This is a genomic window from Bradyrhizobium sp. UFLA05-109, assembly GCF_054185165.1.
On sequence record NZ_JBBIAR010000012.1, the window covers coordinates 1 to 110,672 of the forward strand.

At 63.5% G+C, this 110,672-nt stretch carries 111 protein-coding genes, 2 tRNA genes and 1 pseudogene (1 of these 114 running past the window's edge); 59 read left to right on the plus strand and 55 right to left on the minus strand.

Annotated features, from left to right (window positions below; translation table 11 throughout):
• On the plus strand, nt 1–493 hold a 493-nt coding region (locus Q3C01_RS10720), incomplete at its 5' end, for a DUF2147 domain-containing protein (RefSeq protein WP_458145293.1).
• 11 nt (nt 494–504) lie between these two features.
• Here Q3C01_RS10720 and Q3C01_RS10725 read toward each other — a convergent pair.
• Nucleotides 505–1,317 (minus strand): class I SAM-dependent methyltransferase, encoded by an 813-nt coding sequence (locus tag Q3C01_RS10725; protein WP_458145294.1) that lies wholly within the window; start codon nt 1,315–1,317, stop codon nt 505–507.
• Between the two features lie 187 nt (nt 1,318–1,504).
• On the opposite strand from Q3C01_RS10725, the gene Q3C01_RS10730 reads away from it, so the two are divergent.
• The 4 genes from Q3C01_RS10730 (at nt 1,505) to Q3C01_RS10745 (ending at nt 4,326) form a co-directional block, all read left to right on the plus strand.
• Nucleotides 1,505–1,861: a hypothetical protein gene (locus Q3C01_RS10730; RefSeq protein WP_458145295.1), complete on the plus strand. Its 357-nt coding sequence runs from the start codon at nt 1,505–1,507 to the stop codon at nt 1,859–1,861.
• 237 nt (nt 1,862–2,098) lie between these two features.
• Nucleotides 2,099–3,259, plus strand: coding sequence for a TAXI family TRAP transporter solute-binding subunit (locus Q3C01_RS10735; RefSeq protein ID WP_458145296.1), 1,161 nt, complete (start codon nt 2,099–2,101; stop codon nt 3,257–3,259).
• Nucleotides 3,260–3,280: 21 nt separating this feature from the next.
• Entirely contained in the window at nt 3,281–3,868 is a 588-nt protein-coding gene (locus Q3C01_RS10740; RefSeq protein WP_458145297.1) for a hypothetical protein, read from the plus strand.
• A gap of 272 nt (nt 3,869–4,140) precedes the next feature.
• On the plus strand, nt 4,141–4,326 hold the full coding sequence (locus tag Q3C01_RS10745; protein ID WP_458145298.1) for a hypothetical protein: 186 nt from the start codon (nt 4,141–4,143) through the stop codon (nt 4,324–4,326).
• A gap of 106 nt (nt 4,327–4,432) precedes the next feature.
• On the opposite strand, the gene Q3C01_RS10750 is transcribed toward Q3C01_RS10745, so the two are convergent.
• The gene (locus Q3C01_RS10750; protein ID WP_458145299.1) at nt 4,433–4,837 is read right to left on the minus strand and encodes a (R)-mandelonitrile lyase; all 405 of its coding nucleotides are present in this window, start codon (nt 4,835–4,837) and stop codon (nt 4,433–4,435) included.
• Between the two features lie 23 nt (nt 4,838–4,860).
• On the minus strand, nt 4,861–5,559 hold the full coding sequence (locus Q3C01_RS10755; RefSeq protein ID WP_028136365.1) for a ribonuclease activity regulator RraA: 699 nt from the start codon (nt 5,557–5,559) through the stop codon (nt 4,861–4,863).
• 236 nt (nt 5,560–5,795) lie between these two features.
• Between Q3C01_RS10755 and pxpB the strand changes: the two genes are divergently transcribed.
• From pxpB to Q3C01_RS10770, 3 genes are read left to right on the plus strand one after another with little or no spacing between them, the layout of a single operon-like run.
• Nucleotides 5,796–6,524, plus strand: a complete 729-nt coding sequence (gene pxpB / locus Q3C01_RS10760) for a 5-oxoprolinase subunit PxpB (RefSeq protein WP_458145300.1) — start codon at nt 5,796–5,798, stop codon at nt 6,522–6,524.
• A complete protein-coding gene (locus Q3C01_RS10765; protein WP_458145301.1) occupies nt 6,521–7,558 on the plus strand; it encodes a 5-oxoprolinase subunit C family protein in 1,038 nt (345 codons plus the stop codon). The genes pxpB and Q3C01_RS10765 overlap by 4 nt, the downstream gene beginning before the upstream one ends.
• A gap of 30 nt (nt 7,559–7,588) precedes the next feature.
• Entirely contained in the window at nt 7,589–8,359 is a 771-nt protein-coding gene (locus tag Q3C01_RS10770; protein ID WP_458145302.1) for a LamB/YcsF family protein, read from the plus strand.
• Nucleotides 8,360–8,494: 135 nt separating this feature from the next.
• On the opposite strand, the gene Q3C01_RS10775 is transcribed toward Q3C01_RS10770, so the two are convergent.
• The 6 genes from Q3C01_RS10775 to Q3C01_RS10800 form a co-directional block, all read right to left on the minus strand.
• Nucleotides 8,495–8,647 carry a hypothetical protein gene (locus Q3C01_RS10775; RefSeq protein ID WP_167561251.1) on the minus strand — a complete coding sequence of 51 codons (153 nt, stop codon included), beginning with the start codon at nt 8,645–8,647 and terminating at the stop codon, nt 8,495–8,497.
• 187 nt (nt 8,648–8,834) lie between these two features.
• Nucleotides 8,835–10,451, minus strand: a complete 1,617-nt coding sequence (locus tag Q3C01_RS10780; RefSeq protein WP_458145303.1) for a sulfite reductase subunit alpha — start codon at nt 10,449–10,451, stop codon at nt 8,835–8,837.
• A complete protein-coding gene (locus tag Q3C01_RS10785; RefSeq protein WP_458145304.1) occupies nt 10,448–12,250 on the minus strand; it encodes a NirA family protein in 1,803 nt (600 codons plus the stop codon). Before Q3C01_RS10785 ends, Q3C01_RS10780 begins: the two co-directional genes overlap by 4 nt.
• Nucleotides 12,251–12,263: 13 nt before the next feature.
• A complete protein-coding gene (locus Q3C01_RS10790; RefSeq protein ID WP_458145305.1) occupies nt 12,264–13,094 on the minus strand; it encodes a formate/nitrite transporter family protein in 831 nt (276 codons plus the stop codon).
• 346 nt (nt 13,095–13,440) lie between these two features.
• Entirely contained in the window at nt 13,441–14,610 is a 1,170-nt protein-coding gene (locus Q3C01_RS10795) for a CmpA/NrtA family ABC transporter substrate-binding protein (protein ID WP_458145306.1), read from the minus strand.
• Nucleotides 14,607–15,197: an ANTAR domain-containing response regulator gene (locus Q3C01_RS10800; RefSeq protein WP_458145307.1), complete on the minus strand. Its 591-nt coding sequence runs from the start codon at nt 15,195–15,197 to the stop codon at nt 14,607–14,609. The genes Q3C01_RS10795 and Q3C01_RS10800 overlap by 4 nt, the downstream gene beginning before the upstream one ends.
• A 112-nt stretch (nt 15,198–15,309) precedes the next feature.
• On the opposite strand from Q3C01_RS10800, the gene rimO reads away from it, so the two are divergent.
• The gene (rimO, locus tag Q3C01_RS10805) at nt 15,310–16,635 is read left to right on the plus strand and encodes a 30S ribosomal protein S12 methylthiotransferase RimO (RefSeq protein ID WP_458145308.1); all 1,326 of its coding nucleotides are present in this window, start codon (nt 15,310–15,312) and stop codon (nt 16,633–16,635) included.
• Between the two features lie 21 nt (nt 16,636–16,656).
• On the opposite strand, the gene Q3C01_RS10810 is transcribed toward rimO, so the two are convergent.
• On the minus strand, nt 16,657–17,919 hold the full coding sequence (locus Q3C01_RS10810; RefSeq protein WP_458145309.1) for a methyl-accepting chemotaxis protein: 1,263 nt from the start codon (nt 17,917–17,919) through the stop codon (nt 16,657–16,659).
• An 85-nt stretch (nt 17,920–18,004) separates the two neighbouring features.
• Nucleotides 18,005–18,955 carry a hypothetical protein gene (locus tag Q3C01_RS10815; protein ID WP_458145310.1) on the minus strand — a complete coding sequence of 317 codons (951 nt, stop codon included), beginning with the start codon at nt 18,953–18,955 and terminating at the stop codon, nt 18,005–18,007.
• A gap of 167 nt (nt 18,956–19,122) precedes the next feature.
• On the opposite strand from Q3C01_RS10815, the pseudogene Q3C01_RS10820 reads away from it, so the two are divergent.
• Nucleotides 19,123–19,312: pseudogene (locus Q3C01_RS10820) on the plus strand (hypothetical protein); the annotation flags it as partial.
• A gap of 279 nt (nt 19,313–19,591) precedes the next feature.
• Complete coding sequence (locus tag Q3C01_RS10825) at nt 19,592–20,788, plus strand: acetylornithine transaminase (protein WP_458145311.1); 1,197 nt, start codon at nt 19,592–19,594, stop codon at nt 20,786–20,788.
• 74 nt (nt 20,789–20,862) lie between these two features.
• Here Q3C01_RS10825 and Q3C01_RS10830 read toward each other — a convergent pair whose 3' ends face one another.
• The 3 genes from Q3C01_RS10830 to pcsA all read right to left on the minus strand — a co-directional run bounded on the left by Q3C01_RS10830 (nt 20,863) and on the right by pcsA (nt 23,376).
• Nucleotides 20,863–21,837: a quinone oxidoreductase family protein gene (locus tag Q3C01_RS10830; protein WP_458145312.1), complete on the minus strand. Its 975-nt coding sequence runs from the start codon at nt 21,835–21,837 to the stop codon at nt 20,863–20,865.
• Nucleotides 21,838–21,928: 91 nt separating this feature from the next.
• On the minus strand, nt 21,929–22,654 hold the full coding sequence (locus Q3C01_RS10835) for a TerC family protein (protein WP_458145313.1): 726 nt from the start codon (nt 22,652–22,654) through the stop codon (nt 21,929–21,931).
• A complete protein-coding gene (pcsA, locus tag Q3C01_RS10840; protein ID WP_458145314.1) occupies nt 22,651–23,376 on the minus strand; it encodes a phosphatidylcholine synthase in 726 nt (241 codons plus the stop codon). Before pcsA ends, Q3C01_RS10835 begins: the two co-directional genes overlap by 4 nt.
• 132 nt (nt 23,377–23,508) lie before the next feature.
• On the opposite strand from pcsA, the gene Q3C01_RS10845 reads away from it, so the two are divergent.
• The gene (locus tag Q3C01_RS10845) at nt 23,509–24,693 is read left to right on the plus strand and encodes a UbiH/UbiF family hydroxylase (protein ID WP_458145315.1); all 1,185 of its coding nucleotides are present in this window, start codon (nt 23,509–23,511) and stop codon (nt 24,691–24,693) included.
• Nucleotides 24,694–24,744: 51 nt separating this feature from the next.
• Here the strand turns inward: Q3C01_RS10845 and Q3C01_RS10850 are convergent, their stop codons facing one another.
• Nucleotides 24,745–25,698 (minus strand): AEC family transporter, encoded by a 954-nt coding sequence (locus tag Q3C01_RS10850; protein WP_458145316.1) that lies wholly within the window; start codon nt 25,696–25,698, stop codon nt 24,745–24,747.
• 106 nt (nt 25,699–25,804) lie between these two features.
• Between Q3C01_RS10850 and hspQ the strand changes: the two genes are divergently transcribed.
• Complete coding sequence (gene hspQ / locus Q3C01_RS10855; protein WP_027523411.1) at nt 25,805–26,137, plus strand: heat shock protein HspQ; 333 nt, start codon at nt 25,805–25,807, stop codon at nt 26,135–26,137.
• Nucleotides 26,138–26,216: 79 nt separating this feature from the next.
• Here the strand turns inward: hspQ and Q3C01_RS10860 are convergent, their stop codons facing one another.
• The gene (locus tag Q3C01_RS10860; RefSeq protein ID WP_458145317.1) at nt 26,217–27,029 is read right to left on the minus strand and encodes an invasion associated locus B family protein; all 813 of its coding nucleotides are present in this window, start codon (nt 27,027–27,029) and stop codon (nt 26,217–26,219) included.
• A 266-nt stretch (nt 27,030–27,295) separates the two neighbouring features.
• Here Q3C01_RS10860 and Q3C01_RS10865 point away from each other — a divergent pair, with 266 nt between their 5' ends.
• The 3 genes from Q3C01_RS10865 (at nt 27,296) to Q3C01_RS10875 (ending at nt 31,949) form a co-directional block, all read left to right on the plus strand.
• Entirely contained in the window at nt 27,296–29,113 is a 1,818-nt protein-coding gene (locus Q3C01_RS10865) for an extracellular solute-binding protein (protein ID WP_458145318.1), read from the plus strand.
• 23 nt (nt 29,114–29,136) lie between these two features.
• Entirely contained in the window at nt 29,137–30,639 is a 1,503-nt protein-coding gene (locus Q3C01_RS10870) for an AMP-binding protein (RefSeq protein WP_458145319.1), read from the plus strand.
• An 86-nt stretch (nt 30,640–30,725) separates the two neighbouring features.
• Nucleotides 30,726–31,949, plus strand: a complete 1,224-nt coding sequence (locus Q3C01_RS10875) for a GGDEF domain-containing protein (protein ID WP_458145320.1) — start codon at nt 30,726–30,728, stop codon at nt 31,947–31,949.
• Between the two features lie 157 nt (nt 31,950–32,106).
• Here the strand turns inward: Q3C01_RS10875 and mfd are convergent, their stop codons facing one another.
• Together mfd and Q3C01_RS10885 are read right to left on the minus strand one after the other, a co-directional pair.
• Nucleotides 32,107–35,625, minus strand: coding sequence for a transcription-repair coupling factor (gene mfd / locus Q3C01_RS10880; protein ID WP_458145321.1), 3,519 nt, complete (start codon nt 35,623–35,625; stop codon nt 32,107–32,109).
• Entirely contained in the window at nt 35,622–35,912 is a 291-nt protein-coding gene (locus tag Q3C01_RS10885) for an FAD assembly factor SdhE (protein ID WP_458145322.1), read from the minus strand. The genes mfd and Q3C01_RS10885 overlap by 4 nt, the downstream gene beginning before the upstream one ends.
• 206 nt (nt 35,913–36,118) lie before the next feature.
• On the opposite strand from Q3C01_RS10885, the gene recG reads away from it, so the two are divergent.
• Nucleotides 36,119–38,227, plus strand: a complete 2,109-nt coding sequence (recG, locus tag Q3C01_RS10890) for an ATP-dependent DNA helicase RecG (RefSeq protein ID WP_458145323.1) — start codon at nt 36,119–36,121, stop codon at nt 38,225–38,227.
• Between the two features lie 25 nt (nt 38,228–38,252).
• Here the strand turns inward: recG and Q3C01_RS10895 are convergent, their stop codons facing one another.
• The 5 genes from Q3C01_RS10895 to glmS all read right to left on the minus strand — a co-directional run bounded on the left by Q3C01_RS10895 (nt 38,253) and on the right by glmS (nt 43,461).
• A complete protein-coding gene (locus tag Q3C01_RS10895; RefSeq protein WP_458145324.1) occupies nt 38,253–39,104 on the minus strand; it encodes a helix-turn-helix domain-containing protein in 852 nt (283 codons plus the stop codon).
• 117 nt (nt 39,105–39,221) lie between these two features.
• Entirely contained in the window at nt 39,222–39,611 is a 390-nt protein-coding gene (locus tag Q3C01_RS10900) for a nuclear transport factor 2 family protein (RefSeq protein WP_458145325.1), read from the minus strand.
• A 174-nt stretch (nt 39,612–39,785) separates the two neighbouring features.
• On the minus strand, nt 39,786–40,640 hold the full coding sequence (locus Q3C01_RS10905; RefSeq protein ID WP_458145326.1) for an NAD(P)-dependent oxidoreductase: 855 nt from the start codon (nt 40,638–40,640) through the stop codon (nt 39,786–39,788).
• Between the two features lie 113 nt (nt 40,641–40,753).
• Nucleotides 40,754–41,533, minus strand: a complete 780-nt coding sequence (locus Q3C01_RS10910) for a DUF502 domain-containing protein (RefSeq protein ID WP_458145327.1) — start codon at nt 41,531–41,533, stop codon at nt 40,754–40,756.
• Nucleotides 41,534–41,634: 101 nt separating this feature from the next.
• On the minus strand, nt 41,635–43,461 hold the full coding sequence (glmS, locus tag Q3C01_RS10915; RefSeq protein ID WP_458145328.1) for a glutamine--fructose-6-phosphate transaminase (isomerizing): 1,827 nt from the start codon (nt 43,459–43,461) through the stop codon (nt 41,635–41,637).
• A 219-nt stretch (nt 43,462–43,680) separates the two neighbouring features.
• Between glmS and Q3C01_RS10920 the strand changes: the two genes are divergently transcribed.
• From Q3C01_RS10920 to Q3C01_RS10930, 3 genes are all read left to right on the plus strand, one after another.
• Nucleotides 43,681–43,899, plus strand: coding sequence for a hypothetical protein (locus Q3C01_RS10920; RefSeq protein WP_458145329.1), 219 nt, complete (start codon nt 43,681–43,683; stop codon nt 43,897–43,899).
• An 872-nt stretch (nt 43,900–44,771) separates the two neighbouring features.
• Entirely contained in the window at nt 44,772–46,316 is a 1,545-nt protein-coding gene (locus Q3C01_RS10925) for a hypothetical protein (RefSeq protein ID WP_458145330.1), read from the plus strand.
• A 15-nt stretch (nt 46,317–46,331) separates the two neighbouring features.
• On the plus strand, nt 46,332–47,915 hold the full coding sequence (locus tag Q3C01_RS10930) for a metallophosphoesterase (protein WP_458145331.1): 1,584 nt from the start codon (nt 46,332–46,334) through the stop codon (nt 47,913–47,915).
• Nucleotides 47,916–47,924: 9 nt separating this feature from the next.
• Here Q3C01_RS10930 and glmU read toward each other — a convergent pair whose 3' ends face one another.
• Nucleotides 47,925–49,277: a bifunctional UDP-N-acetylglucosamine diphosphorylase/glucosamine-1-phosphate N-acetyltransferase GlmU gene (gene glmU, locus Q3C01_RS10935; RefSeq protein WP_458145332.1), complete on the minus strand. Its 1,353-nt coding sequence runs from the start codon at nt 49,275–49,277 to the stop codon at nt 47,925–47,927.
• Between the two features lie 183 nt (nt 49,278–49,460).
• On the opposite strand from glmU, the gene Q3C01_RS10940 reads away from it, so the two are divergent.
• Complete coding sequence (locus tag Q3C01_RS10940; RefSeq protein ID WP_458145333.1) at nt 49,461–50,882, plus strand: hypothetical protein; 1,422 nt, start codon at nt 49,461–49,463, stop codon at nt 50,880–50,882.
• Nucleotides 50,883–50,979: 97 nt separating this feature from the next.
• Complete coding sequence (locus Q3C01_RS10945; protein ID WP_458145334.1) at nt 50,980–51,360, plus strand: hypothetical protein; 381 nt, start codon at nt 50,980–50,982, stop codon at nt 51,358–51,360.
• On the opposite strand, the gene Q3C01_RS10950 is transcribed toward Q3C01_RS10945, so the two are convergent.
• Nucleotides 51,320–52,879: a glycoside hydrolase family 17 protein gene (locus Q3C01_RS10950; RefSeq protein WP_458145335.1), complete on the minus strand. Its 1,560-nt coding sequence runs from the start codon at nt 52,877–52,879 to the stop codon at nt 51,320–51,322. The two genes, Q3C01_RS10945 and Q3C01_RS10950, sit on opposite strands and share 41 nt — an antisense overlap.
• A 337-nt stretch (nt 52,880–53,216) precedes the next feature.
• Between Q3C01_RS10950 and Q3C01_RS10955 the strand changes: the two genes are divergently transcribed.
• The 3 genes from Q3C01_RS10955 to Q3C01_RS10965 all read left to right on the plus strand — a co-directional run bounded on the left by Q3C01_RS10955 (nt 53,217) and on the right by Q3C01_RS10965 (nt 57,098).
• On the plus strand, nt 53,217–53,795 hold the full coding sequence (locus tag Q3C01_RS10955; protein WP_458145443.1) for a beta-1-3, beta-1-6-glucan biosynthesis protein: 579 nt from the start codon (nt 53,217–53,219) through the stop codon (nt 53,793–53,795).
• A gap of 229 nt (nt 53,796–54,024) precedes the next feature.
• Nucleotides 54,025–56,694: a glycosyltransferase gene (locus tag Q3C01_RS10960; RefSeq protein WP_458145336.1), complete on the plus strand. Its 2,670-nt coding sequence runs from the start codon at nt 54,025–54,027 to the stop codon at nt 56,692–56,694.
• Nucleotides 56,695–57,022: 328 nt separating this feature from the next.
• Nucleotides 57,023–57,098 (plus strand) — tRNA-Lys (locus Q3C01_RS10965).
• A gap of 218 nt (nt 57,099–57,316) precedes the next feature.
• Here Q3C01_RS10965 and Q3C01_RS10970 read toward each other — a convergent pair.
• Both Q3C01_RS10970 and Q3C01_RS10975 read right to left on the minus strand, forming a co-directional pair.
• Nucleotides 57,317–57,538 (minus strand): helix-turn-helix domain-containing protein, encoded by a 222-nt coding sequence (locus Q3C01_RS10970; protein ID WP_458145337.1) that lies wholly within the window; start codon nt 57,536–57,538, stop codon nt 57,317–57,319.
• Nucleotides 57,539–58,396: 858 nt separating this feature from the next.
• Nucleotides 58,397–58,882, minus strand: coding sequence for a cupin domain-containing protein (locus Q3C01_RS10975; RefSeq protein ID WP_458145338.1), 486 nt, complete (start codon nt 58,880–58,882; stop codon nt 58,397–58,399).
• A 228-nt stretch (nt 58,883–59,110) separates the two neighbouring features.
• Between Q3C01_RS10975 and Q3C01_RS10980 the strand changes: the two genes are divergently transcribed.
• On the plus strand, nt 59,111–59,464 hold the full coding sequence (locus Q3C01_RS10980) for a hypothetical protein (protein ID WP_458145339.1): 354 nt from the start codon (nt 59,111–59,113) through the stop codon (nt 59,462–59,464).
• A gap of 551 nt (nt 59,465–60,015) precedes the next feature.
• Here the strand turns inward: Q3C01_RS10980 and Q3C01_RS10985 are convergent.
• Complete coding sequence (locus tag Q3C01_RS10985; RefSeq protein ID WP_458145340.1) at nt 60,016–60,285, minus strand: hypothetical protein; 270 nt, start codon at nt 60,283–60,285, stop codon at nt 60,016–60,018.
• 115 nt (nt 60,286–60,400) lie between these two features.
• On the opposite strand from Q3C01_RS10985, the gene Q3C01_RS10990 reads away from it, so the two are divergent.
• Nucleotides 60,401–60,613, plus strand: a complete 213-nt coding sequence (locus tag Q3C01_RS10990) for a hypothetical protein (RefSeq protein WP_458145341.1) — start codon at nt 60,401–60,403, stop codon at nt 60,611–60,613.
• A gap of 488 nt (nt 60,614–61,101) precedes the next feature.
• On the opposite strand, the gene Q3C01_RS10995 is transcribed toward Q3C01_RS10990, so the two are convergent.
• Both Q3C01_RS10995 and Q3C01_RS11000 read right to left on the minus strand, forming a co-directional pair.
• A complete protein-coding gene (locus Q3C01_RS10995) occupies nt 61,102–61,446 on the minus strand; it encodes a YciI family protein (RefSeq protein WP_458145342.1) in 345 nt (114 codons plus the stop codon).
• 329 nt (nt 61,447–61,775) lie between these two features.
• A complete protein-coding gene (locus Q3C01_RS11000; protein ID WP_458145343.1) occupies nt 61,776–62,399 on the minus strand; it encodes a hypothetical protein in 624 nt (207 codons plus the stop codon).
• 998 nt (nt 62,400–63,397) lie between these two features.
• On the opposite strand from Q3C01_RS11000, the gene Q3C01_RS11005 reads away from it, so the two are divergent.
• The 6 genes from Q3C01_RS11005 (at nt 63,398) to Q3C01_RS11030 (ending at nt 67,757) form a co-directional block, all read left to right on the plus strand.
• A complete protein-coding gene (locus tag Q3C01_RS11005; RefSeq protein ID WP_458145344.1) occupies nt 63,398–63,595 on the plus strand; it encodes a hypothetical protein in 198 nt (65 codons plus the stop codon).
• A gap of 409 nt (nt 63,596–64,004) precedes the next feature.
• A complete protein-coding gene (locus tag Q3C01_RS11010; RefSeq protein ID WP_458145345.1) occupies nt 64,005–64,226 on the plus strand; it encodes a hypothetical protein in 222 nt (73 codons plus the stop codon).
• Nucleotides 64,227–65,528: 1,302 nt separating this feature from the next.
• Entirely contained in the window at nt 65,529–65,708 is a 180-nt protein-coding gene (locus tag Q3C01_RS11015) for a hypothetical protein (RefSeq protein ID WP_458145346.1), read from the plus strand.
• 442 nt (nt 65,709–66,150) lie between these two features.
• On the plus strand, nt 66,151–66,372 hold the full coding sequence (locus Q3C01_RS11020; protein ID WP_458145347.1) for a hypothetical protein: 222 nt from the start codon (nt 66,151–66,153) through the stop codon (nt 66,370–66,372).
• A gap of 431 nt (nt 66,373–66,803) precedes the next feature.
• Nucleotides 66,804–67,070 carry a DUF3551 domain-containing protein gene (locus Q3C01_RS11025; protein ID WP_458145444.1) on the plus strand — a complete coding sequence of 89 codons (267 nt, stop codon included), beginning with the start codon at nt 66,804–66,806 and terminating at the stop codon, nt 67,068–67,070.
• 258 nt (nt 67,071–67,328) lie between these two features.
• Entirely contained in the window at nt 67,329–67,757 is a 429-nt protein-coding gene (locus tag Q3C01_RS11030; RefSeq protein ID WP_458145348.1) for a GFA family protein, read from the plus strand.
• Between the two features lie 438 nt (nt 67,758–68,195).
• On the opposite strand, the gene Q3C01_RS11035 is transcribed toward Q3C01_RS11030, so the two are convergent.
• Nucleotides 68,196–69,266, minus strand: a complete 1,071-nt coding sequence (locus Q3C01_RS11035) for an AI-2E family transporter (RefSeq protein WP_458145349.1) — start codon at nt 69,264–69,266, stop codon at nt 68,196–68,198.
• Between the two features lie 178 nt (nt 69,267–69,444).
• A complete protein-coding gene (locus Q3C01_RS11040; protein WP_458145350.1) occupies nt 69,445–69,822 on the minus strand; it encodes a hypothetical protein in 378 nt (125 codons plus the stop codon).
• Between the two features lie 179 nt (nt 69,823–70,001).
• Between Q3C01_RS11040 and Q3C01_RS11045 the strand changes: the two genes are divergently transcribed.
• From Q3C01_RS11045 to Q3C01_RS11060, 4 genes are all read left to right on the plus strand, one after another.
• Nucleotides 70,002–70,229, plus strand: coding sequence for a hypothetical protein (locus Q3C01_RS11045; protein ID WP_458145351.1), 228 nt, complete (start codon nt 70,002–70,004; stop codon nt 70,227–70,229).
• A gap of 90 nt (nt 70,230–70,319) precedes the next feature.
• Nucleotides 70,320–70,502 carry a hypothetical protein gene (locus Q3C01_RS11050; protein WP_458145352.1) on the plus strand — a complete coding sequence of 61 codons (183 nt, stop codon included), beginning with the start codon at nt 70,320–70,322 and terminating at the stop codon, nt 70,500–70,502.
• Nucleotides 70,503–70,605: 103 nt separating this feature from the next.
• Entirely contained in the window at nt 70,606–70,743 is a 138-nt protein-coding gene (locus Q3C01_RS11055; RefSeq protein WP_458145353.1) for a hypothetical protein, read from the plus strand.
• A 91-nt stretch (nt 70,744–70,834) separates the two neighbouring features.
• Nucleotides 70,835–71,137: a hypothetical protein gene (locus Q3C01_RS11060; RefSeq protein ID WP_458145354.1), complete on the plus strand. Its 303-nt coding sequence runs from the start codon at nt 70,835–70,837 to the stop codon at nt 71,135–71,137.
• Between the two features lie 12 nt (nt 71,138–71,149).
• On the opposite strand, the gene Q3C01_RS11065 is transcribed toward Q3C01_RS11060, so the two are convergent.
• The 3 genes from Q3C01_RS11065 to Q3C01_RS11075 form a co-directional block, all read right to left on the minus strand.
• The gene (locus Q3C01_RS11065; protein ID WP_458145355.1) at nt 71,150–71,368 is read right to left on the minus strand and encodes a hypothetical protein; all 219 of its coding nucleotides are present in this window, start codon (nt 71,366–71,368) and stop codon (nt 71,150–71,152) included.
• Between the two features lie 364 nt (nt 71,369–71,732).
• Entirely contained in the window at nt 71,733–72,023 is a 291-nt protein-coding gene (locus tag Q3C01_RS11070) for a hypothetical protein (protein WP_458145356.1), read from the minus strand.
• A gap of 127 nt (nt 72,024–72,150) precedes the next feature.
• On the minus strand, nt 72,151–72,303 hold the full coding sequence (locus Q3C01_RS11075; RefSeq protein WP_458145357.1) for a hypothetical protein: 153 nt from the start codon (nt 72,301–72,303) through the stop codon (nt 72,151–72,153).
• Nucleotides 72,304–72,504: 201 nt separating this feature from the next.
• Here Q3C01_RS11075 and Q3C01_RS11080 point away from each other — a divergent pair, with 201 nt between their 5' ends.
• The 5 genes from Q3C01_RS11080 to Q3C01_RS11100 all read left to right on the plus strand — a co-directional run bounded on the left by Q3C01_RS11080 (nt 72,505) and on the right by Q3C01_RS11100 (nt 76,784).
• Nucleotides 72,505–73,092: a formyltransferase family protein gene (locus Q3C01_RS11080; RefSeq protein ID WP_458145358.1), complete on the plus strand. Its 588-nt coding sequence runs from the start codon at nt 72,505–72,507 to the stop codon at nt 73,090–73,092.
• 185 nt (nt 73,093–73,277) lie between these two features.
• Entirely contained in the window at nt 73,278–73,628 is a 351-nt protein-coding gene (locus Q3C01_RS11085) for a hypothetical protein (protein ID WP_458145359.1), read from the plus strand.
• Nucleotides 73,573–74,118, plus strand: coding sequence for a hypothetical protein (locus Q3C01_RS11090; RefSeq protein WP_458145360.1), 546 nt, complete (start codon nt 73,573–73,575; stop codon nt 74,116–74,118). Before Q3C01_RS11085 ends, Q3C01_RS11090 begins: the two co-directional genes overlap by 56 nt.
• Before the next feature lie 153 nt (nt 74,119–74,271).
• A complete protein-coding gene (locus Q3C01_RS11095; protein WP_458145361.1) occupies nt 74,272–75,147 on the plus strand; it encodes a DMT family transporter in 876 nt (291 codons plus the stop codon).
• Between the two features lie 194 nt (nt 75,148–75,341).
• Nucleotides 75,342–76,784, plus strand: coding sequence for a caspase family protein (locus tag Q3C01_RS11100; RefSeq protein ID WP_458145362.1), 1,443 nt, complete (start codon nt 75,342–75,344; stop codon nt 76,782–76,784).
• 207 nt (nt 76,785–76,991) lie between these two features.
• On the opposite strand, the gene Q3C01_RS11105 is transcribed toward Q3C01_RS11100, so the two are convergent.
• Nucleotides 76,992–77,231 carry a BrnA antitoxin family protein gene (locus Q3C01_RS11105; RefSeq protein ID WP_458145363.1) on the minus strand — a complete coding sequence of 80 codons (240 nt, stop codon included), beginning with the start codon at nt 77,229–77,231 and terminating at the stop codon, nt 76,992–76,994.
• Nucleotides 77,232–77,234: 3 nt separating this feature from the next.
• Complete coding sequence (cysK, locus tag Q3C01_RS11110) at nt 77,235–78,212, minus strand: cysteine synthase A (RefSeq protein ID WP_458145364.1); 978 nt, start codon at nt 78,210–78,212, stop codon at nt 77,235–77,237.
• A 220-nt stretch (nt 78,213–78,432) separates the two neighbouring features.
• Between cysK and Q3C01_RS11115 the strand changes: the two genes are divergently transcribed.
• A complete protein-coding gene (locus tag Q3C01_RS11115) occupies nt 78,433–78,648 on the plus strand; it encodes a hypothetical protein (protein WP_458145365.1) in 216 nt (71 codons plus the stop codon).
• Between the two features lie 105 nt (nt 78,649–78,753).
• Here the strand turns inward: Q3C01_RS11115 and tgt are convergent, their stop codons facing one another.
• On the minus strand, nt 78,754–79,902 hold the full coding sequence (tgt, locus tag Q3C01_RS11120) for a tRNA guanosine(34) transglycosylase Tgt (protein ID WP_458145366.1): 1,149 nt from the start codon (nt 79,900–79,902) through the stop codon (nt 78,754–78,756).
• A gap of 272 nt (nt 79,903–80,174) precedes the next feature.
• On the opposite strand from tgt, the gene Q3C01_RS11125 reads away from it, so the two are divergent.
• From Q3C01_RS11125 to Q3C01_RS11140, 4 genes are all read left to right on the plus strand, one after another.
• Entirely contained in the window at nt 80,175–81,290 is a 1,116-nt protein-coding gene (locus Q3C01_RS11125; RefSeq protein ID WP_458145367.1) for a patatin-like phospholipase family protein, read from the plus strand.
• 63 nt (nt 81,291–81,353) lie between these two features.
• Nucleotides 81,354–81,521, plus strand: a complete 168-nt coding sequence (locus Q3C01_RS11130) for a hypothetical protein (RefSeq protein ID WP_458145368.1) — start codon at nt 81,354–81,356, stop codon at nt 81,519–81,521.
• A 32-nt stretch (nt 81,522–81,553) separates the two neighbouring features.
• A complete protein-coding gene (locus tag Q3C01_RS11135) occupies nt 81,554–82,294 on the plus strand; it encodes a TetR/AcrR family transcriptional regulator (protein WP_458145445.1) in 741 nt (246 codons plus the stop codon).
• A 304-nt stretch (nt 82,295–82,598) separates the two neighbouring features.
• Nucleotides 82,599–83,177: a PepSY domain-containing protein gene (locus tag Q3C01_RS11140; RefSeq protein ID WP_458145369.1), complete on the plus strand. Its 579-nt coding sequence runs from the start codon at nt 82,599–82,601 to the stop codon at nt 83,175–83,177.
• 10 nt (nt 83,178–83,187) lie between these two features.
• Here Q3C01_RS11140 and Q3C01_RS11145 read toward each other — a convergent pair whose 3' ends face one another.
• Complete coding sequence (locus tag Q3C01_RS11145) at nt 83,188–83,445, minus strand: hypothetical protein (RefSeq protein ID WP_458145370.1); 258 nt, start codon at nt 83,443–83,445, stop codon at nt 83,188–83,190.
• An 11-nt stretch (nt 83,446–83,456) separates the two neighbouring features.
• Here Q3C01_RS11145 and Q3C01_RS11150 point away from each other — a divergent pair, with 11 nt between their 5' ends.
• The gene (locus Q3C01_RS11150; protein ID WP_458145371.1) at nt 83,457–84,494 is read left to right on the plus strand and encodes an aspartate-semialdehyde dehydrogenase; all 1,038 of its coding nucleotides are present in this window, start codon (nt 83,457–83,459) and stop codon (nt 84,492–84,494) included.
• Nucleotides 84,495–84,649: 155 nt separating this feature from the next.
• On the opposite strand, the gene Q3C01_RS11155 is transcribed toward Q3C01_RS11150, so the two are convergent.
• The 6 genes from Q3C01_RS11155 to coaD all read right to left on the minus strand — a co-directional run bounded on the left by Q3C01_RS11155 (nt 84,650) and on the right by coaD (nt 87,980).
• A tRNA-Cys gene (locus tag Q3C01_RS11155) sits at nt 84,650–84,724 on the minus strand.
• A gap of 72 nt (nt 84,725–84,796) precedes the next feature.
• The gene (queA, locus tag Q3C01_RS11160) at nt 84,797–85,870 is read right to left on the minus strand and encodes a tRNA preQ1(34) S-adenosylmethionine ribosyltransferase-isomerase QueA (protein ID WP_458145372.1); all 1,074 of its coding nucleotides are present in this window, start codon (nt 85,868–85,870) and stop codon (nt 84,797–84,799) included.
• A 120-nt stretch (nt 85,871–85,990) separates the two neighbouring features.
• Nucleotides 85,991–86,455 carry a peptidylprolyl isomerase gene (locus Q3C01_RS11165; protein ID WP_449382537.1) on the minus strand — a complete coding sequence of 155 codons (465 nt, stop codon included), beginning with the start codon at nt 86,453–86,455 and terminating at the stop codon, nt 85,991–85,993.
• Entirely contained in the window at nt 86,452–86,862 is a 411-nt protein-coding gene (locus Q3C01_RS11170) for a hypothetical protein (protein WP_458145373.1), read from the minus strand. Before Q3C01_RS11170 ends, Q3C01_RS11165 begins: the two co-directional genes overlap by 4 nt.
• Before the next feature lie 8 nt (nt 86,863–86,870).
• Entirely contained in the window at nt 86,871–87,446 is a 576-nt protein-coding gene (locus tag Q3C01_RS11175; RefSeq protein ID WP_458145374.1) for a peptidylprolyl isomerase, read from the minus strand.
• Nucleotides 87,447–87,482: 36 nt separating this feature from the next.
• Nucleotides 87,483–87,980, minus strand: coding sequence for a pantetheine-phosphate adenylyltransferase (coaD, locus tag Q3C01_RS11180; protein WP_458145375.1), 498 nt, complete (start codon nt 87,978–87,980; stop codon nt 87,483–87,485).
• A gap of 248 nt (nt 87,981–88,228) precedes the next feature.
• Between coaD and Q3C01_RS11185 the strand changes: the two genes are divergently transcribed.
• Nucleotides 88,229–88,486 carry a hypothetical protein gene (locus Q3C01_RS11185; RefSeq protein WP_458145446.1) on the plus strand — a complete coding sequence of 86 codons (258 nt, stop codon included), beginning with the start codon at nt 88,229–88,231 and terminating at the stop codon, nt 88,484–88,486.
• Between the two features lie 182 nt (nt 88,487–88,668).
• Nucleotides 88,669–90,522: a potassium transporter Kup gene (locus Q3C01_RS11190; protein ID WP_458145447.1), complete on the plus strand. Its 1,854-nt coding sequence runs from the start codon at nt 88,669–88,671 to the stop codon at nt 90,520–90,522.
• A gap of 102 nt (nt 90,523–90,624) precedes the next feature.
• Here the strand turns inward: Q3C01_RS11190 and gyrA are convergent, their stop codons facing one another.
• The 3 genes from gyrA to Q3C01_RS11205 form a co-directional block, all read right to left on the minus strand.
• Nucleotides 90,625–93,363 carry a DNA gyrase subunit A gene (gene gyrA, locus Q3C01_RS11195; protein ID WP_458145376.1) on the minus strand — a complete coding sequence of 913 codons (2,739 nt, stop codon included), beginning with the start codon at nt 93,361–93,363 and terminating at the stop codon, nt 90,625–90,627.
• 168 nt (nt 93,364–93,531) lie between these two features.
• The gene (locus tag Q3C01_RS11200) at nt 93,532–93,930 is read right to left on the minus strand and encodes a DUF2306 domain-containing protein (RefSeq protein WP_458145377.1); all 399 of its coding nucleotides are present in this window, start codon (nt 93,928–93,930) and stop codon (nt 93,532–93,534) included.
• Between the two features lie 251 nt (nt 93,931–94,181).
• Nucleotides 94,182–94,673 (minus strand): single-stranded DNA-binding protein, encoded by a 492-nt coding sequence (locus Q3C01_RS11205; protein WP_458145378.1) that lies wholly within the window; start codon nt 94,671–94,673, stop codon nt 94,182–94,184.
• A gap of 446 nt (nt 94,674–95,119) precedes the next feature.
• On the opposite strand from Q3C01_RS11205, the gene Q3C01_RS11210 reads away from it, so the two are divergent.
• The 6 genes from Q3C01_RS11210 (at nt 95,120) to Q3C01_RS11235 (ending at nt 102,505) form a co-directional block, all read left to right on the plus strand.
• Nucleotides 95,120–95,890 (plus strand): outer membrane protein, encoded by a 771-nt coding sequence (locus Q3C01_RS11210; protein WP_458145379.1) that lies wholly within the window; start codon nt 95,120–95,122, stop codon nt 95,888–95,890.
• A gap of 243 nt (nt 95,891–96,133) precedes the next feature.
• Nucleotides 96,134–96,796, plus strand: coding sequence for an outer membrane protein (locus tag Q3C01_RS11215; RefSeq protein ID WP_458145380.1), 663 nt, complete (start codon nt 96,134–96,136; stop codon nt 96,794–96,796).
• A 267-nt stretch (nt 96,797–97,063) separates the two neighbouring features.
• Nucleotides 97,064–100,042: an excinuclease ABC subunit UvrA gene (gene uvrA, locus Q3C01_RS11220; protein WP_458145381.1), complete on the plus strand. Its 2,979-nt coding sequence runs from the start codon at nt 97,064–97,066 to the stop codon at nt 100,040–100,042.
• Between the two features lie 77 nt (nt 100,043–100,119).
• Nucleotides 100,120–100,746, plus strand: a complete 627-nt coding sequence (locus Q3C01_RS11225; RefSeq protein ID WP_458145382.1) for a 2-hydroxychromene-2-carboxylate isomerase — start codon at nt 100,120–100,122, stop codon at nt 100,744–100,746.
• 62 nt (nt 100,747–100,808) lie between these two features.
• Nucleotides 100,809–101,453 carry an HAD family hydrolase gene (locus Q3C01_RS11230; RefSeq protein WP_458145383.1) on the plus strand — a complete coding sequence of 215 codons (645 nt, stop codon included), beginning with the start codon at nt 100,809–100,811 and terminating at the stop codon, nt 101,451–101,453.
• A 125-nt stretch (nt 101,454–101,578) separates the two neighbouring features.
• Nucleotides 101,579–102,505 (plus strand): nucleoside hydrolase, encoded by a 927-nt coding sequence (locus Q3C01_RS11235; RefSeq protein WP_458145384.1) that lies wholly within the window; start codon nt 101,579–101,581, stop codon nt 102,503–102,505.
• Nucleotides 102,506–102,620: 115 nt separating this feature from the next.
• Here Q3C01_RS11235 and Q3C01_RS11240 read toward each other — a convergent pair whose 3' ends face one another.
• The 5 genes from Q3C01_RS11240 to Q3C01_RS11260 form a co-directional block, all read right to left on the minus strand.
• Nucleotides 102,621–103,571: a YVTN family beta-propeller repeat protein gene (locus tag Q3C01_RS11240; RefSeq protein ID WP_458145385.1), complete on the minus strand. Its 951-nt coding sequence runs from the start codon at nt 103,569–103,571 to the stop codon at nt 102,621–102,623.
• A 2-nt stretch (nt 103,572–103,573) separates the two neighbouring features.
• The gene (locus tag Q3C01_RS11245) at nt 103,574–104,125 is read right to left on the minus strand and encodes an SRPBCC family protein (RefSeq protein ID WP_458145386.1); all 552 of its coding nucleotides are present in this window, start codon (nt 104,123–104,125) and stop codon (nt 103,574–103,576) included.
• A gap of 140 nt (nt 104,126–104,265) precedes the next feature.
• Complete coding sequence (locus Q3C01_RS11250; protein ID WP_458145387.1) at nt 104,266–105,042, minus strand: AAA family ATPase; 777 nt, start codon at nt 105,040–105,042, stop codon at nt 104,266–104,268.
• 97 nt (nt 105,043–105,139) lie between these two features.
• Nucleotides 105,140–106,000: a PCC domain-containing protein gene (locus tag Q3C01_RS11255; protein ID WP_458145388.1), complete on the minus strand. Its 861-nt coding sequence runs from the start codon at nt 105,998–106,000 to the stop codon at nt 105,140–105,142.
• A 9-nt stretch (nt 106,001–106,009) separates the two neighbouring features.
• Nucleotides 106,010–107,614: an acyl-CoA synthetase gene (locus tag Q3C01_RS11260; RefSeq protein ID WP_458145389.1), complete on the minus strand. Its 1,605-nt coding sequence runs from the start codon at nt 107,612–107,614 to the stop codon at nt 106,010–106,012.
• Between the two features lie 333 nt (nt 107,615–107,947).
• Between Q3C01_RS11260 and Q3C01_RS11265 the strand changes: the two genes are divergently transcribed.
• From Q3C01_RS11265 to Q3C01_RS11275, 3 genes are all read left to right on the plus strand, one after another.
• On the plus strand, nt 107,948–108,301 hold the full coding sequence (locus Q3C01_RS11265) for a hypothetical protein (protein ID WP_458145390.1): 354 nt from the start codon (nt 107,948–107,950) through the stop codon (nt 108,299–108,301).
• 81 nt (nt 108,302–108,382) lie between these two features.
• Nucleotides 108,383–108,898, plus strand: a complete 516-nt coding sequence (locus tag Q3C01_RS11270) for a DUF3828 domain-containing protein (protein WP_458145391.1) — start codon at nt 108,383–108,385, stop codon at nt 108,896–108,898.
• Between the two features lie 11 nt (nt 108,899–108,909).
• Nucleotides 108,910–109,182 (plus strand): GNAT family N-acetyltransferase, encoded by a 273-nt coding sequence (locus tag Q3C01_RS11275; protein WP_458145392.1) that lies wholly within the window; start codon nt 108,910–108,912, stop codon nt 109,180–109,182.
• Nucleotides 109,183–109,234: 52 nt separating this feature from the next.
• On the opposite strand, the gene Q3C01_RS11280 is transcribed toward Q3C01_RS11275, so the two are convergent.
• Nucleotides 109,235–109,633: an SPW repeat protein gene (locus Q3C01_RS11280; protein ID WP_458145393.1), complete on the minus strand. Its 399-nt coding sequence runs from the start codon at nt 109,631–109,633 to the stop codon at nt 109,235–109,237.
• Between the two features lie 614 nt (nt 109,634–110,247).
• On the minus strand, nt 110,248–110,672 hold the end of the coding sequence (locus Q3C01_RS11285) for a tetratricopeptide repeat protein (RefSeq protein ID WP_458145394.1). The gene runs 1,357 nt beyond the window's last position; the window shows 425 of its 1,782 coding nt (coding positions 1,358–1,782); its start codon lies beyond the right edge, outside the window — the gene reads right to left on this strand; its stop codon occupies nt 110,248–110,250.

A 110,672-nucleotide genomic window follows, 5' to 3' on the forward strand; every position in this document is an offset into this window, starting at 1 on the left:
TCCGCCGGCCCCGCCACCACCATCCGCACCAGTCCAGCAGGATGCCGCTCCCGCGGTGACGCCGCCGCCGGCCCCACCTGCCGCCGTCGCGATTGCTCCGCCCCCGGCCCCGCCGCCAGCGTCCGCTCCGCCTCCCGTTCAGGCGACGACGGCTCCGGCCCCGGCCACAGCGCCTGCGCCCACTCGCGACCTCAATTCGCCGGTCGGCGTCTGGCTCACCGAGGAGAAAGAAGGCAAGGTCCGCATTGAACAGTGCGGCAACAATCTCTGCGGCTACTCGGTCGACGCCAAGTCGGACCAGAATGGCGAGCAGATCCTGATCAACATGAAGCCGGCCCAAGGCCAGAAATGGACCGGCCGGATCGTCGATCCCAACACGGGCTCGACCTACGACTCCACGATTGCGATGCGCGGCACCGACCGCCTGCGCGTACAGGGCTGCGCCTTCGGCGGCATGTTCTGCGGCGGCCAGACCTGGACGCGGGTGAACTAGTTCACGCTTGCCTAGGACCTCGCCTCGATCACATGCGCCTGGACTTTTGCAGAGATCTCGCCCTCACCATGTCGCGCGGCAATTTTCCTTGCCGCGTGAGCGGTAGCAGCCTCCAGCGCGTCGGGACGTCTCGCCTCGATTTCGTTGCGGAGTAGCGTGCCCTGACAGTAGCTCATTGCAACGTGCTGCGCGGAGATGGACCGGCTTTGTTCAGACCGTGTTTGAACTGCCACATCTGAAAACCCTGCATCCTGCACATCGCGCCGGATCCGCGCGGTGTCATGATAGCCGTGTGGCGTGCGCGCGAGGAAGCGCGGCGGATCGTCCGGGAAGAGCTCGGCCAGCGCGTCGGTGACGTCTTTAGCGAAGATATTGTCCTCGATCCTGTCCCAGACATTGAAGATGAAAGCCCCACGCGGCCTCAGTACACGCCGCGCCTCCTGGTAGGCTTTGACGCGATCCGGGAAGAACATCGCGCCGAACTGGCAGCATACGACGTCGAACGAACCGTCGGGGAACGGGAGTAACTGCGCATCGGCCTGACGCCAGCTCACACGCGCATCGGCGCCATGCCGAAGCTTTGCATGATCGAGCATCGGCTGATTGAGATCGGTCACCGCATAGGTCGCGTCCGGCGACAGGACGGCTGCGACGGCGCGTGTGACCACGCCGCTTCCCGCCGCTGTTTCCAGTACGGCCTTTGGCGCCCGCGCAGCGACGCGGCGCGCCATGTCGTCGGCATAGCTCTGGAAGATCAGGGGAACCATATAGCGGTCGTAATTTTCCGGGACCGAGCCCGCAAACAGCTTGTCGGATTCAGGCATCCTCGTCTCCGCGAATGGCCTTTCGGGTCGCAGGCAGCAGGCCACGAAGGTATCGCCTTGTCACGTTGCGCTGCACAGCCAGCAGCCAGCGTGCACAATGTCACGCCTCGCAGAAACTGCGTGACAGCCCTCACATCGGCGCGCCCGAACACCGTGGCAGGTTCCCCCAACCTCATAGGGGCGAGCCATGAAACATTTTCGCAAGGGACTTTTGACCAGCATCCTCATCATTGCCCTGCCGTATGCGCAGGCGCACGCTGCGACCGGTAGCTTCGACGGCAGCTGGAACGTGCGGATCACCTCAACGAGCGAGGCCTGCGGCAACGGCTCGACGGTCGCCATCGGCATCAGCAACGGTCAGGTCGCTTCCAGCAGTGCCGCGGTGAGTGCATCAGGCAGCGTCGCAGACGCTGGTAAGATCAGCGTCATCTTGAGCAGCGGCATCAAGCGCGCCACAGGCTTCGGCCACCTCGCCGGCACCTCAGGCTCCGGCATCTGGCGTGGCACCATGTGCACGGGCACGTGGACGGCGGAAAAACTATAGACACGGCGACGGTTGCCCGACGGTCGGCCATCGAGTCGCGGCTCACCAACGGTGGGCAGACATCTCAGGGAACGTCGATCCGATCGATGCGTTGAAAAGCGCTAGCAAACTCATTCCAGCCTGTCGCGCTACGGATGGGCCGAGTGAGGTTTGCCGGCCAGGCAAGAGCGCGCCAAAGCGGGCGCTGACGCCGAACAGGCTTGAACAATGAGGGTCTGCGGAGCTGTGCGGGCCGGTTTGTTCACCGCATTCATTGCCGCGGCCTGGCTCGGCGGACAGGTCCAGACCTCCCTCGCGCAAACGCGGCCACCGGTATCTTCGAGCGATGCGGCGAAGGTGTCGCCGCGTAAGGAAAATCTTCCCAGGAAGGAAGCCGCGACATCCGACCCGCACACGGCAGGATTTGTTACCGGCGCGGCGCAGAGCACCGAGTTCGCCATAGCTCAGGACATTGCGACGACCCTGGCCAGCGGCCAGGAAACAGGTCCTCACGGGGAGGTCGCATTGCGGGTGCTGCCAATCGTGGGAAACGGCGGCAGTCGCAACATCATCGACATACTCAGCCTGGCCGGCGCCGACATGGCGATCGCTCCCGTTCTGCTGGCTGATCGTCTCCGAGAGAGAGGCGCCCTCAGAGATATCGGCAACAGGCTGGTCTACATCACCCCGCTGTTTGTCGAAGAGTTCCACCTCCTCGCGCGGTCCGAAATCAACAGCGTGGCGGATCTTGCGGGCAAGCGGGTCAATCTCGGCGAAGAAGGCGGCGCCGGCGCGGTCCTCGGCCGCGAAATGCTCAACGATCTGGAGGTGAAGGTCAATGAATCCAACCTGCCTCTGGACGCAGCGATGGACGGGATGCGCGAGGGGCAAATCTCAGCCACGTTGCTGGTGTCGGGCAAACCGGTCGGCTTCCTGGCGCGGTACGCCCAAGGTGATGGCCTTCACTTCCTGTCCATCCCCTATTCGAAGGCCATGCTGGAGCATGATTATCTGCCATCGACGCTCAGCCACGAAGATTACCCAGGTATCATCGACGCCTCTGACAGCGTCGACACCATCGCGGTCAAATGCGCGCTTTTCGCTTACAATTGGTCGCCGCGCGGCGAGCGGTTTGCGCTCCTGGAACTGTTCGTGCAGACGCTGTTCTCGCGATTTCCTGAATTTCTCGGTGACGGTCATCACCCCAAGTGGCGAGAGGTGAACCTGGCAGCGGTGCTTCCTGGTTGGAGGCGATTTCAACCTGCGGAGCGCTGGCTCCAGCAGCAATCCGGCGGAGAGGCCGCGCTTCGCAAGGCATTCGGTCGCTTCCTCGAGCAAAAGCCGATCAGCAATCCGCCGGACCGCGAACAATTGTTCCAGGACTTCATGCGGTGGCGAGAACGCCAGCAGGGCCGTTGACCCAAGGAGTGGGAGGTCTTGATGCGCAATCCAGTGGTAACCGCAGCCTTGGTCGTGTTGTTCGCGTTGACCGCCGACGTGAGGCGGCCGTCCGCGCAACTCTTTCCATTCGAGAATCCGGTTCCGCAAGCGCCTGCTCCAGCCGCGGTGCCATCAACCGACAAGGCCGGGAAAGCCAAGGCGGTAACTCGCCCGGAAGCCAAACCACACACTCACCGGGACGGTAAACCACACAAAAGGCTCTACGTCGCTCCCTCGCAGCCAAATCAGCGGAGGATCGCCGAAAAGAAGGGCTACAAGCGTGTCAGCGACCTCGTGAACTTCCCGAAATTCTTTCCCGGCCTTGGCATCCTCTTTGTCAAACCGGACACTCTGCCGCTAGGACCCTTCCTGTGCTTTGATCGCAAGGATCGCCTGGTGGCGAGCGTGTATATGGTGCCCACCAAGGACATCGACGATCACAAGTCGTTAGAGGCGCAGGGCTTCGCTGGAACAGTTGATCATGTCAGCATCTACTTCAACCCGGGTCACCCTGGAGTAGACGTGCCGCACTACCACTTCGTGATCTGGCACGTCAGCAAGAAGGAGGAAGCGCGCGTCGCGAAATGACGCACGTCACCTTGAGAGCGATACATCATCCCGGCAGCTTGCGTTTGCCCATGGAAAAAGTGCTCGCCCATGCGATTTCGGGTTTCATCGTGTGCTTCGGCATCTGGATCTTTGTTGCCGGCCTAAGCTCCAGCACACCCATATTGTGGTCGTGCGCGGCTCTCTTGCCCACCGCAATCGGACTCTGGAGCGCATTCGGGCATGTCTAGAGGTCGCCCGCCGGAACCAGGACGCCCCTGCCGTCTTGATTTTGGGTGGCGAGACTGTTTCTGATGGACCTTACTGCGACCGAACGCGATTTCCTGAGACGGCTGGTTTCCGAAGCCTGGATCAGCCCGACGCTGTTCGACCATGAAATCGTCGCCCGACTTGTCGAGCTCGGTCTCGTTGAGACCGAACCATTGGATTCAGGCGAGGTCGAATACCGCATCACCGCCGCGGGCCGCGACGCCCTGTGAATTCGTGGTGTGGCATGAAGTGCCGCGCTCTCGAGGGTCAGGACCTCGGATCGGCGACGCATCGCCATCAGGCGATGCGTCCTGTCCGGCGCATGCGAGCCCGTTGCTAGCCGACCGGCGCTGCATATTCCGCGTCGGTGACGGGCTCCAGCCAGGTCGAATAGACGCCGTCGAGCGCTTCTTGCATGGCGATGTGGGTCATGCCATTGGCTGGCGAAGCCCCGTGCCAGTGCAATTCCCCCGGCGGAATCCAGATGGTGTCGCCCGGACGGATCTCGCGGATCGGACCGCCCTTGGCCTGGACGCGGCCGACGCCGGAAATAACGTAGAGCGTCTGCCCGAGGGGATGGTGATGCCAGTTGGTGCGCGCGCCCGGCTCGAATGACACGCGCGAGCAGTTCAGCCGCGCCGGCGCTGGCGCCATGATCACGGGGTCCTGCAACACTGTGCCGGTGAAGTTCTCCTTGGGCGCGCGGCGGGTCGGACGCGTGCCTGCGATGTGGATTTCCATAGGGTACCTCGCTCGGTTTCTCGTTACTTCTTGCTCGCAGCGTAGCGCGCCTTGGTCTCGGCGTTCATGGGATAGAGGCCCGGCAGCACGGCGCCGTTGTTCACCTCGTTGACGATCCAGGCTTCCATCCGTTCCTGCTCGACGCCCTCGTTGAGGACGTGCTCGAGCATCGCCTGCGGGATCAGCACGCAGCCGTCCTGGTCGGCGACGACGATGTCGTTCGGAAATACCGCAACGCCGCCGCAGCCGATCGGCTCACCCCAGCCGACGAAGGTCAGGCCCGCGACCGACGGCGGCGCCGCGTAGCCGTCGCACCAGACCGGCAGGTTGGTGCCGAGTACACCCTCGACGTCACGCACGACGCCGTCGGTGACCAGTGCGGTAACGCCGCGCTTGACCATCCGCGCACAGAGGATGTCGCCGAAGATGCCGGCATCGGTGATGCCCATGGCGTCGACCACGGCGATGCAGCCCTCGGGCATTGCCTCGATCGCAGTGCGGGTCGAGATCGGCGAAGACCAGGATTCCGGTGTGGCCAGGTCCTCGCGCGCCGGCACGAAGCGCAGCGTGAACGCAGGGCCGACCAGCCGCGGCAACCCCGGGCGCAGCGGACGCGCACCGCGCATCCAGACATTGCGCAGGCCCTTCTTCAGGAGGACCGTGGTGATGGTGGCGGTAGTGATGCCGGCGAGGGTCTTGCGGGCTTCAGGGGATAGCGACATGGACGACAACGAGCTCCGGATGGGCGAGAAAACGACGTGCGCATCTTGCGAGGCGCGGGCCGGCCGTCAAGGGCCAAGGCGAAACCGCGCAGCACTGTTATGCGATGCGATAACAAGGCTTTATCGCTTGCCGCTGAATTAATTTATTGGACTTGCGGGCGCAATTACGCGAAGCAAAGGGCAGCGGGAACCAAGGGAGTCTCCCGCGATTTCCAAGAGGCCGATTTCGACAGCTCATGGCCGCGACGCTTTCCCCGCCCCGCCTTTTGCCCAGTGGCGACAGTGCCGTCACGGTCGAGTTTAGCCGCACCATCGACGACGCCGCCAACCAGCGCGTGCTGGCGCTCGATCGGGTGCTCACCGACGTCGGCATCGAGGGCGTCACCGAGGCGGTGCCGACCTATCGCTCGCTGCTTGTGCACTACGATCCGGGACGGATCGGCTTCGATGCGCTGGGCGAAAAGCTGCTCGCGCTTGCAAGCCGGCCGCAGCCGCGCACGGCAAAAGCGCGGCGCTGGCGCATTCCCGTGGCCTATGGCGGCGAGCACGGCATCGATCTCGAAGATGTCGCCAAGACGCTGAAGACCACCCCAGACGACATCATCGCGCGCCATGTCGCCGGCGACTACCGCGTCGCCATGATCGGCTTCACCCCGGGCTGGTCCTATCTCAGCGGCCTGGAGAAATCGCTGCACATGTCGCGGCGGCAGAATCCGCGGCTCTCGACGCCCGCCGGTACGATTGCGATCGGCGGCGTGCAGACTGGCGTGCAGTGCCTCGCCGGTCCCAGCGGCTGGCACCTGTTGGGGCGCACCCCAGTGCGGACCTATCAGCTCCACCGGAATCCCACCTTCCTCACCGAACCTGGTGATCGCGTGACGTTTTTTGCCGTCGACCACAAGACTTTCGCGGAGCAGGACCGCGCTGCCGAAGCCGGCGAGATCATTGCGGAGCTGACGTCATGAGCCGGCTCATTGTCGCCAGCATCGGGCCGGCCAGCTCCGTCCAGGACGGCGGACGGCCGGGCTCGCAGCGCTATGGCCTCACGCCGAGCGGAGCGATGGACCGGCTGGCGCTGGCGGCCGCCAACTGCCTGGTCGGCAATGAGCTGTTTGCGGCCGCCGTCGAGATCGGCCCGTTCGGCGCCTCATTCACTGCGCGCGACGGTGCGGTGCGCGTCGCGATCGCAGGCGCGCCGCGCAATGCCGATATCGCCGGCAAGCCGGTGGCGGGCGAGACCTCGGTGACGCTGAAGGAAGGCGAGACGCTGACGCTCGGCTTCGCCCGCGGCGGCGCGTTCAGCTATCTCGCAATCGAAGGCGCTATCCGGGGCGAGCCGGTGTTCGGCAGCCTCGCAGTCAACGCCCGTGCCGGGCTCGGTAGCCCCTACCCACGCCCGCTCCAGGCCGGCGACGAGTTCAGCGTCGCGGCCGCAAGCGGTGGGCCTGAGCAGCGGATCGAATTGCCGAAGCCACCGAATGGTCCGATCCGCGTCGTGCTGGGCCCGCAGGACGACGAGTTTGATGACGTCAACAAAGCGCTGTTCCTGTCGAGCGACTGGAAGATCTCCGCGACCTCGGACCGCATGGGCTATCGCCTCGAGGGCCCCGTGATCGAACATCTGCACGGCCACAACATTGTCTCCGACGGCACGGTCAATGGCAGCATCCAGGTGCCGGGCAATGGCGCGCCGATCGTCCTGATGATGGACCGCGGCACCAGCGGCGGCTATCCGAAGGTCGCAACCGTCATCTCCGCCGATCTCGGCCGCCTCGCCCAGACCTCGGCCGGCACGGCGTTTCGCTTCAAGGCCGTCAGCATGGCCGAAGCGCAGGACGAGGCGAAGAAATTCGCGCAGCTCCTGCGCGGCCTGCCCGACCGTTTGCGCGCGGCGGACACCGTGGAGCTCAACATCGAGGCCCTGCACGATGCTAATGTCGCGGGCTACGCGGTGAACGCCGTCGATGCCGGGACGTGGCAGGTTTCGGCGGAGCCGTAACCAACAAGAAGACCAGAGGCGGAGGGCACCATGACAACGATCGATCTCAACTGCGACCTAGGTGAGGGATTTGGCGCCTGGGAGATGGGCAACGACGCCGCGATGCTCGAGCTTGCGACATCGGTCAACGTTGCCTGCGGCTTCCATGCCGGCGACCCCGACATCATGCGACGGACGGTTGAGCTCGCGAAGGCGCGCGGCGTCTCGATCGGCGCACATCCCGGCTATCGCGACCTGCACGGCTTCGGCCGGCATCCGATCGTCGGGCTGAAATCCTCCGAGATCGAAAACCTCGTCGCCTATCAGATCGGCGCGCTCCAGGCGATCGCGACAGCGGCCGGCCACAAGGTCACGCATGTGAAGGCGCATGGCGCGCTCTCCAACGTTGCCTGCGAGGACGACATGACTGCAAAGGCGATCGCGGCCGGGATCAAGGCCGTCGACCCCTCGCTGATCTTTGTGGTGCTCGCCAATTCAAAACTGGTGAAGGCCGGCGAGGACGCGAACCTGCCGATGGTGCATGAGGTGTTCGCCGACCGAGCCTATGAGGACGACGGCAACCTGGTCTCGCGCAAGAAGCCCGGCGCGGTGTTGCACGATGCCAAGGCGATCGCGAATCGCGTCGTGCGCATGGTGCAGGACGGCGCCGTGATCTCGGTCACCGGCAAGGTCATCAAGATGCGGATGGACACGGTTTGCATCCACGGCGACACGCAGGGCGCCGTCGACATCGCGCGCAATCTGCGTCAGGCATTGAAGGATGCCGGTATTGCGGTGGCGCCGTTCAAGCGCGCCGCGTGAGCCTTGCTCGGTGCGGTAGCCTGGGCAAAGCGAAGCGTGCCCACCTCTTCTTGCTATAGATGGAAAGATGGTGGGCACGGCGCGCGAAGAGCGCGCCTTTGCCCACCCTACGAAACTAACCCACTGTACAAATTGTCAGAACGGGTGCACCGACAGCGTGCCGAAGACGATGGCGGCGATGACCGCAAAGGCACTGTAGAGCGCAACATGGTGCATGCTCGCCCCGGTCCGCCGCGAGAGCGAGCGCGCGTAGAAGTGCAGCCTCGCTTCCGCCGATAGTTCGCGCATGGTCGATCTCCAACGCCCCATTTGCGAGGATATGAAGGAGCAATCGCGGCGGCGGACAAGATGGTGGCGGAAATAGCGACGGCGGTTCTCTTCGGAGCCGCCGTTGCAGAGGGAAATTCTCGGAACCCGCAGGTTCCGAGAATCTTATTCGCTCAACCTTTAAGCCAATGGAACCAGTTCCCAGGCGCTAATAGACGTCCGCCTGGAACCTACCCTTCTTCTTGAGATCAGCCACGAAGCTGACGGCCTCGTCCGTGGAACGGGCGCCGAACTGGGCGACGATGTCGACCAGCGCACGCTCGACGTCCTTGGCCATGCGCTTGGCATCGCCACAAATGTAGAGATGCGCGCCTTCGGCCAGCCACGTCCACACCTCGCGGCCGAGCTCGCGCATGCGGTCCTGCACGTAAAACTTCTTCTCGCCGTCGCGCGACCAGGCGAGTGAAAGGCGGGTCAGCAGGCCCGAGGTCTTCAGCGCGTTGAGCTCATCGCGATAGAAGAAATCGCAGTCGCTGCGCTGATGGCCGAAGAACAACCAGTTCTTACCTGACGCGCCGGTCGCCTTGCGGTCGAGCAGGAAGGCGCGGAACGGCGCAACGCCGGTGCCGGGGCCGACCATGATGATCGGCGTCTTCGGATCCTGCGGCAGCGCAAAGCCGTGCGCCTTCTGCACATAGACCTTCAGCTTCTCGCCCTCGGTGATGCGCTCGCCGAGGAAGGTCGAGGCGACGCCGAGGCGCTTGCGCTTGCCGATGACGTAGCGCACGGAATCGACGGTCAGTGACAGCTTTCCCGGCGTCGCATTGTGCGAGGACGAGATCGAATAGAGCCGCGGCTGCAGGGGCTCGAGCGCCTCGACGAACGCTTCAGGATGCGGACGGCAGCCGGAGAACTTTTGCAGCGCCGCCATGACGTCGAGCGTTGCGGCATCGCCATCGGGATCCTCGCCCTGCGCCAGCGCCCGCGCCTTCTCGCGCTGCGCGCCGCCGGTGATGAAGGAAAGCAGCTCGAACAGCTTGTCCGGCGCCGGCGATAGCGAGACGTCCCCGACCAGCGCCTCGCGCAGCGTCTTGCCATTGACCTGCGTGGTATGGGAGGCGCCGAGCAGCGCGATGATCTGGTCGACGAGGCCGAGATCATTGCGTGCAAACACGCCGAAGGAGTCGCCGACGACATAGTCGAGCTTGCTGTCGGAGAGATCGAACTCGATGTGATAGGTCTCCTTCTCGGAGCCCTGCTTGTTGAGGAGGCGCCGCGACAGGAACACGGCTTCAGCCGGATTTTCGCGGGCGCGACCCAGCTCGGCCTTCACTTCGGGCGCAGCCGATGCAGTAGCCGCCGACACCGCAGCACCCGCAGCGGACTTCGGCGCGGGCGCCTTGTCCAGCTCTTCAAAGAGCTGCTTCAGCATCCGCGCCGTCTCCTTGCCGCCGGGGGCGCAGAGATTGAGGCGGGCTTCGCTCTTCTTGGCGATGGCATCGGAATAGTCGGCGCAATTGTAGCCGCACTGGCCACAATCCTGCTGCGCCATCGCCGCCATCATGCGACGGCGGAGCGGACGCCCTTCCGCAAGCTTCATGCGATCGCCGATCGGCATCGCCGGATCGTGCCAGGGCGCCTCGCCATCGTCGCCATCGCCCTGTGGCGCGAGCACCGCGCCGTTTTCGGCCGGAGACAGCGGCGTAGAGCCGTCGAGGCCGAACATGCCCACGAGAAATCCATTCAGCCACAGCCGCTGCCCTTCGCTGAAGGGCGCGTTCGGCGGGATGATCTCGAGTTTCGGTGGGACGGGCATCTGGGTCATGCTGTTGCTTCCGCTCCGGCGAGTTTGCGCAGGGCTTCGCCGTCATGGCGACGAGAGAAGGTAAGGAACGTTTCTTCCGGCGAGGCGCGGTTGGCGAGATAGGCCTTCAAGAGACCCTCGACGAGCCTGGGCGCGTCCTCGGCCTTAACGTCGTGATAGACCTCCTGCCCGATATCGGCATCGGGACCGAAGCCACCACCGGTGAATAGGTGATAGCCCTCGACCGTGTCCTCCTCCGTCGCGCCCGGCACCTTGGCCGCGATCAGGCCGATGTCGGAGATGTAGTGCTGCGCGCAGGAGTGATGGCAGCCGGTCAGGTGGATGTTGAGCGGGGTGTCCAGCGTCACGCGCTCATCGCACCAGTCGCCGATCGCGGTCGCATGGCGCTTGGTGTCGGAGGCCGCGAACTTGCAGCCGGCATTGCCGGTGCAGGCGATCAGGCCGGCGCGGACTTGCGACACTTGCGTGGCGAGACCGAGCTTCTCGACCGCTGCGGTCACCAGCGCGACGTTTTCGTCGCGCACGCCGGAGATCAAGAAATTCTGCCAGACGGTCAGGCGGATATCGCCGTCGCCGAGATCCTGCGCGATCTTGCCGATGCCGCGCATCTGCTCGCAGGTGAGCTTGCCGACCGGCAGCGCGACACCGACCCAATTGAGCCCCGCCTGCTTTTGCTTGTGCACGCCGATGTGGGCCATGCGGTCAAATGTCGGACGCGGTGCGATCGCATCCGCAGGCACGCGCGCGAAGGGCTTCTTGAGCCGTTCCTCGACGAGCTTGAGAAACTTATCGTGGCCCATGTTGTCGAGCACATATTTCAGCCGCGCCTTGGTGCGGTTGGTACGGTCGCCATGCTCGATGAAGACGCGCACGATGGCGTCGGCAACCGTGGTGGCGTCCTCGGGACGAACGACGATGTCGGAATATTTTGCAAAATCCCTGTGGCCAGTGATGCCGCCGATGCCGAGCCGGAACCAGACGCCCGCGTCGACGCCAAAGCCGCCCTTCACCTCGACCGCGGAAAACGCGATGTCGTTGGTCTCCTCCAGCACCGCGACGCGCCCCGCGCCGTCGAAAGCGACGTTGAACTTGCGCGGCAGGCCGTAGAGCGAGCGGTCGTTAAGAATGTGGTAGTGCCATTCGCGCGCGAAAGGACGCGTATCGAGGAGTTCCTGCGGATCGATGCCGGCGGTCGGCGTGCCCGTGACGTTGCGGATGTTGTCCGCGCCGGAGCCGCGCGAGCACAGGCCGATGTCTTGGATGCCTTCGATGAGCGCGACCGCGTTCTTCGGCTCGATCTCGCGTATCTGGAAGTTCGCACGCGTGGTCACATGGGTGTAGCCGCCGCCATAAGCCTCGGCCAGATCGGCAAGTCCGGACATCTGCCAGTGCTTCAGGATGCCGTTCGGAATGCGCAGGCGTGCCATGTAGGAGGTCTGCGCCGGCGCGACCCAGAAGATGCCGTAATAGCGCCAGCGAAAATTGTCCGCCGGCGTCGGGTTAGCATTGTTGCGCGCCTGGTCCTTCAGCCGCTCGTAGCCGTCGAAAGGGTGCAGCTCGCGCTTGAACTTCTCCTGGTCGGCGAGCTTCTTGCCAGACGCCGTGACCGCGTCCTGCGCTTTCAGCGCCGCGGCATCAGGACCGGTCGGCTCGGACGGAGCGCTGGCCGCCGCGGCAGGAGCGCCACCGGCGACAAAGGCACGGCCCACACGTCCGACCTGGAGGCCGGACATGAAGCCTTCGAGATAGCGCTTCTGCTCGTCGGAGAAGTCGGCCGTGGGTGCTGTGTCGAGTTTCATTGGCTGAATGGACCTACTCTGCTGCCTGGACCGCGACCTGCGCCACTTCGGTCGCCGGCTTTGCGGGCTTGTACGTTGCGTAGAGCGCAAGACCGGTGAAGACGAAGCCGCCGACGAGATTGCCGAGCGTCACGGGAATCTGATTCCACAGCCACCAGTCCGAGAGGCTGACCTTGGCGCCAAGCAGCATGCCGGTCGGGATGACGAACATGTTGACGACCGCGTGCTCGAAACCCAGTGCGAAGAACAGGAAGATGGGCAGCCAGGTCGCAGCGATCTTGCCGACTGTCGAGGTCGAGGTCATCGCCATGACGACGCCGAGACAGACCAGCCAGTTGCAGAGGATCGCCTTGACGAAGACGGAGACCATGCCGGCGGTGCCGATCGCGGCATTGCCGATCGTCTTCGCTTCCGCCACCGCAACGATGCGCGCGGCGACGCCGGCGACTTCGACCTTGCCCATGTTGGTGAGTGAGATCGCGATCAAGACGCCGAAAGCGAGGCTGCCGAGCAGATTGGCAACGAAGACCCAGGACCAGTTGGCGATTACCGCGTTCCAGGTGGCTTTGCCCTCGAGGCGTGCGAGCGGCACGATGGCGAAGCTCCCCGTGACGAGTTCGAGGCCAAGCAGCACGATCATCACCAGGCTGACTGGAAAGATGAGCGCGCCGACGATGGGCTGGCCGGTGGTAGCGGCGCCGGTGAAAGCGAGCGTCGTGGCAGCGCCCAGGAGCGCGCCGGAAATCGCACCGCGGATCAGGAGGTCGCGCGGGCCGAGCGCCAGCTTCTTCAGGCTGGCATCGATCATCGAGGCAACAACGTCAGAGGGCTTTGCGTAATCCATATCGAAGCTCCAGCGCCGCGCGTTGCGGCCACAACGGGTTGAAACGACGTTGATCGCTCGGAGCACGATCTCAGGCGCACGCGGCCTGGCCGGAACCCGGGGCGATCCGATCAGCCTCGTTGCTGCGGAAATCCATCATGGACTTGGTGCCGCCGGCTTCCACGCCGGTTGGCTTGTTCCCTCCTATTCAAGGAGTGTGCCAACGCAGCATAAATCTGGAATGCGTGTAAAATCAGCTTGTTAGGACTGTGTGCAGCGCATGAAATGGATCACCATTCATGCCGCTTGGGGCAGCAATAGCCCAAAGTTTAAGCTTCAAATGTGGATGCCCAATATTTGGGCTGGCCTAACGGGCGCGCCGCGCGACCTCGAAGGAGGCGAGATAACCGGCCAGATCTTGGGGGTCAAAGGCCGCTCCGGCGAAAGCTCCAAACGAGCCGGCCGAGGCCTCCTTGCCGCTTCCCCCCGGTCCCACCGCAGCATCATAGAGGTCGGGCCGGAACACCGCCATGGCGCTCTTGAGCGCAGCCTCGCTCAGAGCGGTCTGCCCCCAGCGCACCATCTGCGCATAGAGCCAAGCGGCCTGGACCGGATCAGGGCGCCCTGCCCCTTCGCGACCGACCAGGAGATAGCGGCCGCTTTCGCGCAGGGTGCCGTCAGGCGCGATCTTCAGGCGGCCATCAAGGGTCCGCTGGATGACCTCGGCATCGACGCTGATCCGCTCCGGCTGCGCGAGGATGCGCGCGGCCTCGTTGCGGTTGTCGGGATGCTCGATGAAAGCTGCGGCCTTCTCCGCGGCGCGCACCAGCGCGGCCACCACGTCCGGATTCTTCTCCGCCCAGGTCTGGCGCATGGCCAATACCTTCTCCGCGGCACGGACCAGGATGTCGGAGGAGAAATGCAGGATATGGCCGATGCCGAGATCGACCGCGACCGAATTCCAGGGCGCGCCGACGCAGAACGCATCGACATGACCGTTGGCGAGGCTGTCGACCATGTAAGGTGGCGGCAGCACCACGAGGCGCACGTCCTCGTCAGGATCGACGCCTGCCGCCGCCATCCAGAACCGGAGCTGGTAGTTGTGCGTCGAGAACGGGAAGGTCATGCCGAAGGTCAGCGGCTCAGCCCCCGCCTTGCGCCGTTTCGCTACCACGCGCGAAAGCGCTTTGGCGGTCGCCATCGGATCGAAGCGGTCGCCCTCGATCTCCTCCATCAGCGCGGCATGCAGCGCGGGCGAGATCGTGATGGCGTTGCCATTGATGCCGAGGTTGAAGGGAGCCGCGATCGGGACCTTGACGTGACCGAGCCCGAGCGAGGACGCGATCGCTACCGGCGCCAAGAGATGCGCGGCATCGAACAGGCCGATATTGAGCTTGTCGCGGACGTTGGACCACGAGACCTCGCGCACCAGCTCGACCTCGAGCCCTTCGGCCGTGGTAAACCCCTTATCGACCGCGACGATCAGCGCAGCCGCATCGACCAGCGGGATAAACCCTATGCGGAGCGGTCCGGTCATTTCAGCATCTCCGACGCGGTGATGATCGACTGGGCAATCTCGCCGATCTTCTTCTTCTCGCGCATCGCCGTGGAGCGCATCAGCACATAGGCCTCGTCCTCGGTCAGGCCCTTCACCCGCATCAAAATGCCCTTGGCACGCTCGATGATCTTGCGATCCTCGAGCTGCGATTTGGTGCGCTCCAGCTCCTCCTGGAGTTTCGCGAACGCGTTGAAGCGGGACACGCAGAGGTCGAGGATCGGCTTGATGCGCTCTTTCTTCAGCCCGTCGACGATGTAGGCGGATACCCCCGCCTCCACGGAGGCCTGGATCGAGGCCGAATCGCTCTGGTCGACAAACATCGCGATCGGCCGGCGCACGGCACGGCTGACCTGGAACATCTGTTCCAAAACGTCTCGGCTGGGGTTCTCCAGATCGATCAGGATGATATCGGGGTCGACGGCATAGATGCGCGCGAGCAGGCTCTGCATCTCGCTGATATGCAAGACCTGGGTGAAGCCCGCCTCCCGCAACCCCTCCTCGAGGATCGCGGCCCGGATCGGGCTTTCGTCGACAATCACAATTTTAGGCGACTGTTCGGCGCTCATCGCTCACTCACCACCCGGCGAGGCATCCATAGCACGCCGGAGCCCCATGCAAAGGGTTGTAATTGTGGACAATTAGGTCTAGCTGCAAGCGGTCAATCAGGCAGATTTAGGTATGGATCAGACGGCTGCGCCCAAGGTCAGCTTCGTTTCGCTCGGGTGCCCCAAGGCATTGGTGGATTCCGAGCGCATCATCACGCGCCTGCGTGCCGAGGGCTACGAACTCGCCCGCAAGCATGACGGGGCCGATATCGTCATCGTCAACACTTGTGGCTTCCTCGACAGCGCCAAGCAGGAATCGCTCTCGGCGATCGGCGAGGCCATGGCCGAGAACGGCAAGGTGATCGTGACCGGCTGCATGGGCGCCGAGCCCGAGCAGATCGAGCAGGCCTATCCCGGCGTGCTTTCGATTACGGGCCCGCAGCAATACGAATCCGTGCTCGATGCCGTGCACCAGGCGCTGCCGCCGGCACACAATCCGCATCTCGATCTGGTGCCGCCGCAGGGCATCAAGCTCACGCCGCGCCACTACGCCTATCTGAAGATCTCCGAGGGCTGCAACAACCGCTGCACCTTCTGCATCATACCGAAGCTGCGCGGCGACCTGGTGTCGCGCCCCGCCAACGATGTGCTGCGCGAGGCCGAGCGGTTGGTCGGCGCCGGCGTGAAGGAGTTGCTCGTCATCTCGCAGGACACTTCTGCCTATGGCGTCGACGTGAAATATGCCGAGAGCCCGTGGAAGGACCGCCAGGTCCGCGCCAGATTCCTCGATCTCGCGCGCGAGCTTGGCGAGCTCGGGGCCTGGGTCAGGCTGCAATATGTCTACCCCTACCCGCATGTCGACGAGGTCATCGCGCTGATGACGGAGGGCAAGGTGCTGCCCTATCTCGACATCCCCTTCCAGCACGCGAGCCCCGAGGTCCTCAAAGCGATGAAGCGACCGGCGGCACAGGACAAGACGCTGGCGCGGATCAAGCGCTGGCGCGAGGAATGTCCCGATCTCGCTTTGCGATCGACCTTCATCGTCGGCTTCCCCGGCGAGACCGATGCGGACTTCGCCTATCTGCTCGACTGGCTTGATGAAGCCGAGATCGATCGCGTCGGCTGCTTCAAATACGAGCCGGTTGCGGGCGCCACCTCCAACGCGCTGCCCGGCGCCGTGCCGGATGAGGTGAAGCAGCAGCGCTACAACGCGTTGATGGCACGCCAGCAGAAGATTTCCGCGCGGAGGCTCAAGCGCAAGGTCGGCACCCGGCAGCAGGTCATCATCGACGAGGTCGGCCCGACCGTTGCGAAAGGCCGCTCCAAGGCGGATGCGCCGGAAATCGACGGCGCCGTTTATCTGTCGAGCCGCCGACCCTTGCGCGTCGGTGAGATCGTCACCGCCAAGATCGAGCGTGCCGACGCCTACGATCTGCACGGCAGCGTCGCGGGGTTTTGATCTTCACCAGAGCGCCGCGCGTTACGCAGCGCGCACGGCCTTCAGGAAACCGGCCACCTTGTCGCGCAGCGCAACTGCATGCCGTGACAATTCGCCGGCAGCGCCGAGCATGTCATTGGCAGCAGTGCCCGTGGCATCGATCGTGCGCGTGACGGCATTGATGTTTGCAGCGACCCCGCTGGTGCCCGCCGCTGCCTGGCTCACGGACCGCGCGATCTCCTGCGTCGCGTGACCCTGTTGCTCGACGGCGATGGCAATCGATTTGCCGATATCGCTGATCTGTCCGATCGTCCCGCCAATTCCCTGGATGGCTGCAACGGTATCGCCCGTTGCCCGTTGCATGGCGCTGATATGGGCGCTGATCTCTTCGGTTGCCTTGGCGGTCTGGCTGGACAGGCTCTTGACCTCGGCTGCAACGACCGCGAAACCGCGACCGGCATCACCGGCTCGCGCTGCCTCGATCGTGGCGTTCAAGGCCAGAAGATTGGTCTGGCTTGCGATCGCATTGATCATCTCGGTGACCGCTCCGATCTTGCCCGCCGCCTCCGACAGGCTCTTCACGAGATTATTGGTGCGTGCGGACGCCTCCACCGCTTCGGCAGCAATGCTCGACGAGGTCGTGACCTGGCGGTTGATCTCGGCCACCGAGCTCGATAGCTCTTCGGTCGCACCCGCCACCGACTGAACATTCGTCGATGCTTCGGATGATGCAGCTGCGACGGTCGAAACGCGTTGCGCTGCGTTCTCGGCGGTCGAACTGAGCGAGCCCGCCGTCACTTCTACGTCCTTGGCAGCCGACGACACGGCATTGGCAATGGAGCCGATGGTCTCCTCGAATTCGCCGGCAAGTTTGGCGATGGCGCGCTTCTTCTCTTCCCGCGCGGCAATCAGCTCCGATAGGTCCCGTCGATAGCTGATGACGACGGGCTGGCCATCGATCTCCGCGGGAACGAGCGTGACCTGCACCGGTACCATCTGCCCATCCGCTCGGCGCGTGATCCATTCGAAACGGGCGTGGCCGTCCTTCATCGCCCGCGCGAGCGTCTCCTTGACGCACTCCGACGAGCGGCGGCCATCCGCCTGGAATTCGGGAGCCATATCGGCCGGCGAGCGGGACAACAGGTCGGCCTTGCTGCGATAGCCGCCAAATCTGACCGCGGCCTCGTTGCAGGCGATGATCTTGGGTCCCGCCAGCACCATGATCGCATCGACCGAACGTTCGAAGATTGCTTGCCAGATCTGGCCGTCACGATCCTGGCGTGTCTGCCGCCCAAAGAATCTCATCCGCTCCCCCCATTCGAAGCGGACGGTGAATAGCAAGAAAACATTAACCAAACGCTTATTGGACGGCGGGCCGTTCCGGCGGAGGTCAATCAGCAGCCAGCCAGGTCGGCACCCAGCGCTCCGGCCGCGGCGCACGGGCGAGGTCCGCCTTCGCCTCGGACAGTTCCGCCGGGACGTCGTCGATCGTCGGGCGCTCGTCATAGTCGAAGCGGGGCATGACGCGGCCGTCGGCGTAGAGGCCAAAATCCATCGAGTACCAAAGCCCGAGCTCCGGCTGCGCCCTGCGCATGTCGTCGCGCAACTCACGCAGCAACGGCTCGATCGCCTTCTCCTCCTTGAAGGACTGCGGACCGGAACGCATGACGCGCGCCTGATATTGCGCGCCGACGATCGCGACCTTGAACCGTGTCTTGTCCCAGAGATTCTTGCCTTTCGGCAGATGCGCAGCGAGCCGCCAACCGAGTTCGGCCATCATCGTGTGGTTGGCCCAATACTCCTCGCGGTCTCTGCACCACGTCTCCATCCACCGGCGGAAGTCCGGCAGGTCGGGCGAGGATCCTGCCAGCGTTGCCAGATCCTCCGCGCCAAGCCGCGGGGCCAACCAATCTGCAAGCTCGTCGGTTGTCTCGTCTACGTCTTCGTCTGGCAGGAAATCGCTCCATCGGTCTTCGAACTGCTGTAGCGCGATCCTGGCAAGCAGGCTGTCGAGAGACGGCGCGATGATCTCGTGCTCACCTTCCGAGCCCAACACCACGACGGGCGGATTCGCCTGATCGACATCAGTACCATACCATGTGCCGACCTCCGAACCTTCCGGCAGCCGGATGAATAGCCCGAATTTGTCGCGCAGCGGGCTACCGTCGACGATCGGGGCGCTATCGACGAACTGTCCGCGCAGATCGAAGCAGCCGACGCTGCCCCAGGGTCGGCCCTTGAGCCAGACTGCAAAATCAAGCAGCAGGGGCGGCGCCTCGGTGCCGGGCGGAAAGGCTCGGCGGATGCTGTCGACGTCGATGCGATAGGAAGGATCGGACAAGGTGGCGCGCCTGACAGAATGGAGATGTCTACTTGGTCGCGCAGGCTACCGGCCTGGTTCGAACCAAACGGCGCCTGAATAGTACAAACACGCGGGCGTGAAAATGGTTCGACGTGAACGCGATCGATGTAGCCTGAATTTTAGGCTGATCTCAGGGCTTCTGCGGCCAGCTGTTCGCCACGCGCACGTCGCGACTGGCCTCGTGTGGGCGTTCAAGGTGCTGCTCGATCCCTTTCACAACATTGCGCTCTACTACAAATCGCCGCTCGCTCTATACGCGGTGAGCCGATCGACAAGTCGATCGCCGATGCCGATTGGAGCCATGACGACGCCGACGAGCGGCCGCGCTTCTCTTGAAGCTGGCGCCGCATCAAGCTGGCGCTCGCGGCGAACCGGCTTGACAAGCCCTGCCCTTCGGCTGTATGGCCGCGCCCCATGATCTCTTCTCGGACCCACCGCCGCGCAGCTTTCCGTCGTCGCACCCGCGACGATGATGGGTTGCGCCATGTCCGACGACGCCGCTGAAGCACTGACATCAGCAGAGTTTTCGAGAAGGCCGCACCCGCAAAGTGCGGCCTTCTCGCTTTTTCGCGCGTCTTTTCCCTGAACCATCCCTGCCCTCAAGAGGAGTCTGACATGACCAACGCTACCCATCCGTATGATGCGCTGATGGACATCACCGCACGGCCGAAGGCCGTGTTCGTCCGCGGCGCGGGCTCCTATCTCTGGGACGACAGCCGCAAGCGCTATCTCGATTTCGTGCAGGGATGGGCGGTCAACTGCCTCGGCCATTCACCGCCGGCGGTTGCCGATGCGCTCGCGGCGCAGGCCAAGCGGCTGCTGACGCCGAGCCCCGCCTTCTACAACGAGCCGAGCCTCAAGCTCGCACAGGCGCTGGTCGAGGACAGCTGTTTCGACCAGGTGTTCTTCGCCAATTCCGGCGCCGAGGCCAATGAGGGCGCCATCAAGCTGGCGCGCAAATATGGCAACGTGAACAAAGGCGGTGCGTTCGAGATCATCACCTTCGGCGGCGGCTTCCACGGCCGTACGCTGGCCACCATGTCGGCCTCGGGCAAGAAGGCTTTTGAGCCACTGTTCGAGCCGAAAGTCTCAGGCTTCAAGAAGGCGACGCTGAACGACATCGCCTCGGTCGAAGCGCTCATCAGCACCAATACCGTGGCCGTGATGATCGAGCCGATCCAGGGCGAAGCCGGCGTGTGGCCCGCGACCGACAAGTTCCTGCAGGAGCTGCGCGCGCTCACCAAGGCCCATGGCCTTTTGCTGATCTTTGACGAGATCCAGACCGGCATGGGCCGGACCGGAAAGCTCTTCCATTACGAGCATGCCGGGATTGCGCCGGACATCATGACGCTCGGCAAGGGCATCGGCGGCGGCGTGCCGCTCGCCGCGCTGCTCGCGACCGAGCACGCCTCATGCTTCGAGCATGGCGATCAAGGCGGCACGTTCAACGGCAACCCCGTGATGTGCGCCGCCGGGCTCGCGGTGCTCGAAGAGGTCGGCAAACCGGAATTTTTGAAAGCCGTCGCCGACACGGGTCTGCTGCTCGAAAGCGAGTTGCAGAAGGTCTCGGCGCGGCACGGGCTTGGCGAGGTGCGCGGTCGCGGCCTGCTTCTGGCGCTCGACCTGAAACTGCCGATCGCATCTGCGATCGTCGCGCAGGCATTCGCAGAGGGCCTCCTCCTCAACGCACCGCAGGTCGACACGCTACGCTTCATGCCGGCGCTAAACGTGACGCGCGAACAGATTGCCGAGATGGTCGATTGCCTGGATGCGATCCTGACCAAGGTCGGGGCTGCACGTCGGGTGGCGTAAGGTTCATACTTGCCGCCTCGTCATGGCCGGGCTTGCCCCGGGCATGACGTCCCTCTTGAATAGCGGCGCTGCGTCTACGGCTTCAAGATTGAAGCGCCCGTGGTGGCACGGCTCTCGAGATCGATATGCGCCTTCGCAGCGTCCTTCAATGCGTAGGCGTGGTTGATCGGCACGTGCAGCTTGCCGCTGATCACGGCGGCGAACAGCGTGTCGGCGCCTTCCAGCAACTCCGAGCGCTTGCCAATATAGTCGTTGAGCTTCGGCCGGGTCGCAAACAGCGAGCCGTGATTGTTGAGCTCGGCGATCGCAAATGGCGGCACGGGGCCTGAGGCATTGCCGAAGGAGACGAACATGCCGCGCGGCTTCAGGCAGGACAGCGAGCCGGGGAAAGTCGCTTTGCCGACGCCGTCATAGACGACGTCGCAGCCCTCGTTGCGGCTGATTTGTTTGACGCGCGCGACGAAGTCCTCCTCGTTGTAGAGGATGACGTGGTCGCAGCCATTGGCCTCGGCAAGCTCCGCCTTGTGCCGCGAGCCGACGGTGCCGATCACGTGCGCGCCGAGCGCCCTCGCCCATTGGCAGGCGAGCAGCCCGATGCCGCCGGCGGCGGCATGAATCAGCACGCGATGATGCGGCTCGACCTTGAAGGTCTTGTGCAGGAGATACCAGACGGTGAGCCCCTTGAGCATCAGCACGGCGCCCTGCTCGTAGGTGATGTGGTCGGGCAGCTTGACCAGCCGCTCCCAGGGGATGTTGCGCTCGCCGGTGTAGGCACCGAGATTGTGGTAGTAGGCGACTCGGTCGCCGGGGTGGAAATTCGTCACGCCGGGACCGACCGAGACCACCTCGCCCGCCGCCTCGTTGCCGGCGATGAACGGAAGTTCGGGGGCCTTGTAGAGGCCGGTGCGGAAATAGACGTCGATGAAGTTCAACCCAACCGCGTGCTGGCGGATGCGCACCTCGCCCGGTCCCGGCGCCGGCACCTCGACGCTCTCATAGACCAGGGCTTCGGGACCCCCGACCTGGTGCACGCGGACGGCTTTGGTCATCACCTGACCTCCTCGTTCTTGTTGAGGGCAAGCGAAAGCCATCACGCCTGCCTTGTCAACTCGACGCAAGAAGCGGACCGCACAAACCCGGCTATTTGCCGACCTTCTTCCGATTGCGCTTGGCCAGCACATTGAAGAACTCGACCGCCGCCGAGAACGCAATTGCGAAGTAGATGTAGCCGCGCGGAATGTGAAACTTGAATCCATCCGCCACCAGCGCGACGCCGATCAGCACCAAAAATGCCAGCGCCAGCATCTTGGTGGTGGGATGCTCGGCGACGAATCGCGCCACCGGTCCGGAGGAAATGTACATCACGAGGCAGGCGATCACGACAGCCGCGATCATGATCTCGAGGTCCTGCGCCATGCCAATCGCGGTGATGATGGAATCGAGCGAGAACACGATGTCGATGACGACGATCTGGGCGATTACCCAGAAGAAGGCGCGGCGCCCGGAATTGTCCCCGCCCTCCTCGTCATCCGCATCAACCTCGGCATGGATCTCGTGGGTCGCTTTCGCGATCAGGAACAGGCCGCCGCCTATCAGGATGAGGTCGCGCCAGGAGAAATCGTAACCCCTGAACGAGAACACCGGCTGGGTCAGGCCGATCAGCCAGACCAGGACGCTGAGCAGGATGATGCGAAACACCAGGGCCAACGCGAGCCCGATCTGGCGGGCGCGGTGCGCCTGTTTGTCGGGGATGCGCGAGACGATCACGGACAGGAAGATGACGTTGTCGATGCCGAGCACGATCTCGAGCGAGGTCAAGGTGAGAAGCGCGGCCCAGGCTTCCGGGCTGGTGATGAGATGCATCATGCGAAGGATCTAACCATCCTGATCACGGCGTCGCTGCCGACAATCCAGAGCGCGATCGCGCACAGCGCGATCTTCGCGGCGGTGCCGACCTGGAAATCCATCTCCAGGGCATAGAGGCCAAGCGCGGCCCAGATCACGATCAGCGACATGGTCAGCCAGCGCAGGCGCACCACGCGGACCGGATGCAGCACGTGGAAGGGAACGAAGGTCAGGACGACCAGCGCCGCAACCAGCAGCGTCGACCACAGCGGCGGCCAGTGCAGCAGGAACAGATAGAACGCCGCAGCGTTCCACAGCGCCGGAAAGCCGCGGAAGTGATTGTCCTCGGCCTTCATGCGCAGATCGGCGAAATACAGCGCGCTGGTGACGATGATGGCGACGCCGAGCAGCGGTGCCGCGACCGGCAGCAGCAGGCCGCTCGCCACGATCGCATAGGCCGGCACGAATACATAGGTGACGAAATCGACCACGAGGTCGAGCACGTCGCCGGACCAGTTTGGCTGCACGTTCTTGACGTTCAGCCTGCGCGCGATCGGCCCGTCGATCGCGTCGATGATGAGGGCGACGCCGAGCCATTGAAACATCGCCGCCCAATGTTCGCGCACAGCCTCCAGCATCGCCAGCAGCGCCACCGCGCCACCGAACGCCGTGAAGATATGCACCGAGAAGGCCGCAGCGCGGGCCGCCGGCGTGGGGTTGAGAGAATCCTGCGGGGTATCCATGGCTGGCGCAGTGCTATCAGAATGAGAACGATTTGCACATAAGCCGCGGCGACATCCGGCCGCGCAATTCGCGACAAATTCGCGCGAAACAAGCGGCTTGAATTTGCCGCCGGGCATGTCAAATGTCCGGGCATGACAGATCTAGCAGCACCTTTTGACGTGGCCGTGATCGGCGGTGGGCCGGCAGGCCTCGCCGCGGCCATCGCGCTCGCGGAGACCGGCGCACGCACCGCGCTGGTGGCGCGGCGCACGCCCTATTCCGACAACCGCACCACCGCGCTACTCGGCGGGTCCGTTGAATTTTTGGACCGGCTCGGGGTCTGGTCGCGCTGCAGCAACAAGGCCATGCCGCTCGAGGCGATGCGGCTCGTCGACGACACCGGCCGCCTGATCCGCGCGCCGGAGGTGCGCTTCTCCTGCGATGAAATCGGGCTTGACGCGTTCGGCTACAACATCGACAACCGCTCGCTGATGCTGGCGCTGGAGGCGCGCGCCACCGAGCTTGCCAATCTCGTTCGCTTCGATGACGAGGCCGACAGCGTCCGTACCGAGGCCGAGGATGTCGCGATCCACACCGCCGCGGGGCAGTATTTGACGGCGCGCCTCGTGGTCGGCGCCGACGGCCGGCACTCGCTATGCCGAGAGGCCGCCGGCATCGACGTCACGCGGCGCGATTTGAAGCAGACGGCGCTGACCTTCAACGTCAACCATTCGCGTCCGCATCGCAACGTCTCGACCGAGTTCCACACGCCGCACGGGCCTTGCGTGTTCGTGCCGCTGCCGGGCGATCGTTGCAGCATCGTCTGGGTGGCCTCGCCTGCGGAAGCCGAGCGGCTCAGAGCCCTGAGCGACGAGGAGCTCTCGACGGCGATCGAAAAACAATCGCATTTCATCCTGGGCCGCATGAGCGTGGAACCTGGCCGCAACCTGTTTCCGCTGGCGATCGAGCGGCCGAAATCTTTCGCCCGCGACCGCATTGCGCTCGTGGGCGAAGCGGCCCATGTGGTTCCCCCGATCGGCGCGCAAGGCCTTAATCTCGGCTTACGGGATGCCGCCGATATCGCAAGGCTCGCCGGAGAGGCGGTCGCGGCAGGCCGGGATCCCGGTGCGGACGAGGTGCTCGACCGCTACGACTGGGCCCGCCGTCCGGACATTCTGAGCCGGACCTTCATGATCGATATGGCGAACCGTTCACTGCTGAACGATTTTCTGCCGCTGCAGCCGGTCCGCGCCGTCGGCATGCACCTGCTGGGCGCCATCGGCCCGTTGCGGCGCCTCGCGATGCGTGAAGGGTTGGCGCCGACCTGGCGACGATAACTTTGGCGACGGTAACGTTGGCGACGGTAATTTGGCGGCGCTAACCGCGTCTTACGGAAACGCCAGCCGTCCGGTCTGGATAAACCACATCACGCTGGTCAGCGTGATCACCGAGGCAAACGTCCCGAGCAGCACCGCAACCGATGCGGATTCGATCCAGGCGTCATTCTGCCGCGCGATGACGAACACGTTCAGCGCCGGCGGCAGCGAGGCCATCAGCACTGCGGTTGCGGCCCAGGGCTGCGCGAACGGGCCGAACACGAGCATCAGCGCGAATGATGCGAGCGGATGGATCAGGAGTTTTACCGCGATCACGCCGGGCACCTCCCAGGGTACGCGATCGAACGGCCGCAGCGCCACGGTGACGCCGAGCACGAACAGCGCGGTGGGAGCCGCGGCATTTTGCAGGAAGGTGATGGTGCGATCGAGCGCGACCGGCAACTCGATATGGAGTGCCGCGACCGCCGCGCCAAAGCAGGCCGACATGATCAGCGGGTTGAGCAGGATCTGCTTCAGCACGACGCCGAAGGCGTGCAGGATCGAGGGATGATCGCGGTCGGAGAGTTCGATCAGGAGCGGTACGATCGTGAACAGGAAGATGCTGTCGCAGCAGAAGATCAGCGCGGTCGGCGCCGCCGCCTTCGCTCCGAGCACCGCAAGCGCGAGCCCCGGGCCCATATACCCGATATTGCCGTAGCCGCCGGAGAGTCCCGCAAGCGTCGCTTCGCGCAGCGACAGCCGGCCAACGACCTTCCCGACCAGGAGCGCAATGCTGAACGCCGCAACCGTCGACAGCGTGGTCGCGACCAGAAACGGCGGGTTGTTGAGTTCGGAGAACGGCGTCTTCGACATGATCGCAAAGAGCAGCGCCGGCAACGACACGTAGAGCAGGAAGAAGTTCATCCAGGCGAGGCCTGATTCCGGCAGGGACTTGGCCTTGCCGCAGGCGAAACCGACGAAGATCAGGCCGAAATAAGGTAGGGCCAGATTGAGGATATCGACCATTTATGAAGTGATTTCTAAGGCAATCGGGGCTATCCGCCCGCCCTCTGCGGGTTAATTCCAAGCAAGGGCACTAGCATCGGCCACAATCCTGGTCTATCGACGAACCATGATTAAAGCGCGGACCGCCAAATTCCAGATCGGACAGGTCGTGCGCCACCGGATCTTCTCGTTCCGGGGCGTGATCTTCGACATCGATCCGGAATTCAACAACACCGAGGAATGGTGGCTGTCGATTCCTGAGGAGGTCCGGCCGCACAAGGACCAGCCGTTCTACCATCTGCTGGCGGAAAACGCCGAGTCGGAATACGTCGCCTATGTCTCCGAGCAGAACCTGTTGCCGGACGATTCCGGCGAGCCGATTCGGCATTCGCAGGTCGCCGAGATATTTGTGAAGGACAAGTCGGGCGGTTATCGCCCGCGCAATCCCTCGCTCAACTGATCCCTTTCGAATTCGGCCAATCAGGCCAATAAAAAAGGCGCTCAATCGAGCGCCTTTTTCGTGTTCTACGTCGGTCCGATTACTTCTGGGCCGAAGGTGCGGGCGTCGCCTGACCGCTCTGCTCGAGCTTCTTGCGCTGCTCGTCGGCCTTCTTCTGAAGCTCTTCCTGGAGCTTCTTCTGGTTCTCTTCGAACACCTTCGGATCGGTCGGCGGACCGTCATAGGCCTTGGCGAACTCGCCGGCCAGCGGCAGCGGCAGCGTCAGCGGCGCGCCATTGGCGTTGATCGCTTGAACCACCAGGTTCTGGCCTTTCTTCAAGTTGTTGATCAGGTCGGCGGTCGCCTCATAGTCCGACATGCAGCCGTTGGCGAAGCAGATCACGTAGGGGCTCTGCAGCGGCGGATTGTTGTCGACGATGATGCGGGTGCCGTGCACGAGCTGCATGCCCAGCGGCAGCGTGACGCGAAGGATTTTCTTCGGCTCGCCTTCCGGCTCGATGATCACGGCGGCGATCACCGGCTGGCCGGACTCGATGCGGCCGTCCTTGCCGGTGAAGCAGACCTGCTTGGCGTTGGCGTCCTGGCCCTTCAGGCAGAACTTGGTCCAGGGCGCGTAGATCAGCTGGACCTGCTGCTGTTGCTGGTCAGCGGGCGGAGCGCCGGCCGGCGGAGCGCCAGCGGCCGGTGCCTGGGCCTGCGGCGCCGGTGCGGCGGGCGCAGGCGCCTTGGGAGCTGCCTTCGGCGCGGCCTTGGGAGCAGCCTTCGGCGCCGCCGGAGCGGGCGTTGCGGTCTGCGCCTGAGCGGCGGATGGAACAGCCAGCGCCGAAACCGTCAACAGGGCGAGAAGGCGCCCGCGCGGCCGGACCGACGCGGCCAAAATACGAAAATTCATTGCGGAAAACCCTTTCTGAACGGGAAGTGCCCGAACCGCTCCTAAGCACCGATACCGAGCCGCCTTGGCGCGGCTGTCTCCCCATCAATAGAGGCGGAAACGTGACAAGTTCGACGCTCCTGCGCGATTGCCCGCCTTCTTAACGTGGCGGACGAAAAGATCAATGCCGACAAGCATGTTTGAAGTGGGCAGAGAGGCCTAAGACGAAGGCCTATGCTAGGGTTTGGGCGTGATCGGTCCCCGAATCAATCCGCGCGCCGTTGTTCATGTCTAAGAGCCTGCGCTTAGCCGCCGCGGTCTGGGTGGCGGTTGCTCTCGCCGGCTTGACGTCCGTTCCGGCGAAGGCGGCCGAAAGCTACGCTATTGCCATGCATGGCAAGCCGGCGCTGCCACCCGATTTCACCCATATGCCCTACGCCAACCCCGATGCGCCCAAGGGAGGCCGGCTGATTTGGTCGGTGCTCGGAACCTTCGACAGCCTCAATCCATTCATCGTCAGGGGCATCCCGGTCCAGCAAGTTCGCAGCTACGTCATCGAAAGCCTGCTGGCACGCGGCAATGACGAGGCCTTCACGCTGTATGGCCTGCTCGCCAGGACGGTCGAGACCGACAACGACCGGACTTACGTGACATTCCACATCGATCCGCGCGCGCGGTTCTCTGACGGTACGCCGGTGCTCGCCGATGACGTCCTGTTCTCCTGGCAGCTCCTGCGCGACCATGGCCGGCCCAACCACCGGCAATATTATGCCAAGGTCGCCAAGGCGGAGGCGCCGGATCCCCTCACCGTGCGCTTCGATCTCGCGGGAGCCAGTGACCGGGAACTGCCGCTGATCCTCGGGTTGATGCCGATCCTGCCCAGGCACACCGTCGACGTTGCGACCTTCGAGGAGACGAAGATGAACGGCCCGGTCGGCTCGGGCCCCTATCGCGTCGGCGCGGTCAAACCCGGCACCAGCGTGACGCTGACCCGCAATCCCGACTATTGGGGCCGCGACCTGCCGGTCAATCGCGGCCTCTACAATTTCGATGAGATCAGGCTCGATTATTATCGCGAGGCCAACGGTCAGTTCGAAGCCTTCAAGCGCGGCCTCTACGACTTTCGCGTCGAGACCGAGCCGCTGCGCTGGCACGACGCTTACGACTTTCCCGCCGTCAGAAGCGGCGAAGTGATCCGCGACACCTTCAAGCCGGGTGTGCCGCAGCCCTCGGAATTTCTGGTATTCAACACCCGTCGTCCGATGTTTGCCGACATCCGGGTGCGCCAGGCGTTGACGCTGCTGTTCGACTTCGAGCTGGTCAACCGCAGCTATTTCTTCGGGCTCTATTCGCGCGTGGCTGGCTACTTCGCGGGCTCGGACCTGTCGGCCTATGGCCGCCCCGCCGACGCGCGCGAGCAGGAACTTCTGAAGCCATACGCGGCGCGAATCCGGCCGGACGTCATGGACGGCAGCTACCGCCTGCCGGTGACCGACGGCTCGGGGCGTGACCGCGCCACGCTGCGCGCGGCATTGAAGCTGCTCTCGGAGGCGGGCTACGATCTCGACGGCACGGTGCTGCGCAATCGCGCGACGAAAGCGCCCTTCACCTTCGAGATCCTCGTGAGCACGCGCGACCAGGAGCGCATTGCGCTCTCCTTCGCGCGTGACCTCAAGCGCGCCGGCATCGAGCCGACCGTGCGTTCGGTCGATCCGGTGCAATTCGACCAGCGCCGGCTCGGCTACGAATTCGACATGATCCAGAACCGCTGGGACCAGTCGCTCTCGCCGGGCAACGAGCAGTCGTTTTACTGGGGCAGCGCGGCCGCCGACAATCCCGGCACCCGCAACTACATGGGCGCGAAGGACCCGGCCGTCGACGCAATGATCGCGGCCCTGCTGGAGGCGCGCGATCACGCGGATTTCGTCTCCGCCGTCCGGGCCCTCGACCGCGCCCTGATCGCCGGCTTCTACACGATCCCCCTGTTTAACGTATCGGAGCAATGGATCGCGCGCTGGAATCGGATAGAACGGCCATCGGCTACCGCGTTGTCCGGTTATCTGCCGGAGACTTGGTGGCAGAAGGCGGACGCCCCGAGCAAGTAACAAGGCAACCAGCAAGCGACGTGATGCACCAGCCAGCCGTATCGCCGACGCTCGACACGCTGTTCCAGCGGACGCTGGCGCGCCAGCCGCATGCGCCGGCGCTGTACGATCCCCTCAACAAGATTCGCATCGCCGGGCATCTGCCCAGGCGCTTGACCTATGCCGAAGCCGATCGGGCGATCGAGGCGCTGTCGGCCCATTTCGTCGAATCCGGCCTGCCGGCCAACTCCGTCATCGCCGTGCAACTGCCGAACACGGTCGAGTTCGTGCTCACGGTGCTCGCGGCCCATCGCGCCGGCCTCGTCGTCGCCGTGCTGCCGCTCTTGTGGCGGCACGCGGAGCTCACCGCAGCGCTCAACCGCACTGCGGCGCGTGCGATCGTCACCATGAGCAAGGTCGACAGTGTGATCTACGCCGATCTCGCCATGCATGCCGCGGCAGAAGCCTTCTCCATCCGTCACGTCTTCGGCTTCGGTACCGATCTGCCGGAAGGCATGGCCTCGCTCGACGATGTTCTTTCGCGCGCGCCCGGCCCGACACGCAGCGTCATCCAGGACGGCCGCAAGGCGGCGATGATCTCCTTCGACGTCACTGCGGAAGGCTTTCGTCCGGTGCCGCGACCGCATTTCAGCATCATCGCGGGCGGGCTCGCGATGTCGCTCGAAGCCGACATTCCGCAGGGCGCGACCATCATGTCGGCGTTCACGCCGATGTCGTTTGCCGGCCTCGCCTCCTCGCTTGCGATCTGGCTGCTCTCCGGCGGAACGCTGGCGCTGCATCATCCCTTCGACAGCGAGGTCCTGGAGCAGCAAATCAACGAGCAGGGCTGCGAGGTGCTGATCGCACCCGCGCCGCTCGCCTTGCGGCTCGGCGAGGCCGATCTCGCGGCGCGGATGCCGGGTTTGCGTAACGTCATCGGACTGTGGCGCGCACCGGAGCAGGTCGCGGCGAGCGATGCCTGGATCGCGCCACACGCGCCACTGACGGACGTCTATTTGTTCGGCGAGGCCGGCTTGTTCGGGGCGCGGCGCGGCGAGGACGGCATGCCCGTGGCGGTGATGCCGGGACCGCATGGCGCCCCGCGCGAGCAGTCCGGCGCCTCGGTCGCCGGCGAGATCCTGCTGACGCCAAAGGGTACGCTCGGCCTGCGCGGGCCGATGGTACCGATCGCGGCTTACGCCCCGCCGCAACCGGTCGGCGACACGTTGACGGCGCAGCCGCCGCGCGACTACATCGACACCGGCTATGCCGCCCGTCTCGATCGCCCGAGCGGCGCGATCTGCATCACTGCGCCCCCCTCCGGCATCATGGCGGTCGGCGGCTACCGCTTCCTGTCCAACGACTTGCAGGAATGGGCGCGCCGGCTCGGCCAGGGTGCGCTGCTCACGGCGCTGCCTGACCGGCTCTCCGGACACCGTCTGGCCGGGCGCGCCCAGGACAATGCAAGGGCACGCGAGGCCCTCAGCGAACTTGGGCTTAACCCCCTGATGGTCGAGGCTTTTCGCGACCGCACCGGACCCGGTTGAAGCGCTTTTCACTGCCTCCGTTGACCCGGCATTAAGACGGCCCAACTAGATTGCGCAGCATTTCGTGTGCGTAGTTAGAGCTTGAGATGTCCCAGGCGGGCCCGATCCTCTTTGTGTCCAATGCCCAACGGCCGGCCTTCATTTCGGCGCTCGACGAGCCCCGGCTTTTTCCCGTCATCGACAGCGATTGGGCGAGCGCGGCACGCGCCATCGAGGATGTCCAGCCGGCCGCCGTCGTCGCAGCGCTTGCCGGTGGACATGAGCCGCATCTCGCCGCGGTCGCAAGCGCGATCGCTGGCCAGATGCTCTATCTGCCCCTCATCATCGTCGATCCCCAGACAGCCCTGCCCCATAACGCGCTGCCGTTCACGCTGCGCGGCAACGATTCCGACCGCCTCATCGCGCGACTGCGCGCCGCGATGCGCGTCCGCACGCTGCACGCGACCGTGCTGCGTCGCCTGCCGGAGGCAAAGGTCTCGCTGCCCGACTCCGACCCCGCGCGCGATGCCACCGTGCTGCTGATCGGCCGCGGCTCCGCCTATCCGGCGCTGTCGGTCGCGCTTGGCGAGCGCATGGGCGTGATCGGGGCTCTCAGCATCGAAGCCGCAGCAAAGCATCTCAACACCCGCGACATCGACGGCGTCGTGCTCGCTGAAGGCTTTACCGCACGCGTTGCCGACGCTTTCCTCACGGTGCTCGCGGAAGACAGCCGCTTCCGCAACATGCCCGTGATCGTAACCGCGCATCAGCTCACCCAAACTTACGACCTGCCGAACCTCGAACTCGTCTCCAGCGAGCCGGCACAGATCGCGGCCAACGCATTGCCGCTGATCCGTCAGCACGCGATGGAGGCGCAGTTCAGCCGCACGCTGCGCTCGATCGACGCCGGCGGCTGGCTCGATCCGCGCAGCGGCCTGCTCACGCCGGAAGCCTTTGCCCGCGATTTTTCCAAAGCGGTCGAGCAGACGCTCGCGCGCGGCGGCGGCCTGTCGGTGGCGCGCTTTGCTTTCGCTGCTGGCAATCCACGCGCGCAGCTCGATGCCGCGCGGATCCTGAGCCGGCTGATGCGACAGATGGATTTTGGCGCTGCGCAGAAGGATGGCTCCGTCGTCGTGGTGTTCGCGGAGACCGACTTCCGGACCGCCCATATGATCGCCCGCCGCCTCTCCGCCGTCATGCGTCACACTTCGAACGGCAAGCGCGAACCGCGCAGCGAGCCCGTCGTCAGCGTGGATTCGCTGTCGCCATCGGATACCGCGAGATCGCTACTCGCCCGACTCTCGGCAGAAGCGCCGCGCGCGGCCTCGTAGCCAAAGATCTCCGGCGCCGTAGGGTGGGCAAAGCGACTTGTCCGCCGTAACTCGAAGAGCGAAGGCGGAAGCGTGCCCACCTTTTTTATCGCACGCGCAGAGAGATGGTGGGCCGGTGCTACGCGCCTTCGCCCACCCTACAACATCACATCAACAGCTACGCCGCCTTCTTGCTCGTGGCGAGCTGCGCAAGCTGGCGCAGGATCTCCGTCGTGCCCGCAAGCCGCTCCTCCGGCGTCTCCCAATCCTGGAAGAATACCACCTTCATGTCGGGCCGCACCTTCGCGGCCTCGCCGTGGCTGCGGATGAACGACACCAGGCGGTCCGGGTGGGCAAAAGAATTGTCGCGGAAGACGATGACCGCCCCCTTCGGGCCGGCATCGACCTTCTCGACATTGGCGCTCCGGCAATAGGCCTTGATCGCCGCGATCTTGAAGAGATACCGCACCTCGTCGGGCAACACACCAAAACGGTCGCGCATCTCGGCGGCAAAGTTCTCGATCTCCTCCTCGGTGTCGAGATCGGCAAGCCGCCGGTAGAGCGACAGCCGCACCGAGAGGTCGCCGACGTAATCTTCCGGGATGAGCACGGGCATTCCGATCGTAATCGACGGCGACCAGCGGTCGGCCGCGGGCTCCGAGACGCCGGCCTTGAGGTTGACGATCGCCTCTTCCAGCATCGACTGATAGAGCTCGAAACCGACTTCCTTGATATGGCCGGACTGCTCCTCGCCGAGCAGATTGCCAGCGCCGCGAATGTCGAGGTCGTGCGAGGCGAGCTGGAAGCCTGCGCCGAGCGTTTCCAGTGATTGCAGTACGGTGAGCCGGCGCTCGGCCTGAGCGGTGATCTTCTGCTGCGCCGGCAGCGTGAACAGCGCATAGGCGCGCAGCTTCGACCGACCGACGCGGCCGCGGAGCTGGTAGAGCTGGGCAAGGCCGAACATGTCGGCGCGATGCACGATCAACGTGTTGGCATTGGGAATGTCGAGGCCGGACTCCACGATGGTGGTCGAGAGCAGGATGTCGAATTTGCCGTCGTAGAACGCCGTCATGATGTCCTCGATCACCGCGGGCGGCATCTGCCCGTGCGCGACCGCGACCTTCATCTCCGGCACGTTCTTGTCGAGGAAGTCCTTGACCTCGGCCAAGTCATCGATCCGGGGCACCACGTAGAACGCCTGCCCGCCGCGATAGCGCTCGCGCAGAAGGGCCTCGCGGATCATCAGAGGATCGTGAGGGGCAACGAAGGTACGCACCGCGAGGCGGTCGACCGGGGGCGAGGCGATGATCGAGAGCTCGCGCACGCCAGTGAGCGCGAGTTGGAGCGTGCGCGGGATCGGCGTCGCCGACAGCGTCAGTACGTGCACCTCGGAGCGGAGTGCTTTCAGCCGCTCCTTGTGGCTGACGCCAAAGTGCTGCTCCTCGTCGACGATGAGCAGGCCAAGGTCGCGGAACTTGATCGCCTTGCCAAGCAGCGCGTGGGTACCGACGACGATGTCGACCGAGCCGTCGGTGATGCCCTTCTTGATCTGGTTGAGCTGCTTGGTTGGGATCAGCCGCGAGGCCTGCGCCACCTGCACGGGGAAGCCGCGGAAACGTTCGGTAAAGGTCTTGTGGTGCTGGCGGGCCAGCAGCGTGGTCGGCACCACCACCGCGACCTGCTTGCCTTCGAGCGCGACCGCAAAGGCCGCGCGCAATGCAACCTCCGTCTTGCCGAAGCCGACGTCGCCGCAGATCAGCCGGTCCATCGGACGGCCCTTTTCGAGGTCCTTTAAGGTGGACTCGATGGCCCCAAGCTGGTCCTCGGTCTCGTCATAGGGGAAGCGTGCGCAGAACTCGTCATAGAGGCCGGGCTGCACCGGCAGCTTTGGCGCCTCGTGCAGTTGCCGCTCGGCGGCGATCTTGATCAGTTCGCCCGCGATCTCGCGGATACGGTTCTTCAGCTTGGCCTTGCGGGTCTGCCAGCCAGAGCCGCCGAGACGATCGAGCTCGACCGTCGTCTGGTCGGAGCCGTAGCGCGAGAGCAGCTCGATGTTCTCGACGGGCAGGAACAGCTTTGTCTCGGCCGCATAGTGCAGCTCGAGACAGTCGTGCGGTGCGCCGCTGACCTCCAGCGTCTGCAAGCCGACGAAGCGGCCGATGCCGTGGTCGACGTGGACGACGATGTCGCCAGCCGCAAGGCTCGTCACCTCCGAGATGAAATTATCGAGCTTGCGGCTCGCCTTGCGCGGCCGCACCAGGCGGTCGCCAAGAATGTCCTGCTCGCTGATGAGCGCAATCTCGTCGGTCTCGAAACCGCTCTCCAGGCCCAACACGGCGAGCATAGTCTCGTTGCGCGGGGTCGCCTGCACGGTGCGCCAGCTATTGACGCTGGTCGTATGCGCCAGCTTGTGGTCGCGCAGCATCGAGGTCATGCGGTCGCGCGAGCCTTCGGTCCAAAGCGCGACGACGACCTTCTTGCGTTGGGCTTGCAAGGCCATTACGTGCGCCACCACCGCCTCGAAGACGTTGACGGTGGAATCGTTGCGCTCGGGCGCAAAGTCACGCCCCTTGCGCGCGCCGGCATCGATGATGCTGCTGCCGTCGTCCGGCACCGAGAACTGCGTCATCCGCACCAGCGGGATCCCGCCTTCGCGCTTCGCCCATTCCTCTTCGGTCAGATACAGTCGATCCGGCGGCAACGGCTTGTAGACGGCACCGCCGGTCGGATGCTCCAGCGCATCGCGACGCGCCTCGTAGTAATCGAGGATCTGCTTGAAGCGTTCGCGGATCGCATCCTCGGCTTGCGGCTCGATCGCGACGGCAGCGCCTTGCAGATAGTCGAACAGCGTGTCCATCCGCTCCTGGAACAATGGCAGCCAATGCTCCATGCCGGGATGGCGGCGGCCTTCGCTGACGGCCTCGTAGAGCGCATCGTCGCGCTCGGGCGCACCGAATTCGGCGACATACCCCATGCGGAAGCGGCGGATGGTTTCGGTGACGAGCTGAAATTCCGAGATCGGCACCAGATCGAGCGAGCGCATGTCCAAGAGCGTGCGCTGCGTCTCGGCATCGAAGGAGCGGATCGATTCCAGGCTGTCGCCGAAGAAGTCGAAGCGGACGGGCTGGTCGAGGCCAGCCGGGAACAGGTCGAGAATGCCGCCACGCACGGCATATTCGCCGGGCTCGCGCACTGTGGAGGAGCGGCTATAGCCGTTGTGCTCGAGCCAGGCGACGATCGTGTCCATCGGCACGACATTGCCCGGCGCGAGCGAGAGTGCCTGCGCCGCCACCAGATCGCGCGAGGGCACGCGCTGCACAATGGCGTTCACGGTGGTCAGCACGATCAGCGGCTTATCGCTGCCGGTGAGCGAGGCCAGGCGCGCGAGCGTGGTCAGGCGCTGGGCCAGGATGCCGCCATGCGGCGAGACGCGGTCATAGGGCTGGCAATCCCAGGCCGGGAACTGGAGCACGGGCAGATCCGGCGCGAAGAATTGCAGCGCTCGCTCGAGCTGCTGCATGCGCGGACCGTCGCGGCAGACGACCGCCAGGCTGACGGCCGACTTCTTGGGCCGCGCTGCGATCGCGCGGGCGAGATCGGAGACGACGAGTCCCTCAGCCCCCTCAGCGACATTGGCGAGAGTCAGCGCGCGGCCGGGCGCCAGCAACTCGGCCGGTGATTTCAACGCCGGTTTCATACGTTGCCATCCGCCACGGGAAACGCCTTGATGCGGGCAAACAGCACTCCGGCGACGTCGGCCGGCAGCACCTTGTCGCCGGTGATGGCGGCATAGAGGTCGGGATCATTGACTTCGAGCAGGCGCTCGAGCTCGGCAAGCTCGCCCTCGGACAGATTGCCGATCTCCGCGTCCGCAAAGCGGCCGAGAATGAGGTCCATCTCGCGGGTGCCGCGGTGCCAGCAGCGGAACAGAAGCCGCTTGCGGCGCTCGTCCAGGCCACCGCTCGATCGTGTCGTTCCCGTCATTTTCGTAAGATCCAGTCCAACGCCGAAAGCCCGGACGTGCCGGGCGGGGGTGATATAGCGACTGAGGCGACCAATGTCAGCTTTTTGTTGCAGCGGCTCACGGTACTCAGACCATCATGGCCCGAGCCGCTCGCCCGATGAAAAAAGCCGTGGATGCCCGCCATAAAGCCGGGCATGACGGGCACGAACGATCCTAGATTCGCCTCATGCGCCCCAGCCTGCTCAATCCGCTGTTTGCTCTCGTGACCAGCCTGCCCGGTGTCGGGCCGAAGCAGGACAAGCTGTTGCGCTATCTCCTTGGTCGCGATGAGACGCCGCGGCTGGTCGATCTCCTGCTGCATCTGCCGAGCAACGTGATCGACCGCCGCGCCCGGCCGAAGATACGCGACGCCGTTGCCGGCACCGTGGTGACACTGGAGGTGACGATCGATCGCCATCGCCCACCCCCGCCGCGCAATGCGCGCGCCCCCTACCTCGTCTACGCCAGCGACGACACCGGCGACGTGGTGCTGACGTTCTTCCGAGCCAAGCCCGGTTATGTCGAAAAGCTGCTACCGGTCGGCGAGAAGCGCTACGTCTCCGGCACGCTCCAGATGTATGACGGCATCCCACAGATCGTGCATCCCGACCGCGTGCTCGACGAGGAGGCCATCGCAAAGCTCTCCGGCATCGATCCCGTCTATCCGCTGACAGAGGGCCTGGCGCTCGGCTCGCTCCGCCGCGCTATCGCGCAGGCGCTGCAAAAGCTGCCGGCCTTGCCGGAATGGATCAGCCCGGAGGTCATCCGCCGCTGCCACTTCCCACCCATCGCGGAAGCGCTCACGCGTGTGCACCAGCCGGTCGAGCTCACGGACGTGCTGCCGGACCAGCCGTTCTGGTCGCGGCTTGCCTTCGACGAGTTGCTCGCTGGCCAGCTCGCGCTGGCGCTGATCCGCGCGCAGCTGCGCAGGCCTGCCGGCGTGCGCAATGCCGGCGACGGTCATTTGCGCAACAAGATCATCGACGCCCTGCCCTATGCACTGACGCCGTCGCAGCGCAACGCCGCGGCGGCGATCGCCGACGACCTGAAACAGCCCGTGCGCATGCTGCGGCTGCTTCAGGGCGACGTCGGCTCCGGCAAGACCGTGGTGGCACTGCTGGCAGCCGCCGCCGTCGCCGAAGTCGGCAAGCAGGCCGCGCTGATGGCGCCGACCGAAATTCTGGCGCGCCAGCACATCAAGACCATCGCCCCGCTCGCCGAGTGCGCCGGCTTGCGGGTTGCGATCCTCACCGGGCGCGAGAAGGGCAAGGAGCGGCGCGACATCCTCGCGCGGCTTGCCGATGGCGAAATCGATCTTCTGGTCGGAACCCACGCGCTGATCCAGGACGACGTGATCTTCAGGGCGCTCGCGCTTGCGGTGGTCGACGAGCAGCATCGCTTCGGCGTGCGCGAGCGGTTGGCGCTGACCTCGAAGGGCGAAGCGGTCGACGTGCTGGTGCTGAGCGCCACTCCCATCCCGCGCACGCTGGTCTTGACCTATTTCGGCGACATGGATGTGAGCGAGCTGCGCGAGAAGCCGGCGGGCCGGCAGCCGATCGACACCCGGGCTGTGCCGATGAGCCGCCTTTCTGAGGTCATGGACGGCGTCGACCGAGCACTGCAAGCGGGCAAGCTGGTCTACTGGATCTGTCCGCTGGTCGAAGAATCCGAGGCCGAGGGTACCGAGCATCTGACCAACGCGACCAAGCGTTTCGAAAGCCTGCAAAAGCGTTTTGGCGATCGCGTCGGTCTGGTCCACGGCCAGATGAAAGGCACGGAGAAGGACCGCGTGATGGCGCAGTTCGCCGCCCACGAGATCGGACTTCTGGTTGCCACCACGGTGGTCGAGGTCGGCGTGGACGTGCCGGCGGCAACCATCATGGTGATTGAGAACGCGGAACGTTTCGGGCTCGCACAGCTGCACCAGTTGCGCGGCCGTATCGGACGCGGCTCGGAAGCCTCCACCTGCCTCCTGCTCTACAGTGAACCGCTCGGCGAAATGTCGAAAGCACGGCTCAAGGTGATCCGCGAGACCACCGACGGTTTTAGGATCGCGGAGGAGGATCTGAAATTGCGCGGCGAAGGCGACGTGCTCGGCGTGCGCCAGAGCGGTCTCCCCGGCTACCGGATCGCACGCTCCGAGGTGCACAGCCAGCTCATCACGCAAGCGCGCGACGAGGCGCTGCGCATCATGAAGGACAATCCGAAGCTCACAGGCGAGCGCGGCGAAGCGCTGCGCTGCCTGCTGTATCTTTATGAGCGGGACGAAGCGATCCCGCTGATCGGGGCAGGTTGATGCTTATCGATCTGGTTTGTCCCCGTCAGTGGCGGGCAGACCAAAGGCCGGAACGGGCCCGCACGAATCTGCAATGCTCGGCTTCGGTCGAATCATTGGCCGGAAACATGCACTCAAGTCGTAGCTCCTCTGCAGTGACCGTCTGCGGCGTTCCGACCGTTGTGATCATGGAGAAATAGTCCAGCGTCACCCCGTCCTTGACGAAGGTAAGCGGAATCATCGGCAGGGCATCACCCGGTGACGGCGCGCGCCATTCCGGCTTCACGCCCGGATATTGCGACAATTCCGCCAGAAGCGCCTTCATCCTCTCGTCGATGACGCGTCCGACCGCCTCGCGATACACGCGCGCGAGTAATCCCCGGGCCGTCTCTGGCCAGTTCGCCACGAAAGGACGCATGCCTTCCGGATCGAACATGAGGTGCAGCAAGTTCCGCGGGGTCGGTCGTGCGGACATGTCGATGAAGCAGTTGAACAACTGCGGTGCTGCCTCATTGGTCATCAGCACGTTCCAATACCGGTCCATGACGATAGCCGGAAAGGGCTCGTGTTGACGCAGCATGCGTTGCAAGGCGCGGTTGATGCTCGTCATGACGGGCGCATCGAGAGCGGGATCGAAATAAGAGGGCGCGTAGCCGGCGGCCAGCAGCAGCTCATTTCTTTCGCGCAGCGGGACATCGAGGGCCTGGGCAAGATCGAGCAGCATTTGGCGGCTCGGGGTGCTGCGGCCACTCTCCACAAAGCTGATGTGCTTCTGCGAGACACCGGCATCGAACGACAGATCGAGCTGCGTCTTGCCGCGAATATCCCGCCAATGACGCAGGAGAGCACCTGCCGAAGTGGCCGCGGTTGTCTTGATGTCGCTGGCCGTCGCTTTCATGTCGACCGCTCCTTCATTCGACTTTCCGATGTGCAGCTGCGTCAACACTCTACAGCGGGGGTGCCGCGGATCACCCGAGGCACCGAAAGGCCATTGGTGCAGGACTGAACCAGGAGATCAACCAAAGGCAACCGGGCCTACTGCACCAACCCAGCGACGCACCTTGGTGTCGTCCTTCTCGTCCATATAGAAGAAATGGGTCATCGTGGGATGCACTGTCGCCGCCGACCGGTCATCGGGTGTCATGTCCACGACACCGCGAAACACTTTCAGGAATCCGGCATCCCAATATTCGGTGACGTGATGCAGCGCAGTGAACCCGGTGTCGATAAAGGCCTTCAGATTGGCGCGGATCGCCTCGCGCCCCTTCCAATCTGCCACGCCAAGATTGCAGACGGCATCCTCCGCAAAGCAGTCGAAACCCTTTCCGAAGGTCTTGTCGTCGATCTCCTTCCACATGTCGAGGAGCCACTGGGGCGGCTCTTTCCTCGTAAACATGACTTGCATATCTCTCTCCTCATGTAGTGACTCACGCTCACCAGCAAACCTGATTGGATGCTTGCCGGCGGGTGGATGATCAGGAGAGTAGTCGGGCCGCGAATTGGCTCAATTACATGCCAGGTAATAAAGCCGACGCGGCGCGGACGTCATCGTATGGGCGCCTCCGCTCTTTGCGGACAACTAGGCCTTTTTCGCGCTTTTCTCCGCAAACGCTTTCAACAGCGCCGCATCCGCCGCCTCGCCCTTCGCATCTTCAGCAAGATGCTCGAACCACCGCGCAAAACCCTCGTAGACCTGGCTCGCAGGATGATCGGGTCCCAGAAAACCTGCGATCTCCCGCATCTCGGCGACCCAGCGATAGGCCTTCGGGATCATGTCGGGCAGTGCGGTGGACAGCCGTGTCAAAATCGCGGGTTGGCTGAGCGCGAGTTCGTCGCGCAGCGCATCGGCGGCGCCGGTCTTGGTGGCCGCCAGCACCATGGCCGAGCCGATGCCGGCGAGACCCTTGGCGATACCCGCGTAGGACATTTTCAGCGCGGAGGCTGCGCCGACCGGGCCTTCCACGATCCGCAGGTCAAGACCAAGCTGTTTCAGCACGGCCAGATCCTTTGCGCGCTCGCCGGACACGTAGAACGCCGGCCCCTTGCTGCCGGGCTGCGGCGGAAAGCCGATGATGCCGGCATCGACGAACGGCGCCTGCGCCGAACCGATGATCTCCTCGATTCCCAGCACGGTATCGACGTTGACGGCGTTGCAGTCGACGACCAGCGGCTTCTTCTCCCGCCTCACGATCACCGCGGCCAGCCGCTCGGCAAGCGCCACGGCCTCGCCCGGAGGCACGATCGACAGGATGATATCGCAGCCGGCGATATCGGCATCCTCGGCGGCGATCATGCCCGCCTCTGCGGCGCGCTTTGCGGTTTGCTCGCTGCGCCCCTTCAGCGAGGTCAGCACGCACGCGCCGTTTTCACTCAGGCGACGGGCGACCGCGCTGCCCATGGCGCCGGGTGCGAGGATCGCGATGGTTGGGGACATGGCTCACTCCAGTTCGAATGCGAAAGCGATCTGCGCTTCGTCATCTCGAATGATAGCAGAGTGAGGGAACCGCAAAACGAATGGCCGCCATCCCGCGGTGGAATGACGGACGCTCACTCCACCTTGGCGGGCTCGGGGTGGACGGCCGCGGCATTGGCGATGCGGGCGGCGTTCACCACACCCGCAAGGGCGGCGATCTTCTTTGGATCGGGGCTCGATCCCGGCTGCACCACGCCCGCCGACATGATCAGAGTCGCAGCGTCTTCCGCGCTCAGCTCAACCTCGATGATTTTGCTCTTGGGTACATAGAAGAAGAAGCCGGTTGTCGGGTTCGGCGAGCACGGCAGGAACACCGAGACATGCTCCTCCTGTCCCGGGAGGCTGCGGGCGATGTCCTCGCTCGGCGATTGCGAGATCAGCACGATCGACCACATGCCCGGCGAGGGAAACTCGACCAGCCCGACTTTCCGGAAGCTCGACCCCTTGCCCGAGAACAGCGTCTCGAACACCTGCTTCAGGCCGCGGTAGATGGCGCGCACGGCCGGGATGCGGCCGAGGAAGGTCTCGCCGACATCGACCAAGGTCCGGCCGATCAAATTGGCTGCCAGGAAGCCGACCAGCGTCAGCGTGAAAAATGCGACAATCAGTCCCCAACCGGGAACGCCGTACGGCAGATAAGTTTCCGGCCGATAGGCCAGCGGCACGAACGGCCGCACCACCCCGTCGACCCAGGTGACGAACCACCAGACCAGATAAAGGGTGATCGCGATCGGTCCCGTAACGACGAGGCCGGTCAGAAAATAATTGCGGAATCGGCCCATCAGGCCGGTATGCGGCTCCGGCGGCAGGTCTTCGGCAGGCACAGGCGGGGACGCGTCGTCACGGGCGGTCATTCGGGTTCCAAGTCGGTCGCAGCACTCTAGCTAGGGTCTTCTAGCAGATTTTTGAAGGTGCAAAGCGACCGCACCCGCTCTTGTCCTGAGCCCATCCCTGCCTATTCGACGGTCACCGACTTGGCGAGATTGCGCGGCTGGTCGACGTCAGTGCCCATCACGACCGCCGTGTGGTAGGCTAAAAGTTGCACGGGAACGGCATACACCATTGGCGTGAACGCAGGCGCCATGTCGGGCATGACGATTGTGACGAGCGAATCCACCGTCGCCTCCGCTGCGCCCTTGGCATCCGTCATCAGGATGATGTTGCCGCCACGGGCAGCGACCTCCTGCATGTTGGAAACGGTCTTCTCGAACACGCGATCGTGGGGCGCGATCACCACGACCGGCACGGTCTCGTCGATCAGCGCGATCGGCCCGTGCTTGAGCTCGCCGGCGGCGTAGCCCTCGGCGTGGATGTAGGAGATCTCCTTCAGCTTCAGGGCACCTTCGAGCGCGAGCGGGAAGCTGGTGCCGCGGCCGAGATAGAGCACGTCGCGCGACTTGGCGATCCGGTGCGCGAGCTTCTCGATCTGCAGCTCGGTGGTGAGCGCGTCCGCCATCAGGCGCGGGACCTCGACCAGGCCATGCACGAGCCCGGTCTCCTCCTCCTCGGATAATTCGCCGCGCGCCTTGCCGGCCGCGACCGCGAGCGAGGCGAGCACCATGAGCTGGCAGGTGAAGGCTTTTGTGGACGCGACGCCGATCTCGGGACCGGCGAGCGTCTGGAGCACTGTCTCACTCTCGCGCGCGATCGTCGAGGTCGGCACGTTGACGACGGCGAGCGTGTGCGCGCCTTCAGCCTTGGCGTAGCGCAGCGCAGCGAGCGTATCGGCCGTCTCGCCCGATTGAGAAATGAAGATCGCCAGATCGCCCTTGCGCAAGGGCGCCTCGCGGTAGCGGAACTCGGAGGCGACGTCGACCTCGACCGGCAGGCGCGCCATGCGCTCAAACCAGTACTTTGCGACGTAGCCGGCGTAGCTCGCCGTGCCGCAGGCTGTGATGGTGACACGCTGGATGTCGCGGAAGTCGAACGGCAGCTTCACCGGCAGCGACACGCGCTCGGATGCCATGTCGATATAGCGGGCCAGCGTGTGGCCGACGACCTCGGGCTGCTCGTGTATTTCCTTCGCCATGAAATGGCGGTAGTTGGCCTTGTCGACAAGCGAGGTCGAGGCCGCATGCTTGATCTTGTCGCGCTGGACGGCACGGCCGTCCTTGTCGAAGATAGCAACGCTGCTGCGGGTCAGCACGACCCAGTCGCCGTCCTCGAGATAGCTGATCGTATCGGTGAACGGGCCGAGCGCGATCGCGTCCGAGCCCAGGAACATCTCGCCATCGCCATAGCCGATCGCGAGCGGCGGACCGTTGCGAGCGCCGATCATCAGGTCGCCCTCGCCCGCGAAAATGAAGCCGAGCGCGAACGCGCCGCGCAGGCGGCTCAAGGCGAGCTTCACCGCCTCGATCGGCTTGTTGCCGCGCGTGAGCAGATGGTCGACCAGATGCAGCACGATCTCGGTGTCAGTCTCGGTGCGGAACACCGTGCCCTTCGCTTCGAGTTCCTCGCGCAGCTCGCGGAAATTCTCGATGATCCCGTTATGGACCACCGCGACGCGCTCGGTGGCGTGCGGATGGGCATTGTGCTCGGTCGGCTTGCCATGGGTGGCCCAGCGGGTGTGGCCGATCCCGGTCGTCCCGTTCAGCGGCTCGTCACGCAGCCGGGCCTCGAGGTTCTTCAGCTTGCCCTCGGCGCGCCGCCGCTGCAGGTGATCGCCTTCGAGCGTGGCAACACCCGCGGAGTCGTAGCCCCGATATTCAAGCCGCTTGAGCGAATCCACCAATTGCTCTGCAACCGGTTCGCGCCCGAGAATGCCGACAATCCCGCACATGCGGATCAATATCCCCCAAATCGTCGAAAAATCGCCAAAACGACGCGATCGGTTTTTATCGAAACTCGCAAGGAACCAGATACTCAAGAATTATTGCGGATTGCGACAGCACCAAATGGCGGTAGCCCTAACGTGCCGCGAATTGGCTGGCCTTTAACCCCGCGCATTAACTTGCTGTCAACAAGTTTGGCCAACGATTCCGGCGCAGGAGATAACGCCATGAGAGGCTCATCCGACCGCAAGGGTCTGTCGTCGATTTACTTGCGCGCGAGCGAGACCGCGGGCACGCATCTGGCGCATTGGCCGCCGCCCCAGCGCGGCAAGGAGAGCAAGCCGGTCTTCGTCAAGCATCCGACCGGCGAGCCGGCGAAGCGCGCCAAGCCGCGCGGCTGGCGCCTGACCCGTGCGATCTTCTCGGAATTCGCCGAGGACGAATAGCGCGGGCCGGCTTTCGCCTGCTTTTCCGTCTTGATCTCGCGATCGCGCGCGGCGCCCCCTCACGGTCTGACGGACGGCCGGCTGCGCCCCCGGGCCTATGCTGGAGCCTGCCGAAATTGTCTCCGGGGCGGCGAATTCCCCTTGCTTCATCCTTAAGTTGCGGCATAGTCGCAATTATTGATTTATTCTTACTTCAACTGGTTGAGGCGGAAGATGACACAAGCATCTCTTCCCGAACCGGAATCTCGTCATCGCGACCAGAGCAAGCGCACATTTCAGTTGGGATTGCTGCTTGCCTTCAATCTTGCGGCTTTCGCGGTCATCGGGCTCATTTACTTCGGTATCATCGAATTCCGCGGAACGCCGCATTTCATTGTCCTGTATCTAATGCGGGTCCTGTTCATCTGGCTGCTCTTGATCGACGCATTCTGGTTGGCGGCATTAGCGCTGCTTTACCTAGCGAAGCGCGAGGCTTCGCTCCTGCTCCCCCCGTTTTCGCCGTTCTGGCTGCGACGTCGATACTGTCTGTATTTGCTTGGTATCTGCATCTGCTGTTACCGACACAGGTGTCGATCGATCTTCCAAGCTCGGAGCCATCAAGTGGGCAGACCGCCGGCCCCCCTCCGACACCTAGTCCTTTGCCATCGGCGACGCCGACTCCTTCGCCATCGGCGACACCGGTCTCTGAGCCACTTCGGAAACTGTCGGCCTATTGGAACAGCTGGTTTGAATACCAGGATGAGCTTGCCCCCGAGACGCTGACGGTCGGCAACACCTACACGTTTGCGCTCGACATCTCCGCTTTCAACTATGCAGACCTCCGCGCCGCGGCCGTCCGCAGCACGTTCGTCGATCCCGCCATCAGCGAGATATTGGCCGATCCCAAGTGGAAGACGCTCCAACTCAAAATCAAGCCTCTGCTGTCCGAGGGAACCGGCTTGCGCTTCGACGCGCCCAACCAAGTCGATCTCCCTCTTGAGGCTGATCTGGAGCGGATCCGTAGTCCGAACACAGAGGAGGAGAAGCGCTATGCGGCCGGGGCTACGACCTTGCCGACGTTCTCGGCCAGGGCAGCGGCCGGCGCGATGCGCTTCAAGTTTCATACCGAAGCCGCGGGCTGCTTCGCCATCGTCCTCGCCATTCTGAACGAGAGCGGTTTCCCCCTAGATCATCTCGTCCGATGGGTGGCGACGGCCAAACCGGGTGATCCTTCTCCAGCCTGCCAGTCCGAGGCGTCGGGGCAGAGGCTGCAACAATACAGCGGGCTCGACCAACTGCTTCGTATTTCGCTCGAGCTGGAAGAGACCAACTCGTCAAGGTTCGCGTCGGCCGCTTTCCATATTTTCGATACGCCCGCCGGCAGCTTCGTCGTGTTTGTCGATGGGCGAGCGAACCGCAAGAAGTCGATCTTTGCCTGGCAGACGGGTGAGAGCATCGCAAACTACGTGTCGGACCCGCACCGACTGCCTCTGCTGATTCAGCGCGCAAGGGACGCTGCACAGACAAGCGGCGGATCGAGCGGCGCGTACATTGGCGCGGCCAAGGAGCTTGCCGACATCCTCTTCAGCGGGCAAGGCGACGCATATGAGGACGAAGCGGCTCAGGCCAAGGCTGCCTTCCAGGAACTCGTCGCGCAGTCCCCAAGCCGTCCGGTTGTCGTGGTGCGCGTGGTCTCCGATGCCAAATCCGGCCAGAACCGAAGCGTATTCCTCCCGCTCGGCATTCTGGGGGCGGCCGGCAACGGAGCGGTCCTGACCCAGCCCATCACGGTCATGCAGCCCCTGCCACGCGAAAGCTACGCGGCAAACTCCAAGGCTTGCGTTGGCGACTGGACCTTTGGAGTGCCGCCTGAGCTGGACAGGGACAACGAGGACATCAGCCAATTGTGGCCGCCCGACGCTTCCGGGAAGAACTGGGTTCATGACGTCGCCGGTCTGAAAGCCTATCTCTCCGATGCCAGCCCGGTCGGTGACCAACCTGGACAGGGCTTCGTGTTGCTGGCGCATCACGGCAACGGCAATCTCTGGTTCGACGACGAGGCGCAGCGCGTCATTCGTCAAAACGTCACCCGCCGCTTTCCAGGCGGCAGTGTCGCAGTCTTTGCCGCCTGCTCCGTCGCTACGGCGAGTTACGACACCACCTTCGTGCAACGATTCAACGAGCGCGGCGTGGACACGCTGATCGCTTCACCATTTCCCGTCCCTGCAACCTATGGCACGCGGCTTGCGCTGGAGTTTCCGCAAGCCATCGAGGACGTTCGTAAAGGCGCCAAGCCAACCGTTGGCGACCTCTTCGCTGCGGCCATTGCGAGGACCGCCCACCGGCTGGAAGAGGACGCCAAACGGAACTTTCGCGAGATGGGCCTGGAATACGTGCTGTTGGGAAATCCCAACACGCCGCTCTGCGATAAACCCTAAGTCAGGTGGCCGCTCATGATGACCAGAAATAGTAGCATTTGGGGATCCGGCCTTGCCCTTGCATTTTGGCTGGGAAGCGTCGCCTTCGCGTCCAGCCAGACTCAAACGACGGCACAAACGGACAGCGCCGCCGTCGCGACCGCGGCCTATCAAGCGCCGTCCCCCGAAGGACGCTACCTCGCCTTCATCAGCGACCTTCACTTCGGGATTGGCAAGAAAGCCGACGGGTCCTGGGATCCGACCGAGGACTTCCGATGGCCTCGCGCTCTCGAGGGCTTCCTGAAGGCACTGTCGACGGAAGGTCACGAGAAGGTCGATCTCGTGATCGTCGGGGATTTTCTGGAGCTCTGGCAGCCGCCGCCGGACATTACATGCACTGGAATGGGCGCCAATTTCGGCTGCACGCTCGAGGAAATGGGAAAGCTTTCCGGGATCGTTGCCAAGGCGCACGACGAAGAACTCGCGCTCCTGCGCGCGTTCGCCGAACGTGGAGAGAATCGCCTGCATCTTATCCCGGGCAACCATGACTCGACGCTGCGCTACGAACAGGTCTGGCGACCGATCGGCGCAGCTCTTCATGCGGACAGTGGTCGGATCGAACTCGTGACCAGCGGCATCTGGAGCTCTCCGGCAGGAAAGGTTGTTGCCGAACACGGCCACCAGATCGGACTGGACGTCAACGGATACGACAACTGGCCTGATATCGTCGAGAAGATCAACGGCATCGATTACGTCGTGCGCCCCTGGGGCGAACTCTTCGTGCAAAAGCTGTTCAACGAGGAAGAGCACAGCTACGAGATCATCGACAATCTGATGCCGGAGTCGGTCGGCGTGAGCATCAGGGCGGCCGAACGCGGGCGGCTCGGGACCGCCGCCGACTCGGCTCGCTTCATTCTCTTCAATCTCTGGGATGCATCTTCGAAACAGGCGGCGATCATGCTTGGCGCGCCTCCAGACAGAAAGCCTGAGTGGAATATCCGTTACGCGCGCGATCTGGGAGCGGATCTGTTCCTCAATGCGCTGAACGCCGACGACCCGTTGCGCGGCCAGATTTCCGGCGACAGTGCCGAGGCCAGGGCGACCAAGGCTCAACTCGCGCAAATGGCGCATGATGCATCGCAACTGCCGGATGAGGCCGTGCTCCACCTCTGCGATCTCGGCGCGGACAGGAACCAGAAGTACTGTATCGAAGCGCAACTTGGCTCTGCGGTGCTGTACGCGCTCGACGCCAAGGACAAGATCCTCGCCCGTCATCTGAGAAATCGTCAGAAGCAATTCCGCGCGATCCGCTACTTCATCTACGGTCACACCCACCAGTATGAGGATGCACGATCGATCGCACTCAACGATCTCTTCAGCGTCACCATTGCCAATACGGGAGCTTTCCAGCGGCTAATCGACGAGGAGGGCTTTCGGAGCCGACTGGACGGCAAATCGCCGCAGGAAGCTCTCCACACCATGCGGCTGGAGCAATTGCCAGCCTGCTATGGCGTAATCACCATGAGCGACGAGAGCGCCGCTCCCAAGGTTCGAGCCTGGTTCATGGACGAGCAAGGTCCCGGGCAATTCGTCCTGCACAGCGACCGACAATGCAAATAGGCGCCCGAGTCAGCTCTCCGTCTTCTTACCCATCTTCATCTCGCGATAGCGCGTAGCGCCACCTTCGCGGATGGTCTGCTGATTGCGTTCCAGCGCCATCGCATCGTCGGGCACGTCTTTCGTGATGACCGAACCTGAGCCGATATAGGCGCCGTTGCCGATTTTGACGGGGGCGACCAGCGAGGAGTTGGAGCCGACGAAGGCGCCCTTCCCGATCAGCGTCTTGTGCTTCTTGAAGCCGTCGTAGTTGCAGGTGATCGTGCCGGCGCCGATGTTGGAGCTGGCACCGATGGTCGCATCGCCAATGTAGGAGAGATGGTTGACTTTAACGCCGGCTTCCAGCGTTGCGGCCTTGGTCTCCACGAAATTGCCGATGCGCGCGCCGTCGCCGAGCGAGGTGCCTGGCCGCAGGCGTGCATAGGGTCCGATGGAGACGTTCTTGCCGAGCGAACTCTCCACAATATGCGAGAAGGAGTGGATCACCGTTCCGTCGGCGATCGACACGCCGGGGCCGATCACCACGAAGGGCTCGATCGTCACGTCCTTGCCGAACGTCGTGTCGGCGGCGAGATAGACGGTTTCCGGCGCAATCAGCGTGACGCCGGCGTCCATCGCCGCTCTCCGCAGCCGCGCCTGCATCACGCTCTCTGCTTCCGCAAGCTGCGCCTTGGTGTTGATGCCGCGCACCTCGTCTTCGCTGGTCTCGATCACCACGGCCTCCCATCCCTTGTCGCTGATAACGCCGACTGCGTCCGTCAGATAATATTCGCCCTTGGAGTTGGCATTGCCGATCTGGTCGAGGATCGCCAGCGCGCGGCGCCCATCCAGCGCCATCACGCCGGCGTTGCACAGCGTGATCTTGCGCTCTTCGGCGGTCGCATCCGCGTGCTCGCGGATCGCAACCAGGCGGTCGCCTTCGACAATGAATCGGCCGTAGCCCGTCGGATCGGCGGCACGAAAGCCGAGCGCGGCAAGTGCTGCGCCGCTCGCGAGCGGCACGCGCAGCCGTTCGAACGTTTCGGCCGAAATCAGCGGCGTGTCGCCGAACGCGATCAGAAGATCATCTGCACCGCGCGCGATCGCCTCGCGCGCCGCCAGCACCGCATGCGCGGTGCCGAGCCGCTCGGCCTGCACGAAGGTGAGCGTGTCGGGCCGGATTCGCCGCGCTTCGTCCGCAACGGCTCCGTGGTCGGGCCCGATCACCACCGCGAGCGACGTGCCGGTTCCTTTCGGCGCGGCCGCGAGCACATGGGCGAGCAGTGACTGGCCCGCCACCGGATGCAACACTTTGGGCAGGCTCGATCGCATGCGCGTGCCTTCGCCGGCGGCGAGTACGATGGTGAGGCTGGAGCGGGCGGTCATCGATCTCCCCAGTGATTCCAGTGCCGGCCGAGTCGCCTCTGATCGGAGCGAGCTGCCTTAAGCGTTGTCATAGAGGCGTTTTGCTCCCCCCGCAAACGCCGGGAATTCAAGTGCATCCCGCTTTTCCTGTTAATGTTCCATGATTGATTCGGGGAAGCTCGACGGGCTGGGCGCTTAACAAGCATGGCAAAGGATTCCGACCCATTGGCCGGCGTCTTCGAGACCAAGGAATCCGGCGGTCTTCTCGCCGGACTCCTGGCCGAGGAGAACGAGTTCGATCGCCGCATGATGTGGCGGCTCGGCTCGTGGGGCGTCGGGGCGGTCGGCGCCGTGGTGATCGCAGTCATGGCTAGTCAGGCGCAGCTCGGGTGGCGGCGCGACCAGGTCGCAGCCGCCGATCTCACGCGCCAGGCCGACCGGCTCCAGTTGCTGACAAGGGAGAGCCAGAGCGAAGCCCGCAGGCTGGCCTCCGCGATCGAGACGCTCAACACCGATCGCGACCGGCTCTATTCGCGCGTCACGGCTTTGGAGCAAGGGCTCGATTCCGTCACCGGTGCAATCGCAAAGCAGAATGCCGCGCCGGCCACGTCCCCGCAGGCATCCGCGTCAAAGCCGCAGGACGCAGCGGCATCCACCGCGCAGCCGACACCCTTGCCTTCGCCCGCCGCGCCGAACGTCGCGCCGGTCGCCTCGACGCCTGTGGCGGGCGACAAGCCGCGCGTGGACGCCGCCAAAGAGCCGGCCAGGGAACTGAACAAGGAACAGAGCAAGGATCAGGTCAAGGAACAGGCCAAGCAGCAGGCCGCTCCGTCGCCCCAGACCGCCGCGGCAGCATCGCTCGTTCCGCAATCCTCGACACTGTCTGCCGGACCGCCCATGCCGCTGGTTGCGTCCAAATCGCTGATGGCACCGCCCGATCCCGCCGCATCCAAGCTGGTCCAGCCGGAAACGGCAGACAAATCGGAGAAGGCTGACAAGGCCGACAAGACAGAGAAGACGGAAAAGACCGAGAAGCCAAAGTCCGACGCGGCGTCCCCAGCCGAGGTCGCGGCTCCGGCTGCCGAGCCCGAAGCCGCTGAGAGCGAAGCGCCGGCACCGGCTATCACCGTGCAGCAGACCCGGTTCGCAGTCGATCTCGGCAGCGCCAGCTCGATCGGTGGGCTGCGCACGCTGTGGCAGGGCCTGATCAAGTCCAACCCGGAGATTGCCAACCTCCGGCCGATCATCATGATCAAGGAGAGCAAGACCGGCGCGGGCATGCAGCTCCACCTCGGTGCCGGTCCGCTGGTGAATGCGGCCGCCGCTGCCAAGATCTGCGCCGGTTTGACTGAAAACGAACGGGCCTGCGAGACTAGCGTGTTCGACGGCCAGCGCCTGTCTATGCGCGGTGGCCAGGACCCGGTGCCGCAGGCTGCGCCGCAAGCCGATACAGCGCCGGCCACCGCCAAGCCGGAGAAGCCGCAACACCGACGGAGCTACTCTTCCAAGCGCACCAAGCGCGAGGAGCCGCCGCCACCCCCGCCGGCAGCGGCCGCACCGCCGCCCAAGCAAGAGGCGACGGCCACATCGACCATATCCTCGTTCTTCAGCAGAAACAAAAACTGAAGTTAGATCAGCCCGTTACCGCGAGACTCTGAGGCAAATTCACACGGCCTCCGCCTTGCCTGTTGCCCGCATCCACCTTCCCGACCATATTGGCCCCATGAAGAAGAAACCGTTCCGCCTCACGCCCTACCAGGTGCAGTTCCTGCTCGTGGTCGGCTTCATCACCGTCGGCTATGCGCTCTATTTGCGCTATCTCGCGATCGAGTTCTCGCAAGTCTCGCTCGCCTGCGACGCCGGCCTGCAGACCGTGATGTGCAAGGCGCGCGCGACCGCGACCGTGCTGTTCAAGAACTCGGTGTTCGGCATCGTCGCGCTGGTAATCGCGACGTTGAACCTGATGCGGCCCTCGATCGTGCTGCTGACGCTGGGCGTGATCGCCGCAGGCCTCGGCATCGTGCTCTACAACATCGTGTTGTCGGGGATCGCGATCGCGCTGCTTATTCTGGGCTTTGCGCGGCCCGCGCCCGCCACAGCGTGAACGCCAATAGCAGGTACATTGCGCAGGTCCACAGCGACTGCCAATTGTCGCGCCCCTCGTTGATCAGCACGTAGGCCGCCGATAGCGCCAAGAGGCCGGCAAAGACCGACTCCGCGATCGGACGCAAGCCGGTCTGCGGGCGGTTCAGCATCAGAAGCGCAAACGGCACCACCGCCATGGTCAGCGAGGCGAACGGAAAATCGCGGTAGCGCGGATCGAACACGAAGCCGAGCGCGGTTTCGGTTGCGATCACCGCGGTCACCGCAAGCGTCAGCCCGAGCGCCGCGGTGAGCTTCGACCATTTGCGTTCCTCGCGTGGACCAAGGATATCGAGGAAGGTCGGCAGTCCCCGTCCAGACACCAGCGCCTGCGCGCAGAAGATCGGCGACAGCACGCCGGCGGCAAGCAGCGCGCCCCATTGCAGCCAGCCGCCCCATCCGTAGCTCTCGTAGTACATCTTGTCGAAAGCGATTCCGAACAGCACGCCGGCTGACGTCGCGGAAATGCCGACGCCGAGCCATGCCGAGAAGCGCGGCGTCCAGGGCCGACGGCGCAACGTCAGGCCTGCGACTGCGAACACCAGCATGCTGACCGCCATGCCGGCGCCCATGTACCATTTCCAGTACGGGAAATTGCTGATCGGCTCGCCTGGCGGATACTTAAGCTGGCGGCGGACGGAATCGATAAACCCCCAATAGCCGCCGACGGTGCCTTCGATTTGACGCTTCCAGGGCTGGTCATAGGCCTCGATCAGGTTGACGCGAAAGCCCTGCGCCTTGGCGAGGGTCAGGATCTCCGACACAACGCGCGCCTGATTGGTGCGCGAGGGCAGCGCGCCTTCGCGCATCCGCCCCTCGCTCGGCCACCCGGTCTCGCCGATCAGGATCTCCTTGCCGGGAAAGGCGACCGCCATGCGCTGGCGGATCTGCTCGAGATGGGCGGCGGCGAACTTGGCGCGGATCGGAAAATCCTCCCAATAGGGCAGGATGTGGATCGTGACGAAGTCGACGGCGTCGTAAACCTCGCGATTCCTGAGCCAGTATTCCCAGACATCGGCATAAGTCACGGGAACGGCAACCTGAGCCTTCACCGAACGGATGATGGCCACGAGATCGGCCGTGGTCATCTCGCCGCGCAGCAGCACCTCATTGCCGACCACGAGCGAGGTGACGGTGTCGGGGAATTCCTTGCTCAGGCGGACTGCGGTCGCGACCTGGGAGAAGTTCTTGGAGCGGTTGCTGCCGAGCCAGATGCCCTGGATCACCTTCAGCCCGCCGACCTTGGTGGCGATCGCAGGCACCTGATCAAGCCCATTCTCGATCGAATAGGTGCGAACGCAGTCGGTGATGTCCTTGAGCTGTCGCAGATCCTGCTCGATCTGGTCGGCCCCGATATGGGTCGAGGGGTCGAGCGGCGTCTGGTCGCCACGGAACGGCGCGTAGGAGACGCATTGCAGCTTGGAACTGGGATCAATAGGCGCGCGCGCCAGCGTGATCGGCGTGGCCAGCCACCACCACACGGCAGCAATCGCACCCAACGATAAGAGCAAGAGCGCCAGTGGCGTACGAAGAGTAATCAGTTCCGTCCTCCGCGAAGGGTCCGTCGATTACCTGCTTGCAGGCCGTCTGCCAAGGGGGGCCGATGCCGACAAGCGGCAATTGCACCTGCCATCCCGCCCCTTTCGCCTGCGGCTCTTCGACCGGCGCATAGCATGGTGACTTTGCTGGACAAAATTCGAAATACCAGTCATGGCATTTCAACGGGACTTTTCCGCCGCATTGGAGACCCATTTGGACGGCATCACACCGCGCGTCCATGGCGTTCTCCCGCGGGCGGCCAGAGAGATCGGGGAATTTATGCGGCGACGGGTGCTTGAGTTGACGAACGCGGTCCTGCGGCATGTTGCCGTCCCCTCCCTTGTCGTTCTGCTCGGCCTGTCAAGCGCGCTCGGCCAGAGCGGAGCTCCCCAGGATCAAGGCAAGGCGGCCGCGACAACGCCAGCCGATGCCGCCAAGGACGCCAACCAGAACCAGCGCCGGACCGACGAATTCGCCGAGGCGGCCCAGGCCATCAACGGCCCGGCTGGAAACCCCGAATGCGTCTGGCTCGGCCGCCGCGTGGTGCGGCTGATGTGGCGGGATGACCTCGATACCGCCTTCCGCCATCTCGATCTCTACGACCGCTTCGGCTGCCCCGGCGGCCACATCCAGGCGGCGTTCCGCTGCCTGACCCGCTTCGGCGGCCAGATCGATCCCAAGGTCGCCGAAACCCTGGACAGCCGCGTGCACGCCTGCTGGATCAATCCGGCGGCGCAGCCGCAGCAGGCCGCGGCCGCAGCGTCCCAGCCGCCCGCGCCGACGACCGGCACTTCGCCGCAGCCGACTGCAAGCCCCGCGCCTGCCGCGAGCCCCTCGCCCGCCGCCCCGCCAAAATAGCCGCGATCACTTCACCCGCCGTTCAGGAACGATGGGCGATACCGGCGATTGGCACTGCTCGTGCTTTCACATCGTCGGTGCCCTCAAAAGGCCATGCCGCTAAACGACACGGCGTCATGACAGTTGTGAAAACGCGTGGCAGAGGTATGTTCCGTTTGCCGCGGACTCGGTCGGATCTCGGGGTCGGATCCGCTTCCCTGCCATCTCAGCCCCGATTGGTTTAGCCGCGATGCGTGCCATCGTCGCCGTTCTGTTGCTCGTGTCCGCGCTTCACGCCGGGCTGTGGGGAGTTCTGCGTGACAAGGAGCCCGCACCCGACTTCAAGGGCCTGTTGCCGAGCGTGTCCTATGCGCCGTTCGAGGGATCGGCCCATCCCGACATCGACAACATTCCAACCATCGAGAAAATCCGCGCCGATCTGAAGACGTTGTCGACGATGACGCGCGCCATCCGCCTGTACTCGTCCACGGGCGGCGTAGAGCTGGTGCCGCCGATCGCCGCGGAGTTCGGCCTCAAGGTCATGGTCGGCGCCTGGATCGACAAGAACGACGAGCGTAACCAGCGCGAGATCGAGGCTGCCATCAACCTCGCCCGCAAGAACAGCAACGTAATCGGCGTCGTCGTCGGCAACGAGGTGATCTATCGCGGCGAGCAGAAGGTCGAAGACTTGATCGACATGATCAAGAAGGTCAGGAGCGCGGTTCGCGTGCCCGTCACGACCGGCGAGATCTGGAACATCTGGCGCGACAATCCGGACCTTGCCTCCAACGTCGACTTCATCGCCGCTCACGTGCTGCCCTATTGGGAAAATTTCCGCTCGGACCAGGCGGTGGATCAGGCCGTCGACCGCTACAACCTGCTGCGTAACCTGTTCCCCGGCAAGCGCATCGTGATCGCCGAATTCGGCTGGCCGAGCGCGGGCTACAATTTGCGCAACGCCGATCCCGGTCCGTTCCAGCAGGCGCTGACGTTGCGCAACTTCGTCAGCCGCGCCGAAGCCCTCGGCATGGAATACAACATCGTCGAGGCGATCGATCAGCCCTGGAAGTTCTTCGAAGGCGGCGTAGGTCCGTATTGGGGCATCCTCAATGCCAACCGCGAGCCGAAGTTTTCGTGGACCGGCCCGGTCGAGAACCCCGACTACTGGAAGCTGATGACCATCGCACTGCTGGTCGGCATCCTGCTGTCCCTGCCGATCCTGCGGCTGGAGCAGCCCACCCCCAGGCAGGCGTTCCTGCTGTCGGCGACCGCGAACGGCGTTGGCGCCTGGGTCGCGACCGTGTTCGCTTATTGGGCCGGGCACTATTTCCTGTTCGGCTCGGCCTTCGCGCTGACGCTCGGCATGATCCTGCTCGTTCCGCTGGTTCTCATCGCGATGGCGCGGATCGAGGAGATCGCCGCGGTCGCCTTCGGCCGGCCGCCGCGCCGGCTGCTCGCCAAGGACAAGCCGGTCGAAGGCGTGCCCGAGAACTACTTCCCGAAGGTCTCGATCCACATCCCCGCCTATTACGAGCCGGTCGACATGCTCAAGCAAACGCTCGATGCACTGGCGCGGCTGAACTACCCGAACTACGAGTGTGTGGTCATCATCAACAACACGCCCGATCCCGCCTTCTGGCAGCCGATTCAGGATCATTGCCGCGCGCTCGGCGAACGTTTCAAGTTCATCAACGCCGAGAAGGTGCAGGGTTTCAAGGCCGGCGCGCTGCGCATCGCCATGGACCGCACCGCAGCGGACGCCGAGATCATCGGCATTCTCGACGCCGACTATGTCGTCGATCCCGACTGGTTGAAGGATCTCGTGCCGGCCTTCGCCGATCCGCGCGTCGGCCTCGTGCAGGCGCCGCAGGACCACCGCGACGAAGATTTGTCGATCATGCACTACATCATGAACGGCGAATATGCCGGCTTCTTCGACATCGGCATGGTCCAGCGCAATGAGTTCAATGCCGTCATCGTGCACGGCACGATGTGCCTGATCCGTCGCGCCGCGATGGACATGGCCGGCGGCTGGTCGAGCGACACCATCTGCGAAGACAGCGATCTCGGCCTTGCAATCCAGGAGCTTGGCTGGACCACACACTACACCCGCCATCGCTACGGCCAGGGCCTGTTGCCCGACACTTACGAGGCCTTCAAGAAGCAGCGCCACCGCTGGGCCTATGGCGGCTTCCAGATCGTGAAGAAACACTGGCGGCGCTTCCTGCCCGGCGCAAGCCGGCTGACACAGGACCAGAAGCGCGAATATGGCCTCGGCTGGCTGAACTGGCTGGGCGCGGAAAGCCTCGGCGTCGTCGTTGCCCTTCTCAACCTCGTCTGGGTACCGATCGTCGCCTTCGCCGACATTGCGATCCCCGACAAGATCCTGACGCTGCCGATCATCGCCGCCTTCGTCGTCTCGCTCGCGCACTTCCTGTCGATGTATCGCCTGCGCGTTGCGGTGAAGCCCGGCCAGATGCTGGGCGCCATGATCGCGGCAATGAGCGTGCAGTGGACGGTGTCGCGTGCGGTCGCCCAAGGTCTGATTACCGAGCATCTCGCCTTCGCCCGCACCTCCAAGGGCGGCCTGTCGCGGATGTCGATCGAGTTCCAGGCATTCTGGGAAGCTGTGATCGGCGCCCTGCTGCTGATTGGCGCCGGCGTGCTCGTCGCCTCCAACAGCTTCCGGCAGATCACCGAGATCTACATCTTCGCCGGCGTCCTGGTGCTGCAAAGCCTGCCGTTCCTGGCCGCGGTCGCGATCGCCATACTCGAGCTCAGCCGCATCAACTCCTTCCAGTTCTGGCGCGACAGCGCCGTGCGCGCCGCCGAGCTGATCGGCCTGCGCCCTGTCGCGCTGCCGAGCCCCGCCGGTTCCTCGCAGCAGGTCGCCAGCGAGGTCCGCCGCGAGGCGAACTGACCGGGCGCAGCAGTTCGGCCTGCGGTCGAGGACCCCTGGATTGGAAGTCATCCGCTCTTTGAGGTGGACGACGCTCGTCGGTGGGTCGAACATTCCGGCCTAAATCACGGAATGGGCGCGAAAATCCCCGCGCCTGCCGCGATCTTCGGCGACTGCGCCCACTATTGACCTCAGCGGCCGCTCACCCTACACAGCGCGGGCCGAAAGCATGATCCGGAAACAGCCTGCCGGTTTTCCCCGCGACGCGCGTTTACGTTGCGGCAAGACATGCTTCTCGAATGTCCGAAGGTGATGGCGACCGATCCGCGAAGCCATCAATCGGCCATGGGAGCGCGTAGCTCAGCCGGTAGAGCACGTGACTTTTAATCACGGGGTCCTGGGTTCGAGCCCCAGCGCGCTCACCACATTGAAAACAAAGAACATTTTTCGTTCCGACGGCGACGTTGTTCGCGCCAATATTTTACTCCGGTAAGCGCGAGGTAAGCAGCGCAAATAGCATTTTCGCCATGATCGCTTGCTTTCTGATCCCGCCCCATGGCCGCAGATCAGACTCCGGCAGCGACTCCCGCGTTAAGAGCCCGTCGGTGAATTGTTGGCACTGGGCTGCCGTGGTCACCGGCTACTAGGTTTGCCCCCTATAGGTAGTCAACGCCGCCAGCCGCTTCGCTGCATCGGCGATGTCCGCCTCAGAACTGATCTGTAGCTTATTCAGCAAACGGGCACGCTGCTCCGAAACCTGCTTGACTGTGCCCCCGAGCTGAACGGCGATTTCCTTGTCGGTCTTGCCGGCCGCCAAGCGTCTCAAGAATTGCTTTTCGCGAGGACTTAACGGCGTTTCGTTCATGGCCGTTGCACCTGGGCACGAGCTGCACATCGTGACGGAGCATGATCAGATAATTTCAATCCGCAGGCAACGATCCCATGTCGGCGCGCGCGGCTCAGGCCGTATCCGCAAAGTAAGGCCGCCAGCGTGAACCGGCGGGGGTGGGCCGACAGATGCCCCGGTCGCCAAGCGTACACGGCGACGACCTGACCGCCCCCCGTGACAGCTTCACGCGGTCGATTTTGTGTTTCGTCTTGCCATCATTCGTGAGTTGCCCGCACCCGACGTCGGTAGAAATACTGATCCGGCCACGGTGGAGGTGTTGTTGATTACGGTCTGTATCGGCGTCCTAGCTGTAGGCGCCACATTCGCCGTGATCATCTTTTTCGATGCTCGGGCTGAGCGCAGACGCCAACAGTAAGGCCGTTTCAGTTGGGGCCTCTTCAACACCCACGACGCGCAGTAGCTCGCCGCCGTTCTGCCCCCCTAGGAATTGACAATTTGCGGGGTGCCGACGTCGGCGCTTTCATGCCTGCATGCGCAAGCCTGCCCACGAGGTGCAAGCCCTGTGGGTCAACTCAATCATGTCGCGTGCGCGATTCATTTGTGATTGCTTATGCAATCTGTGTGATGGCGGGCGCGATCTAGGCAGTTATCCGCCGGTTGTCGCGAAGGCGAAGGGCAAAATAGCCCAGTATCGGACTTACCGCACTGCTTTATGCACTAGCGTGTTTGCTCCACCAAGAGCTGCTAAAAGGCCCGCAGCTCACGTTAAAGCCGAAGTCCGACGGGTTGCAAATTGGAGGGCACCAAGATTTGGGCGGGCGACTGCGTTGGCTACGAGTGGCGGAAACTCCCCCCTATTACGTTGATGCACCCTCAAGCGGAGATCACGCCGTCCTGCGGGTTTCGTCCAAGCATCGAGTCGTTCGAGCGCGCGGAGCGACGCCCGTCGGGGAACATGCGCTTGAACCTGTTGACGGCGCGGATTGCAAACCCGAATCCGATCGGAGTGGTATAGCGCAAGAAGGCGATCTTCTTCACATAGCCCTCGACATGCCATTTTGCGTGCGCACCCTTGCGAAAAAAGATCACGTCGCCGACGCCATAGCGTTTCGGGGGCATGCCCTCGGTCTCGAGTACGACCGATCCTTCAAGGATCATGATGGTCTCGTCGAGATCGTAGTACCAGTCGAATTTGCCTTCGGTGCACGACCAGATCATGGTCTTGGCGGTGCCACATGCGCTGGTCGACAACACGGTCGAGCGCGCTTCAGGATTGCTTTCAATGATCCAGGATGGCTCGATCGGTGACAGCTTGAGATCCACGTTGGAACGGCCCGTTTCAATAAGCGCGAGCGTCACTGGTCACCTCTAAAGATCGAACAAGGTTGCACGCTTAAAAAGCATCTCAGGGAGACAAAACTGCGGATTGCTTTGCACATCATACGTACATTCCGCAGGCAACTATGAGATGCCACGTTGCCGCACACCCGACTGAAGTAACCCTGAATTGCAAGGCAGTCCCTCTGCACAGCCCCGCGGTGCAGTGTAACAGTCACCGCTTCCATTTCCGCAGCGGGAGTTTTTTGCATGCCTCGCTCGTCATCCATCACGCCGCGAGATTTAGATCACGATACCTACGTCGTGCTGGACGCCTCCGGGTCTTGGGCAGGGCGCGGCTGGTACGACGATGAGGATAATTACGAAACATTGATCTGCGACCTCTTGGAGGGCCGGTATAGCCCTCCGCTGCGGATCGTCTGTTTCAACACCACCGAGGGATGGTCGCGCGTTGTAACTAGAGACATCGCTGCTGATCTGCAGCGGCTCTCGGAAAAAGGGCAAGCTGCTCCGTGCTTTTTGCAATGGTTTTTGGAGATGGATACTCCCGCAGAGAAGAAAGACCAAAGAGCCGCTCGCCGCTTAAAACGGCCCGGCGGCTAGGAGAAGCAGAGCCGGAGGCAGCGCGCGGAGCGCCAATGGCCCTAGCCCTTCCCCCTTCGGCTGGGGCCTGCGGCCGTCGAGCATCTGAGCCGCTCCACCAGCGCTTCTACGTGTTGCGCGTGAATCAAGGCGCTACTCCGTTTCTACACACCGAAGGTTAGCGGCGACGAGTTCGGCGCCGGCATCAAATAATGCCGTGCGGATGTGCGGCTGATCAAAGCTGACATTCACGGATAAAGCCGGCCCCGGCCCTGGCGATTAGGGGGCTGAGTGGGGCCGGGGCCTTTGGAGGTGCTTGGCCTTGGACCAGCCAAACAACGCATCTTAGCCGACGCGGGGTCGCCTATCTGTTCGCTTACGTACACTTGCGGTGCCAGGTGACGCGGCTTTCAGCCGCACACCTTTGTCCCGCTAACAACGCCGGAATAGCAGGCGTCCCCAACCGCCGCTTGGGGCCACAAGCCGGATGGGAACGCATGCAGCAGAATTGGGGATGAATACTACCGCAGGTCACGAGTTGACTGCACCGAGGCTCGTGACCAGGACATCCTTTATCTTCGTACTCCAACGCGATTGACGCCGCCATTCCAATTGCCTGGACCCGCCGTAGCACCCCGGACCGCAGCGCGCGCCACCGGACGAGGCCGAAGCACGACACCGGCCCTAGCGACACAACCTGCCGGATAGCCGACATACGTGCAGTAAATAACCGCCTCGGCGGGTGCCGGCATAAGAGTGGCTCCCGCAATCCCCAACAGGATGCTGGCGGCAATTCCCGTAACGGTCACTGATTTGGTCGAAAGACCGTTTCGCTGATGCATGGTGCTCCTCCTCTTCGCATTTGCGATCGTGACTGGAGCCGCCCAAAAGTGCGGCTCAAGATAGCCTGAGGGCCACGAGTCGTTTGGCCTTGACGTAGATCAACGGGCGGTCGGCGTGAAAAAGCGAACTCGGTGTTATCCGTTGGGCATCGAAGCCGTGCAGGACGGGCGCATCCACATCGAGAAGATCAACGCCCCGTTCCTCTACACGCTGAAAGCCAGCGGCCCGGAGTTCGGCGCAGGGATCAAGATGGAGGTCGAGCGCTGGCTCGAGCTGCACGAGAGCGGGACCTACGTTCGGCCCTTGAAGGCAGAGGCCACCAACTAAGGCAGCCTTACTCGTCTTTGGAGTCCTCGGAGCGCTTGAGAAGTTCCAGGGAGCGCCTGATTTGTTCCTTTGAGTGCTCCACCAGTTGGCGCGTGTAATCGTTTCCCCGAGACAGCCGTTGCTTGCGCGTATCGGCATCATGCGGGCGTTGAACCGAAAGAATTAACCCCGGATCGCACCGCAGCCCCCACACGATCAGTTGTAAAAGCGTGAACGGAATGCCCCTAATCGCGCCCAAACCTCGGCCCCAGGTTTAACGGCGGGCGAGTAACCTCAGAGACAAACGCCCTACGGGGCGATCGAGCGCGACGGAGAACAGGTTATGGGGGCGATCATTGCAGGCACTGCGGCGGTAGCCGTTACCGCAGCTTGGCTTCGGTTCGTCGGGTGCATCGAAAAGGCCGCCAAGGAAGCCGATCGGCGCTAAGGCACGGCGTTGGTCATGCTGCCTGCCACCGGCTAGCGTAGGTTCTCACATCCTGCAGCCGTCACACATGGAGTGGCCGGACCTCTTGCGGCCAGCCACAAGCGATTGCGAGCTTGCCGGCCCAAAACTTCGCCGACTCTTGCTCGGAGACATCAACGACCGTGAAGCCACCGAGATACTCCGGGGCGTTGGAATACCGACCTTCGCTAAACTGCAGTTCGCCGCTGATGTTATCAGCACTGAAAGCCTTGCTCAGATCTTCATCTACTCCCGCGGCGAAGATGAGCACGCCCGCTTCCTTCATCTCGGCTACGACTGCCCTAGCCAACGGTCCGCGAGACCGAAACCACTCTTCGGAGTGATCACCGACCCATTGCTGGTTGAAGTAGATAATGTAGTGCGTCATGTAACCTTCCTATTATCTGCGGCTAGGAGAACATACTACCTCAGATCATCGGTGTTTGGCGTATTCCGCTTCTGGCCCCTTGGCGACGTCGCACTTGCCCGAAATGCCTGCTTCGCACCAAGAGCGGACACACCTTCGATAATCGGACGCTATCGAGACGATGCGGGGATCGAAGCCAGCGCTATTGCATCAAAAGCGAGGTCCGGCCGAGACTTGCCTCCAATGTCGGACCTCGCAGCCGCTAATCCCGCCGACGGGGGCGAAAAGATCGTCTCGCTCTTAGCATGCTGCAGGAGGTCACGCGCCCACCAGTCAGCCCCGGTAGGTTGCTACCAAAGCCCCTCGGACACGGTATCGACCAGCCGGGTGCTCGTATCCTGGCCGATCGGCGCGTCCAGGGACCATGGCGAATCCGCCCTGCCGTATGCCTTCGTCGGATTCTGCTTGAAGTACTCAGAGACGAACTCGTTGATGCGTTTCGGCGTCTTCGTGATGCCAAACGGCTTGCGATTGAAGACTCGGCGCCGATGGGCCAAGAAAACCATGCTCACGATTTCGTCTTTTGCTTCATCAGCAATGTGTCTGGGAATGAGCGAGCGAACCCATTCATATTGCTTGCAGCCGTTCTTAGCTTTTGTTCGCCGGCCCATCCGCTCCCTTGCCCCAGCTGCCCAGTCTCTGCAAATCGCGTCAAACTCCGGATCTCGTGCACGGGTCCGATACAATGCATTCATATCGCCGACTATCTTTCTGATCCGAACGTATGTGGCGCGCCGTTTCATAGCTTCGATCGCCTTGGCCCTCATTTCGGGCTTCAGGAGCGGACCAACTCGTTTCTGACGTTCGATCTCGCACAGTTTGCATTGACGCCCCATCGTCCATTTCGAACCGAAGGGTTTTGCGCGGGTGGCCGCGCCGCTAGCGAACCCATAGCGCCACGAGAGCGCACGCAAAGCCGATCGCTAGGATGCCAGCAGCCGTCGCCGTGACCAGATCGATTGACCAGGGGTGTGCTTTTCCGCCGATCAAGTCGAGGTGTCTGGAGTGGCTCTCATCCCTGAATGTCTGAAGGCGCATGACACGCACTCCTTTGTGCGCACGGAGGATGATTCAATCGGCGACAGCTCAGACAGTTCCCTGAAATGCGCTTTTCCATAACCACGACGCGCAGTGGCTCACCACCGTGGCGCCGACGTCCGGCCCGACTTCAATTGGAATAAGCCTGCGGTCCCGGCTATGGGGTACCGATGAGCTTCGACCTAAAAGAGCGGTCTCGACAACGGGGGGCCGACGAGACCGTTGAGCATCACCATTCCACCGGGAAATAACCCGGAGCCCAATCCTGCCGGGTCTACGAACAGGCGCATTCACCTATGTAAACGCTTCCGCGTGTCGGAAGCCCCCGTAGGTTAATGCGAGCGCTTCCCAAAGATGACAACTTAGGAGCCACGTTCACTACCAAGAGTTCTAAGAACTGGAACAGGTTTCGTGGACGGACCATCATAAAACGACGCCGGTTCAAGCAGGCAAAGCCGCTGGGCGAGCGGCTGATAAGAGCGGCGCAGCTAGCGCGAGAGAAAGCAGACCAAATGCCACCCGGAGCCGAACGCGACGACCTCTCGCGAAAGGCTCAGAAAGCTGACGTTACCGCTGACATCGATGGATGGTTGAATTCGCCGGGTCTGAAGCCTCCGACATAGCGCAGCGGTCCTGAGTTAGGTGCCGGGATCAAGACGGCTATCGGGCGCGGCTGGCTCGAGCAGATCTGTGATGCTGGGCACATCGGAGTTTGCGCTCCGGCCACCCGTGTCTTGACACCGCAAAGCGCGGGACAGAAGCCCGGCGCCCTTGACCAGTATGACCTTGGTCACCGCACGGATAAACTGTGCGGTCTAAACCTCCGACATCAGTTGAACGGGGACCATCCCCTCACGAAGCGAGGAGAATGAACATGACGAAGATTGCGCGAACCGAAACTCCCGAACTGTCGATCGGGGAGCTCGACCAGGTCGCCGGCGGAATGTCCGTACCCACAAATGAAGCGCAGATCATTGCGGGGATCAGGGCTAAAAACTTTGCCCCCGGCAGCATCTTTACTGGAAACAGTTCCTTTGGGGACACAATAGACAACAACAACAACCTTCCGTGAGAATCAAAGAGGCCGCCAACTGAGGCGGCCTCTTCCATTTCGTCAGCGCCCTAGCATGCGAGCGTGTGTCCACAACCATTGCCGGTTGCGCCTCCTTTGCGATCGACGCCGGCGCTTCATGGCCTGCTTCCGTAGAGGCGCTTCCGGAGATCGCGGGCACGATCCGCGATAATCATCATGACGCGATGCAGGTCCACCAGGGCCGTCCACAATGCGCGAGATGGGCGTTCGTGCGTCTTGGTCTATTGCGCTCACTACCGGTACAGCCATAACGTTGCCCTCAGCGCTGATTGCTGATGGCGTGAGGTTATCCGATATTGAACCTCGGTTTGTCTGCAAGGCTTGTGGCCTGCGCGGCGCCGACGTGCGACCGCGGCACCGAAGCCCCGCGCAACGCAAGGAGGAGAGGATGACTGACGATCAAGTCAATCGGATTGTCGAGCACCTTTGTCAGCACTTACACGTGACTGTCCGGTTGAAGGGCACACAGCCAGTGATCCATCCGCCAAACCTCAAGGATCTTGGATTCGATCCTGCGTCTGTGAGAGCCGTTTTGCTGACCGGCTTACATTGGGCGGGCGTCACAGTCGTCGACAGCATCGAGACCCGTGAAGAGCCGCCCTGGTCCTGACGAAAAACCCCCGCAGCAAATCCGACCGTGACCCAGCGCCGTCACTCGGATGAATCCTGGTTAGCGGACTAGGTCGTCCGCGGCTGGTCCTGTTGCCTGTCAACTGCGATCGACAGGTCGTGATTAACCTCGTCCAGTGCTCGCGGTTCGCGCCAAAGCAGAACGGCGAGCACGATCATCCCCGGCGTCCATGCCAGCATTGCCCCAAAACACATCGCTTGTAAGGTCGACATGATGAACCACGGGCTGTCCCCGCCCCTTGTGCCGAATTGGTTAAGTAACTCTGGCTCGTATTTGTTCCAATCAAGGCACAATCGAGACGGAGCCATGTCGCGGCACGGCACTTTGTGTGGAAAATTTCGGAACGGTGTGGAAAAGCTTCGCCGCTACTTAAGCCAGCTACCGCCCACACCGCCGGTCACCGCCCGGTCAAGATCACCTCGGGCGAGATGCGCGCGACGGCCGTTCGCCGGCGGCTTATCTTGCCACGCCTCTCGCGGGTGACCTGGCTTCGTCTCTCGTGAGTGCGGCTAGCCGATCCAATTGAGTAGCCAAACCCGTTAAGCTCCTCGCGATATTTTGCATCAGGAAAGCGCGGTCTTTGGAAATATTGGTGGCCCGCGAAAGGGCTTTGAAGTGGCTTGCGAGCTCCAGGCATTCCGTAGCAGTCATGATGTCAACTCCGACGCGGCTGGGACTTCCGGATTCAGCTTGCGCACGAAAGGTTCGGACGCTTGACGGCAGCGCCCCACCCGCTCGAGATAAGGCGGGAGCCGCTGCTCTATCCCGGGAGGGAACCAACAAAATCCCGGAGAACCAATTATTTGCACGAACTGTGCCAAATTCTTATGACACCGCTGAAGGAACAGTACGGAACCACTCTGCTTGATCGATGGCCGACGATCCGCAAGGCTTGCGGCAGTCGGGTGGGCCGAGAAACGCTGACTCGAGCTGCAGGAGAGCGGAACTTACGTGCGGCTTACCAGGGCGGCAGAATGAAGGGGTGCCGTCCTAATTCGGACACCCGAATTGAATTCGGACACCTCGGAAAATCCGAGTTACGCCGGTTGCTCCATCGCATATGGCGCGGCCCTAATGCATGTTGCCGCGCTGGGCCAGCGCAAGCCTTGGTTGGCCTGTCAACCTGGCCTCAGCTCCCCTAAGCCCCCCGGAGTTGAGGCCAAATTTTTGGAGGCTTCCGCAAGCGAGCGCGCGAAGCTTTGCTCACACAAAACTGTTGGACACGTTGAACTATCTTATTTGCTCGCTCGAATAGATTTTTTCATTCCTACGGGAGGCCCCATGACTGACGAGAGGTTCGCCCGTCTGCGTGCCCACGATAAGAACATCAGCCGATATCGACGCCTGCTTGGAACCAATCTGTCAGATCTGGAGCGCCAATTTTTGGAACAGCGCCTTCGCGAGGAAAAGTCGGCGGTCGAGAGCCTGACCCATCCTGCTTTCCACCACCTCACGGATTGAACGACACGATCCCGTTCGCCGCTAGCCGTCGGTCGAGCGCGGCCGGCTCGACGCACGAGAGTGAAACCTACATCCGGCCCTTGAAGACTGACGCCGCGCAACTGACCCTATCGAAGGAAGCCCGCCATTCGCGACGGGCTCAAGGCTAAGGGAGAGTAAGACGCCATGAAGGCGCATCCAAAGCGTACGGCGATTCCCAATGATGCGCTGTATCGCAATTCACACTGTGGACAAGAAAGCATCCCTGGCGTTGAAGAATGAGCAAGGGCTGGGGACGGCCCTTGATTTGGCAGGCGCGATCGTACCCAGCGATACATCTCTTCGCTGTTTTTGCGCATCTTGCGCTGCGCTCCGCGCTCGACCAGTTGGACCGAAGTCCGATTAATGAATCGGCAACGCTGTTGTCATAAAATGAAATCAACTCGCTGCTGGAGACTCGACAATGACCGAGTACGTCATCAGGGAAGTTGGCTCTCGTCAGTGGCTCGTGTTTGCCGATCGACGATGCATCGCTTTTTGTGCCGATGAAAACGAGGCGGTGAAAGCGATGAACGGACACAGTGCGCGCAATCGCCTCGCGCGTGATGAGATAACGGCTCAGCCGCTCCAGGAAGCTATCGCCCCTCAGTCGGGGTCAATTTTCCAGACCCACGAGGCGCAGTAACCCGCTGCCGCTCCCGACCGCACACCGCCCGATCAAGATCACATTGGGCGCGACGAGCGAAGTATATTGCCACGCTCCCGAAGTGGCCGCATGACGGGCCAGAACGGAAAGCGGCTATGGAGGCGCCGATCTCCTGGTGGCTCAGCGAGGTGGCGCCACGATGTTCGCCCGTATCGGCATCATGCGTGTCTTGAACCGCGGCAAGCCGCCCCTAAATCTCCAGCAGAGAGACAGGCCGGCAAAGAAGTACAGGCTGTCAGATGAACAGAGTGATCGGCCGCAGGACCATCTACGCCGTGCTTGTCGTCGTCGTGCTGCTGATCATCTGGCAGATTCTTGCATCGTTTTGACTGGCCAACCGGTTCATGCTGGGACGACTCTTCGCACCCCAACCCTCATGTATCACGACAGGAAATATGATCATGCGCACAATGCTAGTCATATTCGCCTTGCTCGCAGCCGGGACCGCTGCAGTCGCCGGCCCCGCTCCCCCCGTTTCATATGATTATCCCTGGTGCGTCTATGGCGGGGAGCTCGGCTTTTCCGGCGACTGCTCCTATCAGACGAGAGAGCAATGTCTGGCGTCCGCGTCCGGCCGGTCGAACGTGATATGTAAAGAGAACCGGCGCCTTCTGTTCCAGCAGCAGGCCGTACCGCAGCCGGATGTGCCACAGCCTCGGGCGTACCGTCGGCATTGAAAAATGGATGCTCCCAGTCGGCGCATCGTCAAGCGTAGCCGCAGGCGAGAAACGGCTGGCCGAGGACTTCGCAGCCTCAACCGGCGGCCGGGAGCCGTCAGCCGTTGACGGTGCGTTTGCGGTGCGATCGGCGGCGGCGCTTCATGCTCCCTGCCCGCGCCGCTGGCGGTCCTTTGACGCGTCGGATGTGCCGCCTCTCCCCGTGCAGCACGACTTAACGCTCTGCCTCGCAGCTTCAATAAAGGATAGGAGACTTCGATGATCACTGCCCGATGCAGTTGCGGTGCCGTGACGCTGTCGCTTCCGGGACCATCCGCAGTCGTCATCGCCTGTCATTGCATCGATTGCCAGCGGCGAACCGGCGCGCCGTTCGGGGTCGGAGCGTTCTATCTCGCCGAGGCCGTCACCGTTTCAGGAGTGCCGAAAGAGTTCACTCGTGCTGCCGCAAGTGGCGGGAAGGTCCGGAGCTATTTTTGCGGGGGCTGCGGCTCAACGGTTTACTGGAAGGCCAGCAATCTGCCTGCGTTCATCGGCGTTGCCGTCGGCACGATCGCGGATACGAGTTACCCGGCTCCGGTCAGGTCAGTGTTCGAGCAATCGAAACATGCCTGGGTCGAAATCGGCGGTGCTGGCACCGAGCACTTCCAGCAGAGCAGCGTACACAAGAGCGTGGGCACATCTGACTGATATGGCCACATCGTCCGACGTGGCATCCATTTGGCGCGAGACAGGAAAAGGAATGCTCGTTCAAGAGGACATTGGCCGATCGCCAGGAGGCGTAAGTTTGCTGCGATGCAATCCTGCAGGGTCTACCGCTTTTTCCCGATGGCTGAACTTGAGCCATCATGCTAGGTTCCCCGCACATCATTCCTCCTAGGTCTGATGTGGTGAGCGGTAGCCTTCGGACTGTCGTTCGCTAATACTTAGCCGTTTGCGGCCCCGCCTCCGGACCTTTGTTTCAAGTCCGTAGGGCGATGTTTTTTTGATGCATTTCCCTCCGTTCTTCCCACAGACTCGGAGGCGGGTCCTTTTTCACGTCGATGTCTTGGCGTTGCCAGCCCGCCAGCTTGGGCGGGCGAGAACGTCGAGGGCTGAGATCAGTCTTGGCGCGCTGAGAGCCTTGCCTCAACCCGCGCCTGCCTGATCGGTCCTGATCCACGCCATCGCCAATTCCCATGCTACCGACAGCACGATCGGCCCAATGAAAAGGCCGACGATGCCGTGTGCGAGCGTGCCGCCGATCACACCGACGAAGATCACGATGGTCGGCGTGTTGAGCCCGCGCCCCATCACCAGCGGCTTCAACATGGTGTCGATGAATCCGACGAGGACAAGGAACACGGTCAGCAGCAGCGCCGTGGTGACGTCCTTTGCGGTCCAGATCCAGACGATCACGGGCAGGAGCACGAGGAAGGCGCCGATCTGCACGATCGACAGCAGCAGCACGATGAACGCGAGCAGCCCGGCGCTCGGCACGCTCGCGAGCTTGAAGCCGACACCAGCGAGCAGCGCCTGAACGATCGCAACGCCGATCACCCCTTGCGACACGGCGCGGATGGTCGCGCCCGCGAGCTCCAGGAAATGCTCGCTCTGCTCGGGCACGATGCGAAACAGGAAGCCGCGACCGGCGGCGACGAGCCGCGGCCCGTGGGGAAACAGGAAGCCGGCGACGAAGACCGAGACGAGAAACTGCAGCGTCCCGACGCTGGCATCGCCGGCGAGCGACAGCAGCGGCCCTGCCAGTGGCTGGAGATACGGCGCCACCTCGCGCAGCACGGCGCGGATGTTGTTGTAGGCCTGCTCCCAGAGCTCGTAGAGCTGCGGGCCGATGATTGGCCAGGATTTGATCTGCTCCGGCGCCGACTGAAGTGCGAGGTCGCCGGTGCCGAGCTGGCGCGCAAGTTCCCTCGCTCCCTCGACCGCACTCAACCCCAACCAGGTCGCGGGCCCGATGACGATGCCGAGCGTCATCAGGGTGAGGATCACCGCGGCCGTCCTGGGACGGCCGCCAAGCAGCTTGGCGAGCCAGCTGAAGGCCGGATAGAACGCGACCGCCAGCACGGCGCTCCAGGTCAGGATCGGCACGAAGGGCCGTATGATGACGAACGTCCAGATGATCAGGAGCGCGAGCAGGCCGAGCCGGATCAGAAGCTGAACAATGTCCTCTCCCGTCAGGAACTGGCGGAGGGTTTTCACGGGCGCAGCTTTCCTTGCGACATCAACGCGGCTTCCGGTGCCATCGACCGCCGCGATTGGCGCGCGGGGCAGGCCCCGCGTTATTGCCAGCCACGGATCGGGCGTCAAGACGACCTGTCAGGCGCCCCGCCTGCGAATTGCCGCTTCTAGTGGTTCGGTTGGGGCACGTTGCGGCCGATCACTCCGGCTGGACGTGCCCTTTGCTGAGCCAGTCCGGCAGCGCGGCTTGTTTGGGCTCAGGGCTGAAATCCGGCCGTCGTTCACCGGAAGCCGTGGTCCCGTCGACCTCGTCCGTCGGACCCGTGCCCCAAAGCCGAACACGATCGCGACCGACGATGGCCTCGAACAGCAACACGCCGACCCCCTTGATGCATTCGAGCAGAATGATCATCCAGATTAGCGGCGGAATCAGCTTGCTGAGGGTCAGCTGGCCGATGGGCGTGTCGAGGACTGCGGAGCTTGGTCCGAAGGCGTGGAAGACGGCCAGTATGATAAGCAGCGTCATCGCTGCCTTTGCTGCCTTCCTGCCCCGCTCCAGAACCGAATATTGTGTCATGGATCTCCCCACCGAGCATGGGACGCGGGCGCACCGGAAATGGTTCAACCGCTCGGACCGCAAGTCAGCAACGCGGATTTGCCTAACCGCCGTTAACCGGATTTGCGCCGATCGATTTACGCGGGCGCAAGCGCTCAAAACCTACACTGCGCCTGTCACCTCAAACACGTTGCTTTGCCATGGCCAATACCGTCTGGACGATCGAAGAATTCTCCTGCCCGAGCTGCAGCATGAACTACACCGCGACGAGGGAAGAGCACGAGACCAGGCACGCCGGCAGTTTCAAGTGCAGCGTCTGCAACGCAGTGGTCCACACCTGGTCCGGAAATCATCATTACTTCGGCTGGGAGGCCATCAAGGCGAAACCGCCGGTGTTCGGCCGGCGGTGGGCCGGCGTGCGCTGGTAGGCATACCCGGTAGACGCGTCTTCGCCGGACTTGGGTTCTCACTCAGCCGATCCGGGAACCTTGCGGGGTCGAGCGGCTTGTCAGGTTGCAATGAGCACCATGGCAAACCTACTCGCGCGCAAGCAGGAGCTGTTAGAGCGACTCCAGGGCGCCCCCGGCCCGCATGAGCGCGATCAAATCGAACGCCTCATCGAGCAGGTCGATACCGCGCTCAATCTGCTCGAGGACAGCGGCCAGGACCACAGCGACCAAGACCGCAGCGACGGGCCCTGATGGTCCTCTGCCGCGTTGCGGATCTGTTCCCGCGGAACGAAATCCCCACGCGACCCGTTGAGAGGACGGGCTGACCTTAGAAGCCTAGCAAGGGGCCACGTCGATGCCGATCGATCCTGACCGACGCAAGCGCCACAGCGAATTCTCGATGGACGATTTCTTCCTGTTCGTCCTGTCGAGCAGCTTGTGCCTGCTGGTCGTCGCAATCAGCCTCCTGATCCGGATGCCGCCCGGCTCGTGACGGTAGCGCCAATTCGTGCGGCGCCGTTTGCACTCCGTTCACCCCTAAGCCGTTAGATCGGGGGCCGTTTGCCCCTCCGCCGTAGGCTGCCATGCCGGATCTCAACGCCGTCCTCGCCAAGCTCAACGACCGTCTGCTCAGGCTCGAGGGCGAGCTGTTCGTGCTGCGCTCGCTGGCGCGGGCAACGCTGACGGCTGGTGACGATCACGCGGCGCGCATGCGAAAGCTGGTCGAAGCGGCCAAAATCGCGCTCGATGACGAGGCGCTGCGGCCACTCGACAAGCCGACACGGAAATATGTCGAGGCGGCGAGCGCGATGGTCGATGAGCTTCTGGTCGAACCGACCAAGGCACGGCCGCTGTTCACGGTCATCGACGGTGGCAAGGCCGACTAAGCGGTCCTTCGGTCAGGCCACGGCGGGATTAAGCGCCTTCAGCCGGCTCAGGCCGGCCTCTATGATCGCGATCTCCTCATCGACTTGGCCAATGGGCAGGCTGAAATCGTAGCCGGAGCGGCTCTTCAGATCGATCGCCAACCGCTGGCGGTGCATCATCAGTGTGTCGAGGCCACGGCGGTTCTTCAGCCTGACATAGGTGTCGACGATCTGCTCAATCGCGCTCGGCATCCGGTGATTCCAGGAAGGAATAGGCCGCGCCGGATTTGCATACCGGCGGGCCAACTCTTGTGTCGCGGTACGCAATACAAATCCGCGACAGATTCGTCGATACGCCAGGCCGGTTGAGAACCCGTTACGACCCTGCTGGTCCGGCGCTCTTTTGCGCGACGTCGCGCTCAGGACGGTCGCCGCAGTGCGCGACATAGCGATGACGCGGACATGAAAAGGCCGCTGGCAATATCGCCAGCGGCCGGCCGGGTTCGAAAACGGATGCGGGATGAAATGTCTGCCAGCCCCGGGGAAGGCAATCCTAAGAGCAGGCTGGCCGGTCGTTCTGCCCGAAACCGAACACAGGAACCTGGAAATCCCCGGATCATTGCACCTCGACGCAGAAATAAGTCCGCGGCAGCTTGCGATAGGCTGAATACCGATAATAGGGCCGGTACGCGTAACCACGCCGGAGCGCCGGCGGCTCCTCGCCGTAATAGGCGCCGTGATAGAAATTATAGACCGGCCCGAGATCGCAGCGATATTCGCTCCACGCCGGTCCGATGCGGGGCGCCACGCCCGTCTCCGGCGGGATTGCCGGCCAAAGCTCGCCCGCCCCCACAGGCGGCGCGAGCGCGGCAGCAGCGACAACGACGATAATGCATGCATTTCGCATTCAGCAACTCCAAGAGGGCCTTGAAGAGGGCCTTGCGCATGGAAGCACGCGCGCAGCCGGCGGCGCAACGGCGGAGATGCCGGGACGTGGCGACCTCGGACGCGAGCGCGACCAAAGCGCGACGAGGTCACTTTTCCTGAGCGTGCATCAGGAACGAACCGACCAGGCCAATCAGACCCAAGGCCAGCAGCACATATTGAAGCACGGCCAGTTCCTGGCTCGGCGCCTCGGTCGCGCTGGTGATTTCATAGATGAGCACGGCTGACGCAATTCCGCTCATCAGCATCACTCTCGGCCATTTCGACACGGCGATCCCCCATTCGCGTTGCACGCCCGTTGGACGCGATGACCCGACAGCCGGTTCGACAGGCTTGCGTCCCGCGCATTGTTGATAACCGGCGCAAAGGGCTCGCGGGGGGTGACAGGGCCTTATGGCGTGTTATCCGGGGGTGACGAAAGCTCGAGACGGAACCGAGACCCCATGCGCATCACCTTGATCGGCTCCCGCCATTTTGGCGTGATCACCCTGAACATGCTTCGGGAGCACAGCGTGGACATCGCGCGGGTCGTGGTCGCCGATGGCGAGGACCGCCTCGCCACGACCGCCCGCTCGGCGGGCATCGAGGTGGTGGTCCAGGCCAATCCGAAGCTGGTGGCCGCCTCCGAGATTGCGCCCAACACCGACCTGATCATCACCGCACACAGCCATGCCCGCGTCTCCAAGGAGGCGCTCGCCGTCTCGAGGCTTGGCGGCATCGGCTACCACCCGTCCCTGCTGCCGCGTCACCGCGGCAAGGCCGCCGTGGAGTGGACCATCAAGGAGGGCGACGCGATCGCCGGCGGCACGATCTACCACCTCGCCGACCGCATGGACGCCGGCGCGGTCGCCGCCCAGGACTGGTGCTTCGTCAAGAAGGGCGAGACGGCGCGCGATCTTTGGGAGCGCGCGCTGGCCCCGCTCGGCCTGAAGCTGCTTGCGGAAGTCATCGACTACATAAAGGTCCACAAGACGCTGCCGGCAAAGCCGCAAGACGAACAGTTCGCGACCGCCGCGCCGAGCCTGTCCTAAACGCGTCCCGAAGATTCATCCTTAACGTTGCGGATTCGGCCAATCCCGTGCCAAAACGGGCCGAAAATGGGCAAATAAACCATTGTTTCCACAGGAACAATTTTCACTTTGGCGATGCAGCAAATTTCTGTCACATTTCCCCCGAATAAGCGTCAGCATCTCAGACATAGGCAGGACAGAAATTCATGCGTTTTGATCGCATTGCGTTGATTCTTACGGCCGCGATTGCCACCGGTTCGCTCGCAGCGCCCGCGTTCGCCCAAAATCCCTATGACGGCAACTGGCAAGTCACCATCGTGACCAAGAGCGGCTCGTGCGAGCCGACCGCGAGCTCCATGCTGACGGTTTCCGACGGCCGCATCACGGCACCGGGAGCTAACGTTTCCGGCACCATCGGCCGCGAGGGTCTTGTGAAAGTTTCGATCAATGGTGCATATGCCAACGGTCAACTCAGCGGCAACGCCGGATCGGGAAAGTGGAATGGAGCATCAGCAGGCATACCGTGCAGCGGGCGGTGGGAAGCATCGCGCCACTAAACCAACCGAGGCTCGGGTTATGAACCGGCGGCTGCTCGTTGCGGCCGCCGTTTTGTTTGCGGCCGCAATCGCAAATTCGGAAAGCAAGGCACAGTCCGGCCCGTTCGCTGCCCTCGCCGGCACCTGGAGTGGCGGCGGCACCGTCATGCTCGACGACGGATCGACCGAACGCATCCGTTGCCGCGCCAAATACGCGCCCGCAGGTCCCGCAATGGAAATGTCGCTGACCTGCGCCAGCGACGCCTACAAGTTCAACCTCTCCGCCAATGTCCGCGCCGAAGGTAGTGCCATCACCGGCAGTTGGAGCGAGTCCAGCCGCAATATCAGCGGCGTGATTTCGGGCCGCGGCGGCGGCGCAAGCTTCGAGGTCGTCGCCCAGACTGCCGGCTTCAACGCCAGCATCGCCCTGCACACGAGCGGCACCAAGCAGACGGTCACGATGCGGGCCGACAGCCAGTTCCGCGGCGCCAACATCGCGCTCTCGCGCTAGCTTCGATCTGTTTTCGACAAGCGATCCGGCCATCCCGCCGGATCGTTTTTTTATGCCTTCGCCCTGCATCGCTGCATCCGCAGATTTGGCCGTTGCAAACTCACGCCTGGTCGCCGATACCGGCCTGCCCTCTCACGTCCCTCTCCTGCGCCGATGAGCATCACCCCGTCCAAACCGATGGCCGCGCTGTGGATGGCCGGCTGGCTGTCGCTGACGCTGGTCATGGCGGTCGCCGGCCGCGAAGCGGCGCGGAAGATGAACGTCTTCCAATTGATGGAAGTGCGCTCGCTGATCGGTTTCGTCCTGCTCTATCCGATCATCTACCGCGCCGGCGGCTTTGCGACGCTCAGGACCGTTCGCCTGCCTCAGCACATCGTGCGCAACCTGATCCACTACGTCTCGCAGCTCGGCTGGTTCTTCGCCCTGACGGTGATCCCCATCGGCCAGGTAGTGGCGATCGAGTTCACCATGCCGATCTGGACCGCGATCCTGGCGGCAAGCTTCCTGTCCGAGCGCATGACGCCGTGGAAGATTGCCGCAATCGTGCTCGGGCTCGTCGGCGTGATCATCATCGTCCGGCCCGCCACGGGAGAGATCAATCCCGGCCAGCTGATCGCGCTCGGCGCCGCCATGGGTTTTGGCGTGTCGATGGTGCTGGTGAAGTCGCTGGCGCGCACCGAGAGCGCGCTGGCGATCCTGTTCTGGATGATCGTCGTCCAGGCGGTCGCGGGCTTCTTGCCGGCGCTCTATGTCTGGGCCTGGCCACCGACTTATCTCTGGGGCTGGGTGATGGTTGTCGCCATCTGCGGCACATTCGCGCATTACTGCCTCGCCAGCGCGATGCGCTATGCCGACGCCACCATCGTCGTGCCAATGGACTTCCTGCGAGTTCCACTGACCGCGACCGCCGGCTGGCTGCTTTATTCGGAACGGCTCGACGCCTGGACGGTTTTTGGCGCCGTGCTGATCTTGCTCGGCAATCTGCTGAACTTGAAACCGGCCGCGCCGGTTCCCGCCCGCGCGCGGTGAACCAATCCGGCGTCGCCTGCGACCAACCGAAGTAGCAAAGCGTGATCTGGATCACGCTGAAGGGGCGACCTTTCGGGGGACATACTCGGCTATCGGCAAGGATTGGGCGCTGTGGGTGCTGACGCACGGCGTTTTCGTGTAAGTTCGTGCCCATTCGTTGCCGCTTCGAATTCGATTCTGTTGGGGGATTTCAGATGCGCTACGTCACCATCCTTCTTTCCCTGATCTGCATGGCGTTGTCCGTCAGCGCCGCGAAGGCCGACCGTCGTGTCGCCTTCGTGGTCGGCAACGGCGCCTACAAGAACGTCGCGCAGTTGCCCAATCCGCCGATCGACGCCAAGGCGATGGCGGCGACGCTGCGCAATGTCGGCTTCGAAGTGATCGAAGGGTCCAACCTCAGCCGCGACCAGATGACGGAAAAGCTGCTAGACTTCGGCCGCAAGGCGCAGGGTTCCGACATCGCCGTATTCTATTACGCCGGCCACGGCATTGCCGTCGGCGGCACCAACTACCTGCTGCCGGTCGATGCCGACATCAAGTCGGAGATGGACGTCAAGTTAGGGGCCGCCATCAACATCGATCTGACGCTCGACCAGACAATGGGTGACGCCAAGGTCAAGCTGGTGTTCCTCGACGCCTGCCGCGACAATCCCTTCGCCGCAAAGATCAAGTCGAACTCCGCCACCCGCAGCGTCAACGTGCAGAGCGGCCTTGCCGAGATGAAATCCGGTGAAGGCACGCTGATTGCGTTCGCCACCGGCCCCGGCCAGACCGCGCTCGACGGCCAGGAGGGCAACAACAGCCCGTTCACGCGCGCGCTGATCGACAACATCACCAAGCCCGGCATCGAGATCCAGCAGGCGATGACGTCGGTGCGCGCCCAGGTCAACGAAGAGACTCACAAGGGTCAGCTTCCCTGGGGCCACACCAACCTGATCGGCGCCGTCTATCTCAATCCGTCACAGCAGGGCCAGCAGGTGGCCAATGCAGCGCCGACCGCGACGGGCGCAGCGCCGGCCGCTGCAAGCGGCAATACCGATGCGGCCAATGTCGAACTCGAATATTGGCGCTCGGTGAAGGAATCCAACAAGCCGGAAGAGCTCAACGCCTATCTCTCCGCCTATCCGAACGGCCAGTTCAAGGCCCTGGCGCTGGCGCGCATCGCCGCGATCCAGAACGGTCCGTCGACCGCGACCCGTACACTGAACGCCGGTGTCGATCCTGCGACCTTCACCGAGGAAGCGAGCCAGCTCACCGAGGACCAGATCGGTCTCGACAAGGGGAGCCGTCGCGACATGCAGCGCCGCCTCACCGGGCTCGGATTCGACACGAAGCTGACCGGCGTGTTCACCGACGAGACCCGCGGCGTGATCAAGCGCTGGCAGGCCGCGCGCGGCTATCCGGTCTCGGGCTACTTCAACAAACTCCAGCACAAGGCATTGCTCTCAGAGATCGTCGCCACGACCGCGCCCACCGCCAGTAGCGGCACCTCCAGCCAGCAGCCTCCTCGTCGCGCCCCGAGCAACACTGCCAGCGCGCCCGCGCCCGTCCAGCGCAGCGGCGGCGGCGATGCCGCCGGCGCAGCCTTCATCGGCGGCGTCATGGGCGGCATGATGGGCGGCATGTTGCGGCGATAAGACGCCAGGCCACGGCATCAGAGCAGCGACAACAAAAAGCCCGGCTCGCGCCGGGCTTTTTCCTTGTCTCCCCTCATGGTGAGGAGGCGCATCGGCGCCGTCTCGAGCCATGCAGGCCCACGCTCTTGCACCCTGGCCTTCATCCTTCGAGACGCGCGTCCCGCGCTCCTCAGGATGAGGGGCCAGAGCTGACCAAGTTCAGAAATGCTACTTCCCCGCGGCCTTGCGCAGCGCGTCGTTGATACGGTCCTGCCAGCCAGGACCGCCGGACTGGAAGTATTCCAGCACGTCCTGGTCGATGCGTAAGCTGACCTGCTCCTTGATGCCGGGCGTCACGTTCTTCTTCAATGGGGCCTCGGCGACCTTGGTGGTCACCTTCTTGAACGCCGCTTCGGCCTCCGTCCTGGCATCGCCCAGTGTCCGCGGCCGCCTCGGTTGATCCGCCATGTCCTAGATTCCCTCAAACAGAACGGTCGAAAGATAGCGCTCCGAGAACGACGGCACCACCGCCAGGATGGTTTTTCCCGCAGCTTCTGGCCGCTTGCCGATCTGGAGCGCGGCAGCGATCGCGGCTCCCGCGGAGATGCCGCCGGGGATGCCCTCATGTCGCGCCAGCGCACGCGAGGTTTCGATCGCAGTCGTCGAGTTGACCTTCACGATCTCGTCGATCACCGAGCGATCGAGAATGTCGGGAATGAAGCCCGCGCCGATGCCCTGGATCTTGTGCGGGGTATGCTGACCGCCTGACAGCACCGGGCTCTCCTCCGGCTCGACGGCCACGACCTGCAAGGACGGCTTGCGGGGCTTGAGCACTTGGCCGACGCCCGTGATGGTCCCGCCGGTCCCGACACCGGCGACGAAGAAATCGATATTGCCGCCGGTATCGTTCCAGATCTCCTCGGCGGTCGTGCGGCGGTGCACCTCGGGATTGGCGAGGTTCTTGAACTGCTGCGGCATCACCGAATTCGGCGTCGTCTTCAACAGCTCCTCCGCGGTTGCGATCGCGCCCTTCATGCCCTGCGCCGCCGGCGTCAGCACGATTTCGGCGCCGAGGAAGGCCAGCATCTTGCGCCGCTCGATCGACATGGATTCCGGCATCACCAGCTTCAACCGATAGCCGCGCGAGGCCGCGACGAAGGCAAGCGCGATGCCGGTATTGCCGGACGTCGGCTCGATCAGCACCGTATCTGGCTTGATGATGCCCGCCTTTTCCATTGCGATGATCATGGCTGCGCCGATGCGGTCCTTCACGCTCGCGGCCGGATTGAAGTATTCAAGTTTTGCGAGAATGGTCGCATTCACCCCTTGCAGGCCCGGCAACCGGCGCAGACGCACGATCGGCGTGTCGCCGAAAGCGTCGACGATCGAGTCATAAACCCGGCCGCGGCCGGCTGCGTGCACTGCACTCGTGGTGGACGATGCGTCCATGATGAACTCCCTATGGCAATAATGTTCGCTTTATCAGCGATCTTGTTCAGTTAGAGGCAGCGTGCGACGACACGCAAGCAACAAAGAGATGCACCGCAAATCGCTGCACCGCAAAATCGCTCAAAGATTAAATATCAGAAAACCAACGCATTTGTGTTGCGACCTCGTCAACGAACTCTGCTTATGTTAGACTTACGTCCAACAGCAGGGAGGTCCCACGATGTCAGCAGTTGCTGAACTCCTGACGACCGTCGCGCGTAACCGCGATCCACGTTGCAGCGATTTGCCCACCTGTCCCGTCTGCGCCGACTCCATGGTCGCCGCCGAAGCCTCCGCCTATGTCTCAGACCACGTGATCAGCTATCTCTGGACTTGCGATACCTGTGGCTATGGCTTCGTGACCAAGCATTCGGTCAAACCGTACACTTGCAATTGATCTCTATTGTTCGAGCATGATCCCCGCGCAAGCGCTTTGCGTTTGTCGCGAGGGAAACCGCTATACACTTTGCGCCAACGCGGCCCTTCGGGTCCGGATCAAGCTCTAGCGTGGGGCGATGTCGCCCCGCGCCCAATCTTCCCGCGTACGCTGATAGAATTCTTCGAACTTGCCGTGTGCGATCGCCTCCCTGATGCCCTGCATCAGAAACTGGTAATAGGCGATATTGATATCCGACAGCAGCATGGCGCCGAGCGTCTCGCCTGACTTGACGAGATGGTGAAGATAGGCGCGCGCGTAGTTGCGCGCCGACGGCCATGCGCTTTCCTCGTCGAGCGGCCGCGGATCGTCGGCGTGGCGTGCGTTGCGCAGGTTCACCTGGCCAAAGCGCGTGAAGGCGACGCCGTGGCGGCCATTGCGCGTCGGCATCACGCAATCGAACATGTCGATACCGCGCTTCACGGCTTCGAGAAGATCATCTGGCGTGCCGACGCCCATCAAATAGCGCGGCCGGTCGGACGGCAACGCCGGTGCCGTCTCGTCGATCATCGCCAGCATCACATCCTGCGGCTCGCCGACCGCGAGCCCGCCGATCGCGTAGCCGTGAAAGCCGATCTCGACCAATCCTTCCGCGCTCGCATGCCGCAGCGACGGAACGTCGCCGCCCTGCACGATGCCGAACAGCATGTAGCCTGCAGGCGCGCTCTCGAAGGCGCGCTTGCTCCGCTCCGCCCAGCGTAACGACAACCGCATCGCGCGCTCGATGTCGTCGCGCTCGGCCGGCAGCCGCACGCACTCGTCCATCTGCATGGCGATGTCGGAGCCGAGATAGCGCTGCACCTCGATCGAACGCTCGGGCGACAATTCGACCTTGGCGCCGTCGATATGCGAGCGGAAGGTGACGGCCTTCTCGCTGACCTTGCGCAAATCCGACAGCGACATCACCTGAAAACCGCCGGAATCCGTCAGCATCGGGCCATTCCAGCCGGTGAACTTCTGCAGGCCGCCGAGCGCTGCGATGCGTTCCGCGCCCGGACGCAGCATCAAATGGTAGGTGTTGCCGAGCACGATGTCGGCGCCGGCCTCACGTACCTCGCGCCAATGCATGCCCTTCATGGCGCCCGCGGTGCCGACCGGCATGAAGGCGGGCGTGCGCACCACGCCATGGGGCGTGGTCAGGCGGCCGGTGCGCGCCGTGCCATCGGTTGCGAGCAGTTCGAAATGGTTGGGAAGACCATGATCGGGAAGATTCATGGCGCTGCTTATTGCGTGCCGGCGGGAGCCGATCAACCACCCAATGTGCAGGGCCCACGCCCCAGGTCCGACACAATAGCGCCCTGCCGCAGCCCCAGCCTTCCACTTGTTAAATAAAACGATACCGTATAGTTTTAGTACCAGGGGCAGGATGGGAATGCCGCTGGCGACGACGCTGGCGGCGCGTGCGTGGTGGTGACAGACGGCGAATGCCTTCCCCTTCATTTTTGATCGGATCGATCCCGTTCGACGGCGGGATCGGCAGAACGGGCATGCGCCTGCTCCGCTCGGCCGCCCTGCTCTGCGGCCTGGCGCTGGCCGGGTGCACGACCCTGCCGCGGACGCCATATTCGGCAGCTGATGCGAGCAGCTCGCGCGTGCTGGATATCGACGGCCTGCGCCGCTACACCGACGAGCCCGTCAGCAAATTCCGCGTCGGCAAGGACGACACCGCAGCGACCACGACCTACCTGGCGCTATCCGGTGGCGGCGCCGACGGCGCCTATGGCGTCGGCGTGCTGAACGGCTGGACCTCGGCCGGCACGAGGCCGGTGTTCTCGGTCGTCTCGGGCGTCAGCACTGGTGGTCTCATCGCACCGTTCGCGTTCCTCGGACCACAATATGACGACACGCTCAGGGAGCTCTACACCAGCGGCATCGCGGAGAGCCTGCTGAACGATCCCAGCATCATGCGCGTGCTGTTCGGATCCGGCCTGTTCGGCAACACGCGGCTGCGCGAGCTGGTCGCCCGTTATGTCGGGCCGGAGATTTTGGCGCAGGTCGCGCGCGAGCATGCCAAGGGACGCAAGCTGCTCGTCGTGACCACCGACCTCGACACCCAGCGCACCGCCGTCTGGGACATGGGCAAGATCGCCGCGCTCGGCACGCCCGAGGCGCTCAAACTGTTTCGCGATGTGATGGCGGCGTCCGCCAGCATTCCCCTGGTGTTTCCGCCGATCCTGATCGAGGCAGAAGGCCAGGGCCGGCACTTTCAGGAGATGCATGTCGACGGCGGCGTGACAGCGCCGGTCCTGACGCTGCCCGAAGACCTGCTGTTTCACGGGCGCCTGCCCGGCAACAGCCGGGTGAACATCTACATCCTCGTCAACAAGAAGATCGAGCGCACCTTCGAGCTCGTGCCCAACGGCACGATCGAGGTCGCCTCCCGCAGCCTGTCCTCGATCACGCAGTCGCAGACGCGCTCGGTGATCTTCTCGACCTACGATTTCGCGCGCCGCAATCACCTCGGCTTTCACCTGTCCTATATCGAGCGCGATTATCCCTCGCCGCCCTCGCAAGGGTTCGACACCGCCTATATGCGTGCGCTCTACCAGTATGGGTACGAGAAGGCGGCCGCCGGCCGCGCCTGGAGCTCGACACTTCCCTAAAGCATGATCCGGACCCGAAGGGCCGCGTTGGCGCAAAGTGCGACGCAGTTTTCCGAAAAGATCATGCGCAAACAACAACCTAAAGCGCGATGGCGTTTCATCCTAATTTCATCGCGCTTTACAACACCACGGGTGTCGGCGGAACGGCGCCGTGCCGAGACGGTTGATGATGAGGCCGATTCGGCCAAATTCGCGGTGACGCCCCTCTTGCTGCGCGTTATAGAGCGATGACGATGATCACGATCGCGCAGGAATCATTGGGCATGGGATTGACTGCGACCAAGACAAGAGCGGCGAAACGAGAGGTCCCGAGATCGCGCGGCGGCCGGCCGACCAAGAGCGCCGCCATCGAACGCGACCAGCGGCTGATCGAGGTCGCAACACGCCTGTTCCTCGACCGCGGCTATGACGCGACCTCGCTGGATGCCGTGGCGGAAGCTGCCCGGGTCAGCAAGCCCACGGTGTACGCGCGCTATGGCGACAAGCGCGGATTGTTTGCCGAGGTTTTGAGACGCGAGATCGCCCGCTGGCTGGCGCCACTTGCCGAGGCCGCCGAGGTGCAGCTCACGCGCCCCTCGGACATTTCGGTCGAGCAGCGCCTGATCGAGATCGGGCGCGAGATGCTGATGTTCACCTGCGGTCCCGACGCCGTCGCCTTCAGCCGTATGATGACGTCACAGGCCATCAACTTCCCCGACATCGCCAAGCTCGGCAAGGAGGAAGGCTGGATGAAGGCCGTCGCCACGACGGCGCGTTTCTTCGATCATCTGGTCGCGCAGGGCGCGATGGATCTCGAGGATACCGGCATCGCGGCCGAGGTCTTTCTCGACGTGGTCGTCGGCCATACCCATCGGATGGCGACGTTCGGCACACCGCTTGAGATGAAGACGGCCGAAAAGCGCATGCGCTCGGCAATTCGGCTGTTCCTGGCCGGTGCGCTCGGCCCCCCGGGCCGAGTCCAGGCCATCTCCAAAGGCGCGGTTCGGCGCCGCCCGTCCCGCTGACAGATTCGTGACCGGTTAACTCCGACGCTTGGGCGAATTGCGTCTTGATCGTAATAAAACGATACGGTATGGTTTAGTTTATAAGCGAGGTACGGGCTGATGCCTTCCCAGCCCCTGGCAGGCCTGTACCGTTCTTAAGACTTTGATCGTTGCAACATCCTACGCTGTTGCAACGCTCCGCGGCCGACCAGTTGCCCCCGGTCGGCCGCGCAATTCTGTTCAAGACAGCCCGGACCATCCGCCGGCAGAGTCAGACTCAAGGATGGAGAGTTCAAGAATGCGTGTGCCGAAATACTGGAGACAGTTGCTCGCGATCGCCCTGCTGGCGATCCTGCTCCCTGCCCCGGTCTATGCAGTCGCGGCGTCGTCCAACGCGGCGGCTTCGCTTCGGACCGAGGCCGACGACAGCAACGTCCAGGACCAGCGAGCGGTCGAGCGCGAGCTCGCGATGTTCCGCGGCTCCGCGATCTCGCTGAGGCAGGCGATGGCGATCGCCGAGGCGCAACACGCGGGCTCGACGACGGCCGACGTCAGTTTTGACGGCGCCGCAGCTTCGCCGGTCTACCGGGTGAAGACGCTGCACAATGACCGAGTCTGGCAGCACGCGATCGACGCCACCACCGGCAAGATCGTTGGCGGCGCCGCCGCGTCACCCCTCGACGAGTTCGATGCCGATGACCGCAGCAACCTCGCCACCCTCAAGACCATCCAGCATCGTCTGGCCGACGCCGTGCGCGTGGCTGAGCACGCGGCCTCGGGCAAGGCGATCAGCGGCGGCATGGTCCGCGAGGGCGGCCGGCTGAATTTCGCAATCGTCGTCATGAGCGGCAACGACCTCAAGGAGGTCATCCTCGAGCCGCCGGGCGCCGCGAGCCGGCGGTAAGGCGAGGCGCCTATCCCGTTACAGCCCGGATCGGGCTGAAAAGCCGTTGACGGCGACAAAACTCTCCCGCATAAGTCGCCGCCATGATGACCGCGACGAAACGCACGACGAAAACCACCACGGCCTTCGGGGCCCGGGGAGGCGTGCGCGCGTAGTCGTCGACTTTACGCATCAGCTCAACCGAAGCCCCGCCCTCGTGGTCCGGGGCTTTTTTATTGTCTGCACGCATGATCCGGGAAAGTGGACTCCGGTTTTCCGACAAGATCATGCGCAAATCGAATGGAGGAGAATGTGAGTAACGATCCCGTCGTCGCGATTGTCGGCGTCACCGGTGCGGTGGGCGCCGAATTCATCGCCACCATGGACAAGCGTGGCTTCCGCGTCGGCAAGCTGAAGGCGCTGGCCAGCGCCCGCTCCGCCGGCAAGACGGTGTCGTTCCGCGGCCAGCCGGTCGTGATCGAGGAGCTGGGCGAGCGCTCCTTCGACGGCGTCGACATCGCGCTGTTCTCCGCCGGTGGCAGCATCTCGAAGAAGTACGCACCGCTCGCGGTGAAGTCCGGTGCTGTCGTGGTCGACAACTCCTCCGCCTTCCGCATGGACCCGAACGTGCCGCTGGTGATCCCCGAGATCAACGCGAGCCGCATTCGTGAGCACAAGGGCATCATCGCCAACCCGAACTGCGCGGCCATCACTGCGCTGGTGCCGCTCTGGCCCATCCACCAGAAGAACCGCATCAAGCGCGTGATCATCTCGACTTACCAGGCCGCCAGCGGCGCTGGTGCTGCCGCGATGGAGGAACTTGTCGAATCGACCCGCGCCAACCTCAACGGGCAGGTCTATACGCCCAAGGTGATGCCGCACCCCTACGCCTTCAATCTCTTCAACCACAACACCGCCGTTGATCCCGAGACCGGCTACAACGACGAGGAGACCAAGGTCATCAAGGAGACCCGCAAGATCTTCGAAGACGAGAAGATCGCCATCGGCGTCACCTGCGTCCGCGTGCCGGTGCTGCGCGCCCATTGCGAGGCCATCACCTTCGAATGCGAAAAGCCGATCACCGAGGACCAGGTCCGCGCGATCATGGCCCAGGCGCCCGGCGTGAAGGTCGTCGACGATCGGGCCAAGAACTATTTTCCGATGCCCATCGATGCCTCCGGCCAGGACGACGTCCTCGTCGGCCGCATCCGCAAGGATCTCAGCGATCCGAGCGGCCACTCGATCTCGATGTTCGTGGCAGCAGATCAGCTCCTGAAGGGCGCGGCGCTCAACGCCGTGCAGATCGCCGAGCTGCTGCCGCAGCGCGTGATGGCGTAGCGAGGAAGATGCGTAGGGTGGGCAAAGGCGCGCCAGCGCCGTGCCCATCTCTTCTCTCGCAATTGCTGAAAGATGGTGGGCACGCTTCCGCCTTCGCTCTTCGAGCTACGGCGGACAAGTCGCTTTGCCCACCCTTCGTGCTGACTAATGCGCTTTGGAGGGCGCGGCCGGAGTCGAACCGGCTCGTGGCGGTTTTGCAGACCGCAGCGTTCCCATTTCGCCACGCGCCCCTTAGGTCTCGGTATCGCAAACATCCACCGATCTGTCCACTACCTCAGGGCGTGTGGCGCAGAAGGATCGCTTCACTCCCGCCCACGAACTAGCAGGCACGCGTCGCCATACGAATAGAACCGATATCCCACCGCGATGGCATGCGCGTAGGCTTGCTTCATCGCCTCGAGCCCAGAGAATGCCGACACCAGCATGAACAGGGTCGAGCGGGGCAAGTGGAAATTCGTGAGCAGGATATCGACAGCACGGAAGCGATAGCCGGGGGTGATGAATATCGCCGTGTCGGCCGAGAACGGCCGGATCGTGCCATCCTCATCCGCTGCGCTTTCCAGGAGCCGCAGCGACGTGGTGCCGACCGCGACGATGCGGCCACCATTCTTGCGCGCGCTGTTCAGCACGTCCGCCGTCTCGGCCGAGATCGTCCCCCATTCGGCATGCATCTTGTGGCCTTCGGTGTCGTCCACCTTCACCGGCAGAAACGTTCCGGCGCCGACATGCAGCGTCACACGGTTGATGCCAACGCCGCGCGCGCGTAACGCCTGCTCCAGGGCCGGCGTGAAATGCAGGCCGGCGGTTGGCGCTGCGACGGCCCCCTCATTCACGGCGAACATGGTCTGGTAGTCGGCCGCGTCTTGCTCGTCCGGCGTGCGTTTCGAAGCGATGTAGGGCGGCAGCGGCGGGCTGCCGAGATCGGCGATGGCCTGATCCAGCGTCGGCCCGTGGAACGAGAACGACAGCGTCACCTCGCCTTCGCCGCCCTTGGCTTCGACCTCTGCGTCGAGATGACCGAGCAGGCAGACCTTGCCCTCGTTGCCGAAGCGGATGCGGTCGCCGGCAACGAGCTTTTTCGCCGGCCTCACCAGCGCCTGCCAGCGCGAGCCGTCGAGCCGCTTGATCAGCGTCGCCTCGATCTTCGGCTCGGTCTCGCGGCCGATGCGGCGGCCCTTGAGTTGGGCCGCGATCACCTTGGTGTCGTTGACGACGAGCTGGTCGCCCTGCTTCAGCCATTGCGGCAGATCCGAGATGAGCTGATCGCGTAGCGCGCCGCCCTCTACGACCAGCAGCTTCGCAGAGTCGCGCGGATGCGCCGGGCGCAGTGCGATGCGCTCGGCGGGCAGGTCGAAATCGAAGAGATCGGTGCGCATACTCAGAACTTGTCATCGCCCGCGCAGGCGGGCGATCCAGTACTCACGATCATAGTCTAACCACCGCCGGTGATTACTGGATGCCCCGCCTGCGCGGGGCATGACACCAGCAAAGCCCGCCTACTCCTTGTCAGCCGCCATGCGCGCCTTGACGATCTTGTCGGGATTCATCACGGGTTCGCCGCGCTTGATCTTGTCGACGTTCTCCATGCCCGCGGTGACCTTGCCCCACACGGTGTACTGGTTGTCGAGGAAACGGGCGTCGTCGAAGCAGATAAAGAACTGGCTGTCGCCGGAATCGGGGTTGGCGGCGCGGGCCATCGAGGCGGTGCCGCGCACATGCGGCTCCTTGTTGAACTCGGCCTTCAGCTTCTTGCCGGAGCCGCCCGTGCCGGTGCCGTGCGGGCAGCCGGTCTGTGCCATGAAGCCGTCGATCACGCGATGGAACACGATACCGTCGTAGAAGCCCTCGCGGACCAGCTCCTTGATGCGCGCAACATGGCCAGGCGCGAGGTCGGGCCGCATCTCGATGGTGACGGGGCCCTGCGTGGTTTCGAGGATCAGGGTGTTTTCGGTGACGCTCATGCTTTTCTCTCTGGGGTTGGGGGTGAAGTCTTCCGGCCGTGGAACTGGACCGCGAATGGACGCCCCGCAGCGGCGCCGGCCATCGTTTCGGTAAATGGCATCGGCGTGCAGCGTTGCAATGCCTCCATCACGGCGATCCGGTATTGCAGCCGGTCATCGTCCGAGGCGTCCTTGGATTCATAGGTAATCCGCGGATGGCCCAAAATCTCTCCGGCGCGGTTAAAGCTCACGACGACGGTGATGTCGATGGGGCGAGCCTTTGCAGGCGGCGGCGGCTTCCAGCAGAGGCCCAGCCGCACAAAGACATCGCGGATGGTATTGACCTTGTCGTCCTCCGCAGACGCGCTCGTGATGCCGAGCAGTAGCACCGCGGCAGCTGCGAGGAGCTTTTGGCCGCGGCGCGCCATCGTCTCTCCTATTTGATGTCGGAGGCGACCTGCACCTTCACCATCTTGTCGGGATCGGTGACGGTGCCACTCGCGGATCCGGCTGAAGCCTTCTTCAGCTTGTCGACGACGTCCATGCCCTGCACGACCTCGCCGACCACGGTGTACTGACCATCGAGACTCGGCGCGTCCGTGAACATGATGAAGAACTGCGAATTGGCGCTGTCGACGCTGTCGCCGCGGCGGGCCATGCCGACGATGCCGCGGGCGAAGTGCACCTTGGAGAATTCCTGCTTCAGGTTCGGATATTTCGAGCCGCCGGTGCCGTTGCCGTTCTGGCCGTCGCCGGTCTGCGCCATGAAGCCGTCCATCACGCGGTGAAATGGCACGTTGTTGTAGAAGCCCTCGCGCGCGAGCTGCTTCAGCCGCTCGGCATGCTGGGGCGCAAGATCCGTGCGCAGCTTGATGACGATGCGGCCCTTGGTGGTGTCGATGACGAGCGCGTTGGCCTTGTCGAGGCCGGCCGGCAGCGTCTGAGCGACCGCAGGCGCAATGCCGATCAGCGCGGCAAAAATCGTGGCAAGAATTGCGAGACGACGGATCATGAAAACTCCGGATCAGATGAGATGAAACGCGCGCCGTTAGCCGGCGAATTTTGCCTTGAGCTGGCTTGCGACGAGCGGCGGCACGAATGCCGAGATATCCCCGCCCATGCCGGCGATCTGGCGCACCAGTGTGGCGGTGATCGGGCGGACCATGGGTGAGGCCGGCAGGAAGACGGTATGCACCTCTGGCGCCATGGCCTCGTTCATGCCGGCGAGCTGCATCTCGTAGTCGAGGTCGGTGCCGTCGCGAAGACCCCTGATCATGATGGTTGCTCCGTGCTTGCGCGCCGCGGTGACGGTCAGGTCGTCGAAGGTCGTGGCTTCGAAGGCGCAGCCGGCCTGGGCAGCGATCGGCCCGCAGACGTCGTGGAGCATCTTGAGCCGCTCTTCGACCGAGAACAGCGGCTTCTTGCCGGGGTGCACGCCGAGCGCGACGACCAGCCGGTCGCACAGGGGAACGGCATGCCGGACCACGTCCAGATGGCCGTTGGTGATGGGGTCGAAGGAACCCGGATAAAAGGCGATACGCGGCATGGCCTCCTCCTACCGCGCCCCGCCCTGCCCGGCAAGCCAGCCGGGTTCCCTGCCCGTTTTTCCGGCGAGAAATGTCGGACTCCCCTGGACTGTTTCGTCCCTAGGGCATCGACGAAACAAAACGGATGGCGAACGAAACCATTTCCCGCATCCGCGAAGACGTCCGGAAACTGGCCATGGTTACTAATCCGCGCAACGAAATGACGGGCCGCAAGCAGGCGCAGCGGCCGCATCACAGGGGACCGTCGATGATAAAGGCTCTTTCAGCGATCACTGTTGCTGCGTGCGTTGCTGCGGCTCTGACCGTGCTGCCAGGTTTCGCTCCGACCGTCGAAGCCAGCGTGCCGCAGCCCCTCGCCAAGGGTGACCGGCTGGACATCCGCGTCATCGGCAAGGATTGCTCGCAGCAGGCCTGGCCGAACTTCGAAGCCTCCTGCCTGCGCCGCGCCGGCACCAAGGCGGATGTCCGAGAGGCGCGCCTGGTGACCGCCGACCGGACGCCGTAGGCCACGCTGCCTAATCTGGCGTCACACAAACCCCATGGAAATTTGCGACGTCTCGTCGCAGACTGAGCTGACGACCGCGCCCTCCCGGATATCCCGGCGGGCGCGTCGCCATCAGGGGGTTGCCATTGTCCAGTACGCCAGCTGTCGCTACCGGCCACCATCCCAATCCGCTGCCGCTTGCCATGACCATGGGCGCCCTCGGCGTCGTCTATGGCGATATCGGCACCAGCCCGCTCTATGCCCTGAAGGAAGCCGCCAAGGCGGCTGCCCATGGCGGGGCCCTGACCCAGGACGCCGTGCTCGGTGTTGCGTCCCTGATCCTGTGGGCGCTGCTCCTGATCATCTCGCTGAAATATGCGCTTCTGATTCTGCGCGCCGATAACCGCGGCGAAGGCGGCATCGTGGCACTGCTGGCACTGCTGCATGCTCGTCAGGCGCAACCAGGCACCTGGCGCGCGCATCTCCTGGTGGTCGGCCTCGTCGGTGCCGCCCTGCTCTATGGCGACGGCGCGATCACGCCAGCGATCTCGGTGCTGAGCGCCATCGAAGGCCTGAAAGTGGATGCACCGTCGCTCGCGCCGGTCGTAGTGCCCGTCACGATCGCCATCCTGATTGGCCTGTTCATGATGCAGAAGCAGGGCACCGGCTTCATCGGCCGGATCTTCGGTCCCGTCATGCTGGCCTGGTTCGGCGTGCTCGCCGCGCTCGGCATCCACGGCATCGTCAAGGCACCGGCAGTGCTTGCCGCGCTGAGCCCGCTCTATGCCTTCGAATTCCTGATCCACCAGGATTTCCACGTCTCCTTCGCGATCCTCGGCGCGGCCTTCCTGGCGGTGACCGGCGGCGAGGCGATGTATGCCGACATGGGGCATTTCGGGCGCCTGCCGATCCGGCTGGCCTGGTTCGCCATCTGCCTGCCGGCCTTGGTGCTCAACTATTTCGGCCAGGCCGCCCTCCTGATCACCGACCCCACGATGATCGAGAATCCGTTCTTCCAGCTTTGCCCGGATGCACTGCACTACCCGCTGGTCGCCTTCTCGGCGGTTGCGACCGTGATCGCCTCGCAGGCGATCATCTCGGGCGTGTTCTCGCTGACCCAGCAGTCGATCCAGCTCGGCTTCCTGCCGCGGATGCAGATCCGTCACACCACCAGCGATGCGATCGGCCAGATCTATGTGCCGCTGGTGAACTGGCTGCTCGCCGCCGCAACGCTCGGCGCGGTGCTCGCCTTCGGCACGTCGGACGCGCTCGCCGGCGCCTACGGCATCGCGGTGTCGCTGTTGATGGCGATCACGACGCTGCTCGCCGCGCTGGTTGCGATCCAGTGGGGCTATTCGCCCTGGCTCGTGGTCGCGGTCAACGGCTTCTTTTTCGCGATCGATGTGATCTTCTTCGCGGCCAATTCGATCAAGCTGTTCGAGGGCGGCTGGTTTCCGCTGCTGCTCGCCGGCCTCGTCGCCTTCCTGATGCTGACCTGGCGCAGTGGCGTAAAACTCGTCGAGCACGCTCGTGCGAAGCTCCGCCAGCCCGAGGAGGATTTGATCGAGACCGCGGTCAACAAATGCCGCGCCCGCCTGCCCGGCACCGCCGTCTATCTCGCTTCGGCGCCGAGAGGCGTGCCGCTCGCCCTGACGCAGTTCGTCAAGCACAACCGCGTCCTGCACGAACGGGTACTGCTCGTGACAGTCCTGATCGAGGAAATCCCGCACGTGCCCGACGAGGAGCGCACCGAGGTGATCGAGATCATCCCGGCGATCACGCGCGTGGTCCTGCATTATGGCTTCATGCAGAACCCGACCATCTATGAGGGGCTGAAGCTCGCCTGCCGGCAGGGCAAGCTGCCCGGCATCGATCTCTCCGACATCACCTATTACGTCGGCCGAGAGACCATCATCCCGAGCGAGGACATTCCGGGCATGTGGGTCTGGCGAGAATCGCTGTTTGCCTTCCTGCAACGCAACGCCGAACGTTCCGCGGCATTCTTCGGCGTGCCGACCGGGCAGGTGGTGGAGTTCGGCACGGAGCTGGAGATCTAGCGAGGCCTTAGCCCGGATGGAGCGAAGCGACATCCGGGTCCTTGCTTACCATCACGAAGATCCCGGGTTTCGCTCTCGCTCGACCCGGGCTACGCGACCGGCCTACTCGCCGTTCCCGCTCTCGCCGTTGCCGTTCTCGGCCTCTTCGGTGATGTGCTCGACCGAGACCACGTGCTCGTCGTCGGCGGTGTCGAACACGATCACGCCCTGCGTCGAACGCCCGGCGATGCGGATGCCTTCGACCGGGCAGCGGATCAGCTGGCCCTTGTCGGTCACCAGCATGATCTGGTCGGCCTCTTCCACCGGGAAAGACGCCACCAGATTGCCGTTGCGGTTGTTGACGCTCATCGCGACGATGCCTTTGCCGCCGCGGCCGGTGGTACGGTACTCGTAGGACGAGGTTCGCTTGCCATAGCCGTTGACGGAGACGGTCAGCACCACCTGCTCGGCCGCCGACATTTCGACATAACGCTCCTGCGAGAGCTCGCTCGCGCCCGACGTCTCCTCGGTTTCGGCCTCTGCGGCCTCATCAGTCGCGCCTTCGCCTGCGACCGCGCGGCGCATCTTCAGGTAGGCCGAACGCTCGTCCGAGGTCGTCTCGACATGGCGCAGGATCGCCAGCGAGATCACCTTGTCGGCCTTCGCGAGCGCGATGCCGCGCACGCCCATCGAGGTACGCCCGGTGAACACGCGCACGTCGGTGACGGGGAAGCGGATGCATTGGCCGCCGGCGCCGGTCAGCAGAACGTCGTCACGCTCGGTGCAGATCTGCACGTCGACAATTGATTCATTGTCGTCGAGCTTCATCGCGATGATGCCGGAGCGGCGGACGTCGACGAAGTCGGACAGCTTGTTGCGCCGGACATTGCCGCCGGTGGTCGCGAACATCACGTCGAGCTGGCCCCAGGTCGACTCATCCTCCGGCAGCGGCATGATGGTGGTGATGCGCTCGCCCTGCTCCAGCGGCAGGATGTTGATCAGCGCCTTGCCGCGCGCATTCGGCGCCGCCATCGGCAGGCGCCAGACCTTCTCCTTGTAGACCTGGCCGCGGGACGAGAAGAACAGCACCGGCGTGTGTGTGGAGGCCACGAACAGGCGCGACACAAAATCCTCGTCGCGGGTCTGCATGCCGGCGCGGCCCTTGCCGCCGCGGCGCTGCGCGCGGTAGGCCGACAGCGGCACGCGCTTGACGTAGCCGGCATGGGAGACCGTGACGACCATGTCCTCGCGCTGGATAAGGTCTTCGTCCTCGACCTCGCCTTCCTGCTCCATGATCACGGTGCGGCGCGGCGTCGCGAATTCCGCCTTCACCTCGGCGAGCTCGGTCTTGACGATGTCGAGGATACGGGCGCGCGAACGCAGGATGTCGAGATAGTCGCCGATCTCGCCGGCGAGTTTGGACAGCTCGTCGCCGATCTCGTCGCGGCCGAGCGCCGTGAGGCGCGCGAGGCGCAATTCCAGGATGGCCCTGGCCTGCTCCAGCGACAGACGGATGGTGCCGTCCGCGTTGATGCGGTGGCGGGGATCATCGATCAGCGTGATGATGTCCTCGACGTCACGCGCCGGCCAGTCGCGCGTCATCAGGGTATCGCGCGCGACGGCCGGCGTGGGCGAAGTCCGGATCACGCGAATGATCTCGTCGATATTGGCGACGGCGATCGCAAGACCAACCTGCTCATGGGCTCGTTCGCGCGCCTTGCGCAGCTTGTACTTGGTGCGGCGGGTGACGACCTGCTCGCGGAAGCCGACGAAGATCGTCAGCATGTCCTTCAGGTTCATCGTCTGCGGACGGCCCGAGTCGAGCGCGACGCTGTTGACCCCGAAGCTCGTCTGCAAGGGCGTGAACTTGTAGAGCTGGTTCAGAACCACGTCGGGCATGGCGTCGCGCTTGAGCTCGACGACGACGCGATAGCCATCGCGGTCGGACTCGTCGCGCAGGTCGGAAATGCCCTCGATCTTCTTTTCCTTGTAGAGCTCGGCGATGCGCTCGACCATCGTCGCCTTGTTCACCTGATACGGGATCTCGGTGATGACGATCGCCTCGCGTTCCTTGCGAATGGTCTCGAATTCGACCTTGCCGCGCATCACGATCGAGCCGCGGCCGAGATGGTAGGCGCTGCGGATGCCCTGGCGCCCCAGGATGATGCCGCCGGTCGGGAAATCCGGACCTGGGATAATGTGGTTCAGTTCGTCGATGGTGAGCGTAGGATTGTCGATCAACGCCAGGCAAGCGTCGATCACCTCGCCCAGATTGTGAGGCGGGATGTTGGTGGCCATGCCGACGGCGATGCCGCCGGCGCCGTTGACCAGCAGGTTCGGGAACCGCGCCGGCAGGACCACCGGCTCCTTGGTCGAGCCGTCATAATTGTCCTGGAAGTCGACCGTCTCGCTCTCGATGTCCTCGAGCAGTTTGAGCGCGATCTTGGTCAGGCGCGACTCGGTGTAGCGCATCGCAGCCGGCGGATCGCCGTCGACCGAGCCGAAATTGCCCTGCCCGTCCACGAGCAGTTCGCGCATCGAGAAGGGCTGCGCCATGCGCACCAGCGCGTCATAGATCGCCTGGTCGCCATGCGGGTGGTATTGGCCCATGACGTCGCCGACGATGCCGGCGGACTTCTTGTGCTTCTTGTCGGGTGTATAGCCCTCCTCGTTCATCGAGAAGAGGATGCGCCGGTGCACCGGCTTCAAGCCGTCGCGCGCATCGGGCAGCGCGCGCGCCACGATCACGCTCATGGCGTAATCGAGGTACGACTTCTTCATCTCGTCGAGGATCGAGATCGGGCGAATATCCGAAGGATGCTCCGGCTTGTCGCCGGGCGTGTCGTTGTCGTCGTCAGCCAAGGGGGAATCCGGTGAATTTCTGTCCGGGAATCATATAGCGCATCGAGGGTCTGATAACCACCCTCGCGCACTCCCGGGAGGCGCTTTTTCCGCTTATTTTTCCAACGACTTACGGCTTCCGCGAAGTATCGCCGGGAGTACCCGGAAAGGGCCCTATGGAACCCTGTTTTACGAGCCGAAAATCACGTGATGCATGATGCGTCCCGGCAGCAGCGTGAACAGCCCCGCGACCACCAGCGCGCCGATGAACATGAAGATCATGATGCGCCGGTGATCGGCGACACGATGGGTATGCGCCCGCCATACCGCGAGCGGCAGCATCACGAGCGTGAAGATCGACAGCAGATGAATCGGACTGAACGGCCCTACCAGCCGGATCTGGTGGATCCAGAACGATGACGCTGCCACGATAGCCATCAGCGCCACCCAGATCCAGCCGACGGTCCGGTGCGGCAGCGTGCCCTTGGGAGCCGCGAACTGTACGACGCCGAGCACGAAGGCGGTCATCGCCGCAAAGGCGTGGAGCGGAATGGCTGGAGCGGCGTCAAGCAGCGGGGCGAGGGTCATGACTGAGGCGTCCTGGCGATGGCGCCTGGGAGGCCGGCGCAAGCAATGTAAATAGCATTAACATCAAGTGAATACCATTCACATTGCGCGAACACCAAATCCTCAGGCACAACATCAACCCGGCCAGTAAACACCAGCCTGATCAGCAAATTGGTAAGAGATACTGACCCTTTGTGCGAAGGCGCCGAACCAGTCCCTTAGAACGGCAAGTCCCCTTAGAACGGTAAGTCCGCTTAGAACGGCAAGTCCGCTCAGAACGGGATGTCGTCGTCCATGTCGCTGTTGCGGCCACCGCCGGCGGCGACCGCGCGGCGCGGCGCGCTGCTCACGGGGCCAGAGGAGCCGAAGTCGCCGCCCGGCTCCTCGCCGAAGCTGCCGCCTCCCCCGCCACCACGGCCGTCGAGCATCGTGAGGTTGGAGTTGAAGCCCTGGAGCACAACCTCGGTCGAGTATTTTTCGGCGCCGCTCTGGTCGGTCCATTTGCGGGTCTGCAGCGCGCCTTCGACGTAAACTTTGGCGCCCTTCTTCAGGTACTGCTCCGCGACCTTCGCGAGCCCCTCGTTGAAGATCACGACGCGGTGCCACTCGGTCTTTTCCTTGCGCTCGCCGGTTGCCTTGTCGCGCCAGGTCTCCGACGTCGCGACGCTCAGATTGGCGATCGCCCGCCCGTCCTGGGTGCGGCGGATTTCCGGATCCTTGCCGAGGTTGCCGACCAGAATGACCTTGTTGATGCTTCCCGCCATCGCCGCTCTCCACTCCAAACTGCGAAATTGTTCGAAAAGGCCGGAGCCGTGCCAAAACCGCTCGCTGCCGCTTGCTGAGGGACCCTATACGCTCGCGCGTATCGTCGAGCCCGCGGTCCCGCAGGTTATCCCCACATATAGCACCGGCTTCGCCAATGTTCCAGCTTTGTTCTTGCGCAAGCGGTGACGGAATACGGCGGCAACATCAGGTTGCACACCTTGCAAATTATCGGAACCGCATGGAACTTTTTTGGGTTCCCGCGCACAGGAATACGACTTAACATTCATTAACTTAGGAACCGCTCACTTCACGCGCGACTGTTGCTTTTTGGAGACGGACTCTACCCCCAAATCAGACTAGGCTCGCCGCAACATCAATTCATTGGGCGTCGCGCCTGATTGACCGCTTCGGGAACGAAGGAAGCGGCACAGCCGGAGAGACAGAAATGAAGAAGATTGTGGTGGGGGTTGTTGGTGCGGTTGCGCTGAGCCTGTCGGCTCCGGCGAGCGCAGCGGATCTCGCGGCACGCCCATACGTGAAGGCTCCGCCCCCGGCGATCGCCGCAATTTACGACTGGAGCGGCTTCTACATCGGCATCAACGGCGGCGGCGGTTCGTCCCACAAATGCTGGGACTTCGTCGACAGCACCGGCTTCGTGACTGGCGTTCCCGGCAGTCTCGTGGGTGAAGGCTGCCACAATGCAACCGGCGGCACGGTCGGTGGTCAGATCGGCTACCGCTGGCAGACCGGCCAGTGGGTGTTCGGCTTCGAAGGCCAGGGCAACTGGGCCGACTTCCGGGGCGATAACACCAGCTCCGTCTTCCCGACCGACCGCAACCGTTCGCGCATCGACGCATTCGGCCTGATCACCGGCCAAATCGGCTACGCCTGGAACAACGTGCTGTTCTACGTGAAGGGCGGCGGTGCAGTTGTCGGCGACAAGTATGACGTCTTCGACATACCGAGCGGCGCGCAGCTGGCCTCGGCCAACGAGACCCGTTGGGGTGGCACGGTGGGCGCCGGCCTGGAATTTGGCTTTGCGCCGAACTGGTCGGTTGGTGTCGAATACGACCACATCTTCCTGGGCCACCGCACCATTGGCTTCACGGCGCCCGGCGGCGTGTCATTCGGCAGCGACCGAATCGGCCAGGACGTCGATATGGGCCTCGTCCGCCTGAACTACCGTTGGGGTGGCCCGCTGATCGCGAAGTACTGATCTTCGCCAAACCTCTTCCTGTCGAAAAGGCCGGCCTTGCGCCGGCCTTTTTTGCTGCGCGGGGTACAACTGTCGCGCGAATAGGTCAGTTATACTAACCTGTTTTGGGCCTAGTGTGGCATCCCGGACACACAATTCGCAGCTTCACTGTTGTAAGCACGACATCAGCTGGACCTGAGCGTCCGCTGCCCTTCCGCGCACGGAAGGCAAAAACAGAAACTGGGACTGGGGATTAAGTTGAAAATGAAGAAGGTTTTGTTGGCTTCGGCCAGCTTGTTCGCACTCAGCGCGTTCGCTCCGGCCGTGGCAGCCGATCTGGCGGCCCGCCCCTACACCAAGGCCCCGGTAGCCGCAGCGTCGGTCTATAACTGGACCGGCTTTTACCTCGGTGGCTTCGGCGGCTACGCTTCGGAAAACACCTCCACCGACCCGAAGATGAAGGGCGGATTCGCCGGCGGCACGGTCGGCTACAACTGGCAGGCCGGCAACATCGTGTACGGTCTCGAAGCCGATGGCGGCTGGGCTGACGTCAACGCGTCGATCACTGCGGCCGGCGTTACCGCCACCAGCCGCATCAACGCGCTCGGCACCGTGCGCGGCCGCGTCGGCTTCGCCGTCGACCAGGTGCTGTTCTACGGCACCGGCGGCTATGCCTGGATCGACAACAAGCTCAGCATGACCGCGCTCGGAGTCACGGCGTCGGAAAGCCACTTCCACTCCGGCTGGACCGTTGGTGCGGGTATCGAGGCGTTCTTTGCCCCGAACTGGTCGGTCAAGGGCGAATATCTGTTCCGCAGCCTTGGCAGCGAGGACTACTTCGGCCTGCCCTCGGGCACGATCGAACTGCACAGCGTGCAGGTCGGCGTGAACTATCACTTCGGCGGCCCGATCGTAGCGAAGTACTGAGCCTCGCCTCAGCATCAATTCTCAACGGAAAGGCCGGCCTTGCACTGGCCTTTTTGTTTGCTCCGGCGCTTCCGGCCGCGGACCTACTGCCAAGTGCCGCCAGCGCGCCAACAAATCGTTGACGATTCGCAACTCGCACTGGAAATCCGTTCTCGTTCTTCCTACGTTCGCAGCCTACCCAACGGCGTCCATCCCCGGTTCCGGGCGAGGCGCGCCTGAACGCCGGCGCGGTCGCGCTGCGTGGGAATCTCCTTGGGGACCACTGGGATGGACGAAGTGATCAAGGCGAAGCGCCAACAACAGAACGCGGGCTCGAGCCTGCGCGCAATTACGATCCGTGGCGCGCGCGAGCACAACCTCAAGAACATCGACGTCGAGATTCCCCGCGACAAGCTCGTGGTGTTCACCGGATTGTCCGGCTCCGGAAAGTCCTCGCTCGCCTTCGACACCATCTACGCCGAAGGCCAGCGCCGCTACGTCGAGTCGCTCTCGGCCTATGCCCGCCAGTTCCTCGAGATGATGCAGAAGCCGGACGTCGACCAGATCGACGGCCTGTCGCCCGCCATCTCGATCGAGCAGAAGACCACCTCGAAGAACCCGCGCTCGACCGTCGGCACCGTCACCGAGATCTACGACTATATGCGCCTTTTGTGGGCGCGCGTCGGCGTGCCCTATTCACCCGCGACCGGTCTGCCGATCGAGAGCCAGACCGTCTCGCAGATGGTCGACCGCGTGCTGGCGCTGCCCGAAGGCACCCGCCTTTATCTGCTCGCTCCGGTCGTGCGCGGCCGCAAGGGCGAGTACAGGAAGGAGCTCGCCGAATGGCTCAAGAAGGGCTTTCAGCGCGTCAAGATCGACGGCACCTTCTACGAGCTTGCGGAGGCCCCTAACCTCGACAAGAAATTTCCGCACGACATCGACGTCGTCGTCGACCGCATCGTGGTGCGCGCCGATATCGGTCAGCGCCTCGCTGAGAGCTTTGAGACAGCGCTGAAGCTCGCCGAGGGCCTTGCCGTCGTCGAGTTCGCAGATAGCCCGGCGGCAGCCGCTCCGGCCGAAGAGAAAAAGAAGACCGCCAAGATCCACGACAAGAGCGGCCCCGAGCGCATCCTGTTCTCGGAGAAGTTCGCCTGCCCCGTCTCCGGCTTCACCATCCCCGAGATCGAGCCGCGCTTGTTCTCGTTCAACAATCCCTACGGCGCGTGTCCCGCCTGCGGCGGCCTCGGCGTCGAGCAGCATGTCGACGAGGATCTCGTCATCCCCGATAAGGAGATGACCCTGCGCAAGGGCGCGATCGCGCCGTGGGCCAAATCGTCGTCACCCTATTACGTGCAGACGCTGACCGCGCTCGGCAAGCACTACAAATTCACGCTCGACACCAAGTGGAAGGATCTGGCGAAGAAGACGAAAGACGCGATTCTCTACGGCTCCGGCGAGGACGAGATCAAGTTCTCCTACGAGGACGGCGTCCGCTCCTACGACACCAAGAAGCCGTTCGAGGGCGTCATCACCAACATCAACCGCCGCTATCGCGAGACCGAGAGCGAGTGGGCGCGCGAGGAGCTGGCGAAGTACTTTCACGACGTCCCCTGCGAGGCCTGCAAGGGCTTTCGGCTGAAGCCGGAGGCGCTGTGCGTCAAGGTCGGCGGCAAGCATATCGGCGAGATCTCCGAGCTCTCGGTGAGGCGCGCCGGCGAGTGGTTCGAGGGCGTGCCGGAAGCGCTGAACAAGCAGCAGAACGAGATCGCGGGACGGATTCTCAAGGAGATCCGCGAGCGCCTCACTTTCCTGCTCGACGTCGGCCTCAATTATCTCACGCTGTCGCGCTCATCAGGTACGCTGTCCGGCGGTGAGAGCCAGCGCATCCGCCTGGCCTCGCAGATCGGTTCAGGCCTGACGGGCGTGCTCTACGTGCTGGACGAGCCCTCGATCGGCCTGCACCAGCGCGACAATGCGCGCCTGCTCGATACGCTGAAGCGCCTGCGCGATCTCGGCAATACCGTGGTCGTGGTCGAGCATGACGAGGACGCCATTCGCCTCGCCGACTACGTGCTCGACATCGGCCCCGGCGCCGGCATGCATGGCGGCAACATCGTCGCCGAAGGCACGCCCGCCGAGATCATGCGCAACCCGAAATCGCTCACCGGCAAATACCTCACCGGGGAGCTCGAGGTCGAGGTACCGGAGCGGCGTCCGCCGAACCATCGCCGCACCATCAAGGTGGTGAACGCGCGCGGCAACAATTTGAAGAACGTCACGGCGGAGATTCCGCTCGGCCTGTTCACCTGCGTCACCGGCGTCTCCGGCGGCGGCAAGTCGACCCTCTTGATCGATACGCTCTACCGCGCCATCGCCCGCAAGCTGAACGGCGCCAGCGAAGGCGCAGCTCCCCACGACCGCATCGAAGGCCTCGAGCACATCGACAAGATCATCGACATCGACCAGTCGCCGATTGGCCGCACCCCGCGCTCGAATCCCGCGACCTACACCGGCGCCTTCACGCCGATCCGCGAATGGTTTGCGGGCTTGCCCGAGGCGAAGGCACGCGGCTACGAGCCCGGCCGCTTCTCCTTCAACGTCAAGGGCGGCCGCTGCGAGGCCTGCCAGGGCGACGGCGTCATCAAGATCGAGATGCACTTCCTGCCCGACGTCTACGTCACCTGCGACGTCTGCAAGGGAAAACGTTACAACCGCGAGACGCTGGAGGTGTTGTTCAAGGGCAAGAGCATCGCCGACGTGCTCGACATGACCGTCGAGGAAGCCGCCGATTTCTTCAAGGCCGTGCCGCGCGTCCGTGAGACTTTCAACACCCTGCACCGCGTGGGCCTCGACTACATCCATGTCGGCCAGCAGGCGACCACGCTGTCCGGCGGTGAAGCCCAGCGCGTCAAGCTGGCAAAAGAGTTGTCAAAGCGCGCGACGGGACGCACGCTCTACATTCTGGACGAGCCCACGACGGGCCTGCACTTCCATGACGTGAAGAAGCTTCTGGAGGTGCTGCACGAGCTGGTCGCACAGGGCAATACGGTCGTCGTCATCGAGCACAATCTCGAAGTCATCAAAACCGCAGACTGGGTCATCGACCTCGGCCCCGAAGGCGGCGACGGCGGCGGCGAAATCGTCGCCTGGGGCCCGCCGGAGGACATCGTCAAGGCACCAAGGAGTTACACCGGCAAGTTTCTGGAGCCGGTGCTAAAGAAGGCAGGCAAGCCGAAGCGGAGGAGCACGAGCGAGGCGGCGGAGTAGACGCCAACCGTGAGCATTCGGCAACAGACGCTACAGCACCGGCGTATTCCTCCGATACCTTTGCCAGAGTCATTTTGATGTCCGCAATCATAACCGCCTACTACGATTTCAGGTCGCCATACGCTTACTTCGCTAACTATCGAATCTGTGCGGGATCGTTTGCGCTCCCGCCTGGCTTCACATGGCGCTGGCGGCCCGTCTCGATTGATGTGTTGCTGAATTTGCAAGCCGGTCGAGAAGCCTGGGCACAGTACGTCGATCCATTGTCGGGACCGAAACGTGCGCATCTCATTGCCGATGTCCGCCGCAATGCGGCGTTTTACGGCGCGCCACTCCGTCCGCCAAAGCCGCAACGTCCAAACTCGATAGCCGCTCTCTGCGCGGCCGCACAGCTCGATCCAGAGGGCCATGAAGCCTTCCGGAAGGCGGTATTCGCCGCGCTATGGCAAGAGCAGCGCGACATCGCCGATCCACAAATCCTCGCAGAATGTCTCTCGCGCGCGGGCAGAGATCCAGATCTGGCTTACCGGTCCATTTCGTTCGATTCCCGTGCGACTTTGACTGCCGAAACAGAGACCGCCTATGCGAACGGAATCTTCGGCGTCCCAACTTTTGTCTATGAGACCGAAGTGTTTTTCGGCAATGATCGGCTGGAAATGTTGAATTGGCGACTACGTCGCGAGAATCCGGTCGTTCGCGTGTGATCACCATGAGGCGCGGGTAGCTTTGAATGTGGTCGACCGGCCGCGTCTCATTTCAGGTGTGAATGCCCTACTCCCTCGCCATCTTCGATCTCGACGGCACGCTCGCCGACAGCTTTCCGTGGTTTCTGCGCAACATCAACGACGTTGCCGATCGCTTCGGCTTTCGCCGCGTGGCGGATGAGGATGTCGAGGGGCTGCGGCATGCCGGGACCCGTGAAATTCTGAATCATCTCGAGGTGCCCTTATGGAAGCTGCCGGCAATCGCGCGGCATGCGCGGCGACTGAAGGCGGAGGCGATGGCGGAGATTTCCCTGTTCGCCGGCGTCGAGGCCATGCTGCAGACGCTTGCCGCAGGCGGCGTGCAACTCGCACTGGTGACCTCGGACAGCGAAGCCAATGCGCGCGAGAAGTTAGGTGCGGCAGCTCATCTGTTCGCGCATTTCGACTGTGCCGCCTCGCTGTTCGGTAAGCCCGCCAAATTCCGCCGGGTCATCCGCCGCGCTGGCGTACAGCCGGCACAGGTCATCGCGATCGGTGACGAGGTTCGCGACATCGAGGCGGCGCGCAGCGTTGGCATTGCCTGCGGCGCTGTTTGCTGGGGCTATGCCGCGCCGGCAGCGTTACGGGGGCAAGGGCCGGATCACACATTCGAGCGGATCGACGAGATTGCGGATGTGCTATGTCGGTCCCCGCTGAAGCAAGCGTAGGGGGGTTAGCGAAGCGTAACCCACCACTTTTGCCGTCGCACGCGAAGAGGTGGGTTACGCCTAGCGGACTGCGCTTCGCGCAGCCGCAGGGCTAACCCACCCTACGCACTGATAAGGAGGTGACGATGCCCATCACGGAAGCCGCCCGTTTAAAACTCCTGGCGCCGCCTGTCGGCAGGGTGCGCGTCGTGCTCGACACCGATACCTACAACGAAATCGACGATCAGTTTGCGCTCGTCCAGTTGCTGCTCTCGAAGGAGCGTTTCGACGTCGAGGCGATCTACGCCGCGCCGTTCTTCAACAAGCGCGCGGACAGCCCGGGCCACGGCATGGAGCTGAGCTATCAGGAAATCCTGCGCCTGCTGGAGCGTCTGAACGTTTCGCCTGAGGGTCTGGTTCATCGCGGGGTCACCGACTATGTCGGCGCCCAGAAGCAAGCCCGCGAGGCGCCGGCGGTCGATGACATGATCGCGCGAGCGCGGGCCGGATCGCCTGACAGGCCGCTCTACATCGTTGCCATCGGTGCCATCAGCAACGTTGCCTCGGTGCTTCTCAAAGCGCCCGATATGAGGGATCGCGTCGTGGTGGTGTGGCTTGGGGGCCATGCGCTGGAATGGCCGCACACCATCGAGTTCAATCTCAAGCAGGATGTCGGCGGCGCCCAGGTGCTGTTCGACAGCGGCGTGCCCCTGGTGCTCGTACCGTGCAAGGGGGTTACCTCCCATCTGCACAGCACGGTGCCGGAGATCGAGCGCTACGTCGAACCGCGCGGTAACATTGGCGCGTTCCTGGCGATGCGCTTCAAGGAGTATTCGTCCGATCATCTCGGCTGGTCGAAGGAAATCTGGGACATGGCGCCGGTAGGCTGGCTTCTCAATCCCGATTGGGCGCCGAGCGTGATCATTCCCGCACCGGTCGTGACGGAGCAGATGACGTGGAGCATCGATCGCAGGCGGCATGCGATCCGGTACGTGACCTACGTCGATCGCAATCCGATTTTGCGGGACTTCTTTTTGAAGCTGAAGGCATTTGCCGCGGCGAAGACGTCGTAGGGTGGGTTAGCCCTGCGGCTGCGCGAAGCGCGGTCCGCTGGCGCAACCCACCGCTTCTCTCGACGCGCGGTGAGTAAAGAGGTGGGTTACGCTTCGCTAACCCACCCTACGAATTTTACTCCGTTCGCCTGAGAAACGCCCCGAACGCACGCGGGCCGTCGCCGACCTTGACCTCGCCGATCAGCTTCAGCTCGACGGCATCGATGATGCTGAGCGTATTGCTCTCCCAATTCGCCACGATGATGCGCTTGCCGTCGGCGGTCGCGGCGATGCCTTCCGGATAGTCGCCGACACTGATCCGCTTGACGGGCTTCAGCGTTGCGAGATCGAATACGCTGACCGTGCCGCCATACTGGTCGGTGACGAAGCCGCGGCCTAAGGCCAGCGCCACCGCATAGGGCCGCATGCCCACCGGCACGCGGCCGGTCTCGCGCGCCTCGGCGATATCGATCACGGAGACGTCGTTCGAGCCGACATTGGCCGCGAACGCGCGCTTGCCCTCGGCATCGATGGTGACGCCGAACGGCCGCGTGCCGACCTTGACGACCGCCCGCCGTTCGCGTGTTGCGGTGTCGACGATGGAGATGCTGTCGTCGTCGCGATCCGCCGACAGCAGCAAGCGGCCATCAGGCGTCACCGCGAGCCCGGAAGGCGAGGCGCCGACCGCAATGCTCGCCACGACGCCCCTCGCCTGCGGGTCGATCACGCGCACCGCCGCCGCATACCAGTCGGCGACGTAGACGGCCTTGCCATCGGGCGCCACAGCGATGCCGAGCGGGCCGCCGCCGACGTCGACACGGCCAATCACGCTGCGCGCCGCGGCGTCGACCACGGCCAACGCTTTGCCGTCAGGGCTCGTCACATAGGCAAAACGACCGTCGGCGGAGACGGCGACGCCCGCCGGCTTGCCGCCGATCGGAACCGTGGCGACGGCGCGCGAGGTCGCGAGATCCACCACCGTGAGCTCATCGCTGAGCTGGTTGGTGACGAACGCCTCCTCGGCCGCGGCACGGCCGAGGTTTGCTGCAAAGCTGGCGGCCAGCGCCGCCAGCACCAGAACGCGCACGCTCAGCTTCCGCTCTCGATCTTCTTCTTCAGCGCCTCGAGGCCGCCCTTGTAGAGCCCGCTCACCGCCTGCTTGGCGGCCTCGTCGCTCAACTCCGGCGGCGGGTCATTGTTGGGAAAACCGCGATAGAACGCGCCGGCCCATTCCAGCTTGGTCTTGCCTTCGGGCGCGGGCGACACCGTCAGCGTCGAGGAATAATTGGTGACCGGGAGCACCTTCACGTCGACGGCCGTGATCCGGTACGAATAGCTCATCATATCGGGCTCGTATTTGTAGAGCTCCTCGTCGATGGTCGCGCCGGTCCCCAGCGTCAGGCGCCGCGTTGCCCCGATCTCGTTGCCCTTCTCGCCCTCGGTCTTGCTGACGCCCGCGAGCCAGCTCATGTCCTGGAAATTGGAGATCACCGCCCAGACCTTGGCCTGCGGCGCGTTGATCTCGATGGATTCCCGCACCTTCTGCCGGGTCGGTCCATGCGCCCAGGCTGCTGTAAGAGCCGTCGTCCCCACCGCCAGCGCCGCCATCACGGCCAGCGCCGTCCTCGTCGTCACCCTCATGTCGTATCCTCGTTCGCGTCTCGTTGACCTTGCGCGACTGACGCGCGCTGCGGGCATCGTAGCGCAGTTTTGGACGGGATCGAGGCCCTTCGTGGTACCCGGTGGTCTGGGGGGGCGTGTTCACCCCCTTGTCCCGTGCCCTACTCGTCCTGGAGCGCTGCATCGATGAATCCGGCCGGATCATCGCAGAACTCGCGCATCACCTTGAAATGGTCGGTCTCCCACAAGGTCACCGGCTCCAGTCCGCCTTTGGTCAGTCGCAGCAGGGTCGCATTGGGATAGGCCATCAGCATCGGCGCGTGCGTGGCCATGATGACCTGGCAGATGCGGGAGTCTTCCATCCGCCGCAGCAACTTCAGGAATTCGATCTGGCGCGACGGTGAGAGCGCAGATTCCGGCTCGTCGAAGATGAAAATGCCCTGGCGCTGGCAGCGCTCCTCGAAAAAGCGCAGGAAGCCTTCACCATGGGAGTGGGAGAGGAAGTCCGGTGGCGGGCCTCCGAACGGGTCGTCGAGCGCCGCTTGATCGAGGTAACGCGCCACCGAGAAGAAACTTTCGGCGCGGAAGAACCAGCCGTTGGTGATCTTGGGCAGCCAGCTCGCGCGCAGCGCCTTCGAGAGCTGGCCGCCCATCTTCTCCAGCGCACTGGAATGATCGACCGGCCTGTAGCCCTTTCCACCGCCTGCTTCGTCGTAGCCGGCAAGAGCAGCAATGCCTTCCAGAATGGTGGACTTGCCGGCGCCATTCTCGCCGACAATGATGGTGGTGGCCGAGTCAAAGCAAAGTTCGAAGTCGCCCGCGAAGATGGGAAGGCAGAACGGATAGGCTTCGCGATCGCCAATTTTGGGCGCATCGAGCCAGACCCGCTTTAGATACGGCGCCGGCAGGTTGATCGTGCGATTGCCTCTCCGGCCCATTCTCGGCTCCTCAGCCTGCTCTCATCCTGAGAACATAATAAGAACATCATCGCGAAGGAAGTGGCATCTGCCAAGCAGCACAAGCCCCGGCAGCACCCTAGTCCAGCACTTCCAGCACCAGCTCCATCGTCATCAGCACGGGATTGTCGCCACGAACCAGGCGGCCGTCGGCGAGGCCGCCGGTGTAGTCGACCAGGGCGACATCGAGCTCCGCCTCCAGCGCACCGGAGGCGCCGGGCGCGATCGCGCCGGCGGTCACCGCCAGCTCGGTCGCAAACGGCTCGGTCACGCCGCCATGGGTGAAGCGCGCGCCGATGGTCGAGCCGACGCCGCCATGGATTTTCGCGCGCGCGATGCCGTGCTCACGGCAGAAGCCTTCGAGCGCGCCGGCAAAGTCCTGGTTTGGCCGGAGCCGCAGCGCGAAGGCGCGGCTGGTGGTGCGGGCACCGCTCGGCGGACAAGCCACCGGCCCGAACAGCTTGAAGTTGGTTTCGCCGTCAGGCTCCGCCGTGAACATCGCGCCGTCGATACCGAACGCCGCGACCTCGAACGGCTCGGCAACGACAGTCTCCTCCGGCAGCATGTGGCCGCCGCTGGCGCGACCGTCCGCCTCGGTCCAGAGCCCGTGGCAGTGAAAGAACGGCGCGCCGTCGCGCCTGCCCAGCGTCAGGCTGCCGAGCTTCAAGCGCGTCATGCCCTGGGGGCGAAAGGTATCGCTGTAGAATGCGGCGTTCTCGCCAGTCTTGGACAGCGCCGGCATCACGTAAGCGAACGGGCCCAGTGCACCTTGACCGAAGCTGAGAACGCCACCGGCAAAGCCCTCCGCCGCAAAGCCGCGGCGCGCAGCTTCGAGCAGCGGCATGCCGGCCTCGAGCCTGAACGCGAAGGCCCGCCCCCTCACCTCCACCCACTGGATACGCTCCGCGACCGGCGTGCCCGGCTGCTTGATGCTCCGCATGATCAGCGCTCAGCCCGCCTGCTTGTTGTCGAGATCGAGCAGGCCGCGCGCCTCGAGTTCGTCACGCACCATCCGCTTGGGGACCTTGCCATAGCCCGACTTCGGCAGCGCCTCCCAGAAAAAGAAGCGCTTCGGCATCTTGTAACGCGGCACCTTGGGGCCGAGGAACGCGGCCATCTCCGCCTCGCCCACGGGTTTTGCCCCTTCGCGCGCAACGCAGACCGCAACGCCGACTTCGCCCCAGGTCGGATCGGGTACACCGAGGACGGCGACCTCGCCGACCGCGGGATGCGTCAAGATCTTCTCCTCGATCTCGCGCGGATAGATGTTGGAGCCGCCGGAAATGTACATGTCGGAGGCACGTCCCGTGATGTAGACGAACCCCTCCTCGTCCATGTGGCCGAGATCGCCCGTGCGGAACCAACCGTTGCGAAACGCCTTCGCATTGGCTTCGGGATTGTCGTAATAGCCGGCGAACACGGCCGGCCCGATCACGCAGATCTCGCCGCTCTGGTTGGCCCCAAGCTCGCGGCCCTCGTCATCCTGGATCGAGACCTGCATGCCCGTGCGCTCGAAACCGCAGGTGCCGATCTTGGCATGCGGACCGTCCTCGACATCGTGCAGCGCGGCCGGAAGGACGGTGATGTTGCCGGTGACTTCGCCAAGGCCAAAATACTGCACGATGACCTTGCCGAGCTTGTTCAGCGCGGTCTTCTGGTCCTCGCGATACATCGGCGCGCCCGCATAGATCACCTGGCGCAGCGAGGAATGGTCGAACTTGTCGACCGCGGGATGCTCGACCATCATCTTCAGGATCGTCGGCACTGTGAAGAGATTGCTGACGCGATGCGTCTCGATCAGGCGGAACGCCTCGCTGATGTCGAATTTTTCGGTCGGCAGCAGCACGGTGCGCGCGGCGCGCGCCGTCTGCATCAACTGATGCACGCCGGCGCCATGCGACAGTGGCGCAACCACGAGCGAGGCATCCGCTTCGGTGGTGCCCGGCGTCAGATCCGCAAGGTGATTGGTGACTACGAAACCCATCTGGCCATGCGTGAGCACGGCCGCCTTGGAACGGCCGGTGGTGCCGGAAGTGAAGAAGAACCAGCAGGGATCGTCATGCTCGACGGCGACGTTCTCGACCGTGACGCCGGCATGCCTGTCGATCGCCTCCGCCACGGTGGTCTCACCAAACGCGCCGTCACCGATGCGCCAGATGAACTCCAGCGCGCTGCCGGTCACGGCCGCGGCATGCTCGGCAAAATCGCCGTGGCACAGGAACCCTCTCGCGCCGGAGGCCTGCGCGAGATAGGCAACCTCGTCCGGCATCAGGCGGAAGTTCGTGGGCACCCAGACCGCGCCGAGCCGGAAGGCGGCGAACATCGAGAAGAACATCTCGTCGCCATTCTTGGAATGGACGAGGATGCGGTCGCCTTTGCTGATGCCGCGCGCGGCGAGCGCAGCAGCAAGCGCGGACACCTGCGCGTCGATCTCGCGCCAGCTCCAGGATCGGTCGCCCCACACGAAACCCGGCCGCGCCCCGTGCCGCCGCGCATTCTGGGTCAGCATGTGAGCGAGGTTCATGACGCGGCGCGACATCCGCAATGGCTGCATGGGGCTTCCTCTTCGCTGGCGGACGGCTCGCAAGCGGGCCGCTCTTCGCGGCTCATTTATCGCCATCATCAGCGGCGCGGCAAGGCCGCCCGCCGCAGAGCCCCATTACGGCATCTTGAACGCGAAGGGCGTTGCAGTAATCGCCTTCTCTCCTTGAAGCAGGATGGCGAGCCGTGCCCGCCGCACATAGCCATCGAATAAGCGACGCACATTGCCGTTGGCAGCGTCACCAGAACGTCCTCACGCAGCCGTCGCGATCGCCTCGATCGTTCAGGGAATCTTAAACATGATCGGCGCAATCTTGAGCCGTCTCCGCGTACAGAGTTCCGCACCATGTCCAAAGCGCCCGCCTTTCTCCTGTTGTCGCTGGCGCTCGCCGGGTGTGCCGCGGCCCCGCAAGCACGGCTTGCCTCCGATCCCGCTTACGCGCCGGCCCGTTACGCCTGGGACGGTGCGGGCGAGGACCCCAATCAGCCAAAGCCAGCGCATACGCCACGGACCGCCGCGCGAACCGGCCCGGACAAATCGGCCGCGGCACTCGAATCTTACGCGAAGGAGTCGTCGCAGGGCCAGGACGGTAGCGAGGCCGACCAGGACGCACAGGTCAAGCGATCGCTCGTCATCTGCAAGGGTTGCCTGCACCCGCAGCCTGCCGAGGATCCGCGTCTCGCCAGGGTCGCCGATTGAACCAAATCGCCGCTGCAAACCTCTACTGAGATACACCGCCGCCCGTCTATAAGAGCGGTGCAACCTATCTCAGGACACCCCATGCTCACCCGCCGCACGTTCGTCGCAGCCTCGCTTCTCGCCTCCGTCAACGCAGCCGCCGCACAAGCTCCCTCAGCCGACGATCCCGTCGCGATCCTGACCGCGATCTACACCCGCGCCGCCAAGGGCAAAGGCGATGGCGGCGGCGCCTTCATCATCGAGACCAAGGCGGCCAAGGCAAAATATCTCTCTAGATCGCTGATCGCGCTGTGGGCGAAGGCCGACGCGCACACGCCGAAGGGCGATGTCGGGCCGATCGATTTCGATCCCGTCACCAACTCGCAGGACCCTGACGTCAAATCGTTCAAGGTCGACACGGAGAAGCTCGAGGCCGACAAGGCCACGATCGCGGTGACCATCATCGGGCGTCGCAACGACCGCAAACCCGCCGACCAGGTCGTGCGTTATGACTTCGTGCGCGAGGCCAATAGCTGGAAGATCGACGACATCAAGGGCGAGTCCGATGGGCAAGCCTGGTCGATCCGCAAGATGCTGACGGAGTCGCTGAAGATCTGACGGGAGACGACATGAGCGACGTCATCGACAACAAGGCTCATCACCGCTTCGAGCTCGAGGTGGAAGGTCATCTCGCCACCGAACATTACAAGCTCGACGGCAACGTCATCACCTTCGAGCATACGGAGGTGCCGAAGGAGCTCGGCGGCAAGGGCGTCGGCTCAAGGCTCGTGCAAGGCGCGCTCGACCAGATCCGCGCCGCAGGCCTGAGGCTGATCCCGCAATGTCCCTTCGTGAAGACCTGGATCGACAAGCATCCGGACTACGCTGATCTCGTGACGTGAAAAGTGGGCGCAGGCCCGCCGATCCCGCGGCGGGCCATGCGCGCACCCATGCCTATTGCCCGTGTTTGAGCATGTCCTGGTCGCTCAGCTCCCAATCCTGCCAGAGCTGGAGAATGCCGAGCAGCACCACCAGCGCGCCGAGGCTGGTATGGTAGACACGCAGAAAGCCTTCGCCGGAATAGCCGAGGACATAGGGCGAGACGGTGAGCCAGAGCCCGACCAGGATCGTCGCTATCTCCTGCCAGCGCTGCAACGCAACATATTCGAGCTGGCTGAGGCCAAACACGACCAGGCCGGCTGCGACCGCGTTCAGGATCACCGCCTGGTGCCCGACGATCACCGCATGATCCTGGATGGGAAACCACGGCGACGCAACGATCAGCGCGCCGAGCAGCATCCCGCACCAGTCTTCCCATGTCCGATGAGTATTCAGAAAACCAAAGTCCGACATCGTAACCTCCTACACAAGAGGCATACGTCGGCGGCTGGCGATCACGACACTCCGAATGTTCAGCGACCCTGCCGGCCGCATTCGGGCGTATGTCCTGCAACAAGACGTGGGAACCGGTAGCACGGTTGCAAGAGCGGACCCGTGGTTTTTTGCCAGCAAAGCGGCGTCACGCAAACGAAAACCTGCGGGGTTGATCCAACCAAGACGCGTGCTCACAGACCCACGCCGCAGCCGCAGCACGTACGAGGTCCGCTGTGCCCCCTGATAGGGGCGCATAGTGAGCAGGGTCACTGTATCGGCGAGCAAGCCGTGAGACTGTCGCGAAGATCAAATGTTTGCTGCGATGCGGCTTCTTGGAGACACACCGATGAACGTCATCATTCAGAAGCTCAATGGGCTATGGCACCTGATCGTGGGGTCGTGCCAGATCCGAACGCCGTTCCTGGAGAATCAGGATCGAGAGTTGGTGGTTACGTACGCCCGGCGTGCATACCCAGGGGCCAAGATTTTCGAACGCTGTTGAGTTCAACAGTTGCGCCTCCAACGGTTCGCTGATGGGCCATAACCGGAAGTAACCGCTTCGCCGGTTCTACATTTGACGACCTCTGCGTCACTCATTCGGGAAGTCCTGCTTTACGCAGACCGTCGATAAATACCTGGAGCTTTGACGAACTGGTGCGGGCCACCCATTCAGCAATGCGAAAATTGGGTTCGAGCTCCAGCATTTGGGTAACCGCCGCTTTCATTTCTGCTTCGCGTCCGAGATGTGCCAAGGCCACCGCGAGGCAGCGATACACCATCGAAGAAACGTGGTTCTTGCGAAGGGCTTTTCTTGCAAACTCGACCGCCTCGTCGAAGCGCCGAAGGTCGATGCAGGCAATGCCCATTCCCGTGAACATCAGGAAAATCCAGGGGTCGACGGGGCTCAGGCGGATGGCGCGCTCGATACTCCGGAGTGCTTCGTCAGGCTGCCCCACATGCCGATAAGTCAAGCCTCTCCTGTGCCAGGCGTTCGCTGAGTTTGGATTGAGAGCGACGG

Excerpts from the sequence above, each read along its gene's own strand:
- Q3C01_RS10930 (WP_458145331.1), top strand. The coding sequence starts at position 46,332 with ATGATGACCAGAAATAGTAGCATTTGGGGATCCGGCCTTGCCCTTGCA.
- Q3C01_RS11245 (WP_458145386.1), bottom strand. The coding sequence starts at position 104,125 with ATGAGGGTGACGACGAGGACGGCGCTGGCCGTGATGGCGGCGCTGGCG.
- Q3C01_RS11255 (WP_458145388.1), bottom strand. The coding sequence starts at position 106,000 with ATGCGGAGCATCAAGCAGCCGGGCACGCCGGTCGCGGAGCGTATCCAG.
- Q3C01_RS10920 (WP_458145329.1), top strand. The coding sequence starts at position 43,681 with ATGAGAGGCTCATCCGACCGCAAGGGTCTGTCGTCGATTTACTTGCGC.
- Q3C01_RS10905 (WP_458145326.1), bottom strand. The coding sequence starts at position 40,640 with ATGTCCCCAACCATCGCGATCCTCGCACCCGGCGCCATGGGCAGCGCG.
- Q3C01_RS11205 (WP_458145378.1), bottom strand. The coding sequence starts at position 94,673 with ATGGCGGGAAGCATCAACAAGGTCATTCTGGTCGGCAACCTCGGCAAG.
- Q3C01_RS11030 (WP_458145348.1), top strand. The coding sequence starts at position 67,329 with ATGATCACTGCCCGATGCAGTTGCGGTGCCGTGACGCTGTCGCTTCCG.
- Q3C01_RS10870 (WP_458145319.1), top strand. The coding sequence starts at position 29,137 with ATGCACCAGCCAGCCGTATCGCCGACGCTCGACACGCTGTTCCAGCGG.
- Q3C01_RS11015 (WP_458145346.1), top strand. The coding sequence starts at position 65,529 with ATGACTGACGAGAGGTTCGCCCGTCTGCGTGCCCACGATAAGAACATC.
- Q3C01_RS11100 (WP_458145362.1), top strand. The coding sequence starts at position 75,342 with ATGCGCTACGTCACCATCCTTCTTTCCCTGATCTGCATGGCGTTGTCC.
- Q3C01_RS11280 (WP_458145393.1), bottom strand. The coding sequence starts at position 109,633 with ATGTCGGACTTTGGTTTTCTGAATACTCATCGGACATGGGAAGACTGG.
- Q3C01_RS11210 (WP_458145379.1), top strand. The coding sequence starts at position 95,120 with ATGAAGAAGATTGTGGTGGGGGTTGTTGGTGCGGTTGCGCTGAGCCTG.
- Q3C01_RS11040 (WP_458145350.1), bottom strand. The coding sequence starts at position 69,822 with ATGACACAATATTCGGTTCTGGAGCGGGGCAGGAAGGCAGCAAAGGCA.
- Q3C01_RS11085 (WP_458145359.1), top strand. The coding sequence starts at position 73,278 with ATGCGTTTTGATCGCATTGCGTTGATTCTTACGGCCGCGATTGCCACC.
- Q3C01_RS11070 (WP_458145356.1), bottom strand. The coding sequence starts at position 72,023 with ATGCGAAATGCATGCATTATCGTCGTTGTCGCTGCTGCCGCGCTCGCG.
- Q3C01_RS11105 (WP_458145363.1), bottom strand. The coding sequence starts at position 77,231 with ATGGCGGATCAACCGAGGCGGCCGCGGACACTGGGCGATGCCAGGACG.
- Q3C01_RS11135 (WP_458145445.1), top strand. The coding sequence starts at position 81,554 with ATGGGATTGACTGCGACCAAGACAAGAGCGGCGAAACGAGAGGTCCCG.
- Q3C01_RS10850 (WP_458145316.1), bottom strand. The coding sequence starts at position 25,698 with ATGGTCGATATCCTCAATCTGGCCCTACCTTATTTCGGCCTGATCTTC.
- Q3C01_RS11045 (WP_458145351.1), top strand. The coding sequence starts at position 70,002 with ATGGCCAATACCGTCTGGACGATCGAAGAATTCTCCTGCCCGAGCTGC.
- Q3C01_RS11235 (WP_458145384.1), top strand. The coding sequence starts at position 101,579 with ATGCCCATCACGGAAGCCGCCCGTTTAAAACTCCTGGCGCCGCCTGTC.
- Q3C01_RS11060 (WP_458145354.1), top strand. The coding sequence starts at position 70,835 with ATGCCGGATCTCAACGCCGTCCTCGCCAAGCTCAACGACCGTCTGCTC.
- pxpB (WP_458145300.1), top strand. The coding sequence starts at position 5,796 with ATGGCCGCGACGCTTTCCCCGCCCCGCCTTTTGCCCAGTGGCGACAGT.
- Q3C01_RS10795 (WP_458145306.1), bottom strand. The coding sequence starts at position 14,610 with ATGACCGGACCGCTCCGCATAGGGTTTATCCCGCTGGTCGATGCGGCT.
- Q3C01_RS11165 (WP_449382537.1), bottom strand. The coding sequence starts at position 86,455 with ATGAGCGTCACCGAAAACACCCTGATCCTCGAAACCACGCAGGGCCCC.
- Q3C01_RS10900 (WP_458145325.1), bottom strand. The coding sequence starts at position 39,611 with ATGCAAGTCATGTTTACGAGGAAAGAGCCGCCCCAGTGGCTCCTCGAC.
- Q3C01_RS10740 (WP_458145297.1), top strand. The coding sequence starts at position 3,281 with ATGCGCAATCCAGTGGTAACCGCAGCCTTGGTCGTGTTGTTCGCGTTG.
- Q3C01_RS11050 (WP_458145352.1), top strand. The coding sequence starts at position 70,320 with ATGAGCACCATGGCAAACCTACTCGCGCGCAAGCAGGAGCTGTTAGAG.
- Q3C01_RS10770 (WP_458145302.1), top strand. The coding sequence starts at position 7,589 with ATGACAACGATCGATCTCAACTGCGACCTAGGTGAGGGATTTGGCGCC.
- Q3C01_RS11200 (WP_458145377.1), bottom strand. The coding sequence starts at position 93,930 with ATGACCCTCGCCCCGCTGCTTGACGCCGCTCCAGCCATTCCGCTCCAC.
- Q3C01_RS10875 (WP_458145320.1), top strand. The coding sequence starts at position 30,726 with ATGTCCCAGGCGGGCCCGATCCTCTTTGTGTCCAATGCCCAACGGCCG.
- rimO (WP_458145308.1), top strand. The coding sequence starts at position 15,310 with ATGGATCAGACGGCTGCGCCCAAGGTCAGCTTCGTTTCGCTCGGGTGC.
- Q3C01_RS11150 (WP_458145371.1), top strand. The coding sequence starts at position 83,457 with ATGGAGGAGAATGTGAGTAACGATCCCGTCGTCGCGATTGTCGGCGTC.
- Q3C01_RS10800 (WP_458145307.1), bottom strand. The coding sequence starts at position 15,197 with ATGAGCGCCGAACAGTCGCCTAAAATTGTGATTGTCGACGAAAGCCCG.
- Q3C01_RS11260 (WP_458145389.1), bottom strand. The coding sequence starts at position 107,614 with ATGCAGCCATTGCGGATGTCGCGCCGCGTCATGAACCTCGCTCACATG.
- Q3C01_RS10845 (WP_458145315.1), top strand. The coding sequence starts at position 23,509 with ATGACAGATCTAGCAGCACCTTTTGACGTGGCCGTGATCGGCGGTGGG.
- Q3C01_RS10960 (WP_458145336.1), top strand. The coding sequence starts at position 54,025 with ATGCGTGCCATCGTCGCCGTTCTGTTGCTCGTGTCCGCGCTTCACGCC.
- tgt (WP_458145366.1), bottom strand. The coding sequence starts at position 79,902 with ATGAATCTTCCCGATCATGGTCTTCCCAACCATTTCGAACTGCTCGCA.
- Q3C01_RS11175 (WP_458145374.1), bottom strand. The coding sequence starts at position 87,446 with ATGATCCGTCGTCTCGCAATTCTTGCCACGATTTTTGCCGCGCTGATC.
- Q3C01_RS10775 (WP_167561251.1), bottom strand. The coding sequence starts at position 8,647 with ATGCGCGAACTATCGGCGGAAGCGAGGCTGCACTTCTACGCGCGCTCG.
- Q3C01_RS11215 (WP_458145380.1), top strand. The coding sequence starts at position 96,134 with ATGAAGAAGGTTTTGTTGGCTTCGGCCAGCTTGTTCGCACTCAGCGCG.
- Q3C01_RS11185 (WP_458145446.1), top strand. The coding sequence starts at position 88,229 with ATGATAAAGGCTCTTTCAGCGATCACTGTTGCTGCGTGCGTTGCTGCG.
- hspQ (WP_027523411.1), top strand. The coding sequence starts at position 25,805 with ATGATTAAAGCGCGGACCGCCAAATTCCAGATCGGACAGGTCGTGCGC.
- Q3C01_RS11270 (WP_458145391.1), top strand. The coding sequence starts at position 108,383 with ATGCTCACCCGCCGCACGTTCGTCGCAGCCTCGCTTCTCGCCTCCGTC.
- Q3C01_RS11130 (WP_458145368.1), top strand. The coding sequence starts at position 81,354 with ATGCGCAAACAACAACCTAAAGCGCGATGGCGTTTCATCCTAATTTCA.
- Q3C01_RS11145 (WP_458145370.1), bottom strand. The coding sequence starts at position 83,445 with ATGATCTTGTCGGAAAACCGGAGTCCACTTTCCCGGATCATGCGTGCA.
- Q3C01_RS11005 (WP_458145344.1), top strand. The coding sequence starts at position 63,398 with ATGACGAAGATTGCGCGAACCGAAACTCCCGAACTGTCGATCGGGGAG.
- Q3C01_RS11230 (WP_458145383.1), top strand. The coding sequence starts at position 100,809 with ATGCCCTACTCCCTCGCCATCTTCGATCTCGACGGCACGCTCGCCGAC.
- Q3C01_RS10955 (WP_458145443.1), top strand. The coding sequence starts at position 53,217 with ATGCGGCGACGGGTGCTTGAGTTGACGAACGCGGTCCTGCGGCATGTT.
- Q3C01_RS10765 (WP_458145301.1), top strand. The coding sequence starts at position 6,521 with ATGAGCCGGCTCATTGTCGCCAGCATCGGGCCGGCCAGCTCCGTCCAG.
- Q3C01_RS10785 (WP_458145304.1), bottom strand. The coding sequence starts at position 12,250 with ATGAAACTCGACACAGCACCCACGGCCGACTTCTCCGACGAGCAGAAG.
- Q3C01_RS11020 (WP_458145347.1), top strand. The coding sequence starts at position 66,151 with ATGACCGAGTACGTCATCAGGGAAGTTGGCTCTCGTCAGTGGCTCGTG.
- Q3C01_RS11225 (WP_458145382.1), top strand. The coding sequence starts at position 100,120 with ATGTCCGCAATCATAACCGCCTACTACGATTTCAGGTCGCCATACGCT.
- pcsA (WP_458145314.1), bottom strand. The coding sequence starts at position 23,376 with ATGGATACCCCGCAGGATTCTCTCAACCCCACGCCGGCGGCCCGCGCT.
- Q3C01_RS10945 (WP_458145334.1), top strand. The coding sequence starts at position 50,980 with ATGAAGAAGAAACCGTTCCGCCTCACGCCCTACCAGGTGCAGTTCCTG.
- uvrA (WP_458145381.1), top strand. The coding sequence starts at position 97,064 with ATGGACGAAGTGATCAAGGCGAAGCGCCAACAACAGAACGCGGGCTCG.
- Q3C01_RS11075 (WP_458145357.1), bottom strand. The coding sequence starts at position 72,303 with ATGAGCGGAATTGCGTCAGCCGTGCTCATCTATGAAATCACCAGCGCG.
- Q3C01_RS11065 (WP_458145355.1), bottom strand. The coding sequence starts at position 71,368 with ATGCCGAGCGCGATTGAGCAGATCGTCGACACCTATGTCAGGCTGAAG.
- Q3C01_RS11055 (WP_458145353.1), top strand. The coding sequence starts at position 70,606 with ATGCCGATCGATCCTGACCGACGCAAGCGCCACAGCGAATTCTCGATG.
- Q3C01_RS11095 (WP_458145361.1), top strand. The coding sequence starts at position 74,272 with ATGAGCATCACCCCGTCCAAACCGATGGCCGCGCTGTGGATGGCCGGC.
- Q3C01_RS10865 (WP_458145318.1), top strand. The coding sequence starts at position 27,296 with ATGTCTAAGAGCCTGCGCTTAGCCGCCGCGGTCTGGGTGGCGGTTGCT.
- Q3C01_RS11115 (WP_458145365.1), top strand. The coding sequence starts at position 78,433 with ATGTCAGCAGTTGCTGAACTCCTGACGACCGTCGCGCGTAACCGCGAT.
- Q3C01_RS10970 (WP_458145337.1), bottom strand. The coding sequence starts at position 57,538 with ATGAACGAAACGCCGTTAAGTCCTCGCGAAAAGCAATTCTTGAGACGC.
- Q3C01_RS10790 (WP_458145305.1), bottom strand. The coding sequence starts at position 13,094 with ATGGATTACGCAAAGCCCTCTGACGTTGTTGCCTCGATGATCGATGCC.
- Q3C01_RS11250 (WP_458145387.1), bottom strand. The coding sequence starts at position 105,042 with ATGGGCCGGAGAGGCAATCGCACGATCAACCTGCCGGCGCCGTATCTA.
- Q3C01_RS10910 (WP_458145327.1), bottom strand. The coding sequence starts at position 41,533 with ATGACCGCCCGTGACGACGCGTCCCCGCCTGTGCCTGCCGAAGACCTG.
- Q3C01_RS10830 (WP_458145312.1), bottom strand. The coding sequence starts at position 21,837 with ATGACCAAAGCCGTCCGCGTGCACCAGGTCGGGGGTCCCGAAGCCCTG.
- glmS (WP_458145328.1), bottom strand. The coding sequence starts at position 43,461 with ATGTGCGGGATTGTCGGCATTCTCGGGCGCGAACCGGTTGCAGAGCAA.
- queA (WP_458145372.1), bottom strand. The coding sequence starts at position 85,870 with ATGCGCACCGATCTCTTCGATTTCGACCTGCCCGCCGAGCGCATCGCA.
- Q3C01_RS11275 (WP_458145392.1), top strand. The coding sequence starts at position 108,910 with ATGAGCGACGTCATCGACAACAAGGCTCATCACCGCTTCGAGCTCGAG.
- Q3C01_RS10810 (WP_458145309.1), bottom strand. The coding sequence starts at position 17,919 with ATGAGATTCTTTGGGCGGCAGACACGCCAGGATCGTGACGGCCAGATC.
- Q3C01_RS10995 (WP_458145342.1), bottom strand. The coding sequence starts at position 61,446 with ATGACGCACTACATTATCTACTTCAACCAGCAATGGGTCGGTGATCAC.
- Q3C01_RS10940 (WP_458145333.1), top strand. The coding sequence starts at position 49,461 with ATGGCAAAGGATTCCGACCCATTGGCCGGCGTCTTCGAGACCAAGGAA.
- Q3C01_RS10895 (WP_458145324.1), bottom strand. The coding sequence starts at position 39,104 with ATGAAAGCGACGGCCAGCGACATCAAGACAACCGCGGCCACTTCGGCA.
- Q3C01_RS11190 (WP_458145447.1), top strand. The coding sequence starts at position 88,669 with ATGACCATGGGCGCCCTCGGCGTCGTCTATGGCGATATCGGCACCAGC.
- Q3C01_RS11080 (WP_458145358.1), top strand. The coding sequence starts at position 72,505 with ATGCGCATCACCTTGATCGGCTCCCGCCATTTTGGCGTGATCACCCTG.
- Q3C01_RS11265 (WP_458145390.1), top strand. The coding sequence starts at position 107,948 with ATGTCCAAAGCGCCCGCCTTTCTCCTGTTGTCGCTGGCGCTCGCCGGG.
- glmU (WP_458145332.1), bottom strand. The coding sequence starts at position 49,277 with ATGACCGCCCGCTCCAGCCTCACCATCGTACTCGCCGCCGGCGAAGGC.
- mfd (WP_458145321.1), bottom strand. The coding sequence starts at position 35,625 with ATGAAACCGGCGTTGAAATCACCGGCCGAGTTGCTGGCGCCCGGCCGC.
- Q3C01_RS11025 (WP_458145444.1), top strand. The coding sequence starts at position 66,804 with ATGCTAGTCATATTCGCCTTGCTCGCAGCCGGGACCGCTGCAGTCGCC.
- Q3C01_RS11090 (WP_458145360.1), top strand. The coding sequence starts at position 73,573 with ATGGAGCATCAGCAGGCATACCGTGCAGCGGGCGGTGGGAAGCATCGC.
- Q3C01_RS10825 (WP_458145311.1), top strand. The coding sequence starts at position 19,592 with ATGACCAACGCTACCCATCCGTATGATGCGCTGATGGACATCACCGCA.
- cysK (WP_458145364.1), bottom strand. The coding sequence starts at position 78,212 with ATGGACGCATCGTCCACCACGAGTGCAGTGCACGCAGCCGGCCGCGGC.
- Q3C01_RS10980 (WP_458145339.1), top strand. The coding sequence starts at position 59,111 with ATGCCTCGCTCGTCATCCATCACGCCGCGAGATTTAGATCACGATACC.
- coaD (WP_458145375.1), bottom strand. The coding sequence starts at position 87,980 with ATGCCGCGTATCGCCTTTTATCCGGGTTCCTTCGACCCCATCACCAAC.
- Q3C01_RS11170 (WP_458145373.1), bottom strand. The coding sequence starts at position 86,862 with ATGGCGCGCCGCGGCCAAAAGCTCCTCGCAGCTGCCGCGGTGCTACTG.
- Q3C01_RS10745 (WP_458145298.1), top strand. The coding sequence starts at position 4,141 with ATGGACCTTACTGCGACCGAACGCGATTTCCTGAGACGGCTGGTTTCC.
- Q3C01_RS10860 (WP_458145317.1), bottom strand. The coding sequence starts at position 27,029 with ATGAATTTTCGTATTTTGGCCGCGTCGGTCCGGCCGCGCGGGCGCCTT.
- Q3C01_RS11010 (WP_458145345.1), top strand. The coding sequence starts at position 64,005 with ATGACTGACGATCAAGTCAATCGGATTGTCGAGCACCTTTGTCAGCAC.
- Q3C01_RS10885 (WP_458145322.1), bottom strand. The coding sequence starts at position 35,912 with ATGACGGGAACGACACGATCGAGCGGTGGCCTGGACGAGCGCCGCAAG.
- Q3C01_RS10780 (WP_458145303.1), bottom strand. The coding sequence starts at position 10,451 with ATGACCCAGATGCCCGTCCCACCGAAACTCGAGATCATCCCGCCGAAC.
- Q3C01_RS10755 (WP_028136365.1), bottom strand. The coding sequence starts at position 5,559 with ATGTCGCTATCCCCTGAAGCCCGCAAGACCCTCGCCGGCATCACTACC.
- Q3C01_RS10750 (WP_458145299.1), bottom strand. The coding sequence starts at position 4,837 with ATGGAAATCCACATCGCAGGCACGCGTCCGACCCGCCGCGCGCCCAAG.
- Q3C01_RS11125 (WP_458145367.1), top strand. The coding sequence starts at position 80,175 with ATGCGCCTGCTCCGCTCGGCCGCCCTGCTCTGCGGCCTGGCGCTGGCC.
- Q3C01_RS10725 (WP_458145294.1), bottom strand. The coding sequence starts at position 1,317 with ATGCCTGAATCCGACAAGCTGTTTGCGGGCTCGGTCCCGGAAAATTAC.
- recG (WP_458145323.1), top strand. The coding sequence starts at position 36,119 with ATGCGCCCCAGCCTGCTCAATCCGCTGTTTGCTCTCGTGACCAGCCTG.
- Q3C01_RS10730 (WP_458145295.1), top strand. The coding sequence starts at position 1,505 with ATGAAACATTTTCGCAAGGGACTTTTGACCAGCATCCTCATCATTGCC.
- Q3C01_RS10985 (WP_458145340.1), bottom strand. The coding sequence starts at position 60,285 with ATGCATCAGCGAAACGGTCTTTCGACCAAATCAGTGACCGTTACGGGA.
- Q3C01_RS10835 (WP_458145313.1), bottom strand. The coding sequence starts at position 22,654 with ATGATGCATCTCATCACCAGCCCGGAAGCCTGGGCCGCGCTTCTCACC.